This window comes from Metabacillus indicus LMG 22858, from assembly GCF_000708755.2.
GTDB lineage: Bacteria > Bacillota > Bacilli > Bacillales > Bacillaceae > Bacillus_P > Bacillus_P indicus.
Map to the genome: position 1 here is coordinate 172,581 of NZ_JGVU02000002.1, position 115,343 is coordinate 287,923.

Below are 115,343 nucleotides of genomic sequence, written 5' to 3' on the forward strand. Positions count from 1 at the left end.
GCTGTATATTCCAAGGAGGACTCGGGCTCTTTCCACCGTTACAAAGCAGACGAAGCATACATAGTCGGTGAAGGAAAAAAACCGATCGATGCCTATCTTGATATTGAAGGTATTATTGAAATTGCGAAAAACAACGGGGTTGATGCCATCCATCCCGGATACGGATTCCTGTCTGAAAACATTCATTTTGCAAGAAGATGCGAAGAAGAAGGCATTATTTTTATCGGGCCTAAATCCGCACATCTCGATATGTTCGGGGACAAAGTAAAAGCGAGAAAACAGGCCGAAATGGCAGAAATCCCTGTCATTCCCGGCAGCGACGGACCGGTTGCAAGCCTTGAGGATGTAGTTGATTTCGGCCGTAAAAACGGATATCCGTTCATTATCAAAGCTTCGCTTGGCGGAGGCGGACGCGGCATGCGTATTGTCAGAAGCGCCTCTGAGGTGAAAGAAAGCTATGAGCGCGCCAAATCAGAAGCGAAGGCTGCATTCGGCAATGACGAAGTGTATGTTGAAAAGCTGATTGAAAATCCAAAGCATATTGAAGTTCAGATTATCGGGGATGACCACGGAAACATCGTCCATCTTTATGAGCGCGACTGTTCGGTTCAGCGCCGTCATCAGAAGGTTGTGGAAGTTGCACCAAGCGTATCTGTAAGCGAAGAACTCAGACGGGAGATTTGCGATGCAGCTGTCAAGCTGATGAGCAACGTCAGCTATGTGAATGCCGGAACCGTTGAATTTCTCGTAGCAGGCGGAGAATTCTACTTTATTGAAGTTAATCCCCGCGTACAGGTAGAGCATACGATTACTGAGATGGTGACTGGAATTGACATTGTGCAGACGCAGATTATGGTTGCACAGGGACATGCCCTCCATAGCAGTAAAATCGGCATACCGCAGCAGGAGGAGATCAGAGTAACAGGCTATGCCATCCAATCAAGGGTAACAACAGAAGATCCTTTGAAAGGCTTTATGCCGGATACAGGAAAAATTATGGCCTACCGATCAGGCGGCGGATTCGGGGTCAGGCTTGATGCCGGCAACGGATTCCAGGGGGCAGTCATTACACCTCACTATGACTCTCTTCTTGTAAAGCTTTCAACACAGGCGCTTACCTTTGAACAGGCAGCTGCCAAAATGATCAGAAACTTAAGGGAGTTCCGCATCCGCGGAATCAAAACGAATATTCCGTTCTTAGAGAACGTCATCAAGCATGAAAAGTTTATGTCAGGTGAATATGATACTTCTTTTATCGACTCGTCTCCGGAGCTGTTTGTCTTTCCGAAGAAAAAAGACCGGGGAACAAAAATGCTTTCCTATATCGGCAATGTGACCGTCAACGGATTTCCCGGCATCGAGAAGAAAAAGAAACCTGTATTTGACAAGCTTCATATTCCAAAAGTCAAATACTCAGAACCGGTCCCTGAGGGAACGAAACAGATTCTGGACAGGCTTGGACCTGAGGGTCTTGTAAACTGGCTGAAAGAGCAGGATGAAGTGCTGCTGACGGATACAACTTTCCGCGACGCCCATCAGTCTCTGCTTGCCACGAGACTCAGAACAAATGACATCAAACATATTGCAGAGCCGACGGCAAGACTTCTTCCAAACTTGTTTTCTCTTGAAATGTGGGGCGGGGCTACATTTGATGTAGCGTACAGATTCTTAAAAGAAGATCCGTGGGACAGACTGCTGACAGTCAGAAAGCAAGTCCCGAATGTTTTGCTTCAGATGCTCCTTCGTGCATCAAATGCTGTTGGGTATAAGAACTATCCCGACAACGTGATCGAAGAGTTTGTAGAAAAGTCAGCCTATGCGGGCATTGACGTTTTCCGGATATTTGACAGCTTGAACTGGGTAGAGGGAATGCGGCCTGCCATTGAAGCGGTCAGAAAATCCAACAAGCTTGCAGAAGCGGCCATTTGCTACACGGGGGACATTCTTGATCCTTCCCGCCGGAAATATGATCTCGCCTACTATACGAATCTTGCGAAAGAACTTGAAGCATCAGGCGCGCATATTCTTGGAATTAAAGATATGGCGGGTCTCCTTAAACCTCAGGCAGCCTATGATCTGATTTCTGCACTGAAAGAAACAATCGATATCCCTGTGCATCTTCATACACATGATACGAGCGGAAACGGCCTGTTTACATATGCCAAAGCAATTGAAGCAGGTGTCGATGTCGTCGATACAGCTGTGAGCTCGATGGCAGGGCTGACTTCACAGCCGAGCGCCAATTCTCTGTACCATGCGCTGCAGGGAATGGAGCGCCGTCCGAATATTGATATTGAAGCGCTTGAAGAGCTTTCGCAGTACTGGGAAGGCGTGCGTCACTATTACCGGGATTTTGAGAGCGGCATGAATGCCCCTCACTCTGAAGTGTACATGCATGAAATGCCCGGCGGACAGTACAGCAATCTTCAGCAGCAGGCTAAAGGCGTCGGCCTTGACGACCGCTGGAACGAAGTGAAGGAAATGTACAGACGCGTCAATGATCTTTTTGGAGATTTGGTGAAAGTGACCCCGTCTTCTAAAGTAGTTGGCGATATGGCCCTGTTTATGGTTCAAAACAATCTGACAGAAAATGATATCTTCGAGCGCGGCGAGACGCTTGATTTCCCTGATTCAGTTGTAGAGCTGTTTGAAGGCTATCTCGGCCAGCCGCATGGCGGGTTCCCGGAAAAACTGCAAAGAATCATCCTGAAAGGCAGAGACCCGATTTCAGTGAGACCGGGAGAGCTGCTTGAACCGGTTGATTTTCCTGCCTTAAAAGAAGAACTGTTTGAAACACTCGGACGTCAGGTAACAAGTTTTGATGCGATTGCCCATGCGCTTTACCCTAAAGTCTTCCTCGACTACGCTAAGACGTTTGAGCAATTCGGTGATATTTCTGTACTCGATACACCTACGTTCCTGTACGGAATGAGGCTTGGCGAAGAGATTGAAGTTGAAATCGAACAGGGGAAAACCCTGATTGTAAAGCTTGTATCAATAGGCGAACCTCAGCCTGACGGTACGCGGGTTGTGTATTTTGAACTGAACGGCCAGCCGCGTGAAGTTATTATCCGCGATGAAAACGTCAAGGCGACGGTTACCGCCAAAATGAAAGCAGATAAAGGCAATAAGGATCACATTGGCGCGACAATGCCCGGCACAGTCATTAAAGTGCTTATCGAAAAGGGCGAAAAAGTAAGCAAAGGCGATCATCTTCTTCTTACTGAAGCTATGAAAATGGAAACGACCGTTCAGGCCCCATTCTCAGGCACCATAAAAGAGATTCATGTTTCAAACGGAGAAGCCATTCAGACTGGTGATCTGCTGATTGAAATGACTGTATAACTCTCATTTGTAAAAACGTCAAAGACAAGAGCCCGGTGTAAACCCCGCTCTTGTCTTTTTCTATTTGGAAGCCTATCATTTCTTTCATTCGCCTGGGGAAAACAGTACAATCATGAAAGAGGTGATTGTCATGAAGACAGCAGCAGTCTGGTTCAGAAGAGATTTGAGGCTGCAGGATCATACAGCCCTGTCTGAGGCCGTAAAATGGGCAGAAGAACATAACGGAAAGCTGTTTTTGTTTTTTCAGCTGAATCCAGCTTTTCTCGAAAAGCCGGCAGACTTCCGCCATCACTATTTTTTTCAGACATTAAAGGCGTTTATGGACAACTGCAGGGATCATAAAATTGCCTTTCATCTGATGTATGGCGAGACAGAAGAAATAATGGAAATGGTTATTGAAAAGGTGCCTGAGATCAACCTGTTTTTATTTAATGAAGATGAAACAGGCTACGGAAAAGAACGTGATGACAAGGTGAAAAGGGTTCTGAAAGAAAATGAGGTCGATTACTGGACATTTCAGGATCATTTCCTTCATGGGGCCCGGGAAGTGAAAAAGCAGGACGGCTCCCTTTACAAAGTCTACACGCCTTATTACAAAGCGTGGAGCAAGCTTGAAAAAAAACAGCCTGCTGAAATCGATCTGAAAAAACTCAGTGCCTGCTCCGTTTCCATACAGGACCTCCCAGATACAGGTGCTGAAAAGCTCGAGGAGATGATCGGCAGCCTTGAAGAAAGGGAGGACATCGGGGAAGAAGCTGCGTTAAAAACCCTGAAGGAGTTTACAGACGAAAAATTAGAAGATTACCATAAAAAAAGAGACCTTCCGGCTGAAGCGGGGACGAGCAGGCTCTCAAGATATTTAAAAACTGGAACCATCTCTATCCGCACCGTCTATCACCACATCATGCAGACTGAGGATCATCCTCAGGATACGGGAAAAGAAACATTTATCAAGGAGCTTGCCTGGCGGGACTTTTATAATATGGTGTACGTTCAGTTCCCGAACAGCGTGAAGGAAGAAGCGGATAAGCGCTACCGGTCAATCAAATGGAATACGGATAAAGAGAGGCTGAAAGCGTGGAAAGAAGGTAAAACAGGCTATCCGATCGTTGATGCGGGCATGAGGCAGCTGAATGAAGAGGGATGGATGCATAACCGGCTGAGAATGATCACAGCTTCCTTTTTAACGAAAGATTACTTGCTTGACTGGAGACTCGGGGAGGCGTATTTTGCAGAAAAACTTGTCGATTATGAGCCCGGCTCCAACATTGGAGGATGGCAGTGGGCAGCATCTGTCGGAACAGACCCGGTCCCGTATTTCAGAGTGTTTAATCCGGTCACGCAATCAAAAAAGTTTGATCCGGACGGAGAGTACATCAAAAAATACGTGCCCGAGCTTCGGGACGTTGACGTGAAACGAATTCATGAGCCGTGGAAGATGAGCAGCGGGGAGCAGAAAGAAGCAGGCTGCATCATCGGAACCGATTATCCGGAACCTACAGTTAATCACAGCGAACAGCGGGTAAAAGCAATTGAAATGTTTCAGGGCATATAAAAAAGAGAGGCGTCATCGCCTCTCTTTTTATATGGCTTTCTTATCTTCTTTGTTTTTTAAAGCCTCACGGTTAATGCGGTTGCGGCTGATCAGCAGGATGAAATAGCTCAGCACGCCGAACAGACAGGAAATGATCAGTGCGTGGGCCAGGGCAACACCAAGGTTCAGCCCGGTTAATACGACAAGCGCGCCTGATGCGACCTGCATGGAAATAAGGGCAAATGCTATGATCCATCCATAATAGACGACTTTCTGATGTTTATAGTGCTTAACTGCGGTATAAGCAGCATATGCCACCCAAACGAAAATCAGAGCAGCTGCAAATCTGTGGCCCATTTGAATCCACTCATGCAGGGTTGCCGGCAGTCCGTATGGTCTGTTGCTGCACATCGGCCATTCCGGACATGCGAGGCTTGCGCCTTTATGTCTGACAAATGCGCCTGTATAGACCACGATATATGTGTAGCTGATGATGCCGATGCTGTGGAATTTCATCCTTTTATCAATAATAAGGGACTCTGTATCAAACTTTTTGTCCACTTCAAAAATCAGCAGGGTGAGCAGCAGCACTGATGCAAAAGAGATAAGAGAAATACCGAAATGCAGGGCAAGAACGGCATCAGACTGTCCCCATTTTACTGCGGCTGCACCAATAAGCGCCTGAAGAATCAGGAAGAAAAATGAAAGTGCGGCCAGAAATTTCGTTTCCCGCTTATGTCCAATCTTGATCCAGGAAGTAACAGCAAGCAGCAGGACAAGAATCCCCGCAAGGCCGCTGACCACCCTGTGGCTGAGCTCAATGACAAGCTCCGGGGTAATTTCAGACGGAATCAGTTCTCCGTGGCAAAGCGGCCATGAATCTCCGCATCCTGCGCCGGATTCCGTTTTTGTGACAAGCGCTCCCCCTAGAAGCACAAGAAGCATCACAAGTGTTGTGAGCACACCAATTCCTTTTAATGCTCGATGCAAGATGTTCACCTTCTTATTCGTAGTAATGAGCTTATGAAAACCGGACATTTCAAAGTCCGGCCAGGCAACAAATAATGACAATATCTATCTACTGTTTATTATACTGGCAAAACAGATTGAATGAAAAGGAATGATATGGAGAAATCCCATTAGAATCATTTTTTCGCAAAAGATTCCATTATCTATAAAAAATTCCTGACAGGTATGATAGAATGTTAACGTGGTCATAAAGGTATGCCATTTATTTTTAGAGTATCAGTGAATGAATTGCTTTTCAATGAATTAGCCGGCTCTCCTGTTCTGCTTCACAATTTCGACAAAACTTCTTCATATTTTGTTCACAAAACAAGAACCGATTATGGTTTAATATCAAGAAGGAAGCGATTTTGAAAATATTGCTTAATTTAGTATGATATAGCAAGCTGCACAGCCGGCAGCAGAGCAAAAAGGGGGACTGTCATACGTGCCAGATTCAAGGACCTCGAAAGAAACGGGATTCGGTGAGGTAGTTTATGAAACAACCGTATTAAAAGACTTTTTGAGCCTTATCAAAATGGGAATCGTTAATTCCAATTTGATTACCGCTTTTACAGGCATCTGGCTTGCGCTGTATTTTAACGGGCAAAGTTTTCTTGGGAATATTGACACAGTTCTGTATGCGCTCTCAGGATCAGCTCTTGTGATTGCAGGATCTTGTGCCATTAACAACTTTTATGACCGTGACATAGACCATATTATGGAGCGGACAAAGACGAGGCCGACTGTCACAGGCAGAATGAATCCAATTCAGGCGCTGTGGATTGGTGTTTTATTGCTTGCATTCGGATTTATCATGCTTTCCATGACAACGGCAGCAGCAACGCTTATCGGGTTGATCGGCGTAATTACATACGTCTTTTTATATACAATGTGGACAAAACGCCACTATACGCTTAATACAGTTGTCGGCAGCATCTCCGGTGCCGTTCCTCCTCTCATAGGATGGGCAGCTGTTGATGCAGACCTCAGTGTGACGGCATGGGTATTGTTCATGATCATGTTTATCTGGCAGCCGCCCCATTTCCTCGCTCTCGCAATGAAGCGGGTTGAGGAATACCGGGCAGCCGGGATACCAATGCTGCCTGTCATACACGGATTTGCTGTTACAAAAAGGCAAATGATGGTCTGGGTAATCTGTCTGTTGCCTTTGCCGTTTTACTTGTTTCAGCTCGGGGCTGCATTCATCATTCTGGCAACTGTCCTGAACATCGGCTGGCTAGTGATTGCCCTGTCCGGCATAGGGGCTAAGGATGACCTGAAATGGGCAAAGTGGATGTTTATTTATTCGCTGAACTACTTAACGATCCTTTTTGTGGCGATGGTACTTTTCACGATCAACTAGGTTAGAAATTCTTTCTTTTAGGAATTTACATAGAAGGAATTGACGATTCCTGTTTAGCATGCGGGGATTAATTTACTGAAAGAGGGGTTTGATTTAGCTATGGAAAAGAGGCTGACAAAATTTCGTCTCGTTGCCGTATTTGCAATGCTGACACTTGTCCTAGCCGGCTGTGGTGAACCATATCTTTCCGCTCTTCAACCAGCTGGTGAAGTAGCGGATATGCAGTACTCGCTTATGATTTTGAGTACACTCATCATGGTCATTGTAATCGCAGTCGTAACTGTGATCTTCATTTATGTGGTTGTGAAGTTCAGACAGCGCAAAGGTGAGGAAAATAAAATTCCTGAGCAAGTAGAGGGAAGTCATAAACTGGAAATCATTTGGACTGTTATTCCTATTCTTTTATTGCTTGTGCTGGCGGTTCCTGTAGTTTCTGCAACATTTGAGCTTGCAGACGTTAAGGCGATGGACAAAAAAGACCGCAAGCCTGAAGATGCAGTCGTTGTAAACGTCAGAGCAAACCTTTACTGGTGGGAATTCGAGTATCCTGACTACGGGATCATCACGAGCCAGGATTTAGTTGTGCCGACAGATGAAAGGGTTTACTTTAATCTGATTGCTTCCGATGTTAAGCATTCATTCTGGGTGCCTTCTGCAGGCGGAAAAATGGATACAAACACGGAGAATGTGAATAAATTCTGGCTTAATTTTGACGGTAACCGTGCTGAGCAGGCCGGAGAATATTTCTACGGTAAATGTGCTGAGCTTTGCGGACCTTCACACGCTTTGATGGATTTTAAAGTTGAAACAAAATCCAAGGAAGAGTTTGTTCAGTGGGCTGAAGAAATGAAAAATGCCAAAGCTGTTGCATCTTCTGACCTTGCTAAAGAGGGAGAGAAGCTGTTCCAGGAAAAAAGCTGTATCGGCTGTCATGCTGTCACTCCGGTGGATGAGCGTCCTGAACAGGCAAGAACTGCTCCAAACCTTGCAAGCTTCGGCGAGCGTTCACGAGTTGCAGGAATTCTTCCTCATAATGAAGAGAACATCAGAAACTGGCTGAAAGATCCTGAACAGTACAAACCGGGCAATAAAATGACAAAAACATATCCGGAACTGAATGATCAGGAACTTGATGCTCTTACAGAATACTTAAGCGGCTTGAAGGTAGAAGCCAAATAAGATTGTCTTAGCAGAATAAAAGGGAGGTAACACTGTGAGTACGTTAACTCAGAAAAAAGGGTTCGGCGCAGTTCTCTGGGACTACCTGACAACGGTAGACCATAAGAAAATCGCCATCCTTTACCTGGTTTCCGGCGGCTTCTTCTTCCTCGTGGGAGGTCTGGAAGCGATGCTGATCCGTATTCAGCTCGCTGTACCGGATAATGATTTCATCTCAGCCGGACTATATAATGAAGTATTGACTATGCATGGCACGACCATGATATTCCTGGCAGCGATGCCGCTGATTTTTGGATTTATGAACGCGGTTGTACCGATTCAGATCGGAGCGCGCGACGTTGCATTTCCTTTCTTGAACTCACTTGGGTTCTGGCTTTTCTTCTTTGGAGGATTGTTCCTGAACATGGGTTGGTTTTTAGGGGGAGCACCTGATGCAGGCTGGACGAACTATGCGTCGCTTGCCCTCAATTCACCGGGACACGGAATTGATTTTTATCTTCTGGGTCTTCAGATATCAGGTTTCGGAACTCTTATTGCAGGGATTAACTTCCTGGCAACAATCATTAACATGCGTGCGCCTGGTATGACTTATATGCGCATGCCGCTCTTTACCTGGACAACATTTGTTGCATCTGCACTTATCTTATTTGCTTTCCCGCCGCTTACTGTGGGTCTTGCAATTATGATGTTTGACCGTGTATTCGGAACTGGGTTTTTCGTTCCTGAGCTTGGCGGAAATACGATTATCTGGGAGCATTTATTCTGGATCTTCGGACATCCTGAGGTTTACATCCTGATTCTTCCTGCATTCGGAATTTTCTCTGATGTCCTTCCTCATTTTTCTAAAAAGCGTCTTTTCGGATACTCTTCCATGGTATTCGCAACTGTGCTTATCGGCTTTTTAGGATTCATGGTATGGGCGCATCATATGTTTACAACTGGTCTTGGACCGATTGCAAATGCCATTTTCGCCGTTGCCACAATGGCAATTGCTGTTCCTACGGGCATTAAGATCTTTAACTGGATGTTTACTATGTGGGGCGGAAGCATCCGCTTTACGGTTCCGATGATCTGGTCTGTAGCTTTCATTCCGACATTTGTAATGGGCGGAGTAACAGGAATCATGCTTGCCGCTGCTCCAACAGATTATCAGTATCATGACACGTATTTCGTTGTAGCCCACTTCCACTACGTTATTGTAGGCGGAGTTGTCATGGGATTATTTGCAGGCCTTCACTACTGGTGGCCGAAAATGTTTGGAAAAATGCTCGGCGAAAAGCTTGGCGTCGTTACATTTGTCCTGTTCTTTACAGGATTCCATTTAACTTTCTTTATTCAGCATTTCCTTGGACTGATGGGGATGCCGCGCCGTATTTTCACATTCCTGCCTGGCCAGGGACTTGAAATGGGTAACTTAATCAGTACAGTCGGTGCATTCCTGATGGCAGCCGGAACAATCGTATTGCTCTGGAACATCATTATTTCATCGATTAAAGGTGAAAAAGCTGCAGGAGATGCATGGGGAGACGGGCGCAACCTTGAGTGGGCCGTTTCATCACCGGCACCTGAATACAACTTTAAACAAACTCCGCTTGTACGCGGACTTGATGCACTTTGGGTAGAAAGAATGGAAGGCAATAAAGGAATGACTCCAGCAGAACCGCTTGGCGATATTCACATGCCTAATGGATCGATTCTTCCTTTGATCATGTCTTTCGGACTGTTCGTTGCTGCATTCGGACTGCTTTATCATTCAGAACACGCATGGGGCATCCCGGTTGTTATCATCGGATTTGGCATTACTCTAGGCTGTATGTTCCTGCGTTCCATCATTGATGATCACGGTTATCACATCCACAAAGAAGATTTGATGAATGATGATAACGATAAGGGGGTAAAGGCATAATGCATGTTGAGGAAAAATTGACAGCTGAAACGTTCCCTGCCTCACCTGAAAAGGCGACCCTTGAAGGCAAAAATAAATTTTTGGGCTTCTGGCTCTTCCTTGGCGGAGAGACAGTCCTGTTCGCATCGTTGTTTGCGACGTTCCTGGCTCTCAGGGATTCTGACAACGGAGGGGCAACTACCCAGGAAATGTTTGAGCTTCCGCTCGTATTTGCTGCAACGATGCTTCTTTTGACAAGTTCACTCACTAGTGTATATGCAATGTATCACATGAAGAACTTTCAATTTAAGAAAATGCAGCTTTGGATGGGAATCACGGTTCTATTAGGAGCTGCCTTCCTAGCACTTGAGATTTATGAATTTAATCATTATATTCATGAATACAAATTCACGATTACAAGCAGTGCACTCGGGTCTGCCTTTTACACGCTTGTCGGAACACATGGTGCCCACGTGGCATTCGGTCTCCTTTGGATTACAACATTGATGGTCCGCAATGCAAAAAGAGGACTGAACTTATACAACGCACCTAAATACTACGTTGCAAGTCTTTACTGGCATTTCATTGACGTTGTATGGGTATTCATCTTCACAGTTGTATACTTAATGGGAATGGTGGGATAAACTGATGGCAAATCAAAACTCAGGAAACCCAAAAGTAGATCTTGCTTATCGCCGCAAGAAAAACAAAGAAGATATGAAGTATCAGGTTGTAACCTTTGCACTGATGATCTTCCTGACTGTCGTTGCATTTGTTGCAATCGGATATGACGGCATAGCAGAATGGTTTAAGATTCCATTTATTCTTCTTCTTGCTGTCGTACAGGTTATTTTCCAGCTTTACTACTTTATGCACATGAGCCACAAAGGACATGAGGTGCCTGCGCTTTTCCTTTATTCAGGAATCGGCGTTGCCTTTTTGACAGTCCTTGCTTTTGTAACAATCATTTGGTGGTAAGTTCTGATCCGGCTGATTTTTCAGCCGGATTCTTTTTATGTTTTCTTTCAGTCAATCCTGCGGGACGCCTGTCTTTGTCATAGAACGTTCATTGATAGCGCTTCATCTAAGGTGTATAATAAGACAAGGAGTATTAGCAGAAATAGGAGTTGAACTCATTGTTAAATTTAGAAATGTTTGGCTTTAGAGCAATGTGGAGCCCGATTTTTTTTCTGTTTACAGCAGGCATTCTTGTGCTCTATTTCCTTGCAGCAGGGCCTCTGAGAAGCAGATTTAAAGAAAGCGCTCCTGTCACGATCAAACAGAAAGCTCTGTTCACGTCGTCCATTCTGCTTCTTTATGCGGTAAAAGGCAGTCCTCTGGATTTAATGGGGCATTTAATGTTCAGTGCACATATGACACAAATGGCCCTCTTATATTTGCTCGTTCCGCCGCTTATGATTTACGGTGTGCCCGTATGGATGTGGAGAGCCATCATTTACAGACCGGGAATTAAACAGACGGTTTCCTTCCTGTCCCGTCCGCTGATTGCCCTTTTTGTATTTAATGGCGTATTTTCGCTCTATCATATTCCTCTTGTTTTTGATGCGGTGAAAACAGACCATATTCTTCATGCGGCTGTTACCATCTTTATTTTTATTGCCGCAATGCTTATGTGGTGGCCTCTATTAAATGAGCTTCCCGAATGGAGAGAGCTTGGCGGAATTAAGAAGATCGGCTACATATTTGCAAATGGAATGCTGCTTACACCGGCCTGTGCGCTGATTATCTTTGCAGAGACATCTTTGTATTCCACCTACTCGAATCCAAGCGCCTGGGCCAGCGCTCTTGAGCTGTGCGTTCCTGCAAGCATGCTGGCAGGTCTTGATCTGACCGGCCCGGAAATGTTTAACACCCTTCCTTTAGTCGAAGACCAGCAGCTTGGCGGCATCATGATGAAGATTATTCAGGAATTTGTCTATGGAGGACTGCTCGGAATTATTTTCTTTAAATGGGCCCGTAAAGAAAGAGAGAAAGACGAACTTGAAGAACGCAGCCGTCTTGCTCCACAGCCGGTAAAATAAGATACGCTCCGGTTTTTCTGCTTATCAATCTATGATTACTATATTAGGAGCTGCCAATATGAACGTACCTCTTTTACCTACAATCAGTACAGCCTTTATCGTTCTCAGCGCTGCAGCCGTTGCCGTTGGATGGTATCTTATCAAACAGCGGAGAATAGAGGCGCATCAGAAGGCGATGATGACGGCCGCTGTATTTGCAGTAATCTTTTTTATTGTCTATGCATCGCGGACGATCTTTGTCGGGAACACTGCTTTTGGCGGACCGGATTCGATTAAAATCTACTATACTGTATTTTTGATTTTCCATATCACTCTTGCAACTGTAGGGGCAGTGCTTGGAATCATCATGCTGGTCTCAGGTTTTAAAAACAGGCTCGCAAGGCACAGAAAGCTTGGACCCGGAACAAGCATCATCTGGTTTTTTACTGCAATCACAGGAGTTGCTGTTTATTTTCTCCTTTATATTCAATACAAAGGCGGAGAAACGACATCTGTGTTTAAAGCGATATTGGGATTTTAATTGTTGAAGCAATAGAATGAAAGATTTCTATTGCTTCTTTTTTTATGCTCTAATCTTGAAAAAACGCTCTGCAGGAAGTATAGGACGCTCATTATGGCCATAAAATGAAAGTATGAGGGAGTTCTTGAAAGGGAGTGTCGGGAAGATGATCGAAATTATAACAGACCGGCTTTTAATTATTCCTTGTTCACTGGATATTGCAAAGTCGCTGATTTTTCACAGAAAGGAACTGGAAACCCGGTCCCCGATTGGAATACCCTGTGCCTGGCCTTCTTCTGCTGTAAGAGGGATGCTCCCGCTGTTTATTGAAAAGCTCGAGAAAAACGATCAGGAGCACGGATTGGGTCTTTGGCTGATCATTTTATACAATGAAAAAAGAATTATCGGAGATTTGTTTCTTCAGGGAATACCTGATGACAGCGGGACAGTCGAGCTGAGCTACAACATTCATGAAGCGGCTGATGAAGAAAGTCTGACCTATGAAGCGATTGATGCTGTCATGGAATGGCTGACAAGTGAACGAAAAGTAGCCAGTATTCAGATGGAGTGTCTGGATGAGAACAGCAAATCCATCAAACTGTTTGAAAAGCTCGGTATGATCTGCACGAAAAAAGAAGATGTTTTCTTATCCTGGGAGTTGAAAAAGAAAGCGTAGAAGAGGGGTGTGCAGCATAGGCGAAGCCAAAAAAAGAATGGAAGCAGATCTGCCATTTTTTCAAGCTGCACCCGGGGAGGATTTATTTGTCCGCCTTAGAGAGCTGACTTATTCGGGTCATAAGCTTAAAGCCGTTCAAGTAAGTGCATCCCCTTTCATTAATTGGAGGTCCAGCAAGTTGGACAGGCAAATGAGCGGTCTCCTTGAAGAATGGAGAAGTCAGGGATGTCACTTGGTTTTTTTTGATCACATGCCTCTCTCATTCAAAAGGAAGTATGGAGTTGAAACGTTAATAAGGGCAAGGGAATGGAGAATGGCTCCCGAATGCCTTTATTTACGGTCATTTAACAGTTCCTGTGAAGTATTTGAAGCCAATGGAATCAGCGGTAAATACTTGTCAAAACAGATCGTGAAGAAATTATCGGGGCATCGAACCTGCCTGATTTCTTCTTCTGACGACCTCACGGAACTCAAGAGTGCGGCTCAATACTCCCTTTTTGCAGCGAATAACGACAAAGGTGAAGCCATTGGCTATATGAAATGTTTCATGGCCGATCAAAAGCTTCATATAAAAGAATGGGCCGCAATCAGCCCGAAAGCCAAACCGGCCCTTTGGAACAAAATCAGGACGCTTCCAGCGAATGAATTAATCTTGACACTGCAAGAGAGTGATTCATTTCCATATCAGTTGAAAAATCCATTTTTATCAAGCCGTCAGCTTCCAGTCTTTATTGGAAAAATCATTAATTTGCCTGATTTTATGGCTGTGTTTCCTTTTAACAACGCAGAGAGTCCCCTGTACTTGCAAGTAACGGATTCATCCTTGCCTGCAAACAGCGGCATATATTGCATCGAGGACGGGAAGGGAAGAGCTGTTCAATCAGCCGGCTGCAGAAGTGTGGTGTCTGTTGAGAGCAGTATTCTCGCTGCGCTCCTTTTTAAAAGCCTGAATCCGGGCATGCTTTATGGGGCCGGGTATATAAACGGCTCTACGCACGATGTGAGACTTCTTGAAAAGGCATTGCCGGGAGAAAAACCGTATTGTTTTTTATAAAATAAGAGCCGGACAATTTCAGTCCGGCTCTTGCAATTTAAATTTTAAATGTAAAGCGGATAATCCCTGCTTCTCTTGCAGAGTTGTAGATAATTAAAATCATCGGGCCGATGAAAAATCCAAGGACGCCGAACAGTTTCAGTCCAAGATACATGGAGATCAGTGTTGCAAGCGGGGAAAGACCAATGTGGCTTCCCATGACTTTCGGTTCAACTGTCCTTCTGATGATTAAAAGGACCGCAGTCAGGATGCCGAGTTTTGCTGCAAGAATAGTATCTCCGGAGATAAGGTGATACAGCGTCCATGGACCCATAATGATGATGGAGCCGATAATCGGTATCACATCAATCACCCAAATGATGATGGCCATGACAAGAGCGACCTCGGGCATAATCAACATCAGACCGATAAAGGAAGCGATAAAAATAATGATGCTTACAAGAAACTGAGCTTTGACAAAGCCGAAAATAACATAGGACATGCGGTTAATCATAAAGTTTACTTTTTGCGCAGTGTTTTCCTTCATATGTGCATACATGCGCATCTTCAGATTGGGCAGCTCCAGCATGAAAAGAAACAGTGCGATTAAAAATACGAGCATGTTGACCATATAATCGGGAATGTTCGTTATGATCGTTTTCACATTTTCGATGTTAACGGAGCTTGCAAGATCTGCTTTTGTCTTCTCAAGAAATTCTTTTACCTGATTGCTGATTTCATTTACAAATTCGGGAGGAAGATCTTTTGCCGAGTGTGTAAATCTTTCTTCAATTTCATTCCAGGCAACCGTAATTTCATTTATGTACTCAGGCGCATTTTCAATCGTAATGATTGCTTCACCGACAACCTTCGTCGTAATGAAATAGCCGCTTACAGCAATGAGACATAAAAACAGCAAAAAGGTGATAAGGACACTCAGTTTCCGCTGAAGTTTTGCACGGTTCTGCAAAAGCCTGACAAGCGGCTCCAGCAAAAGTGCAGTCAGAAAAGCCATAATGAGAGGAACTGAGATCGGCAGAAGAAAATAGATGATCAGCCCGATCAGGACTATGAATAATGCAGTGAGGAGGCGCCGCTTAGTAAATATAGTAGACAATCTTTTGCTCCTTTCAATCTTTCTCTCTAAATTATAGTACGAAAGTACGGAATTAAGGAACGGAATTTTGGCAATTCTTCAAAAAAGTTTTTAAAAAAAGAAAATAAAAAACAAAAGCTGCGAGAGCTTTTGCTTTTTTGCATCTGCTTCTGCACTGGACAGAAACAGATCTTATACGATGCGTCCGATTTCTTCTTTCAGCTGTTTCAGAAGATTTTTGCTTGTGTTTAAAACAGCATTTGGAAAATCCTCGCCTTCTCCGTATTCCACACCATGAGGATAATAGTGCTTTCCAAGAAGGGGAGTCATGAGTTTTATCACTGCATGTCTCGATCCGATATCACCTTCAGCGGCATAGCCTGGAATGCGCAGGTAGAACGTTTCCCCTTTGTTTTCAAACTTGCGGTCATATGTAACGCGCTCATAATCCCATTGCCCTGCACGGACAATTCCAAGATCATCCATGATTTCATCCAGTCTGTTCAGTTCAACCGTAAGCCCGTCAAGTCCCGTGTTTTCCATTTTCATTATGTATTCCCTCCTAAAAACCTTGTCGCGGCATTTTCATTAGTAAAGCGCTTTAATGAACTCCCCTTCAATCATAGTACGAATGCATCGAACTTTCAATCTTTACCTTTTATTTTACATCTTTATCTTGTTTTTGGACAAACTGGGTGTATCGGAACTTTTTCGTTCACATATCGTTTGTCAGGGAGGATAAAAGATGCAAAAAGTGAGAGATATTATGTCTGAAGATATTCAAGTATGTACGCCGCTTGATAATGTTTATGAGGCTGCTGTTAAGATGAGGGACTGGGATGTAGGCTCGATTCCTGTAGTCGAAGGCGATAAGCTGATTGGAATGATTACAGACCGTGATTTGGTTATCCGTGGAATAGCTGAAAAACATCCGGGGTCTAACAAGGTGACAAATGTAATGAGTGATCACCTTTGTACTATCGGCCCGGATGCAACAGTGGAAGAAGCTGCAGGGCTCATGGCCGAGCATCAGATCAGACGGCTTCCTGTAGTGGAAAATGGCCGAATGCTCGGGATGGTTTCACTGGGAGACCTGTCACTAAATCATCTGTCAGACCAAAGAGCGGGAACAGCGCTCTCAGACATTTCCGAACACGGCAGCCATTTGCACTGAAGAATAAAGGAGCATGCAGCTGCATGCTCCTTTTTAAACGATTTAGCCCTCCTGAACCTTACAATTTGAAAAAAAACCTGTTTTTTGATTAAATGACCTATAAAAGGATATACTATCTGCCAATCTTGTGAAATACTGTTTACTAGTATATAGATTTTGCTGTTTCATATAATGGCAGAAACGAAAGACCTGGAGGGATGAAAGCTGGGCGGTATATTTAAGACGTTTTTTCTTTTGCTGATTATTGCAGGTTCTTATTTTTTATATATTCAGTATGGAAATCATGAGCAGCCGATCAGACAGCAGGATGAGAGCGAACAGCTCGCCGGGCAGTCTGAAGAGCAGCTGAACGTGCCGGAAGAAGGGGTATTATCCTTCATTGGAAAATCATCAGATGATATCGTGAATACACTGGGGGAACCAGTCAGAATTGATCCGTCTTCCTACGATTATGAATGGTGGATTTATAATCAGAATGACAGGCAATATCTGCAGGTTGGAGTAAAGGACAATAAGGTTGTCACCGTTTATGCAATTGGACCTGATGTCAACGTGAATCCGTATAAGCTCGGACAGCCTGCCGGAGATGTTTTTAAAACAAATTCCATATCCTCAAGCATTTCCATTGATCTGAATGGGAGCTCCTACCGATTTGAAATGTCCGAGGAAGACATGAACACGAGGCCTATTGTGCAGATCGGCGATATTTTCGTTCAGCTTTATCTGGATAAATTTGATGGAGAGCTGTCGAGCATCAGGGCCCTGGATAAAGAGACCCTCATAAAGCAGAGGCCATACGAAGTGGTTTACAGAGGTGAACTTCTTGAACCCGCCGAACTGACAGATGAACAGTGGAAGGCGGTTGAAGAAGGCGCAGAAAAGCAGATTCTGGATTTGACAAACGTGATCCGCGACAGGCACGGCGTACCGCCTGTAGAATGGGATCAAATGACTTCAGAGGTTGCTTTCGGGCACAGCAATGATATGCTCGTCAACAATTACTTCTCTCATGAGTCACCAACTGAAGGAACTCTTGGCGACAGACTGAAAGAAGGCGGAGTCACTTATCAGCTTGCGGGTGAAAATATTGCTGCCCAGTACATTGACGGCATTGCTGCTGTTGAAGGCTGGCTTAACAGCAAAGGCCACAGAGAAGCCCTGCTGAACCCTGAATTTACAAAGCTTGGTGTCGGTGTTAACGAGCTTTACTATACACAGAACTTCATCAGGCCTTTTGAATAAAGACAGAAAGACATCCGGGCTGGATGTCTTTTCTTATGCTTTGCGGTATGCTCTTCGTTCGGCATAGGCTTTACAAAGCCTGCACACATGGATTTTCTTCTGTTTTTCCCCAAGATAAACCTCTGAATACTTCACTTTCTTTTTACAGAAATAACAGGTCTTTTTAAAAAATGGAAACATTGGATCCCCGCCTTATTGAGCTGGTCTGTCGATGATAAAAAAGCTTGCTGTACAATGGGCCATTAATTTTCCGTCATCCCGGACGACTCTGCCTTCTGTCACAAGCGTTTTGCTGCCCTTATGGATAAGAGATGCGGTGCAAGTGAGTTCTGAGCCTATGCCAGGAGCCACATAGTTGATCTTCATTTCAGACGTTACAGCTGCAAGATGGCCTGGCAGGACGTGATGGACGAGAGAGCCCATTGCAGAGTCAAGCAGAGTAGCAGTGATGCCTCCGTGCACAATATCCAGTGAATTTTGAATTAAAGGGGTGTTCGGTATTTTTAAAATAAATTCATTTTCCCTGTATTCCCCGCTTGGCGCAAGGAATGCTCCTATGTATGTACCGTTTTCTTTTTGCGCTTTCTTTTGCAGTCCCAAAAGAAACAGCTCGGCTGCTTGAAGATCTTCCTCCTTTATTTCAGCCAAAAGCTTCGCAATTTCTGCCTTTTCCATGTCTCACTCATCCTTTCTGTGCTGCTTTTATCTTATCAGCTGCTGCAAACTGAGCGCAATCAGGATTTTCCAGTGAAGGATGTAAATGACACTTCCTTTGAAAAATTGGGCGAACCGATTGACCGTTCAAAAATAAAATAAAGCAGGCGAATGTAAGCAGAGGTGATCATAATGACTGAGAAAAAAGAACATCCATCTATTGCACAATTTAAAGAATTTGTAAAAAAACATCCAAAATTGATTTCAGAGGTAAGAAAAGGCGATAAAAAATGGCAGGAATTATTTGAAGACTGGTATCTGCTCGGAGAAAATGATGCTTCCTGGCAAAAATACAGGGAAGACGCGGCCGAGGCTGAAAGTGCAGAGGATAAAAAATCCGATTTTATGTCCAGAATGATGACGGCTGTTAAAAACATGGACGCAAATCAGATGAATCAGCATCTGTACAACATGAACAACACAATTTCTTCCATTCAAAATCTGTTTTCAACATTCGGGCTGACAAAAGGTGCTTCTTCAGGCCAGTCAAAAACGCAAAGTAATCCATTTTCTTTCAGAAAAGATTAAGCAGGAGCGGGTGAGATGAGAAAAGAAATTCAGGACATGATTGCAGCAGACAACGAATTAAAAAAGTTCATGCGCGAGCAGCCGCAGTGGTACAGAAAGCTGTCGAGAAACCCGGGCGACACCGAATCAATGAAGCTTGCGATGATGAATTATTATCAAAAAACCATTCCTCACAAGGTAGCCCAATTTTCAAACTCCGTCAACATGGCTTCCATGATGCTCGGCATGCTACAGTCCATGAGGCAGCAGGATTAATAGAAGAGGGGTCAGGTAAAGACTTTCTCTTCAATTTTCTTTTATCCGGACATATTTGGCTTCTTTCTGGTGAAACTACCGTGAAAAGGAGGCGTTGTTTACTGTGAAACATTTTATTTTGCTGTTGGCTCTGGCTGCGGCTCTATCTGCATGTTCGAATGAAAAGCCCCGGCCTGAGGGGGAGGAAACGGTCCCTATGGAAGTCAGCATGCTTGGAGATGAGGCGGTTGAAACAGCCGTTCAGCCGAGGCAGCTCAATGTCACTCATCATGTTAAAGGAAGCAATGTATACATAGAATGCTACATCCCGAATTTTTCCTTTTCGGATGAGCGCGGGGAAAAGGTTAACGGAGAAGGCTATCTGAATCTGTATATTGACGGAAAAAAAACAGATGAAATTCATACAGCTGCATTTATCATAAAAGGACTGGACAAAGGAACCCATACGATTTTTATAGAAGTGCTCCACAACGACTCTTCCCGCTATCATCTGAAAAAGACGTGGAACGTCACAATCTGATGCAGGACGAGCCGCTCCATTTACCATTGAGGCGCAAACATGGTAGAATGTAGTTTGAGGTGATGTTTCTATGCTAGCTACAATGGAAAGTGTTCAATTGCTCGATGAAGCTGAGCTTCTTGGCGCATTAGTGGTACAATCAGAAATTGCGGAAGATTACCGCCGCACTTTAGATACATTAAGAAAAGACAAATCTGCACAGAAAGTGATTGCGCGTTTTGTTGAGATAAAGAATTTATATGAGGATGTTCAGCGTTTTGGTAAATACCATCCCCAATATAAAGAAATAACAAAAGCGATGAGAGATGCTAAACGGGAGCTCGACCTCCATGATGCAGTGTCTGCGTTTAAAAAAGCGGAGAAAGAGCTGCAGAATCTCCTTGATGAGATCAGCGTCGAACTTGGCACAGCCGTGTCGCAGAATATCAAAGTGCCGACCGGCAATCCGTTCTTTGATTCCGGGTCAAGCTGCGGGGGCGGATGCGGCTCCGGCGGGTCGTGCGGCTGTAAAGCATCATAAAAGCGAGGCTCAGCCTCGTTTTTTATGTCTGTTTTTTAAACGGATGCAGTCATCGCATAAATTACCGCAGCAAAACATCTTTTCCTGGGGCACATAAAAACGGTGGCGGAATACATAAAGATTTTTATCCTCTCTGACAAAAACGGTTTCAGCCGTCAGCCTTTTGCCGCGCATGGCGGTCCGTGCCGACTTCTCAATCAGTAAGGCAAGCTCATTTGCTGATGCATTTCCTTTGTGCGCAATATAAAGAAACGGGATGCCTGCTGTTTTTTTAACCGTGCACGCAAGGCGTTTGTCCTCATTCATAAGCCGCAGGAACAGCTGAAACGTCTGCTCAAGATCCAACTTGGCCAGCTCCTTTCAAAAAAGCTGCGTATTGTAAAAAAATTAGAAAATTGTTACACTTCAAGTGGAGAATATAAAAAGGGAGAATATGAACGATGTTTGATAAACGTCAAGGCATTATTATATGGATGCATTCGTTAAAGCAGATTAAAATGCTCCGCAAATTCGGCAACATCCACTACGTATCAAAAAAATTAAAGTATGTCGTCTTATATTGTGACATGGAGCAGGTTGAACATACAATCGAAAAGGTTTCTTCCTTTTCATTCGTCAAGCATGCTGAACCGTCATATAAGCCCTTTCTTAAACTGGAGTTTGAATCGAAGATTGATAAAGCGAAAGAATATGACTATAAACTTGGCTTGTAAGAAAAAGCGCAGTCCTCGCGGCTGCGCTTTTTTTGATCTGTTAAGTCCGGCGTTTATTGCCAGGCAGGCAGATATCTGTTCATTCTGAGAATGCCTGTTAAATACTGATAATATAACTCTTTCTCAGCAAACTCTCCAGAGGATTTCACATTTAGTGCAATCATCGGTTTTTCAAGAGACTCCGAGAGCTCCTGGAATAGTTGGCGGCGCTTCGTTTCACCCGCCGGAATACCTTCAAGGCATAGATAGATGGCTTGAAATTGTCCCGGGTCAGTCGGCTGCATAACTACCGCAAAGGAAGACATGCTTCTTCCATCTGTATCTGTCTCCAAGATTAAAAATCTTGAGACACGGTGCGCATTAGCTTTAGATGTTTCAATCAGTTCATATAGGTCGGAATATCCTGCTCCAAGTTCGATAAAGCGCTGAATCATGCGTATTTGTCCCCCTGTTTGTTCGTTCTTCACATAATGTATCACTTTTTTGGAAAGTACGGTAGGTGATGATTTTATTTTCTTTCAGAAAAAATGTTAGAAGATGTATAGGGTCCGGATGATTAGTGGATAATGTTAGTAACAACATCGATCGAGATGTTGTTGCCAACCGCGGAGAAGACTTACGTTTCCCCATAAGTTCTTCCTCCGGTTTCTCCTCTCCCTTTGCCTTCTGCCCAAAAAAAGCGTGCTTTTTTTGGTTCAGAAGGACCCCGCAGGATGCCTGCGGGGTTTTTTTTAATGCATTTGCCCATTCTCTATGGTACGATAAAACAGGCTGTTTTCATGCAGTAAAGACATAAAATGACAGTGGTGAAAAAGATGAGAGTAGTTTCTGGGAGCTGCAAGGGCCGCCCGCTTAAGGCTGTACCGGGTACGTCAACGCGCCCTACAACTGATAAAGTGAAAGAATCCATTTTTAATATCATCGGGCCTTATTTTGAAGGAGGTCTTGCTGTTGACCTGTTTGGAGGAAGCGGAGGTCTTGGGATCGAAGCGCTCAGCAGGGGAATGGATACGTGCATATTTGTAGACAGAGAAGCAAAAGCAATCGCAACGATACATAAAAATTTAGAAGCCTGCCGCTTTCAGGGTCAGGCCGAGGTTTACCGGAATGATGCAGAGAGAGCACTGAAAGCGATGGCAAAGAGAGAGCTGTCCTGTGAGCTCATGTTTTTGGATCCGCCGTATAAGAAACAAAAATTGAAAGCGCTTATCGAATTAATAGACGAGCTTAAACTTTTGAAGACAGGCGGCATCATTGTGGCTGAGCATGATCATGATGTTGAATTGCCGGAAACAATCGGAGCTTTTGTGATGACGAGGAAAGAAACATACGGCATCAGCGGGGTATCCATTTTTGCACACACAGATAAAGGGACGGGGGAGTAAGATGGCAAGCATTGCAGTTTGTCCGGGAAGCTTTGATCCTGTGACTTACGGACACTTGGATATTATTAAACGGGGAGCAAAAGTTTTTGATCATGTTTATGTGTGCGTCCTGAATAATTCTTCTAAAAATCCGCTCTTTAATGTGGATGAGCGCATCGAGCTGCTGCAGGAAGTGACAAAGGATATGCCGAATGTCACGGTGGAGTCGTTTAAAGGCCTTCTAATTGAATATGCAAACAGCAAAAAAGCAAGCACGATCTTAAGAGGGCTCCGTGCAGTGTCGGATTTTGAATATGAGATGCAGATCACATCCATGAACAGAGTGCTTGATGAGAATGTTGAGACCCTGTTTATGATGACGAACAATCAGTATTCGTTCCTCAGCTCAAGCATTGTAAAAGAAGTGGCCAAGTACAGGGGAGATATTTCAGAGCTTGTTCCAAAACCTGTTGAACACGCCCTTAAACAAAAATTCAACAAATAAAATCAAGAGGTCTCATGAATTGAGGCCTCTTTTTTATGAGGATTCTTCACTTTCTCTGAAGCATTCTCTTGGCATAGATGATGACATAGACGGATAATGAGAAAAGTGTAATAACAGGACCTGTTTGCGTAAGCACGGACCAGACGGAACCAAGCACAACCGGCGCATCTTCCCTTAAAAATACAGGAATGACGGAAACCTCTGAACCGGAAACACCCAAATACAGCGGTTTCCAGAAGAGCCAGGCGAAAAATGCCGCATAAATGCCCTGCAGGATCCTTGCAGCGAAAAACGGCTGAAAACGGATATCTGTATCAGCAAGGATACTTGCCACCTGCGCCTGGATGGACAATCCGCTGAAGCCGAGCATAAAGCTGACGACAATTGCTTTTTGAAGCAAGTCTGTGTCAACCGTGCTCACAAGCTGACTGCCAAGAGTCATCTCAAATAACCCTGAAACGAGTGGAAGACCAAGAGAAGCCGATAAATGAACAGAAGCGAGAATAAGGCTGAATCCTGCAGCCGCTGCATCTGTCAGAGATAAAAGGGATAATAGTTTGTTTATGACAGAAAATAAAATAATAAAGCCGCCTACCATTAAAAGCGTCTGGATGGATGAAAGAACGGCATCGCCAAGCATTTTGCCAATTGGGCGCCGGTCTTCCAGCCGTGTTCTGTGCATTTCATCAAAAGCTTGTTTAATGGACGGAATCTTTCTTGATTTGTCCTGATTTTCAGATTGGCTGTCCCTGCCGTGAAACCTCATTGTAAGACCTACTGCAAGATTTCCGGAGTAGTGGGCAGCTGCAAGCAGGAGACCAAGTGCCTGATTGTTGAAAAAACCGATCGCTACAGCACCGAATATGAACAGGGGATTTGATGAGTTTGTAAATGAAACTAGCCGCTCGGCTTCTCCTGCAGTAAGCTGCTGTTTCTTCCTCATCTCTGCAGTCAGTTTAGCGCCTGCCGGAGACCCTGAAGCCCATCCCATCGCCCAGACAAATCCGCCAATGCCGGGCACTCTGAACAGCGGCCGCATAACTGGTTCAAGAAGCACGCCGATAAAGGCAACAACACCGAAGCCGGTTAATAGCTGAGAGAGAATGAAAAACGGAAGAAGAGACGGAAAAACAACTCCCCACCATAATTCAAGCCCTGCCTTAGAAGCAGTAAAGGAAACCTTCGGGCTTATGATCATGGCAAATGCAAGGATGAAAAGCGAACATCCAAGCACGAGTGTCTTCATTTTAGATGAATTCAACATGCGTCCCCCTCTTGCTTCTTTCTATACTTTTGAAAGCAGGAAGTGATAAAATAAAATCAGACTTCCTGCAGGGTTGTACACTCTTTGATACTTCAATATACGAGAATAGGGGACCGTTTTAGACCATAGAATTGACTAATGAACGAATTGACATCAGAGGAGGGTATCTCTTTGAAAAGAGAACCTAAAATTGGTCTTGCACTGGGATCCGGGGGAGCGCGCGGATTTGCACATCTCGGAGTACTGAAAGTATTGAACGATGAAGGAATACCTGTCAATATGATTGCCGGAAGCAGCATGGGCGCGCTTGTCGGGAGTTTTTATGCAACGGGGCTCGGATTTGAGCATTTATATAAACTTGCAGTGATGTTCAAACGGAAATACTATCTTGACTTTACTGTGCCGAAAATGGGGTTCATTGCCGGAAACCGCGTCAAGGAATTTATCCGTGTTTTTACAAGAGGGATGAATATCGAAGATCTCGAAATCCCGCTCTCTATTGTGGCAACGGATTTGTATGAAGGAAAAAAAGTCATCTTTACAAAAGGGCCTGTGGCAGATGCAGTGAGGGCAAGCATTGCGATTCCAGGCATATTTGTTCCTGAAAAAATTGACGGCAAACTGCTCATCGACGGCGGAGTGGTCGATCGTATTCCCGTATCGGTTGTCAAGGAAATGGGGGCAGATCTCGTCATTGCAGTGGACGTTTCCCGCGTGAAAAAGACAGAAGAAATTACATCCATCTTTGATGTTATTCTGCAGAGCCTTGATATTATGCAGGATGAACTTGTTCATCACCGAAAAATTGCTTCTGACATTATGATTCGTCCGCATGTCGAGCAGTACAGTTCCAAAGCCTTTAAAAACATTAAAGAAATCATTGAAATTGGTGAAAACGAAGCAAAAAAGCATGTAGAGGAAATAAAATTGCTTATAGAGAGCTGGAAGGGGTCTCAGCAGGATGAAGAAGAATACTAAACTGGTAAGAGCGATCCTTATAGGGATCATTCTGGCAGCGGTGCTGAATTTTATTAAGCTTCCTTTTTATATAACGAAGCCCGGAATGGCTACGGAGCTTGAGCCGATTATTGAAGTGGAGGGCGGCTATGAGGAGGAAGGCAGCTTTTCCCTTACAACCGTAGGTTTTGGAAGAGCCAACATCTTCTCTTACGCCATAGCTTCTGTGTTCCCGTATCACGAAATCCTTCCTCTTGAGGACGTTGTCCAGGAAGGTGAATCAGATGATGAGTATCTGGACCGGCAGCTTCATATGATGGAATCTTCTCAGGAATCAGCGGTTGCGCTTGCTTATGAAAAAGCGGGCAAAAAGGTAGATTATCTTTTCAGGGGAATTTACGTCATGCAGGTGGTAAAAGACATGCCTTCTGAAGGCAAGCTGAAAAACGGCGACAGAATTTTTGAAGTTGACGGCAGCGAATTTAAAACAGCTGAAGAATTTATTGCATATGTCGGCAAAAAGAAAAAAGGCGACACAATCGAAATTACATATGAACGCAATGGGAAAAAAGGAAAAACAGAGATTGTGGCTGACACCTTCCCGAACGATCCGAAAAAAGTGGGAATCGGCATATCTCTTGTAACGGACAGGGAAATTGAAACCGATCCGGACATTACGCTTGATACAAGCAATATTGGCGGGCCTTCAGCAGGACTGATGATGTCGCTTGAAATTTATAATCAGCTCACAAAAGAGGATTTCACAAAGGGCCATCAGATTGCAGGAACCGGAACCATTGACGACAATGGAAAAGTCGGTCCGATCGGAGGGATTTCGCAGAAGATTGTGGCTGCCGATAAATCAGGTGCAGATATTTTCCTTGCTCCAAATCAAGAGGGCATTGAAACGTCAAATTACAGGGAAGCGGTCAAGACGGCAAAAGAAATAGGCACAGAAATGAAAATCGTACCTATAGACACTTTTGACGACGCAATCGCTTATCTGGAAAAGCTGGACGTGAAATAAAACGGGCGTCAGCTCGTGAAAAAACCACGCGGAACATTTCTGCGTGGTTTTTTTCGTATATAAACCTCAACTGAACTAAGTTCTACAAAAAACAGCCTTTCTCCCTGTCATACTGAAACGGTCTAGTGGAATATTCCCGTTTTATGCAATGGGATCTCAGCGGTTCAGGCAGAATCATCGCATGAACCGCTGAAGCTTTGATGTCGAGATCAAGCAGCGGGTGGCTGAATGATGAAAGAACAGAAACAAGCGGCGTCTCCAGGTTTTTTTTCACACTGTTTAAGTAGGACCTGCCTGCATCCGACATTCCGAGCAGTCTTAAATAGGGAGCGCGTCCGCCTGCCTGCTGCATTTGATCTTTCGTTGTCCGTGTTAAAAGATGAAGGCACATCCGCTGCAGTCTTGTCCACGTATATCGTTTCGTTTTAAGCTGTTCCATGAACTCTTTAAAAGATTCCGCATGCATAATCACAGATTTGACCCTGTTTTCAAGGCCTTCCTCAACTTCATAGATTTGTCTCATTTCTTCCATGCTCATCGTGCAGACCGTATACTTCAGCAGGTTAAAATAGTTTTCCCAGTGATGAAGGACGCCGTGCTCTGATTCATACTCACGCAGAAGCTCGTTTGTAGACGATGGAACAAAGGGGGAAATATCCTTTTGTTCATCTGAAAACAGCGCTTTTCTTATGCTTGTTGCACTTGCAATCGGAGAAGAATTAAAATCCTCATCATGATAGCCTGCAGCGGTCCGTTTGATTGTGAGGGGACGCATGGATGCTTTCTGCTTTTGGATCGCACGGACATACTGAAACCCCAGAATATTATTTGGAAGGGACAGATCAAGCGGGCGTGAATCTGTTTCCAGGGAAAGAAATGCTGAGGTCTGGGCACTGGGATAGCTCATGCCCTCTTTCATAAACTGTTTAACCAGCTGCTGATACTCTGCATGATGGCTGTTCAGCAGCTCGGCTGTTTCAAGAAAAGGAGAAATCTCCCCGTTTTCACTCCCGAAGCATACACTGCTGCATCCGAGTGCTTCAAGAATGGAAATGGCACCATCTGCAAAGGTTTCAGCTTTTTGAGTTGCATAGGCATAAGGGAGTTCAATCACAAGATCTGCACCCTGCTTTAATGCCATTTTCGTACGAGCCCATTTTGAGACAAGCGCAGGCTCGCCGCGCTGAAGAAAGTTGCCGCTCATCACGGCAATCACTGCATCTGCACCAGAAGCCGTTTTCGAAGCCTCAAGATGATAAAGGTGTCCGTTATGAAACGGATTATATTCCACAACCAATCCAACCGCTTTCAAGTGGGCATGCCTCCAAACCAAATGTTTTACATAAATCATGTCTCCTGAAGCAGAGGAAGTCAAGTTCGGTTCTTTGAAAAGCTGTTCTGCTGTTTTTGAGGGACCGGTTTGAAGCTTGAGGTAGCAAAAAGGATTGTATTACGACCCTTCAGTGAAAAGGGTGGTGGCTGAAGGTTCAAAAGAGGGCGCATATGACCGTTTAGAGAACAGCATCTGAGCTGAAGGGTTATAAGAAGACTACATATGACCGTTCAGGGAGCAGCATCTGAGCTGAGGGGTCATAAGAAGGGTGCATATGACCGTTCAGAGAGAAACATCTGAACTGAGGGGTCAAAAGAAAGCCGCATATGACCGTTCAAAGAACAGCAGCAGACCTAAAAGGTCAAAAAAAGATTTCATATTACTGCACAATGAATTCCTCCTGAAAAAAATCCTCCATGCACCTGACATAAAAAAACGTGTTTTTTGCCCCGAATATTTTGCTTTAAATGCTTATTCATGTATACTAAACACTGTAAAGAAAAAATATTGACAAATATTATTGCGAAAGCTATAATTACCTTTGTTGCCTTGAGGTGATACCATATGAAATGGTCTATTAATGAATTGAACAAACTGCAAAACAAGGGACTGCAGATTGATGAAACGATCCAGTTAACCGATATGAGAGGCGCTCTTTCTGAAGTTCGCGATATTTCTCCTGTTAAAGTAACAGGCAGAGCAGATCTCGGCTCTTCAAAAGCTGTCTTTCATCTGACGCTTTCCGGCACGCTGATTCTCCCTTGTGCAAGAACGCTGGTGGATGTTCCATTTCCGTTCGAAATTCATACAACTGAAACGTTTTTATTAAAACCGAATGCAGACTTCGAGATGGAAGAAGATGTCCATCACGTTCAGGAAGATATCGTTGACTTAATACCTGTTATTAAAGAAAACATTCTTTTGGAAGTGCCGATGCAGGTTTTTAGCGATTCTGTTGAAGAAAATGATCAGGCTGCCCCGCAAGAGGGAAAAGATTGGAAAGTGATCTCTGAAGAAGAGAACAAAAACAAGATTGACCCAAGACTTGCCGGGTTATCGAAATTTTTCGATGATCAAGACAGCTGATGCTATTGTTTAGCACTTATATATAGGCTGTTACACACTGTTTTAACGAAACTCTGTAAGGAGGTGGGAATAATGGCTGTACCTTTTAGAAGAACTTCTAAAACGAGAAAGAGACTGCGTCGTACACACTTCAAATTGCAAGTGCCTGGTATGGTAGCATGCCCAAACTGTGGTGAAGTGAAATTAGCTCACCGCGTATGTAAAGAATGTGGAACATACAAAGGAAAAGAAGTTGTAAGCAAATAACAGCTTCATTAAAAAAGCAAGGATCCTAAAGGGTCCTTGCTTTTTTTTGTGTTTGTGCTGGTTTGCTTCTTATCCTTCCTATAAAATAAGAGGGGAGATAATAACGGCAAGAAGGGGATGCATATGGGGAAAGTAACAGCAGTCGAAAGCGAGGGTATTCTTCAGGTTACGCTGAACAGGCCTGAACGGAGAAATGCCATAGATTTTGATGTCATGAATGAACTGAGCCAGATTCTTGCTAGCGCACTGGATAATGAAAGAATTCTTGCACTGACGATAACCGGCAGCGGGACAAAGGCTTTTTGCTCAGGCGGAGATCTTTCCGTTTTTCATGCCCTTGAGACGGAGGAGGAAGCATTTGAAATGCTATCACGAATGGGCGATATTCTTTACCGGATCGCTGCTTTTCCTCTTCCGGTCTTTGCCCTCATTAACGGAACAGCTGTCGGGGGCGGAATGGAGATTGCTGCGGCTGCTGATTTCAGGCTGGTCAGCGTTGGTGCCGACCTCGGCTTTATTCAGGGCAGTCAGGCAATCACGACCGGCTGGGGAGGCGGCACGCTGCTGTTTGAAAAAATACAGCATGATGCTGCTATGACGATGCTGATGAGCGGAAGAAAATTAGGGGCACTAAAGGCAAAAGAACTGGGATTTGCTTCAGAAGTTCTTGAAGCTTCCGACTTTGAATCCAAAGCGCTGCGCTATGTGAAAGAGTCGCTTGTATCTTTCCCGCCGGTGCTGAAAGCTTATAAGCAAATGCAGGTTGAAAAGTGGATGGCAACAGGACTCAGGGACCGTATGAACAAAGAAATCCGTCAGTGTGCAAAGCTTTGGACAGGTGAAGAACATATGCGGCTGGTGCAGAAGTTCCTCGCCAAAAATGACGCGGCAAAAAAGAGCTTGTAAGTCATGTATTAAAACATTGTCAATTAGTCTATCTACTCTAGCAGGCGCATAAGTATGTAAAAAATGCGCATTGAGGGGGAACAGACAATGACGACTACACGGCAGGATGCCTGGACACAGGATGAGGATTTAATGCTGGCAGAGATCGTACTCAGACAAATCCGGGAAGGCGGCACGCAGCTTGCTGCATTCGAAGATGTCGGCAGAAAATTGTCCAGAACGGCAGCTGCATGCGGTTTCCGCTGGAATTCGTATGTCAGAAAGCAATATAAATCTGCAATTGAGATTGCCAAGACGCAGCGTAAACAGCTGCGCAGCCAGGAACCGAACGACCAGCCTCAAAAACAGGCTTCAAGCACAGCTGATCACGAACCTGCTGAAGCGGGCGCATTGACGTTAGGGGATGTCATTGCCTTTCTGCAAAACTATGAGAACTCAGGGAGTCCAGCAGGGCTCAAGAGTGAAAATGAAAAACTGGCTCAGCGCATAAAGCAGCTTGAACATGATCTTGAACAGGCTAAGTCAGAAAAAGAAACGATTCATAATAATCTTAAGATGGTGGAAGAGGATTATATGATGCTGATTGAAATGATGGAAAAAGCGAGAAACATAGCTGTCATGAGAGATGATGAACGAAGCAGAAAAGTGAATTTTCAAGTGGACCAGAACGGAAAAATAGAACGGACAGAAAAATAAGAAATGACCGCTGACAAGCGGTCATTTCTTATTTTTTATGCATTTTCGCTTTTTTGCTCTGATACTCCTTCAGGATACCATACGAGAGGATTTTCTCCCTTATCGCGCTCCATATCATACGTTACCGGCTCAAATCCCATCCTTGACCAGAACTCCCCGGATTTCACGCGCGGATTTGTTTTAATCGGCACACCATAGGATTTTGCATATTCAACAAGCGCCGTGCCGCAGCCCTTGCGTTTATAATCAGGCAGAACTTCAAGCTTCCAAAGCTCCAGATAATCCTGCTTAGGTTCAAAGTAAACATCAAACCTTTTATCAACACGGTAGAGACTCATGCGGGCGACAAGCTTATCCCCGAAGTAAATCCCGTAAAATGGTGAATTGCTGTCATTTTCAATGATATTGTCCTGAAGATCGTCAAGCATGGAGAGTTCCTGAAGCCCGTACTCTTTGAACTTCTTAAATTCTTCCAGCGTTTTAAAATTTATTAATAATTTTTCTACCTTAAACATGGTTTATGCCCCCTTGCAGCCTATGAATCTTGCGTTTAAGATCATTAAAATGGTAAAGCTTTGCATTTATTATACCATGCTCAGAAAATTAAGAAAGGTTTTCGTATGCGTTTTCATTTTTCGGGAAGGAATCTTTAAAAAGATGGAGAAATGTACTTAGTGGGGATTTTCTTATCATCATGGGAGGGGAGAATATTGAAGAAAATTTTAATTGCAAACAGGGGAGAAATCGCACTCCGGATTATGAAAACGTGTCAAAAAATGGGGATAGAAACGGTTGCTGTTTATTCGGATGCCGATGAAGGACTGCCTTTTGTAAAGGCAGCTGATTATGCATTCAGGATCGGTGAAGCGCCTGTAGCGAAATCTTACTTATTAAAAGATGATATTTTAAACATAGCAGTCCGTGAAAAAGTGGATGCCATTCACCCGGGATATGGTTTCTTGTCCGAAAATACCGAGTTTGCCCAGGCGGCAGAGGCGAAAGGGATTAAATTTATTGGCCCGAAGTCTGAGACACTTGCCATAATGGGTGACAAAGTAGCGGCTAGGAAAACAATGAAAGAAGCAGGTGTTCCCGTCGTGCCGGGAAGCTCAGGACTTGCTGATATGGACGAAGCATGCGCATATGCTTCTGAGATCGGCTATCCGGTCATGCTGAAAGCAAGCGGAGGCGGCGGAGGAATCGGCATGCAGCGCTGCGATGACGAGGAAGCTTTGAAAAAATCCTTTGCTTCCGTCAAGACGAGAGCAAAAGCTTACTTTGGAAATGATGATGTGTTTATTGAAAAATTCATTTCAGAAGCAAGGCATATTGAGATTCAGCTTTTTGGTGATGAGTTCGGGAATGTTGTGCACATGTTTGAGCGGGATTGTTCTGTTCAGCGCAGAAACCAAAAAGTGGTGGAAGAATCACCATCGCCTCATCTGTCTGAAGCAACCCGGGAAAAAATGTGCGCTGCTGCAGTTGCTGCAGCCGTTCATGCAGGGTACATAAATGCCGGCACGATTGAATTTATTGTGGATGAAGAAGAAAATTTCTATTTCCTTGAAATGAATACAAGACTTCAAGTGGAGCACAGGGTGACAGAAGGAATAACAGGACTTGACCTTGTTGAATGGCAAATCAGGACCTCGGCAGGAGAAAAGCTTCCATTCTTGCAGCCTGAGATCACAAAAGAGGGCCATTCCATCCAGTTCAGGCTCTATGCGGAAGATCCTGTGAAATTCATTCCGTCACCAGGTTTAATTAAAGCGTTTACATTTAATGAAATGGACGGAGTCATTGTCGACTGTGCCTATGCAGAAGGGGATACAGTCACACCGTTTTATGATCCGCTAGTTGCAAAAATCATTGTAACCGGTGAAAACCGTCCGGATGCATTAGCTAAAGCCGAGACATTTTTGAACGGAGTTAAAATAGAAGGAATTAAAACCAATCTTCCGTTATTTCTGACGATCTTATCAAACAGTCAGTTTAAAAAGGGCACATACAGCACGTCCTTCCTGCAGACGGCCGTTTTGGCATAAGAGAGTGCTGAAAGGCTTCAGCAGATTCAAAAAACATGAATAAAGTAACCAAACACCATGAATGGAGGATTTAAACATGATCGAAATTAAAGCAAGTATGGCAGGAACGGTATTACATGTATTAGTGGCAGCAGGTGATGAAGTAGCGGCTGGACAAGATGTGATCATGCTAGAGTCAATGAAAATGGAGATCCCCCTCGACAGTCCGGGAAACGGCACAGTGGAAGAGGTGAAAGCAGAAGCTGGGGATTTTGTTAACGAAGGCGACGTTCTGCTTGTTTTAAAACCTTAATGGAGGAGGGATTCCAAATGATGAAAGTTGATGAACTTGAAAAATTGCTTAAAGAAAAGACAGCTGAAATCGAAGCCGGCGGACACCCTAAATATCACGACAAACTGAATGCCCAGGGCAAGCTGTTTGTCAGGGAACGGCTGAACAGGCTGTTTGACAACGGAAAGTATACAGAAGACGGCAAGTTCGCCAATAATCAGGCAGGCGATCTTCCATCTGATGGAGTTGTGACCGCTGTCGGAAAAATAAACGGAGAAACGGTTTGCGTGATGGCTAATGACTCGACGATCAAAGCGGGATCATGGGGTGCCAGAACCGTTGAAAAAATCATCCGCATTCAGGAAACAGCAGAAAAATTGAAAGTGCCCCTCCTCTATTTGGTTGATTCTGCAGGTGCCAGAATTACGGATCAAATTGATATGTTCCCAAACCGCCGAGGCGCAGGCAGAATATTTTACAATCAGGTAAAGCTGTCCGGCAGCATCCCGCAAATCTGTCTCCTCTTTGGGCCTTCAGCTGCGGGGGGAGCTTATATTCCTGCTTTTTGCGATATTGTGATCATGGTTGACGGGAATGCTTCCATGTATCTTGGATCTCCGCGCATGGCCGAGAAAGTCATCGGGGAAAAAGTTTCGCTAGAGGAAATGGGCGGTGCGAGAATGCACTGTTCGGTGAGCGGATGCGGTGACGTTCTTGTGAAAACAGAAGAAGAGGCGATTCTTGAAGCAAGACGCTATTTGACGTACTTCCCGCAAAACTATCTGAGCGTGACGAAAGAAGCAGAACCTGTTTTGCCAAAACAGGGCAGACCGCTTACAGAAATTGTGCCTCACAATCAGAATGCGCCGTTTGATATGTATGAATGCATTGATTCACTTATTGATGCAGGCAGTTTTTTTGAAATCAAACGATTATTTGCTCCTGAAATCATCACAGGATTTGCGAGACTGGACGGGAAAGTCGTGGCCATTATCGCGAATCAGCCGAGGGTAAAAGGAGGCGTGCTTTTTGTGGATTCCGCCGACAAAGCGGCAAAATTCATGCAGCTGGCAGACGCTTTTCACATTCCGCTCCTGTTCCTTGCCGATGTGCCGGGTTTCATGATTGGAACGAAAGTGGAGCGTGCCGGCATTATCCGCCACGGGGCAAAGATGATTGCAGCGATGAGTTCGGCAACTGTGCCTAAAATCTCCGTGATTGTGAGAAAAGCATACGGTGCAGGACTTTATGCGATGGCAGGCCCTGCATTTGAAACAGATTGTGTAATCGCCCTTCCAACTGCGCAGATCGCCGTTATGGGTCCTGAAGCAGCAGTGAATGCCATTTACTCAAACAAAATTAATGAAATTGAAGACCCGAAAGAAAGAATGAAGTTTGTTCTTGAAAAGCAGCAGGAATACAAAGAAAATATTGATATTTATAAGCTCGCATCAGAAATGATTGTGGATGATATTGTTTCTGCTGATAATCTGAGAGAAGAACTGATCTCAAGATTTTCCCTTTATGAAACGAAAGCCATTCCATTCGGCGAACGCAAGCATCCGGTCTATCCGGTCTGATTATAAACAAGCCAGTCAAGAGCTGGCTTGTTTTCTTTTATTTGGCGAAAATTTCACCTAACATGCGGCGGAATAGCTATAGGAACATTTTTACTATTTTGTTATGATAAAGAAACGAATGAGAAACGGTGGGATGCTTATATGGAAATTGGCATTATCGGCACAGGCTCTGTGGGAATGCTCTGTGCAGCTTACTTAGCTAAAGAGCACATAGTCACAGTTTACACGATAAGAAAAGAACAGTCAGACCTGATCAATGAAAAAGGAATAATCCTTATTCATGGCGATCAGAAAACAACTGTAAAAGATGTGAAAGCGCGTTCCGGCAAGGATTTCAAAGAGCCTCTGCTGATAATAGCGGTCAAGCAGTATCAGCTTGGCGATGTTCTTCCTTTATTAAAAGAAACGAAAGAAAGGAAAAACCTCCTGTTTCTCCAAAATGGCATGTCGCATATCCCAATGCTTGAATCTCTTGAAGGACATAATGTCTATATCGGTTCTGTCGAACATGGATCTTTAAAGACGGGGGATGCGACTGTCGCGCATACGGGTGCGGGTGTCATTAAAGTGGGTTCTCTTTTCCCTGATCAGCCTCCTCTGACACTTACGGACCTTCATTCAGAACGTTTCCCGTTTGAAGCTGCCCGGAACTGGAAAGAATCACATTCAAGAAAGCTGCTTGCAAATGCAGTGATTAATCCGCTGACAGCACTTTTAAAAGTGAAAAACGGTGAGCTTACTGAAAACCCGCATTACAGCAGAATGGCTAAATCGGTATTTAAAGAAGCTTCCGGGATTTTGGGTATAACGGATGAAAATGCCGAGTGGGAAAAAGTGATGGAGATCTGCAGAAGGACGGCGGAGAACAGGTCGTCCATGCTCAGGGATACGGAAGCAGGCCGTAAAACAGAGATTGACGGCATTATCGGCTATTTGCTTGATGAGGCAAAAAAGCAGAATACCCGGGTTCCTCTGCTTGAGTTTTTGTATCATGCAGTTAAAGGCGGGGAAAAAGAATGAACGGCGAATGGATCATAAATCTGGCAGCATTTGCCGTGTCTCTGCCGCTACTTACTTTCCTCATTCTGGTCGCTGTTTTATCAGCTGTAACGGGAAATGTAAAAAGGGGTATGCTGTATGCAGCAGATGCTGCTGTCATTCTGTTCGCGCTCTCCATTTATTTTAAATTGCTTGTTTTATCTGATACCGCTGTTTACGGGGGCATTTTTCTGTTTCTGCTGCTTGTGATGTTTGCTGTTCTCATTTATATGATAAGATCGAGCTCTTCTGTGCCGCTGTCAAAAGCCTTCAAAAAGTGCTGGCGATTTTCTTTTCTGATTCTCCTTCCGCTATCAACCATTCTTGCGGTATTCGGAGCAGTAAGAGGGATACTCGAATATATCTGAAGGTGCAGGCAAAGTCTTTTTCTTTTCAGCCGGATAAATGCTATACTCTTCTCGGATGCTTACATAACCCGGAAAGGAAGTTTACACAAATGGAGATTACTGACCTCTCCCTTCGCCATTCAAACCGATTAGTCGAAGATCTGATCAGCGGCAGGCTGAATACAGCGGACTACTTTGACTACAGCATTACGGATGACACCGTTTATGAACAAAGAGTGAAGGATTTGAAAAATAGAACATTCGCAAGAGAAGAGCTGTCCTCCTATCTTTTGAGGTACCACCAAAAGCATTTTCAGGACAAGGAACCTGTGATCCGGAACATTGAGCGTTTAAAAGATCCGGAAAGTCTTGTTGTCGTCGGGGGACAGCAGGCAGGTCTTCTGACAGGACCGCTCTATACAATTCACAAAATCATCTCAATTCTCGTCCTTGCAGAGCAGCAGGAAGCAAAGCTCTCTGTTCCGGTCATTCCAGTCTTCTGGGTGGCGGGTGAAGACCATGACTTTGCTGAGGTCAATCATCTGCATGTCTCTCAAAACGGGGTTATCAAGAAGAAGGCTGTTAAAACAGCCATGAATGAAAAGATTCCTGTGTTCTATAAGAATATCGACCACGAGGAATGCTGGAACTTTATCTGCTCTATTTTTGAAACTTTCGGGGAAACCGACTATACAATGGAGCTGATGAACAGCCTCAAACAAACATTGTCTGTTTCAGCCACATATACAGAGTTTTTCGAACATCTTACATATGAAATGTTTTCGGATTACGGATTGGTGCTCATTAACTCTTCAGATCCTGAGCTCAGAAAAATGGAAGCCGGATTTTTTCAGCATTTGATCTTGAAAAATGAAGAGCTGTCTGAGAGCCTTTCAGCTCAGCAGGCATTCATGAAAGAAGCTGGCTACAAGCCGATCATTGAAGCCGATCACACGAGCGCAAATCTTTTCTACCATGACAGCAAAGGTGACCGTCTGCTTCTGAAGCGTACAGGTGATTCCGTCTTTTCGGCCGAAGGTCAGTCGTTTACAGAGGCGGAACTGAAGCAGTTTGCAGAACAATATCCAGAGAGGCTGAGCAACAATGTTGTCACAAGGCCGCTCATGCAGGAATATCTGCTTCCGACACTTGCCTTTATCGCAGGGCCGGGAGAAATTTCTTACTGGGCAGAGCTTAAGAGAGTATTTGATACAGCAGGCTTTCACATGCCGCCTGTCGTGCCAAGGCTGAATATCACCATTGTTGAACGGTCCATTGAATCGGACATGAGGGAAGTTTCACTTACGATCGATGACCTGTTTTCAAAAGGGGCTGACAAAGTCCGTGAAGAGTGGCTTGCAAAAATGGAGCCTTCTCAGCTGACCCCTGAAATTTCTCAAGCAAAGACCGAGATTGAACGGATTCACAAAAACCTGCGGGAGTCAGCAGTATCAAAAGACGCTAGTCTGGAACCGTTTCTTGAGAAAAATGCATTTTTCATTCAGTCTCAGCTTGATTTGCTTCAATCTTACGTCGACAAAAAAATTCAGCAAAAGCACCGCGCAGAATTGGATAAATTCACAAGAATCGCGAAATCTCTCCAGCCAAATGGCGGATTTCAGGAGAGAACATGGAATATTTACTATTATTTGAATAAATATGGACCCCATTTTGTGCACGAAATCGTGAAGCTTCGCTATTCTTTTAACTTCCATCATAAAGTTGTCAAAATTTAAAGAACGAATTTCTGAAATCCTGTGGAATACAGGGTTTTTTTTTATGAAAAGAACGTGTAGAATAGGAAGTGGGGAGAAGTGGGGGGAAGTGGTGACCGAGAGGAAGAAAGTGGGGCGACGGACATGTTCATGGGTGAATATCATCACACGATTGATGCAAAAGGCCGCATGATCGTTCCAGCCAAATTCCGCGAAGAACTCGGAGAAACTTTCGTCATCACCAGAGGACTCGATCAATGCTTGTTCGGCTATCCGATGAGTGAATGGAAAATGATCGAAGAAAAACTGAAGGCCCTTCCATTAACAAAAAAAGACGCACGTGCATTTACAAGGTTTTTCTTCTCGGGTGCTGTTGAATGCGAGCTTGATAAACAGGGGCGCATAAACCTGGCTGCACCGCTTCTGCAGTATGCAAAGCTTGAAAAAGAGTGTGTTGTTATCGGAGTATCAAATCGGATCGAACTTTGGGATAAGGCAATTTGGGATACATATGTAGCCGAACAGGAAGATTCATTTGCCGAAATTGCTGAAAATATGATTGGTTTTGATATATAATAATCTCTTGTGCAACAATGAGTAATAGCAATGTCAAAATCAGCATCCCAAGTACGTACGAATCTGATAAAGGTGGTAGCAACAATGTTTCAACATAAAACAGTATTATTGCATGAAACGGTAGATGGTTTGAACATCAAAGAAGATGGGGTATATGTCGACTGCACATTAGGCGGAGCGGGACACAGTTCTTACTTGCTGTCCAAGCTTTCAAAAAAAGGGCACCTTTTCGCTTTTGACCAGGACGATGCAGCCCTCTCGCATGCAGAAAAGCTATTAGAGTCCTACAAAGGACAAGTAACATTTATTAAGAGCAATTTCAGACATTTAAAAGAAGAACTTGAAAACCTTGGTGTAACAGAGGTTGACGGCATTTTATTCGACCTCGGAGTTTCATCGCCGCAATTAGATACACCTGAGAGAGGCTTCAGCTATCATCATGACGCACCTCTTGATATGAGAATGGATCAGAACGCAAGGACTTCCGCCTATGATGTCGTGAACGGGTGGACCTATGAAGAGCTGGTTAAAATCTTCTTCAGATACGGAGAAGAAAAGTTCTCTAAACAAGTAGCAAGGAAAATTGAAGCTGCAAGGGAAATTCAGCCGATCCGGACGACCGGAGAGCTGGTGGAACTAATTAAGGATGCCATTCCCGCACCTGCAAGACGCAAAGGCGGCCATCCTGCCAAACGGATTTTTCAGGCGATCCGAATTGCGGTTAATGATGAATTGAAAGTGTTTGAAGAAGCGATCGGACAAGCAGTTGAAATGATTAAACCCGGCGGCAGAGTCAGTGTCATTACCTTCCATTCTTTAGAGGACCGAATCTGCAAGACGGCATTCAAGCAAGCTGCTTCATTACCGGAACTGCCTCCTAATTTGCCGGTTATACCTGATGAATTCAAGCCTAAAGTGAAACTGATCACAAGAAAACCGATTACACCATCTGAAGAAGAGCTTGAAGAAAACAATCGTGCAAGATCAGCCAAGCTGCGTATACTTGAAAAACTGTAAAAAATAGATGAAACGAGGGGGTTTTGTTCATGAGTAATTTAGCTGTGAAAATCCAGCAGCAAAGGCAAGAGCAGCATAAGCAAATGCCCGAACAGCAGCAATCTGTGGTCATCAAAAGAAGACCTACAATCACAATCGGCGAAAAAGTGCTGATCGTTGCCTTTTTATCTGTTCTGCTGTTTGCAGCCATTCAAATTGTTTCAAATAGCGTCGCGGTCTACAAGGGAAATGTGGCCGTTCAGAAAATCGAAGCAAAAATCCAGGATCAGCAGAAAGTAAACGCAGATCTTGGCGTACAGGTAAAAGAGCTAAGCAGCTATGAGCGCATAATGGGCATAGCTAAAGGCCTTGGACTTGAGCTTGATACGAATAAAGTGAAAGTAGTAAATGACTAATCATGAATCAGCCGAAAAATATCAATATGAACAGAGGAGCAGCAATATTAACCTTAATATTTGCATTGCTCTTTTTTGTCTTAGTCATCCGTTTCTTGTATTTGCAGACAACAGGCGAAGTAAATGGGGAAGTCCTTGCCGCAAGGGCCCAGGAACAGTATGAAAGAAAGCGGACAATAGAAGCAAGCAGGGGCTCCATTGTAGACAGAAAAGGTGAAGTGATTGCCGAGGATACAAATACGTACACTCTGATCGCTGTACTTGACGAAAAAATGACCACTTCTCCAAAAAAACCAAGACATGTATTTGACCCTGAGGAAACGGCGGAAAAGCTTGCTCCCCTCCTTGATATGGAAAACAGTGAAGTCAAGGATATCCTTGAAAAAGATGCCGATCAGGTCGAATTTGGATCAGCGGGCAGAAACATCAGTCATTCACTCAAAGTCAAAATTGAGAAATTAAACCTTCCGGGTATCGGTTTTATCCGTGATACGCACAGGTATTATCCAAACGGCACCTTTGCATCACATATTATCGGGTATGCCCAAAGAGAAGAAGGTTCAAAGAAAACTATCGGCATGTTTGGAATTGAAAAAAGCCTTGATAAGTTCCTTCAGGAAAAAGACGGATATATGGCATTTGAAGGCGACAAGCAGGGGTTCAAGCTTCCAAACGGCGAGGAAAAGATTGTTGCTCCAGATAATGGAGATACGGTCTATCTGACACTCGACCAAAAGATTCAGACATTCCTTGAAGATGCGATGAACGAAGCGGCTGAAGAATATGAACCTGAAAAAATCATCGGAATTGTCGCAGATCCGAAAACAGGAAAAATACTGGCAATGGGGCAGCGCCCGAGCTTTGACCCTAACGTCCGTGATATTAATAACTATTATAATGATTCAGTGGCCTATCCTTTTGAGCCCGGCTCAACTATGAAGATCTTCACTGTGGCAGCAGCTATAGAAGAGGGTGTCTTCAATAGGGACGAGTTGTATAAATCCGGCGCCTATAAAGTAGAAGGCGGAAGAATCCGCGACCATAACAAAACCGGATGGGGGACGATTACTTTCCTTGAAGGTGTTCAGCGTTCATCTAACGTCGCGATGGCTATTCTTGCAAAAGAAAAGCTTGGCCCTGACCGCTTTATGAATTACATGGAGAAATTCGGACTGAATCAAAAAACGGGAATCGATCTTCCCAATGAAGCAAACGGAGTCTTCAATTACAAGTATGATATTGAAAAAGTAACAACCGCTTTCGGCCAGGGATCCACTGTAACGCCAATTCAGCAGGTGCAGGCAGCTACGGCGATTGCTAACGGCGGCAAAATGATGAAGCCGTACATCATTGATAAAATTGTTGATCCTGACAGCGGAAAAACGGTGAAAGAAAACAAACCGCAAACAGCGGGAACGCCAATTTCGGAAAAAACCTCAAAAGAAGTGCTCGACATTCTTGAAACAGTCGTAAGTTCCGAAAAAGGCACAGGAAAACCATACAAAATTGAAGGCTACAGTGTGGCCGGAAAAACAGGAACGGCCCAGATGGCAGGCAGTGATGGAAGATATCTGACCGGCAGAAACAATTTTGTGTTCTCATTCCTCGGAATGGCGCCGAAAGAAGACCCTGAACTCCTTGTTTATGTAGCGGTGCAAAAGCCGCAGCTTAAAGATACGGAAACAGGTTCAATGCCCGTATCGACCGTGTTTAACTCTGTCATGAAAAACAGTCTTCAGTATATGAAAATCCAGCCGACTGAAGAAGTGGAAGAAGAACCGGAAAAAGCGGAGACAGAAGTAGGCTCTGAGCTTCCTTCTTTTGAAGGGGAAAGTGTCACAGCTGCACAAAAATGGCTGCAGGACAATAAGATGAATGCCGTCATTCTCGGCAGCAGCAATGAAGTGATTGAACAATACCCCGAAGAAGATTCGAGATTGATCGCGAACGGGCGGGTTTTTCTGAAGACAGACGGGAAAATGTCAATGCCTGATCTTACCGGATGGTCATCGCGGGATGTCATGAAGCTTGCCAATTTCCTTGATTTAGAGCTTGAGGTAAAAGGGAATGGCTATGCTGCCTCTCAAACAATCAAAAAAGGTGAACGTGTTCAGAAAAATGACCGGGTGACGGTGAAACTTCAAAGTCCAGCGGGGGCTTCCGGTGATGAAACGGAAGAATCTGAAGAGACTGAAACAGAATAAGAGAGGGCCCGGACCGCTTTGGACGGGCTCTCTTTTTGCTTTTTCCTAGTTGTCCAGTCAAAGTTCTAGCACTCACGGTACAAGCATATATTTGAACGAGCCTTAAGTAAGGAGGAAAATATATGCGAGTTTCAAATGTGACGGTGCGCAAACGGCTTGCAATGGTGCTGATGTTTGGTTTTCTGATTTTTCTTATTATCGATATCCGCCTTGGATACGTTCAATTTTTTATTGGAGACAAACTGACAGCCCTGGCGAAGGATTCCTGGAGCCGGAACATTCCGTTTGAGCCGGAGAGGGGCGAGATTCTGGACAGGAACGGCGTGAAGCTTGCGACGAATATGAGTGCTCCGTCTGTTCTCGTTGTGCCGAGGCAGGTCGAGGACCCGGCGGGCACGGCAGAAAAGCTTGCAGCTGTTCTAAATATGCCGAAAGAACGTGCTTATGAACTGATCACCCAGAAGCAATCCATTCAGAGAATTAATCCCGAAGGCCGAAAGATTTCTCATGAAAAAGCAAAAGAACTCAGGGCACTCGGTTTAAAAGGTGTTTACATAGCGGAGGATTCAAAACGCCATTATCCGTTCGGCAGCTACCTCTCGCACGTACTCGGATTTGCAGGAATTGATAATCAGGGCCTGCTTGGACTGGAGTCGTATTATGATGAACAGCTGAAAGGAACAAAGGGATATGTGAAGTTTTATTCTGATGCTAAAGGGAAAAGGATGCCAAAAGAGGCTGATGAATATACCGCTCCGGTGGATGGCCTGAATTTAAAACTGACAATCGATTCAAAAGTGCAGACGATCGTCGAGAGGGAACTCGATAATGCACAGGCACAATACAATCCAGACGGCATGATCGCAATCGCGATGAATCCGAAAAACGGCGAAATCCTTGCGATGTCAAGCAGACCTGATTTTGATCCGGCGGATTTCCGGAATGTCGATCCGCTCATCTATAACCGGAACCTCCCTGTATGGAGTTCCTATGAGCCTGGTTCAACATTTAAAATCATTACACTTGCAGCTGCACTTGAAGAGAAAAAAGTAGATTTGCAGAAAGAGCATTTTCATGACGGGGGTTCAGTGGAGGTTGGCGGGGCCAGATTAAAGTGCTGGAAGCGCGGAGGACACGGGAGCCAGTCTTTCCTTGAAGTTGTTCAGAACTCCTGTAACCCGGGTTTTGTAGAGCTTGGTCAAAGACTTGGAACCAGCACCCTTTTTAAATACATCCAAAACTTCGGTTTTGGCCAAAAAACAGGCATTGATCTTCAGGGAGAGGCCAGGGGAATCCTGTTTGATGTTAAAAATGTAGGACCGGTGGAACAGGCAACGACCGCATTCGGACAGGGGGTATCCGTTACACCGATCCAGCAGGTTGCAGCCGTTGCGGCAGCTGTAAATGGAGGTACGCTTTACACCCCGTATATAGCTAAGGAATGGATCGACCCTGTTACAGGAGATGTGATCAGCAGCACAGAACCCGAAGCAAAGCGCAAAGTCATTTCCGAAGAAACGTCGAAGCAAATCAGATATGCACTTGAAAGTGTAGTAGCCCAAGGAACAGGGAAAAACGCATTTGTTGAGGGGTACCGTGTAGGCGGAAAAACAGGGACAGCTCAAAAAGTAAAAGACGGTGTCTATATGAAGAACAACTATATTGTTTCATTCATTGGATTTGCTCCGGCAGACGACCCGGAAATCGTCGTTTATACAGCAGTCGATAATCCTAAGGGCACTGTGCAGTTCGGGGGAACGGTTGCAGCCCCGATTGTCGGAAACATTATGGAAGACAGCCTGAGGGAGCTTGGAGTGAAACCGCGGAAAAACCAAATCGAGAAGGAATACACATGGCTAGACACAAAACTTGTGAGCGTTCCGAATGTTGTAGGGCTTACAGCGCAGGAACTCAGGGAGCAGATGGTGAATCTCAAACTTGATATCGCAGGATCCGGAGATACAGTTGTTCAGCAGTCGCCTCAAGCAGGCGTAAAGGTGAAAGAAGGGTCAACACTTCGTCTTTATTTAGGAAAAGGAAGCAAAAAATCAGATGACAATGACTAAACGCATATGTTCTGAAGCCGGCATTCACAAAACGTGACTGCCTCGCTTTTGTTTGGGGAGAAACAGCTCTGCCCCCGCACATTTTTTAGTGCGGATATGGCTCTTTTACCGAAGATAAGATAAAATAGGTACTGTGCGTTTTTCTGACAAAAGGATGACCATTTGCCGGTATGCCGGCAGGCCGTATATGGAAAAGGACGATTTGCTGCACGACTAAAATAAAGACAGAAACTATTGTTGGTTCTTGAGAGGATTTGGTAAAAATGAAATTACACACACTGCTTTCGCAGCTTCAGAATATAAAATGGAATGTGGAGGAAAATCCGGAAATTCTCTCGATTGAAATGGATTCACGGGAAGTAAAGCAGGACAGCTTATTTATCTGCATCAGCGGATATACGGTTGACGGACACGATTATGCAGAGCAGGCCGTAAGGAACGGCGCAGCCGCTGTACTGTCTGAAAAACCTTTAGACCTGCCGGTGCCTGTTGTCGTTGTTAAAAATACTAAGCGTGCGATGGCGCTTCTTGCAGATGCTTTTTACGGCCATCCAACACAAGGCATGCATTTGATCGGCGTAACAGGAACAAACGGAAAAACATCAACGACACACCTGATTGAGAAAATTCTTGAAAATGCAGGGAAAACAACCGGCCTGATTGGAACAATGTACATAAAGATTGGCAATGAAGAACTGAGTGTCAAAAATACGACACCTGAGAGCCTGACCCTTCAAAAAACATTCCGTACAATGGCAGATAAAGGAGTAAGCCATGGTGTGATGGAGGTTTCATCTCACGCTCTCCATATGGGCCGCGTCCATGGATGTGACTATGATGTAGCCGTGTTTACAAACCTTACCCAGGATCACCTGGATTATCACGAGACAATGGATGCGTACCGTGCAGCCAAAGGGCTCTTGTTTTCTCAGCTTGGCAATACATTTAACCCGGATAAGCCCAAAACGGCGGTTTTAAATGCAGATGATCCTGCATCAGGCGAATTTATGAGCATGACAGCAGCCCATATTCTCACATACGGGATTGATTCAGAATGCGATGTATCTGCACGAAACATCGTCATGTCTCCAAGCGGAACGGCATTTGACCTTGTCACACCGTTTGGCTCACAGCACATCAAAATGAAACTCATCGGCAAATTCAGCATTTATAACGCTCTCGCTGCTGCATCAGCGTGTCTTGCTTCTGGTGTAAGCCTTGAAATTGTTGCCGGGACACTGGCTGAGATTGAAGGGGTAAGAGGCAGATTTGAAGTCGTTGACGGAGGCCAGGATTTCTCTGTCATCGTTGATTATGCCCATACACCTGACAGTCTTGAAAATGTCCTGAAAACAGTAAAGCAGTTTGCTGCAGGAAAAACGTTTGTCATTGTCGGCTGCGGCGGGGACAGAGACAGGACGAAGCGGGCCATCATGGCGCAAATAGCTGTCAAGTATGCAGAAGAGCCCATTTTCACATCGGATAACCCAAGAAGCGAAGAGCCTGCTGCTATCCTTAAGGAAATGGAAGAAGGTGTTGAAGGAGCCTATTTCCATACGATCGAAAAAAGGGAAGATGCGATTTTTTACGCAGTAAATGAAGCAAAAGCGGGGGATGTGATCCTGATTGCAGGCAAGGGTCATGAAACGTATCAGATTATCGGATCAGAGGTATTCGATTTTGATGACCGCGAGGTTGCGCTGCGTGCGGTACAATCTAAATTAAATCAATAACCGGCGGACTTATCCGTACTTTATGAATGAAACAGGGACGCTCAGGCTTACGGGCCTGCGTCCTGCAGTGATACCAGGGAGGATCTATACATGCTTGAACAAATTATCATCTTTACAATACTAATGGGCTTTTTAATCAGTGTTCTGATATCTCCCATCTTTATCCCTTTCTTAAGAAGGCTTAAATTCGGACAGAGCATCAGGGATGAAGGGCCAAAATCGCATCAGAAGAAATCAGGAACGCCTACGATGGGCGGCATCATGATTATCTTGTCTGTCATTGTGACAACCATTGTCATGAGCTACAAATTTGCAGAACCAAGCGTTGAAATGTATTTGCTTTTATTTGTTACGTTCGGTTACGGCCTTCTCGGGTTTTTGGATGATTTCATCAAAGTTGTGATGAAGCGCAACCTCGGCCTAACATCGAAACAAAAGCTGCTCGGGCAAGTCATTATTGCTGTTATTTTCTATATCGTTTTCAGACAGTTTGGATTCTCTTCAGAGGTCCGCATTCCGGGTACTGAGCTCGGTGTTGATCTTGGATGGGCGTATGTGCTGCTTATTGTCTTCATGCTTGTCGGCGGTTCTAATGCAGTTAACTTGACGGATGGTCTCGACGGTCTGCTTTCAGGTACGGCTGCCATTGCGTTTGGAGCATTTGCTGTTCTTGCATGGAATCAATCTCAATATGATGTGGCCATTTTCTCTGTAGCAGTCGTAGGGGCTGTTCTTGGATTTCTCGTATTTAATGCTCACCCCGCAAAAGTATTTATGGGAGATACAGGATCTCTTGCGCTAGGCGGAGCAATCGTAACCATCGCCATTTTAACCAAGCTTGAAATCCTGCTTGTTCTGATCGGCGGAGTATTTGTTATTGAAACTCTTTCCGTTATTATTCAGGTAATCTCTTTTAAAACAACAGGAAAGCGCGTCTTTAAGATGAGTCCCCTTCATCACCATTATGAACTGACAGGATGGTCGGAATGGAGAGTTGTCGTGACGTTCTGGTCAGTAGGGCTGATTTTCGCCGTTCTTGGAATTTACGTAGAGGTGTGGTTATAACATGAAACAAATTAACGATTTTAAAGACAAACATGTCCTTGTGCTCGGGCTCGCAAAAAGCGGCCTGGCTGCAGCAAGGCTCTTACATAAACTGGGTGCGCACGTGACGGTCAATGATATGCTGCCGCTGGAAGAAAACGAATCAGCGCAGGAGCTTGAGGCAATGGGGCTGAGCGTCGTGTGCGGAAGCCATCCGCCTGAACTCCTCGACGGGGCAGAATACATTGTGAAAAATCCCGGTATTCCATATTCAAACACTCTGCTTGCAAAAGCGCTGGAAATGCAAATTCCAATCGTTACAGAAGTTGAACTAGCCTATTTAATCTCAGAAGCTGACATGATCGGCATTACCGGTTCCAACGGGAAAACGACGACGACGACCCTAATCCATGAAATGCTGCTGTCTGACAGGAAAAAGTCACTCATCGCCGGCAATATCGGAACAGTCGCCTGTGAAGTGGCAGAGAAAGCAGACAAAGACAGTATCATCGTTACAGAGCTTTCTTCTTTTCAGCTGATGGGAACGGAAACATTCCGGCCTAAAATTGCCCTGATGCTGAACTTGTTTGATGCCCATCTTGATTATCACGGCACGAGAGGAGAATATGCTTCTGCAAAATCAAGAATTTATGCCAACCAGCAGAACAGTGATTTTGCTGTTGTCAACGCGGATGATGCCGAGGTTGTAAAAGCAGCTGCCGCCGGTAATGGGGAAAAGATTTTCTTTTCCGTTAAAAAAGAGCTTGAATCAGGAGCGTACATCAAAGACGGTGCCGTTTGGTTCAACGATGAAAAAATCATTGATGTAAAAGAGATCGTTCTTCCAGGCAGACACAACCTTGAAAATATTCTCGCTGCTGTTTGTGCGGTGAAACTGAGCGGTGCAAAAACAGAAGCCATCCGCCGTGTTCTGACTTCTTTCAAAGGGGTCAAACACCGTCTGCAGTTTATCCGCACGATAAATGGCGTTAAATATTACAATGACTCAAAAGCTACGAATATCCTGGCTACTTCAAAAGCTCTCCAGGCATTTGATGCACCGACGGTACTACTTGCCGGCGGCCTTGACCGCGGCAATGAATTTGATGAACTGATTCCTTTCCTCGGGAATGTCAAAACTCTGATTACGTTTGGCCAGACTGCGCCAAAGCTTGAGAGAATAGCAGCAGATGCGGGAATAGAAGAGGTTAAACGTGTCGATAATGTTGAACAGGCGGCTTATGCGGCGTTCAGCTTATCTCAGGAAGGCGACATCGTACTCTTATCCCCGGCATGTGCAAGCTGGGATCAATATAAAACATTTGAACAAAGAGGAGACATGTTTGAGAACGCCGTGCATAAGCTAAAGTAAAGGGCTCGTACACGCGCCCTAATTCCATTATATTGGGGTGTTTGGCGTTGACGGCAAAAAGATCTGCACCGGACTTTATACTAGTCATTATCACGCTGCTCCTTCTGACAATTGGACTGATTATGGTTTACAGTGCAAGCGCAGTATGGGCAACGTATAAATTCGAAGATTCGTTTTTCTTTGCCAAGAGGCAGCTTTTGTTCGCAGGCGTCGGAGTCGTAGCCATGTTCTTCATTATGAATGTGGATTACTGGACGTGGAGAACATGGGCGAAAATGCTTGTCATCGTCTGTTTTATCCTGCTTCTCGCTGTCCTTGTTCCCGGTATCGGGATGGAGAGAAACGGATCAAGAAGCTGGATTGGAGTAGGGGCTTTTTCCATACAGCCTTCTGAATTTATGAAGCTTGCAATGATTGCCTTTTTAGCTAAATTTCTATCGGAAAATCAAAAGAAAATAACCTCCTTTAAAAGAGGGCTTTTGCCGTCGCTGGCATTTGTTTTTACCGCATTCGCGCTGATCATGCTGCAGCCGGATCTCGGAACGGGAACGGTTATGGTCGGGACGTGCATTGTCATGATTTTTGTGGCAGGTGCAAGAATCAGTCATTTCGGTTTACTGGGCCTTCTTGGTGTGGCAGGGTTTGCAGCGCTCGTGCTTTCCGCACCTTACCGGATCAAACGGATTACGTCGTTTTTAAATCCGTGGGAAGATCCTCTCGGAAGCGGCTTTCAAATTATCCAGTCATTATATGCAATCGGGCCGGGCGGTTTGTTTGGACTCGGCCTCGGGCAAAGCAGGCAGAAGTTCTTTTATCTGCCGGAGCCGCAGACAGATTTTATTTTCGCCATTCTTGCCGAGGAACTCGGGTTTATTGGCGGATCGCTGATCATTCTTCTGTTTGGCCTCCTGTTATGGCGCGGAGTGAGGATTGCGCTCGGGGCACCCGACCAGTATGGTTCTTACCTTGCAATCGGCATTATAACAATGGTTGCCATACAGGTAATGATCAATATTGGAGTTGTAACAGGTCTAATGCCCGTAACAGGGATCACTCTGCCGTTTTTAAGCTACGGGGGCTCTTCGCTTACGCTGATGCTGATGGCAGTAGGTGTGCTGCTGAACATAAGCAGATATGCCAGGTATTGACGCTATACGTAACGGGGCCCTGTTGAAAAACAGGGTTCCTCGCGTTTTGCGGGAAAGTGGCTGGTTTTTAAGTCTATAAGAATCTAAAATTGATTGGGCATTGTGCTCATAGAATATAAAAACATACAAAAGGGTTTTAACTGCGGTTCAAGAGGGAAAAGAAGATATTGTGCTTTTACAGGCTCCTTCTGACACAGCAGGGAAAATGACAAACAATTTTTACAGGAGGCTGTCATGGAAAACATACTTAATAAGCTTCAAGAGGCACAGGTAGGAAAGGTTGTTCATAACGAACCTTTAGCGAAACACACAACCATTAAAATCGGGGGACCTGCAGAGATTTTCGTGGAACCAGGCTCCATCAGTGATTTGAAAAAGACAATGGACATTGTGAATGAAAGCGGACTGCCGTGGAGAGCAATCGGACGCGGCTCAAATTTGCTTGTCAGTGACGCAGGAATCAAAGGCGTTGTCATTAAACTCGGCAAGGGCCTCGACCATATGGAGATTGACGGAGAGACGGTGACAGCCGGAGGCGGATACTCTCTGATTAAGCTGACAACACTGCTCACCAAGCAGGGACTGTCAGGTCTTCAATTCGCAGGGGGAATCCCGGGCTCAGTCGGCGGCGCTGTCTATATGAACGCCGGAGCTCACGGATCAGATATGTCTAAAATTCTCATAAAAGCACACATTCTGTTTGAAGACGGAAAAATGGAGTGGCTGACTGCTGATGAACTCGAGTTTTCATACCGCACATCGCTGCTTCAGAAAAAGCGTCCGGGCATCTGCCTTGAAGCCGTCCTGAAGCTTCAAAAAGGGAACAGAGAAGAGATTACGGCACAGCTCCAAAAGAATAAGGATTACCGCAGAGAAACACAGCCGTGGGATTTGCCTAACTGCGGAAGTGTATTCCGCAATCCCCTTCCTTACTATGCAGGACAGCTCATTCAGGAATCAGGACTTAAAGGCCACCAGATCGGCGGCGCGAAAATTTCCGATCTCCACGGAAATTTCATCGTGAACACGGGCACTGCCACTGCAAAAGACGTTCTTGACCTGATTGATTATGTCAAAAAGACGATTTATGACAAGCACGGAGTGAAAATGGAGACGGAGGTTGAAATTGCCGGTCAAATGTGATGATTGCTTATCTCTTTTTCCTTATATTGTGGTATACTATCTTTATTAAAAGCACAGTTGCTAAACGGCATCCAGCATGCCGTTTGTTTCTCTTTTTAAGAAGATTTTACGGCCCCGAAAGTCATTCGGGATGAGGGGTGAATACATGGAAAAAGGCAAAGTCGTTTCGCTTGAAGACAGGGTGCCCAAGTTAAAAGAGCACCGGAGGCAAAAATCAAACCGCAGATTAATAGGTTTTCTATCCGTCTTTTTCATCCTCATACTGCTTGTCATCTACTTTCAGTCTCCGCTGAGCAAAGTGTCTTCCATAGAGGTAAAAGGCAACAGAACTGTTTCTGACGAAGAGATCATTTCTTTGAGCGGAATTACCAAAAAAACAGGTTTTTTCAGCATCGAGGTAAGTGAAGTTCGGGAGGCGCTGTCTGGCTTTGACCAAATTCAGGATGTCCGGATTGAAAAAGAGCTGCCAAATAAGGTAACGATTGCAGTCAATGAGTTTCAGAAAGTAGCATACGTCGTAAATGGGGACAAGTTTTCGCCGATTCTTGAGAACGGAAGAACACTTGATCCTGTAACCGGTGCATTTCCAGATGACGCACCGCTTTTGATGAACTGGAAAAACGCTGAAGAAATAGAAGAAATGGCTCTTGAATTAATGAGCCTGCCTGACAGCATTTCAAATGCCATTTCGGAAATTTATCATACACCTGAAGAAATGGACCGGTGGCATATCACGCTGTACATGAATGACGGCTATGAAGTACAGGCATCTGTCAGAGGTTTTTCAGAAAAGATGAAAAATTATCCTTCCATTGTCAGTCAGCTTGAGCCTGGTGCAAAGGGCATTATCCATATGGAAGTCGGCACATACTTTGAATCATTTGACAAGAGCGGGGAAACTGACCTCACCACTCCTGCTGAAGGAGCTGCAGACGAAACAGAGGCGGAGGCGACGGAACAAAATGAAAATGAAAATGAGGGGTAGGTATGTCATCCTCTCCTTAATCATGCTTGTGCTTGGCTTTCTTGTAGCTTTTTCTTATCAGCTAACGAAAGAAAAACAGCCCGAAAGCGGCATTTCTTCTGAACAATGGGATAAAGAATATGAGACAAGGCAGCTTTTGATCAAGCAGGAGGAACGAAATGCCGAGCTTCAAAAGCAATTGTCTGATACCCAGGAAAAGGTCAGGAAAATTGAAGAAGATCTGAAAAATGAAAAGCAGCTTTATTTTAACCTGGTTGAAGATGCCGAGAAATACCGGATGTATGTAGGAGAGCTCGGTGTAAAAGGAGAGGGCATTGAAGTCACTCTTGAAGATTCTTCCTACATACCTGAAGGTGAAAATGTCAATAATTACATTGTGCATGAAGGCCATATTTTTAAAGTGATCAACGAACTTCTCATATCCGGTGCAAGTGCAGTTGCGATCAATGGACAGAGATTATCGCATGATTCGTATATATATTGTAATGGACCTGTTGTAACTGTGGATGGAAATCAATTTCCCGCACCGTTTGTCATTTCAGCCATCGGCGATCCTGCTGTGCTCGACCAGGCTCTGAATATTGCAGGCGGAGTTGTGGAACAAGTAGCATATGACAACATTGTCATTACCCTTGAGAAAAAAGATGAGATTAAAATGAATCCATTGTTGCAAGAAAAGAAATCTTGACGGGTGGTTGCCTTGAAGAAAAATTTGAAGGGTGTCAGCTTTTCCATACTGACAATGATATTCGGCCTTATGCTTGCTGTTCAGTTTCAGTCCATTCAGGAACCTCAGGTCAGAGATACTAGAGACATGTGGCAGCTGCGGGAGGCACTCAAAACAGAGCAGATGATGCAGTCTGAGCTTCTGCTTGAGATCCGCAAGTATGAAGAGCTGATCGATACATATGAGAATGATGAGAGCCAAAGTGCTGAAAAAACCCTGAAGGAAACTGTAGAAGAGCTAAAGAAAGAAGCAGGGCTGACCGAAGTAACAGGGGAGGGGATTACGATTACGATCTCCCCGCTGTTTGAGGAGTCATTGACACAGACGGAAACAAACAGTGTTGCACCGGATTTGCTGAAGCGTCTTTTAAATGAACTTAATTCCTACGGTGCAGAAAGTATCTCAATAGATGGCCGGAGAGTCGTCAATACGACCGTCATCAGGGACATCAACGGCAAAACGAAGATAGACGGCTACAGCCTGCATTCTTTTCCGCTTGAGATTAAGGTGATTGGCGAGGATGCAGAAAAGCTTTTCAGCCGGTTAAATGGATCAACGGTTATGGATACGTTTGCTGTTGATAATCTCAGACTTTCCATCTCGGAGCCAAAAGGGAACATGACGATCCCTCCGTATGATGATGTGATCAGGGTTCAGAATATGAAACCGTTTGAAAAAGGAGAGAATTCATAATGTGGCTTCCCATTTTAGGGTTGATTCTTGGCATCTCATTGGGACTGCTGACTGATTTCCGGATTCCCGGCGAATATTCGAATTACCTTTCCATAGCCATCCTTGCGGCACTTGATACACTGCTTGGGGGGATTCGCGCGCACTTGCAGAATATGTACGATGAAATGGTGTTTGTATCAGGTTTTTTCTTTAACATCATTTTGGCAGCAAGTTTAGCTTTTCTGGGTGTTCATCTTGGTGTAGACTTGTATTTGGTAGCAATATTTGCTTTTGGAGTCAGACTGTTCCAGAATATTGCCGTCATCAGACGAATCATTATTGCCAATTGGACTGAATCGCGCCAAAAACTTAAAAAAAGTTGATTTTTTAAGAGGGAAAATCAAGGATTTGACGAATACTCACTTTAAGTATCTATTTCATGTTAGAACCTGCACGAAGCAGGCTGGAATTTGTGTGACATGCATGTTTCAAATGTCACAGCATTTTTCAGCATTGTTACAAATATGTAAAACTAGATTCATTGTATTGTTGTTCCTCTAATAATAGAATGGAAATGATAAGTTAAGGAGGTGCCATAGAATGAACAACAATGAAATCTTTGTAAGTCTAGACATCGGTACATCCAGTGTTAAGGTTATCATCGGCGAAATGGCAGATGATAATTTGAACATTATTGGTGTAGGCAATGTTAAATCAGAAGGACTCAGAAAAGGGTCGATCGTCGACATTGACGAGACCGTTCATTCTATTAGAAAAGCGGTAGAACAGGCAGAGAGAATGGTAGGCATCCCGCTTAGAAGAGTTGTAGTGGGAGTGACCGGCAATCATGTTCAGCTTCAGGACTGCCACGGTGTTGTGGCTGTCTCAAGCGAAAACCGCGAAATAGCAAACGAGGACATCAGACGCGTCATTGATGCTGCTCAAGTTATGTCAATACCTCCGGAACGGGAGATCATAGATGTGATTCCTCAGCAGTTTATTGTTGACGGACTGGATGAAATCAGCGATCCGCGCGGAATGATCGGTGTGCGTCTTGAAATGGAAGGCACGATCATTACCGGATCAAGAACGATTTTACATAATCTTCTTCGGTGCGTAGAGAAAGCAGGGCTCGAAATTACAGACATATGCCTGCAGCCGCTTGCATCAGGAGCTGTTGCCCTTTCTAAGGATGAGAAAAACCTTGGCGTAGCCCTAGTTGATATCGGGGGCGGTTCAACAACAATTGCCGTCTTTGACCAAGGTCATCTGCAGACGACAAGCGTCCTGCCAATCGGCGGAGAAAACATAACGAAGGATCTGTCCATCGGTCTTCGCACAACGACGGATGAGGCTGAGCGGATCAAAGTAAAGCATGGACATGCCTACTATGATTACGCCTCTGAAGAAGAAGTGTTTGAAGCGGCCATTATCGGCACAGATCAAAAACAGCAATTTAATCAGCTTGAAATTTCTGATATTATAGAAGCCAGACTGGAAGAAATGTTTGAGCTCGTCCAGCACGAGATTAAGAGACTCGGTGTCAGGGACCTGCCAGGAGGATTTGTTCTCACCGGAGGAACTGTAAGCATGCCAGGAGTGCTTGAAATTGCACAGGATGTGCTTCAGAGCAATGTCCGCATTGCAAGCCCGGATTATATCGGGGTCAGAGAACCGCAGTACATGACTGGAGTAGGCCTGATACAGTTTGCCTTTAAAAATGCGAAAATTCAGGGCCGGAGCATCAGTTCAAATGCTGTTCCGGACAAGGCTGAAATGACAGCGCAAAGAGAGCCTCAGCCGCAGCAGAATCAGCAGCAGCGCGCTAAGGCGAAAGAAAAAGAAGAGAAAAAAGAAAGCAAAGTGAAAAAATTCTTTGGTTACTTCTTTGAATAACATGCATCAAGAGGAAGTCATTCGATGGATTAGGAGGATTTTGTATGTTGGAGTTTGAAAGCAATATTGACGGCATGGCAACGATAAAAGTAATTGGGGTTGGCGGCGGCGGAAACAACGCTGTTAACCGTATGATAGAACATGGTGTTCAGGGTGTAGATTTTATCGCTGTAAACACTGATGCACAGGCTTTGAATCTTTCTAAAGCAGAAACTAGAATGCAGATCGGCTCAAAGCTTACAAGAGGCCTTGGCGCAGGCGCAAACCCTGAAGTCGGCAAAAAAGCAGCTGAAGAAAGCAAAGAGCAGATTGAAGAGGCTTTAAGAGGAGCAGACATGGTCTTCGTTACTGCAGGAATGGGCGGCGGTACAGGTACCGGTGCAGCTCCTGTCATCGCCCAGATCGCTAAAGACCTTGGCGCCCTGACTGTTGGGGTTGTAACACGTCCGTTTACGTTTGAAGGGCGCAAGCGTGCGATGCAGGCTGCCGGCGGTATCTCTTCAATGAAAGAATCAGTTGATACGCTGATTGTTATCCCGAACGACCGTCTTCTTGAAATCGTAGACAAAAACACACCGATGCTTGAAGCTTTCCGCGAAGCGGATAACGTTCTTCGCCAAGGTGTACAAGGCATCTCAGATCTGATTGCTGTCCCTGGACTAATCAACCTTGATTTTGCCGATGTTAAGACAATTATGTCAAATAAAGGTTCATCCCTTATGGGTATCGGGGTTGCAACTGGAGAAAGCAGAGCAGCAGAAGCAGCTAAAAAAGCTATTTCAAGTCCGCTTCTTGAGACATCAATTGACGGCGCACAAGGTGTTCTGATGAACATTACCGGCGGTTCAAACCTAAGTCTTTATGAAGTTCAGGAAGCAGCCGACATCGTTGCTACTGCTTCAGATCAGGACGTAAACATGATCTTCGGTTCTGTTATTAACGAAAACCTGAAGGATGAGATTGTGGTAACTGTTATTGCTACAGGCTTTAACGAAGTTGAAATCAATCACAGCAAACCGCAGTCAAGACCATTTGGAAACACGGCTCCTAAACCATCACCTAAACCTCGTGATGTAAGAGAAATGAAACGTGAACGCGAACGCGAGGAGCCTGCTCAGGACATGTCAAGCCGTTCTATGCAGCAAGGCGATGATACACTTGATATCCCGACATTCCTGCGAAACCGCAATAAACGCAGATAATAGCAAAAAAAGACATGGCCAGAAGCCATGTCTTTTTTTTGCATTTTTCTATTCATAAGACCTGTCTCCTCATATTGTACTGTTCTTCATTGATAAAAGACGTAATTAGTCCCCCGAGAAATCTGCTGATAGTGAGTACCATTCCCTGTATTGTGACAATCTGCTCTGTCTGATCTTTTTATAATGGATAAATTAGGTAAAATGTGTTTATTTTTACAGGCTGGTCTTCCCCATAGTCCGAATGTCCTTTCAAATAATCGGTGTGAATCCCTGTGTTCATCGCCTTTTTAATAGAGTAAAAAAAGACAGGCGTTCCTTCGTCATGATTTACATAACTTTCCATATAAGTAAAATCGATCATTTCTGCAAAAGGGATATTTTGGGTGCAAATAATGACAAAATTTTCAAAAAACTTTCTTTACATTTAGTGTAACAGCTCAGAACGTACATACATTTCAGAGGGAGGGAGGATGCGGAACTGCCTACACCATTATAAGGGGGAATTGAAAGAATGCCGAAGAAATTTGTGAAATCGCTCAGTTTTTTGTCAATCATGATCCTGCTTTTAACCTTGCTTGCGCCAAGTGTGTCAATTGCAAGCACAAACGTCAGCACATCTGTTAAAAATCAAAAAAACATAACGGCTGATAAAGTTTCAAAGAAGGTTGCAGAATCTTTCAAGAAAGAAGAAAAGGTGACGTTTCTCATTAAGCTGAAAGAACAAGTTGATACAGCAAAAGCTGCAAAAAATGCTGCAAAAGCTGAATCCAAAGCAGTTCAGTCTAAATATGAGAAACGGTCGGCTGTCGTTTCTTCCCTTCGTGCAAAAGCCTTTGAAACTCAGCATAATCTGAAAACATACTTAACGAAAGAAGAAAAAGCCGGAAATGCGAAGGACATAAAGTCTTTCTATATCGTAAACGGAATGGCTGTTACGGCTACTAAGGAAGTGATGGAAAAGGTCGCATCTTTCCCGGAAGTGGACAAGGTGCTTCCAAATGAAGTCCGGCAGCTGCATAAGGTTAAAGAGAAAGCAGCAGGTAAACAGACAGAAGCAAACGCCTCTCCTGCAGCAACAGAGTGGAACATCAATCAAGTTGGTGCTCCTGCAGCATGGGAGATGGGCATCGACGGCAGCGGAACCGTTGTTGCTTCGATTGATACAGGTGTTCAATGGGACCACCCGGCATTAAAAGAAAAATACCGCGGCTACAATCCATCTGCACCAAATGCACCTGATCACGAGTTCAGCTGGTTTGATGCTACAGCAAATCAGGAAGCGCCTTATGACGATGATGGGCATGGAACGCACGTAACAGGCACGATGGTAGGCGCAGAGCCGAACGGCAATAACCAAATCGGTGTTGCACCAGGTGCAAAGTGGATTGCTGTCAAAGCATTTACTGCAAATGGCGGAACAGATGCAGATTTGCTTGAGGCAGGAGAGTGGATTCTTGCTCCTAAAGATGCAGCCGGAAATCCGCACCCTGAAATGGCGCCGGATGTAGTCAACAACTCCTGGGGAGGCGGATCAGGGCTTGATGAATGGTACAGGCCGATGGTCAATGCATGGCGCGCTGCAGACATCTTTCCGGAATTCTCTGCAGGCAACACGACATTATTTAACCCGGGAGGTCCGGGATCGATTGCCAACCCGGCAAACTATCCTGAATCCTTTGCAACAGGTGCAACAGACATCAACAACCAATTAGGAAGCTTTTCGCTTCAGGGACCGTCACCTTATAATGAAACAAAGCCTGATATTTCAGCACCGGGCGTAAACATCCGGTCATCTGTTCCAGGCGGAGTTTATGAAGGCGGCTGGAATGGTACATCAATGGCAGGACCTCACGTTTCGGCTGTAGCAGCCCTGCTGAGGCAGGTTGATTCCTCCATTACGGTAGAGGAAATCGAAAACGTACTGACAACTACAGCAACACCACTTACGGATTCAACTTTTACAAACTCACCTAATAACGGATATGGCCATGGACTGGTAAATGCCTATGATGCGGTTTCCTCTCTGATGACAGGTCTTGGAAAAGTAAAAGGTCAGGTTGCCAAAGAAGGAGAAGATGCAGAGGCTCCGGTTATGGAACATACAGGGCCTGCAGAGGCATTCGCGGGTATGAATCTTCCATTAATAGTGAATGTATCCGATAATATCAGCGTGACAAACGTCTTCCTTCATTACCAAAGCAATGGAGGACAATGGCAGACAGCTGAAGCTGCCAGAGTGTCGGGTGATTTCCTTGATGGAAATTACGAAGCAGTCATTCCTGGTGAGGCATTAGAAGAAGGAACACTTGTATATAAGTGGAAAGCTGTTGATTTTGGCGCAAATGAAGTGGTATCAGAAGAATATGAAATCGCCGTTCAGCCAGGCATTACGACTGGCTATGAGCAGGATTTTGAATCAGGCGCTGCAGGATGGACTTCTTACGGAGTGAAAAACAGCTGGGAGCATGGAGCACCTGTAAACGGCCCTGGGAATGCAGCTTCAGGTGAAAACGTTTTTGCGACCAACCTTGACGGCGATTACGAAAACGGGGCAAACATGAATTTGCTTATGCCTCCAATTGATTTGCCGGCAGAAGGAGCTGCGTTCCTTCAATTCAAGCAGTGGCATGAACTTGAAAACCGGTATGATTATGGACATGTTTTCGTTTCAACCGATCAGGAAACATGGACTCAGGCATTACGGGTAAACGGGGTCACTGAAAACTGGATGGACGGACAGGTAGACCTTAGCGGGTATGCAGGAGAGCGCATTTATGTTGCGTTCAACGTTACATCGGACGGCAGCGTCGTAAAAGACGGATGGTACATTGACGATGTAAAACTATCAGATACTCCGATTGAAATTCAGAACAAAGCGTCACTTGGAGTTGAAGGCAAATCTGCAACTGCAGATAAAGCTTCAAAAGAGAAAAAGGAAAAAGTGTATCCGAACAAAATCAAACCCGCACCGTTCACTGCTGCCAAAGGATCAACTGACCATGCACAGCCTGCTGCCCTTCCAATGAGAGCAGAAGTAAGCATTGTTGAAACAGGAAGATCGACATACTCTAGCCTTCAGGACGGCAGCTATGAAATCGTTCATGGTGCAGGAGAATTTACTCTCCAGGCAGAAGCATACGGATTTGCGACAGAAACCATGCCGATTACAATTGAAAACGACGGCATCACAGAAGCAAACTTTGTTCTAGAAGAACTTCCTCAAGGAACAGTGAGCGGAGTAGTGACAAATGAAGCAACAGGCGAGCCGGTTGCAAACGCGACCCTTCTGCTTGTTGAAGATGCCGCCATTACACCTGTTCAAACGAATGAACAAGGGGAATATTCAATTGAAGCCTACGAAGGAGACTATACGCTGAAAGCGATGGCACCTTCTTATTATGCCAAGGACACAAGCATCACGATCGATGCAGAACAGACAACTGTTCAAAATATTACGCTTAAGCCGTTCATCGGGTACCCGGGTGAGATCGGATATGATGACGGGACAGCTGAAAACGCCAGAGCATTTAATGCAGCAGGCAATGGCTGGGCTGTGAAAATGTCTCTTGCTGAAGGAAACGAGAGAGCGATGGTAACGGGCGGACTGTTCAGGTTCTGGGATACAGAATGGCCTGTACCTGGAGGCACTGAATTCCAGGTTGCCATTTACGATGCTTCAGGAACGGACGGTGCACCGGGCAAAAAGCTTGCCGGACCGATCAATGCAGAAGCGCTGCGCAACGGGGAATGGACAATGGTCAACTTGCTTGACCAGGGCGTAGTTGTGGATGGCGATTTCTATATGGTTTACATTCAAACGAAAGCAAACCCTAATTCGCCTGGGCTTGCAACAGATGAAGATGGCGAAAATGCCGGACGCAGCTGGCAGATGGTCAGCGGAGCCTGGTCACCTTCACCTGCTGAAGAAGGAAACTACATGATCAGGGCGATTGTGGACTATGAAGTGACTGCTCCGGAAATTACCTCACCTAAAGACGGTTCTTTCACAAACAAAGAAACGGCTGTTGTAGAGGGTAAAGCATCACCGACAACCACTGTTCATATTTACAATGGAGAAACAGAGGCAGCTTCTGTGCAAGCTACAGAAACCGGCACATTCCGGGCAGAAGTCATGCTGAATACAGGCGAAAATGTTCTGACTGCCAAGTCCAGCACAGATGCAGGCATGACAGATGCATCTAATGCAGTAAAAGTGACGCTGGACAAAACCAAACCAGTATTCACCGTTGAAAATCCTAAAGACGGACAAAAGCTGAACACGGAAGCATTAACGGTCAGCGGAACCGTTGCAGATGATAATCTGGACTGGATAAAAGTTAATGGACAAAAAGCTGCTGTCAAGGACGGCAAATTCTCTAAACGGATTCTGCTTGAAAACGGAGAGAATGTAATAACCGTTCTTGCAGCAGACAAAGCAGGAAACCGTTTGAAGAAAACCGTTAAAGTATATGTGAAATATGATGCACCGGTCATTGAAAATCTAAAACCTGCCGAGGATAAATACATCAAGTCAGGTGAAAGCGTGAAAATAGAATTTGACAGCGAAGAAGATCTGGATGCAACGTTCGTTCTTCATATGCCGCTTACAAACGCGCGCATCCAGAATGCAACAGAGCTTCCGCTGAGAGAAACATCACCAGGACATTACGAGGGCTATTATACGGCAACATCCAATATGAAAGCTGACGGTGCGAGAATCGAAGTCATTGGAAAAGATGACTTTGGCAACGAAACAAGAGCCGTCGCAGATGGCAAACTGTTTATAAACGGCAAAAAACCTGCAAACAAATAAGCTCACAAAGAACTCTCATTCCGGTTGCGGAATGAGAGTTTTTGTTTTTAAAAAGGCTCTTTTCGCAGCTATTGTTGTTTTACTGTGAATCCCTAAAACTATAGTGGAGCGGAAAAGAACAGGTCCGATTGCAAAAACAACACTCTATGCGAAAACAGCCTTGATAATCAAAGCTGATTTGCATACAGAATCTCTTATGCCAATCCACTCTTTTCCATCGACAAATAGCAGCGATATCTATCAAAAATACTCTATATTATCGGCAGTAACTGACAGACTTCACCTGCTGGGCTCAGCTATACTATTACTATCCAATCGGACAGCGCCCTTATTTTTTCTTAGATGTGAAAACCTCAGGGGAAGGAGTTTAACGTGGCCATATATTTGGATGTCATCTGGTTTTTGAATTTTTCTTTTGATCTTTTCCTGCTGCTTTTGACGGCTATATTGCTGAAGCAGAAACTGATGAAGATCAGGATTTTGATTGGAGCCTTGATTGGATCTGGCATCGTTGTCCTTCTGTTCACACCTTTTGCACCCATTGCAACGCATCCTTTAGGCAAATTATCCGTTTCTGTCTTTATGATTTTGGCAGCCTTTGGTTTTAAGAGGTTTAAGTACTTCGCCAAGTGTCTGCTTACTTTTTATTTCGTTACTTTTATGGTAGGCGGGGCCATGATGGGGGCCCATTATTTTATTCAGACGGAAATCGGATTTGCAGACGGAATTTTAATGACAAACTCAGGAGGTTTCGGCGATCCAGTCAGCTGGCTGTTTGTCATCGCCGGCTTTCCTGCAGCCTGGTATTTTTCAAGAAAGAGGCTCGATGATCTTGAAATGAAAAAGATTCAATATGACATGATCGTCTCGGTTTACGTCAGGATTGGTGAAGCATCGTTTACACTGAAGGGCCTGATTGACAGCGGAAATCAGCTTTATGATCCCATCTCAAAGTCCCCGGTCATGATTGCAGATGCCAATAAGCTGAAAGGGCATCTTCCGGATGCGCTGCTTGATATAGCGCTTCAGGAAGATGTGATGACGGCTCTAACCGCGTCAAGTGAATCTCATTCTATGGATAACAGAGTAAGAATTATTCCGTTTCGAGTCGTTGGAAAATCAAATCAGTTTTTAATCGGTTTAAAACCGGATGAGGTCATCGTGACAACAAAAGATGAAACGATTCTTGCTTCAAAAACGATTATCGGGCTGAACCGAACAAGCCTGTCGCCTGAAGGGGAATATGACTGCATTGTTCATCCGAAAATGCTTCAGAGCGGAGCCGTGCAGGACGTTTCATAACGGTTTTTCCGAACGCAGTGACAAGTGCCACCAAAACAAAATTCCAACCGCTTGATGGTACCGAACTCAGGTATAAGTGCCATCAAAACAGAATTTCAACCGCTTGATGGTCCCGAACGCACCGATAAGTGCCATCAAACCAAAATCTCACCCGTTTGATGGTTCTGAACACAGCGATATCGTTATCCTGTAGTAGTGTACTCAGCTGTAAAGGAAAATAGAAGGGAGAGAATCATGAAAAAACTAAAATTGCAGATTACGTATCTCTGGTATAAATTACTGATGAAGCTGGGCCTGAAAACAGATGAAATCCACTATATTGGAGGAAGCGAAGCACTGCCGCCCCCGCTTACAAAGGATGAAGAAGAAGTCCTTCTGAAAAAACTGCCGGGAGGCGATCAGGCGGCACGCTCCATTCTGATTGAAAGAAATTTAAGGCTTGTCGTCTATATTGCCAGAAAGTTTGAGAATACAGGCATTAACATTGAAGATTTGATCAGCATCGGAACAATTGGACTGATCAAAGCTGTCAACACCTTCAATCCGGAAAAGAAAATCAAGCTTGCAACCTATGCATCACGATGCATCGAGAATGAAATCCTGATGTATCTGAGAAGAAACAACAAGATCCGGTCTGAAGTTTCATTTGATGAACCATTGAATATCGACTGGGACGGAAACGAGCTGCTGCTGTCGGATGTTCTCGGAACCGAGGAGGACATCATCACAAAAGATCTTGAAGCCAATGTGGACCGCAAACTTCTCCTTAAAGCTCTTCAGCAGCTGAATGACCGGGAAAAGCAGATCATGGAACTGCGTTTTGGCCTTCAGGGAGGAGAAGAAAAAACGCAGAAAGATGTCGCGGATATGCTTGGGATCTCCCAGTCTTACATATCCAGGCTTGAGAAGAGAATTATCAAAAGATTGCGCAAAGAATTCAATAAAATGGTCTAAAAAAATATTATCCGCCGAATTTCCAGTTCCTGTATGCTTCGGAGTCACTTTCGTGATTTTTGGCTTTTGGACATGTGCATATTTTTCCCACCTAAGGAGATACTTAACTCTGTACAGCAGCTCCTGTTAGGAGGGAAAGATGTGGCAAGAAATAAAGTTGAAATATGCGGAGTAGATACTTCCAAACTTCCAGTCCTGAAAAATGAGGAAATGAGAATCCTGTTCCGCGAGATGCAAAGCGGTAATTCGGATGCACGGGAAAAGCTCGTGAACGGGAATCTTCGCTTGGTTTTGAGCGTCATTCAGCGATTTAACAACCGCGGTGAGTTTGTCGATGACCTGTTTCAAGTTGGCTGTATTGGACTTATGAAATCCATTGATAATTTCGATCTTGGCCAGAATGTAAAATTTTCAACTTATGCTGTACCGATGATTATTGGAGAGATCAGGCGCTATCTGCGCGATAACAATCCGATCCGGGTTTCCAGATCTCTTCGTGATATTGCCTACAAAGCTTTGCAGGTCAGGGAACAATTGATGAGCAAAACCTCAAGAGAACCGACAGCGGAAGAAATATCCCGGGTACTGGAAGTCCCGCATGAAGAAATCGTCTTTGCACTGGATGCCATCCAGGACCCGGTGTCGCTTTTTGAACCGATCTACAACGATGGCGGAGATCCAATCTATGTCATGGATCAGCTCAGTGACGAAAAAAACCGCGATTCACACTGGATTGAAGAAATTGCTTTAAAAGAGGGAATGCGCAGGCTTAATGAGCGTGAAAAACTCATATTGAGAAAACGGTTCTTCCAGGGAAAAACCCAAATGGAAGTGGCGGAGGAAATCGGCATCTCACAAGCGCAGGTATCAAGGCTTGAAAAAGCTGCTATCAAACAAATGAATAAGAATATACAGAACTAGAGCCGTCTTCAGACGGCTCTTTTTCATGAACTTGAGGGAATAGAACGCTCACATTCATACATATAGTTAAGTAGACGGGGGGCGGATGCGATGATGAATATATCTGAATTTCAGACTAAAGATGTTGTCAATGTTTCAGATGGAAAGAAGCTCGGAATGGTATCGGATTTTGATATAAATGTAACGACGGGAAAGATTCAGGCAGTCTTTATAAGCGGGCCTGGCAAAGTTCTCGGTTTTTTCGGCAAGGAGGAAGAAGTCATCGTACCGTGGAGGAACATTGTCAAAATCGGAGAAGATGTGATTTTAGTCCGTGTAAATAGGGAAATAGACCAAAACAGCGAATTAATTTAACAATCTTTCTGTCGGAATGGGAAAGATGTGGTAAAATATAGTCGTATATAAAATGCTTAGAACAGCAAACAGAAGGAATGATCATTTATGACTCAGAATCCGCTTAACCTTCAGCATGAGACATACTTAAACAGCCCGGACTGGGAACAATTAAATGAAGATCTCATTATCGGATTTACAACAAAAAACGGTGGAGTCTCAAGCGGTCACTTTCAGTCTCTGAATCTTGGTCTGCACGTACATGACAATCCCGAGAGTGTAACACAGAACAGGCAGATTATTGCATCAGCCGTGAAAGTGCCTCTTGAACAATGGGTTTATGCAGACCAGGTTCATGACAGCAGCATTTATAAAGCACGCAGGGAAGACCGTTCAAAAGGGACAATGAATTATGCTTCGGCTGTTCCGGAAACAGACGGCCTTTACACAGATGAAGAAGACCTGATGCTTTCGCTCTGCTACGCAGACTGTGTGCCTCTTTTCTTCTATGAACCTGAAAAAAGGCTGGTCGGCACTGCTCATGCAGGCTGGAAAGGTTCAGTCCTTGATATCGGGGGCAAAATGGCCAGAACGTGGACTAAGAACGAAGGCGTCCCGGCAAAATCCATTTACGCCATCATCGGACCATCCATCGGACCTTGCTGCTATACAGTTGATGATTATGTCATTGATAGAGTAAACAAAGCGCTGTCTAAAGATTTCCCTTCTCCATATGAAGAGGTGTCTGCCGGGCAGTATTCGCTTGACTTAAAGCTGCTCAACAAATATTTGCTTTTGAAAGCAGGACTGAGTGAGTCCCGCATATTGACAAGTCCGCTTTGTACAAGCTGCGAATCTTCCCTGTTTTTTTCACACAGGAGAGATCAGGGCAAAACCGGAAGAATGGCTGGATTTATCGGTTTAAAGGGGAGGCAAAAACAACTGTGAGCGTGAAACAGAATTTAGAGGAAATACGTGCCAGAATTAAACATACATGCAGTAAAACAGACCGCAATCCGGATGAGATCAGCCTGATTGCCGTCACGAAATATGTCAGCATCGAACGGGCGAAAGAAGCTGTTGAAGCAGGCATTGCCCATCTTGGCGAAAACAGAAACGAAGGTCTTGCCGAAAAACATGAAGCTATAGGCAACAGCGCTTCATGGCATTTTATCGGAACCCTTCAGACGAGAAAAGTAAAAGACATGATTGATAAAGCAGACTACATACATTCCCTGGACAGGCTTTCGCTAGCTAAAGAAATTGATAAACGGGCCGATGATAAAGTAAAGTGCTTCATTCAGGTGAATACGTCGGGAGAAGAATCCAAGCATGGCATGACACCTGAGGAAGTTCTCCCATTTGTTAAGGAGCTTGAGAATTATCCGAACATTCTTGTCGTCGGGTTAATGACTATGGCACCTAACACAGATGATGAACATGTATTGAGAGAATCCTTCAAAAGGCTCCGTACATTGCGCGGGGAAGTAACATCCCTTCATCTGCCGTATGCACCTTGCAGTGAGCTTTCTATGGGAATGTCGAATGACTTTGAAATAGCGGTTGAAGAAGGCGCTACTTTCATCCGCATCGGCTCAGCCCTGGTTGGATAAGAAATCGGAGGTGTCACGTACATGAGTATTAAAAATAAGTTTAAAAGCTTTTTTGCCCTTGATGAGGAGGAATATGAATACGTTGAGCAGGAGAGGCATCAGGACTATGATTACGAGGAAGAACAGCCGTTTACTCCAAAGCCGCAGCAGACCAAACAGAATGTTGTCAGTTTGCAAAGTGTTCAGAAATCATCTAAAGTGGTTTTATGCGAGCCGAGGGTATACGCCGAAGCACAGGATGTTGCCGATCAGCTGAAGAACAGACGGGCAGTTGTTGTCAATCTGCAGCGCATTCAGCATGACCAGGCAAAGCGCATTGTAGACTTTTTAAGCGGAACTGTGTACGCTATAGGTGGAGACATTCAGAAAATAGGAGCGAATATTTTCCTGTGCACACCGGATAACGTTGATGTTGCAGGCTCGATTTCAGAAATTGTCTCGGAAGAAGATCAGAGGTGGTAAAAATAAATGGGCGTAGTAGCTGATGTTTTATTTACGTTGTTGCAGGTTTATTCTTATGCGATTATTATTTACATCTTGCTTTCATGGTTTCCGAATGCAAGAGAAAGCAGTTTCGGACAGCTGCTTGCTAAAATTGTAGAGCCGTACCTTGAACCTTTCCGCAGGTTTATTCCGCCGCTTGGCATGATTGACATCTCACCAATTGTTGCACTTCTTGCTCTGCGATTTGCAGGATACGGGCTTAACTCGATTTTCACAATGATTGGATAAGATACAGGCGGTGCCGTACATAACGGCACTGTTTTCATTTTGGCATCAATTTATAAGAGCTTAACGAAAAGGCTGGAAGATTAATATGGACCACATTTATCAGCACTTCAGACAGGAAGAACGGCATTTTATCGATCAGGCTTCAGAATGGAAAGAAAGTGTCATGAACAGCTATGCTCCAAAATTGACGGATTTTCTTGACCCGAGAGAGCAGGAAATGGTTAAAGCAGTCGTCGGATCAAGCACCGATGTGTGTCTTCAGTTTTCGGGAGAGAATATGGAACGAAAACGGGCTTTGCTTTATCCGGACTACTTTGTTCCTTCCCATGAGGATTTCCAGCTTTCCCTGCTTGAAATCGGATATCCGTCTAAGTTTGTTAGCATCGAACACCGGCAAGTACTGGGTGCTTTAATGTCACTCGGGCTCAAACGGTCAAAATTCGGCGATCTGCTGTTTTCCGGCGACCGGATACAGCTGGTTGCTGCAAAAGAAACAGAATCTTTTCTTTTGATGAATCTGACTGAAATCGGCCGGGCAAAAGTTTCGCTGAGCGCACTTGACTGGAGTGAGCGCATCCTCCATGTGGAAGAAATGCTGGAAAAAACAGCGACCGTCAGTTCCTTAAGGCTTGATGCTGTTGCAGCATCTGTTTATAACATTTCCCGGCAAAAAATCGGCGCGCTAGTTCAGACGGGTTATGTGAAAGTAAACTTTCGGGTCATCGAGCAGCCGTCATTTGAATGCAGAGAGGGAGACACGCTTTCTGTCAGAGGCCACGGCAGATCCAAAATCTTGTCGATTGATGGCAGAACAAAGAAAGATAAGTGGAAAATCTCATACGGCATTCAAAAATAAATTTGGGGAAATAGAAGGATTTTTGCCTTTTCTGTCAAAATATGAATTATACTTGAAGAAAGATCGAATGATCAATACATACTGGAGGTGGCAGAAGTGCCGTTAACACCGCTTGATATCCATAACAAAGAATTTAACAAAGGGTTCCGGGGCTATGACGAGGACGAAGTCAATGAGTTCCTCGACCAGGTCATCAAAGATTATGAGCTTGCCATCCGCGAGAAAAAAGAACTCGAAAACAAAGTGACTGAACTGAACGAACGCATTGGTCATTTTTCAAATATCGAGGAAACACTCAATAAATCCATTCTTGTAGCGCAGGAGGCTGCTGAGGAAGTCCGCCGCCACGCACAAAAGGAAGCTAAGCTGATTGTGAAGGAAGCAGAGAAAAACGCTGACCGGATCATTAATGAATCCCTTTCTAAATCAAGAAAAATAGCTGTGGAAATTGAAGAGCTGAAAAAGCAGTCGAAAGTTTTCAGAACACGCTTCCAGATGCTGATTGAAGCACAGCTTGACCTTCTTAAAAATGATGACTGGGATCACCTCCTTGAGTATGAACTTGAATCATTATACGAGGAACGCGAAGAATCAAAAGTGCAGTCTTGACTTTGAAGCACCATTTCACATATAATTTGATGACTACTATTAAATAAATGATTAAAAAACCATGACAGGGACAGTAGCAGTATGAAATCTTTTAAAGCGAGCCGGAGTTGGTGCGAGTCCGGCAAAGAAGCAAACTTGCGAAAATCACCCTCGAGTTTTTTTGCTGAACCTATAGAATCAGTAAGCAAAAACGCGTTATTCACGTTACGAATCTCAAAGAGGATAAGCAGTTTTTTAGTTTATCTAAAAGGGTGGTACCGCGAGAAACCTTCTCGTCCCTTCTGGGATGAGAAGGTTTTTTGTGTTTTCTCTGCCCTATTACAAACTGTCTGGAGGAATACCGATGGAGTACAAAGATACCCTGCTGATGCCGAAAACCGAATTTCCAATGAGAGGAAACCTTCCTAACCGCGAACCGCAAATTCAGGAAAAATGGGAAGAAATGACGATTTACCAAAAAGTTCAGGAGCGCACAAAAGACCGCCCGATGTTTATTCTTCATGACGGACCGCCGTATGCAAATGGAGATATCCACATGGGCCATGCACTGAACAAAGTGCTGAAGGATTTTATCGTCCGCTATAAATCAATGAGCGGATACAACGCTCCGTATGTTCCGGGCTGGGACACACATGGTCTGCCGATTGAAACGGCTCTTACTAAAAACAAAAAAGTAAACCGCAAAGAATTAAGTGTAGCTGAATTCCGCAAGCTGTGCGCAGAGTATGCATGGGAGCAAATCAACAATCAGCGTGAGCAGTTTAAGCGTCTCGGTGTTCGCGGTGACTGGGAAAACCCTTATGTGACGCTGAATCCGGAGTATGAAGCCCAGCAGATCAAAGTGTTCGGGGAAATGGCGAAGAAAGGGTACATCTATAAAGGATTAAAGCCGGTTTACTGGTCACCTTCAAGTGAGTCTGCTCTTGCAGAAGCCGAAATCGAGTATTATGACAAACGCTCTGCTTCTATTTATGTAGCATTTACTGTTGCACAGGGAAATGAAGTGCTGAGCGGCGGAGAAAAAATCATTATCTGGACGACTACTCCGTGGACGATTCCTGCAAACCTTGGCATTGCTGTTCATCCGGACCTTGAGTATACGGTGGCAGATGCAGGCGGGGAATCATTCGTTGTTGCATCAGCATTGCTTGAAACGGTAGCTAAAGAACTCGGATGGGAAGACTATAAGGCTGTCAAAACATTCAAAGGCGCAGAGATCGAAAGAGTGTCTGCAAAGCATCCGCTGTATGACCGCGAATCCCTCGTTGTTCTGGGCGAACATGTTACGACAGATGCCGGTACCGGCTGCGTTCATACTGCACCTGGCCATGGGGAAGATGACTTTATCGTCGGTCAGAAATACGGTCTTGGTGTTCTTTGTCCGGTTGATGAAAAGGGACATATGACAAGCGAAGCTCTAGGGTTTGAAGGCATGTTCTATGATGCGGCAAACAAGCCGATTACAGAAAAGCTTGAAGAAGCAGGCGCACTGCTTAAGCTTTCGTTCATCACACACTCATACCCTCATGACTGGAGAACGAAAAAACCGACAATTTTCCGTGCAACTGCCCAGTGGTTTGCATCCATCAAGGATTTCCGCGAGGATCTTCTTCAGGCGGTAAAAGATACGAAATGGGTACCTGCCTGGGGCGAGACAAGATTGTTCAACATGGTTCGCGACCGCGGGGACTGGTGTATTTCCAGACAGCGTGCATGGGGAGTTCCGATTCCTGTCTTTTATGCAGAAAATGGAGAGCCGATCATTACGGATGAAACAATCGATCATGTATCCGGCCTGTTCCGCGAGCACGGTTCAAACATCTGGTTTGAACGTGAAACAAAAGATCTTCTTCCTGAGGGATTCACGCATCCTGGCAGCCCGAATGGAAACTTCACGAAAGAACAGGACATCATGGATGTCTGGTTCGACTCTGGTTCATCGCATCAGGCAGTATTGCTTGAAAGAGATGATCTGCAGCGTCCGGCAGACCTTTATTTGGAAGGCTCTGATCAATACCGCGGCTGGTTTAACTCTTCCCTGTCCACAGGTGTTGCTGTAACAGGAAAAGCTCCATATAAAGGCGTTCTCAGCCATGGTTTTGCCCTGGACGGAGAAGGACGCAAAATGAGTAAATCTCTTGGGAACGTTGTGCTGCCTTCAAAAGTTATGAACCAGCTTGGGGGAGACATTCTTCGTCTTTGGGTTGCTTCTGTTGACTACCAGGCTGATGTAAGAGTTTCAGACAACATTCTGAAGCAAGTGGCTGAGGTGTACAGAAAAATCCGCAATACTTTCCGTTTCCTTCTTGGAAACCTTGCTGATTTTAATCCGGAAACAGATGCCCTCGCGTTTGACGAGCTTCGCGATGTTGACCGTTACATGATGGTTAAGCTGAACAAGCTGACAGACAAAGTGAAAAAATCGTATGAAGACTATGAGTTCGCGGCCATCTTCCATGCGGTTCATAATTTCTGCACGATCGAACTGAGCTCCTTCTATCTGGATTTCGCTAAAGATGTTCTCTACATCGAAGCTCCTGATAACAAAGAGCGCCGCGCCATTCAGACCGTTCTTTATGACACGCTGCTTTCACTTGTCAAGCTGGTTGCTCCAATTCTTCCTCACACGGCTGATGAAGTATGGGCACACATTGACTCTGTTTCAGAAGAAAGCGTTCAGCTGACAGATATGCCTGAAAGCAAAGAAATTGCCGGCGCTGACCTGCTTGAGAAGAAATGGGATGCTTTCATGGAGCTTCGCGATGATGTCTTAAAGGCACTTGAAGAAGCCCGCAATGAAAAAGTAATCGGCAAATCGCTGACTGCAAGCATCGAAGTATATGCGAACGGTGAAGCGAAACAATTGCTCCAATCCATTGATGAAAACTTAAAGCAGCTGTTCATTGTATCAGGCTTTAAGCTTGCAGGTAATTATGAGGACGCTCCTGAGGATGCACATACTTGCGAAAAAGTAAAAATCACCGTTAAGCCTGCTGAAGGCGAAACATGTGAAAGATGCTGGGTTGTCACAACCGATGTGGGCGAAAATGAAAATCATAAAACACTCTGCACGCGCTGTGCAGCGATTGTTGACGAACATTATACGACTGCTTAAACACATAGAAAAACCGCTGAATTGATCAGCGGTTTTTTTGTGTGCACTCCTATTGATTAAACGGCTGATTCTGCTTTTCGTGGTGTTTAGCTCCGCCTCCCAGTCCTTCTGTCAGAACAAAATCCCCCAAAAAGTCAAACCCGGACTTTTCCGGTGATTTCTTATCTTACTGCCAGGCCTAAACGGTCGGCTCCGCTTTTCGTGGTGGTGTCCAGCTCCGCCTCCCAGTCCTTCTGTCAGAACAAAATCCCCAAAAAAGTCAAACCCGGACTTTTAGGTGATTTCTTTTCTGCCTGTCGGAGCTAAACGGCTGATTCCGCTTTTCGCGGTGTCCAGCTCCATCGCCCAACTCCTCTGTCAGAACGGAACCGTGGGCAAAGGCAAAAAGCGCCTTTACCGCCGTTTCCTTATCTGACTCCCGGAGCTAAACGGGCGATTCCGCTTTTCTTATTCCCTCCACAGGAAAATTCTTATCAGCGTGAGGGCCTTCAATCCGGATAGACTATAGGTACAAAGCCAAGCCACAAGGAGATGTCCGCTATGAGTATAGATGCTATCTGGCATGAGCTTCAATTGATGCAGCGAGAGCTTAAGTCAAGGCTTTTCGATCATTGTCTGTTTGATATGGAGACAGAACAGCCTCATTTATTTTATCCATACAAAGAAAAAACAATTATGGGACATGTGAAAGAAGAGCTGAACGACGTTGAGAGAGCGCTCCTTAAAATAAAAAACGGAACGTACGGCATTTGTGAAGAAACCGGACTTGCAATTGAACTTGAAAAATTAGCGATTATCCCCACTGCAAGAAGCATACATGATTTTGCTTTTCAGGAACTGTATGAACGAAAATCCCTGCCTCATACTTATTATCATCCATCCCTTTATTTAGAAGCAGAAGAATATCAGTAATACCATCAGACAAGCTTTGCTCTTCTATTTTGCCTGTGATACAATTCAGAAGTATATTATAGGAAAGTTGGGGAAAGCTTGTGCTTTACTATCTCATCGCACTTGTGATTATTGCACTGGATCAGCTGACAAAATGGCTGATTGTAAAAGAACTTGAAATCGGAGAAAGCATACCGGTTATTGAAAATGTCCTGTACATTACCTCACATCGGAATCAGGGAGCTGCCTGGGGAATTCTTCAGGGCCAGATGTGGTTTTTTTACGTGATTACAATTATCGTTGTAGCCGGCCTGGTTGTTTACATTCAAAAATATACAAACGGAAGCCGTCTGATGGGGATCGCACTTGGCTTAATGCTTGGCGGTGCAATCGGCAACTTTATTGACAGAGTGATTCATCAGGAAGTGGTTGATTTTGTCCAAACCTATATTGGTACATACCCGTTTCCAATTTTCAATGTAGCGGATTCTGCTCTTTGTGTGGGAGTAGCGCTGCTCTTTATTGTCATGCTTTTAGATGGGAAACAAGAGAAGGAGAAAGTGAATGAACAGCATAGAAATTAAGATTGATGACAGCAATAAATATGAACGCCTTGATAAGCTGCTTGCTGCTGAAAATGCAGACTGGTCAAGAAGCCAGGTTCAGATCTGGATTAAAGAGGGACATGTGAAAGTGAATGACGGGGAGTCAAGAAGCAATTATAAAGTTCAGCCCGGTGATACAGTCACTCTTCTCATTCCGGATCCTGAGCCGCTTGATGTTCTGCCGGAAGAAATGAATCTTGATGTTTATTATGAGGATGCAGACGTTCTTGTTGTCAATAAACCTAAAGGGATGGTTGTCCATCCTGCACCTGGACATTTATCAGGAACACTTGTAAATGGACTCATGGCCCACTGCAAAGACCTTTCAGGTATAAACGGCGTTATGAGACCCGGCATTGTCCACCGGATTGATAAAGATACTTCAGGACTTCTGATGGTTGCCAAAAACGACATTGCGCATGAGTCGCTGGTTAACCAGCTTGTGGAAAAATCGGTTACAAGACGGTATCAGGCGATTGTTCATGGGATTATTCAGCATGACAAGGGAACAGTTGATGCTCCGATCGGCCGCGATAAACAGGACCGCCAGAGCATGACGGTTACAAATGAGCACAGCAAGGACGCTGTCACTCATTTTCATGTTATTGACCGCTTTGCGGGCTTCACGCTGATTGAGTGCCAGCTTGAGACAGGCAGAACGCATCAGATCAGAGTTCATATGAAATACATTGGTTTCCCTATTGTCGGCGATCCGAAATACGGCCCGAAAAAAACGCCGAATATCGGAGGCCAGGCGCTTCATGCAGGCGTTCTCGGCTTTAAGCATCCCCGCACGGGCGAGTACCTTGAATTTAATGCTCCTCTTCCTGCTGAATTTCAGCAGGTAATCGAAGATCTGAAAAAAAGTCATTGACACAAGCCATATGATTTGTCATAATAGCTGTAGTTGAAAATGAACCTTTAAGACAGTCCCGTGAGGCTGAGAAGGAAACGGATCTTATGCGCATAGTCTGCGTATATTTAAGCACGCATCCAATCCCTCTTGCCAAACGGCAGGAGGGATTTTCTTGTTTTCAGGTTCAAAAGGAGAGGTGAACAGCATGCCCCAAAAAGCAGTTGTGCTTGACCAGCAGTCAATCAGAAGAGCATTGACAAGAATTGCCCACGAAATTATCGAACGAAACAAAGGCATTGATTCTGTCATTCTTGTCGGGATCAAGACAAGAGGCATCCATCTTGCCAAAAGGCTTGCAGAACGGATCGAACAGATTGAAGGCAAGCCTGTAGAGGTAGGAGAGCTTGACATTACACTCTACAGAGATGACCTTTCCAAAAAAACAGTGAATGAGGAGCCGCTCGTGAAAGGCTCGGATATTCCTGCAGATATCACCAACAAAACAGTCATCCTGATTGATGACGTCCTTTATACAGGAAGAACAGTCCGCGCAGGGCTTGATGCGCTGATTGACATCGGAAGACCTTCACAGATCCAGCTCGCGGTCCTGGTAGACAGGGGACACAGAGAACTTCCGATCCGGGCAGACTATGTCGGCAAAAACATCCCGACCTCAAGCTCTGAAAAAATTGTTGTCGAACTGATGGAAGTGGATAAAAACGATCAGGTCGCCATACACGAAAAAGAATAGCCAACCCTTTTAATGAAGTCCAGAGAGGCTGCAAAAGGAACGTAAAATCACACCTGTGATTCTTTTTGACAGGATGATTATGCCTCTTTGCAGCCTCATGCAAAGAGGTTTTTTTATAAAAAGAAAGCGGGGAAAAGACATGAAACCAAGAAAAGAAGCTCTACAGCTTGATATAAAAGAAACACCAAAGCCGCTCACATGGATCACCCTGAGCTTTCAGCATCTGTTTGCCATGTTTGGGGCGACCATCCTCGTACCCTTCCTGGTAGGACTTGATCCTGCTGTCGCCCTGATTTCAAGCGGGCTTGGGACGCTTGCGTTTCTGCTGATCACAAAAGGCCAGGTGCCGGCCTATCTGGGTTCCTCATTCGCCTTCATCGCACCAATTATCGCAGCTAAGGCAGCTGAAGGACCCGAAGGCGCAATGGTCGGAAGCTTCCTGGCAGGAGTCGTTTACGGACTTGTAGCCCTGCTGATTAAAATCGTCGGATACAAGTGGATCATGAAGCTTCTGCCTCCGGTGGTCGTCGGTCCTGTCATCATCGTCATCGGACTGAGCCTTGCAGGAACTGCGGTGGATATGGCCATGAACAGCCCTGAAGGAGAATATAACCTGACCTACTTCTCGGTAGCTCTTGTGACGCTTGCGATAACGATTGTATGCTCGGTTGCATTTAAAGGCTTTGTCAGCCTGATTCCTGTTCTGATCGGAATCGCCGGCGGCTACCTGTACGCCCTCGCAATCGGATTGGTTGATTTCAGTAAAGTTGTTGGGGCAGAACTGTTTCAAAAACCGGACTTTATCATACCTTTTGTCACATATACTCCAGGGTTTTCCTATGAAATCGTTCTTCTGATGGTCCCTGTCGCAGTTGTGACCCTCTCAGAGCATATCGGACATCAGCTTGTTCTTGGTAAAGTGGTTGAGAGGGATTACTTGAAAGAGCCTGGTCTGCACCGTTCCATCCTCGGAGATGGAGTAGCAACGATGATCGCATCACTTATCGGCGGACCGCCGAATACAACGTACGGCGAAAACATCGGCGTACTTGCCATTACAAGGGTCTACAGCGTCTACATCATCGCAGGTGCTGCGGTTATGGCCGTCGTGTTCGGCTTCATCGGAAAAATTTCAGCATTCATCAGCTCTATACCGACACCGGTTATGGGAGGCGTATCCATCCTGCTGTTTGGGATTATTGCCTCATCAGGATTAAGAATGCTGACTGATAACAAGATTGATTTCGGAAATAAACGAAACCTTGTGATTTCCTCAGTCATCCTGGTCATCGGGATTGGCGGAGCCATGATAAAAGTAAGCGAGCAGTTTGAACTTCACGGCATGGCACTTGCGGCAATCATCGGCATTGCCCTGAACCTGATCCTTCCGGGGCGCAAAGCTGCTGAACGTGAACAAACAGCTGCAAATGAACATACAGCTGCATAAGAACACCTTTTAACGAAAAGTCCAGAGAGGCTTACAAGGGTGGACGGGCACGGACAAAGCAACCTTTTGGTTTTGTCCTGCCTTCTCACACCCTGAAACCGGATTTCAGGGTGTTTTTTTGCAGAAAAACGACGGGAGAGATGATGATGAAGCACTTGCTTAGAATGAATGATCTGCCTGCAGATGAAATTTTAAACATATTAAAGGACGCAGAAAAATTCCGTTCAGGAAAGGCGGAAGTTCAAAAAACGGCATTGTTTGCTGCGAACCTGTTTTTTGAACCGAGCACAAGAACACGGTTCAGTTTTGAAGTAGCTGAGAAAAGGCTTGGCCTAAACGTTCTTAACTTTGATGCCTCACATTCAAGCGTGCAAAAAGGAGAAACCCTTTATGACACAGTGCGCACGCTTGAGGCAATAGGAGCAAACGCAGTCGTCATCAGACATCCTGAAGATGAGTACTTCGAAGAACTGAAAGAGAAAGTCGGAATTCCGATTTTAAATGCAGGAGACGGCTGCGGCCATCATCCTACACAATCGCTTCTTGATCTGCTGACCATCCGCCAGGAGTTTGGAAAGTTCGAAGGTCTGACCGTCTCCATTCATGGAGACATCAAGCATAGCCGCGTTGCAAGGTCTAATGCGGAGGTTCTGCGGAGGCTCGGGGCAAATGTCCTGCTCTGTGCGCCTGATGAGTGGAAGGATGAAACATACGGCACATATGCAGAGACAGATGAAGCCATTCAAGCTTCAGACGTCGTGATGCTCCTGAGAATCCAGCATGAAAGACACGGAAGCAACAGCAGCGCAGGAGCAGATTACCACAACCTTTACGGACTTACGCTAGAAAGAGAAAAAACGATGAAGCCGAAAGCCATTATCATGCATCCAGCCCCGGTGAACAGAGGCGTTGAAATCGCAGATGAACTGGTTGAATGCAGAAGATCGAGAATTTTTAAGCAAATGGAAAACGGCGTATATGTCAGAATGGCCGTTTTAAAACGCGCGCTTGACGGCGCAGCATCACATAACAAGGGGGAAGCAGCATATGCAATCTATCATTAAAAACGGCTTGATTTTAACGGACAGCGGAGAAAAAGTGAAAGCTGATATTCTGATTTCAGACGGCATCATCTCAAAGATCAGCGAAAACATCGAAGCGGATGCAGTAGAGGTCATCGATGCTGAGGGCAAGCTGGTTTCCCCGGGGTTTATCGATTTACATATCCACTTGAGGGAACCTGGCGGAGAACATAAAGAAACGATTGAAACAGGTACGAAGGCTGCTGCTGCAGGAGGCTTTACAGCCGTTGCCGCCATGCCGAATACAAAGCCTGTTCCGGACCACGCAGAGCAAATGAACTGGCTGCAGGACAGGATTAAAGAAAAAGCTTCTGTACGAGTTCTTCCGTATGCATCGATCACGGTAAGACAGGCTGGAAAAGAACTGACGGATTTCAAAAAGCTGAAAGAAGCAGGAGCGTTTGCCTTTACAGATGACGGAGTAGGCGTTCAGTCTGCCGGCATGATGTTTGAGGCAATGAAAAAAGCGGCAGAGACCGGTGCAAGCATCGTAGCCCACTGTGAAGACAACTCGCTGATTTATAAAGGGGCACTTCATGACGGGGAATTTGCAAAAAGGCAAGGGATCAATGGCATTCCTTCAATCTGCGAATCTGTGCAGATCGCAAGAGATGTACTGCTGGCTGAAGCCGCAGGCTGCCACTACCACGTGTGCCACATCAGCACGAAAGAGTCAGTCAGAGTCGTGCGAGATGCGAAAAAAGCAGGCATAAACGTAACAGCGGAAGTAACGCCTCATCACCTTCTGCTGTGCGACACAGATATCCCCGGACTGGATACAAATTACAAAATGAATCCGCCGCTCCGTGGGAAAGAAGACCGGGAAGCGCTGATTGAAGGGCTGCTTGACGGAACAATTGATTTTATCGCGACGGACCATGCTCCGCATACAGCGGAAGAAAAGGCCGAACCGCTGAGCCTTGCTCCGTTCGGCATTGTGGGACTTGAAACGGCATTTCCGCTTTTATACACCCGGTTTGTTGAGTCAGGGGAATGGAAGCTGAAACAGCTGATTGATTTTCTCACAGCTAAGCCGGCGGAAACGTTTGGCCTGCCATTTGGCAGACTTGAAGAAGGCCGCGCAGCGGATTTGACGATCCTTGATCTGGAAGAAGAAAAAACCATAAATCCGGAAACGTTCCTTTCAAAAGGAAAAAACACACCGTTTGCAGGCTATTCATGCAAAGGCTGGCCGGAAGCAACCATCTTTGAAGGCAAAATCGTATGGAAAAGGGAGAGAGTAAACGTATGATCAGACATCTGATTCTCGAAGACGGCACCATTTTTACAGGACAGGGATTTGGAAGCGAAGCGGATACAATGGGAGAGGTAGTGTTCCATACTGGAATGACAGGCTATCAGGAGATTCTCTCCGACCCGTCATACTGCGGGCAGATTGTGACGCTTACGTATCCGATGATTGGAAACTACGGCATTAACCGCGACGATTTTGAAACGATTTCTCCATTCATCAACGGGTTTATCGTAAAAGAATTATGTGAAGTGCCATCAAATTTCAGAAGCGAGTTTTCACTGGACGAGTACTTCAAAATCAAGGGAATTCCCGGACTTGCAGGCATAGATACACGCAAGCTGACAAGAATTATCCGCACTTATGGAACATTGAAAGGCGCTTTTTGCTCAGAGCATGCAGATGTAGATGAGGTGATTGCCTCATTGAGATCAGCGGAGCTTCCAAGAAATCAGGTGGAAATTGTTTCGACTAAAACACCTTATCCAAGCCCGGGACGCGGATGCAGAGTGGTTCTTGTCGATTTCGGGATGAAACACGGCATTCTCCGCGAGCTGAACAAACGCAGCTGCGATGTGGTCGTCGTGCCTCATACGGCAACTGCTGAAGAAATCCTTCAGTTAAATCCAGACGGCATCATGCTGTCAAACGGACCTGGGGACCCGAAAGATGTCCCTCATGCACTTGAGATGATCAATGGAGTGCTCGGGAAAATTCCTCTATTCGGCATCTGCCTTGGCCATCAGCTTTTTGCCCTTGCAGGGGGAGCCGATACGGAAAAAATGAAATTCGGACACCGCGGGTCAAACCATCCGGTAAAAGACCTGTCAACAGGAAAGGTAGCTCTTACCTCCCAAAATCACGGATACACCGTTACCCTTGATTCAGTAAAAGCAACAGACCTTGAGGTTACTCATCTTGCTTTAAACGACGGATCTGTAGAAGGACTGAAGCATAAAACGCTGCCTGCCTTCACCGTGCAGTACCATCCGGAAGCTTCACCAGGACCAGAAGATGCAAACGGACTATTTGATCAATTTATCGACATGATTGAAACATTCAAGAAAGAAGGGATCAACGTATGCCAAAACGCGTAGACATCAAAAAAATTCTAGTAATCGGATCAGGGCCAATTATCATCGGCCAGGCAGCAGAGTTTGACTATGCAGGAACACAGGCCTGCATCGCTCTTAAAGAAGAAGGTTATGAAGTCATCCTTGTCAATTCAAACCCTGCAACGATCATGACAGATACAGAAATGGCAGACAAAGTGTATATTGAGCCCCTGACACTTGAGTTTTTGACGAAAATCATCCGCAAAGAACGCCCGGATGCACTTCTTCCGACGCTTGGAGGCCAGACAGGCCTTAACATGGCGGTTCAGCTTGCTGAAGCAGGGGTTCTTGAAGAATGCAACGTTGAGATTCTTGGAACAAAATTAAGCGCTATTCAAAAAGCGGAGGACCGCGATCTTTTCCGCCAGCTGATGAATGAACTGGGTGAGCCGGTTCCGGAGAGCGATATTGTCCACAACCTTGAAGAAGCTTACGCTTTTATAGAAAAAGTCGGTTATCCTGTCATCGTAAGACCTGCCTATACACTTGGAGGCACAGGCGGCGGAATCTGTTCAAACGAAGAAGAGCTGATTGAAATCGTGACAAGCGGACTAAAATACAGTCCGGTCACACAATGCCTGCTTGAAAAAAGCATCGCGGGTTATAAAGAAATCGAATATGAAGTCATGCGTGATAAAAATGACAGCGCAATTGTTGTCTGCAACATGGAAAACATCGATCCTGTCGGCATTCATACAGGCGACTCCATCGTAGTTGCACCAAGCCAGACGCTTAGCGACAGAGAGTATCAGATGCTCAGGAACGTTTCAATTAAAATTATCCGCGCACTCGGAATAGAAGGGGGATGCAATGTGCAGCTTGCGCTTGATCCGCACAGCTTCCAGTACTACATCATTGAAGTGAATCCGCGTGTAAGCCGGTCATCAGCGCTTGCATCTAAAGCAACAGGCTATCCGATTGCGAAGCTTGCGGCAAAAATTGCTGTCGGACTGACTCTTGATGAAATGATGAACCCGGTAACTGGCAAAACGTATGCGTGCTTTGAGCCGGCTCTTGACTACATCGTCACAAAAATCCCGAGATGGCCGTTTGATAAATTTGAGTCAGCCAACCGCAGACTCGGAACGCAGATGAAAGCTACCGGCGAAGTGATGGCGATTGGCAGAACGCTTGAAGAATCCCTGCTTAAAGCCGTCCGTTCACTTGAAGCGGATCAGTACCATATCGATCTGAAACATGCAGCCGATTTCAGCGATGAAAAGATTGAAAAGCGAATCCGCAAAGCAGGAGACGAGAGGCTGTTCTATCTTTCTGAAGCGATCAGAAGAGGCGTATCAATCGAGACGATTCATGAGTGGAGCGGAATTGACCTATTCTTCCTTGTGAAAATTGAAAATATCATCAAGTTTGAGCGTGTCATTGAAGAAGCGAAGTTTGATGCCATCGTCCTTGAAAAAGCGAAAAAGATGGGCTTCTCTGATATCGCTGTTGCTGAACTTTGGAAGACGACTGAGCGGGAGGTATACAAATTCAGAAAACAGCTGAACTTGTTCCCGGTCTATAAAACAGTTGATACATGCGCAGCAGAGTTCGAATCTGAAACACCATACTTCTACGGCACGTATGAGGATGAGAATGAATCAGCTGTTACAGATAAAGAAAGTGTGATTGTCCTTGGTTCAGGACCAATCCGAATCGGCCAGGGGGTAGAATTCGACTATGCAACCGTACACTCCGTATGGGCCATTAAAGAAGCCGGATATGAAGCGATTATCATCAACAACAATCCTGAAACCGTCTCAACCGATTTCAGCATCTCTGATAAGCTTTACTTTGAGCCGCTGACGGCGGAAGATGTGATGCACATCATCGAACTTGAAAAGCCTAAAGGGGTAGTCGTTCAGTTCGGGGGACAGACAGCGATAAACCTTGCTGATGAACTTGAAGCAAGAGGCGTCAAGATTCTCGGAACATCTCTTGAGGATTTGGACCGTGCGGAAAACAGAGATAAATTTGAGCACACATTAAACACACTCGGCATTCCTCAGCCTCTTGGAAAAACGGCGACATCTGTAGAAGAGGCGGTTGCCATAGCTTCATCCATCCGCTATCCGGTTCTTGTCAGACCGTCATATGTTCTCGGCGGACGTGCAATGGAGATCGTGCATGAGGAAAACGATCTGCTGCATTACATGAAAAATGCTGTAAAAGTAAATCCGCAGCACCCGGTACTGATCGATAAATATTTAACTGGAAAAGAAATAGAAGTTGATGCGATCTCAGACGGCAAAAACGTCTTTATTCCTGGAATTATGGAGCATATTGAGCGTGCAGGGGTCCACTCCGGAGATTCCATCGCTGTATATCCTCCGCAAACACTGACGGAAGATATCAAAAAGACGATTACTGAACGGACAATCGCACTTGCAAGGGGATTAAACATTAAAGGGCTTCTGAACATTCAGTTTGTCATCTATAAAGATGAAGTATTTGTCATCGAAGTGAATCCAAGATCAAGCCGCACGGTTCCTTTCTTAAGCAAAATAACAGGCGTGCCGATGGCAAATCTTGCAACGAAGGTGATACTCGGCAAATCATTGCCAGAGCTTGGGTATGAAACGGGCATTCAGCCGGAAAGCGAGGGCGTGTATGTCAAAGTGCCGGTCTTCTCTTTTGAAAAGCTGCGCAGAGTGGATATTACGCTCGGCCCTGAAATGAAATCGACAGGCGAAGTGATGGGAAAAGATTCAACCCTTGAAAAAGCTCTTTATAAAGGCCTGATCGCATCAGGAATGAAAGTGCAGAACTACGGACAGGTCCTTCTGACAATCGCGGACAAAGATAAAGAAGAAGGTCTGGAGGTAGCCCGCCGCTTCAGTGCAATCGGCTATCAGATCATGGCAACAAGCGGAACAGCCGGCTACCTGCATGAGAACGGGGTAGAAGCGAGAATCGTCGGCAAAATCGGCAGCGAGTCTCCTACTATGCTGGATATTATCCGCACGGGCGAAGCTCAGTTCGTCATCAATACACTGACAAAAGGGAAACAGCCGCAGCGCGATGGCTTCAGAATCAGACGCGAGTCGGTTGAAAACGGCATCCCGTGTCTCACATCCCTTGACACAGCAAAAGCGATTTTAAGAGTTTTAGAGTCAATGACCTTCTCAACAGAACAAATGCCAAAACGAGTAATCAGCAAAGAGGTGACGTACGCTTGATCCGAAAAGAATGGATGATCATTGCCGGACAGAGAGAAATTGCTGAGGGAATTTATGAACTTACATTAAAAGGGAGTCTGGTCGACGAGATGAACCAGCCCGGCCAGTTCGTTCATATCAAAGTTTCAAGTGCAGCATCTCCTCTTTTAAGAAGACCGATCAGCATTGCAAAAATAGAGAAAGAAAAGCGGGAATTCACGATGATCTACCGGGCAGAGGGAGCGGGCACGAAGCTCCTCTCTGCAAGGAAAGAAGGAGAACTGGTCGATGTGCTCGGCCCGCTTGGAAACGGTTTTGATCCGGATAGCCTGAATCAGGGAGAGACGGCGCTTCTTGTCGGAGGCGGCATCGGAGTCCCTCCTTTATACGAGCTTTCAAGGCGTCTGCTTGCAAAGGGTGTTAACGTCCGCCACGTACTCGGTTTCCAGTCTGCGAATCAGGTTTTCTATGAAAGTGAGTTTAAGAAACTCGGAGAAACCTATATTGCGACGGCAGATGGTTCATACGGGACGAAAGGGTTCGTCACAGACTGCATCAAAGAGCGCAGCATCGATTTTGACGCTCTTTTCGCATGCGGTCCGACCCCCATGCTTTCAAGCCTCCAAAATCTTTTTCCTGACAAGCCTGTTTTTCTCTCTCTTGAAGAAAGAATGGGCTGCGGAATCGGCGCATGCTTTGCATGTGTGTGCCATACAGCAGATGACCCGAATGGCACATCTTATAAAAAAGTTTGCACCGACGGGCCGGTATTTAAAGCAGGAGAGGTTGTGCTGTCATGCTGAATGTTGAACTTCCGGGACTTTCACTCAAAAATCCGATTATGCCGGCATCAGGCTGCTTTGGATTCGGTAAAGAATTCGCCGGCCTTTATGACCTGAACAAACTTGGAGCCATCATGATCAAGGCAGCAACAGCCGAACCGCGGTTTGGAAATCCGACACCGAGGGTGGCTGAAACAGAAGCGGGCATGCTCAATGCAATCGGCCTGCAAAACCCGGGACTTAATGGAATCCTTGAAAATGAGCTTCCCTGGCTTGAGTCATTCGATGTGCCGGTTCTTGCAAATGTGGCGGGCTCAGCAGAGGAAGATTATGTCGAAGTTGCAAGAGAGATCAGCAAGGCGAAAAATGTCCACGCGCTTGAACTGAACATTTCCTGTCCGAATGTTAAAACCGGAGGAATTGCATTCGGTACAAACCCTGAGATGGCAGCTTCCCTTACGCGCGCAGTAAAAGCTGTGTCAGAGGTGCCTGTTTATGTCAAGCTGTCACCGAACGTCAGCAATATCACTGAAATTGCCAAAGCCATCGAATCGGCTGGAGCAGATGGATTAACGATGATCAACACGCTCATCGGAATGAGGCTGGATTTGAAAACAGGAAAGCCGGTTCTTGCAAACCGCACAGGCGGCTTATCCGGCCCTGCGATCAAACCGGTAGCCATCCGCATGATTCATGAAGTCAGCCAGGCTGTATCTATTCCGATTATCGGCATGGGCGGTGTTCAGACAGCAGAGGACGTTCTTGAATTCATGTACGCTGGAGCAAGCGCCGTAGCCGTAGGAACAGCCAACTTTGTGAATCCGTTTGTCTGCCCTGAAATCATCGAAGAACTGCCTCATGTACTTAAAAAATACGGGTTCGGCCACATTACAGAATGCATCGGAAGGAGCTATAAGCATGAACGAGAGACCGCTGATTATCGCGCTTGATTTTAAGGGTGCTTCGGAAACAGGAGAATTCCTAAAAATGATGTCCGGACAGAAGCTGTATGTAAAAGTAGGCATGGAGCTCTTTTACCGGGAAGGTCCTGCAATCATAGATCAGCTGAAATCAGACGGACATGAGATTTTCCTTGATCTTAAGCTCCATGATATTCCGGAAACAGTGAAAAAAGCGATGAGGGGTCTTGCCGGACTCGGAGTCAATCTTGTCAATGTGCATGCTGCCGGCGGCAGTGTCATGATGAAATCTGCAATGGAAGGTCTTGAGGCCGGAACACCTGCAGGCTCCAAGCGTCCCGCCTGCATTGCTGTCACTCAGCTGACAAGCACATCGCAAGAGATGCTGAAGAAAGAATTGCTGATCGGCAACAGCCTTGATGATACGGTGCTAAGCTACGCTAAGCTTGCGGCGAAAAGCGGCCTTGACGGTATTGTCTGCTCTTCTCTGGAGGTGCCCCGCATCTACAGCGAGCTTCCAGCCTCGTTTATGACCGTAACACCCGGCATACGCATGAGCGGAGATGCAGTAAATGACCAGGTCAGGGTGGCAACTCCTGAAAAAGCGAGAGAGCTTGGGTCAACCGGAATTGTGGTCGGACGGAGCATCACTAAAGCACCGGATCCGCTTGCGGCCTATACTCAAATGAAAAACGCCTGGGAGGGACTGCCTGTATGAACCATCAAATTGCAGAACAACTGCTGACAATCGAAGCTGTATTCCTTAGCCCGAATGATCCGTTTACCTGGTCAAGCGGGCTCAAATCACCGATCTACTGCGATAACCGCCTCACGCTTTCTTATCCGGAAGTAAGAAAAAACATTGCAGAAGGCCTGTCGGCTCTGATCAGAGAGCATTATCCCCAAGCTGAAATGATAGCAGGCACGGCTACTGCAGGAATTCCTCATGCTGCATGGGTAAGTGATCTTCTGAATCTGCCGATGTCCTATGTGAGAAGCAAGCCAAAGGGACACGGAAAGGGCAATCAGATTGAAGGAAAGATCCGGGAAGGACAGAAAGTGGTAGTAGTGGAGGATTTGATTTCAACCGGAGGAAGCGTTATTACGGCGGTCAAAGCCCTTAGAGAAGCCGGATGCGAAGTGATCGGCGCTGTATCCATTTTCACATATGAACTGCAAAAAGGGACAGAGATGCTTGAGGAAGAAGGCATTCATTCCGTATCACTGACGGACTATTCATCTCTGATTGAAACAGCTCTGAAAAAAGGCTCCATTCAAAAAGAAGACTTAGCCAAGCTGAAGAAATGGCGTGAAAATCCATCGTCAGAAGAATGGCTGAACGTATAAATGATAAAGGCATCAGAAGCAGCTGATGCCTTTTTTTATTTCCATATCAGCACGCTTCCGGAAAAAGCCAGTGTGCTGATCAGCAAAAAGCCAATTCTGAATCCTTTTTTCTGCCAGGGTGCAGGCAGCAGCTTCCCGCTGAGTTTAAATCCCGCAGAACCGAGCATTCCGAAACACTTCATCACTCCGCGTTCCTCTTTCATTTTTTCAAAAATGGCTGGGTCATCAATCTCCATTGCCGCATAAGCTAATGAAAATCCGCCTAACCCATAAAAAACGGCAGCTGCACTTAACAAGATAAAAATAACTCCCACCTCCCGGACGAACTATAGTACACCTTATTCCGGCGCTGTATATCTAGCACTTTTTTATCAATAGTTCCTAAAAAGAGTCGTTTTTTTAATTCCGATAGAAAAACTAAGGTTGACAGTGACTGCAATTGTGATAAAATTTAGAAAAATATAATAAACTTATCCAGAGAGGCGGAGGGAACTGGCCCGGTGAAGCCCGGCAACCTGCATGCGTGCAAGGTGCTACATCCAGCAAAATGAAACCCATTTTGGAAGATAAGGTTGATGCCTGAACAGTCTTTCAAACCGGAAGGCTTTTTTTAATGGGAAAGAAACGGGGGACCACTGTGGGTACTGATCAAAAACTTGACGCGGTCATCGACAGGCTGAAGGAAATGCTGAACACAATGAGCTATGGTTCTGTGACACTGATCGTTCAGGACGGAAAAGTGATTCAGCTTGAGAAAAATGAAAAAATAAGAATGAAATGAAAAATGCTGACTGGATAAACTGGAGGCATTTTAACGAAAGCGGGCTCCTGTCCTACTATTAAAAGCTTTTTGTACAGGACCTGAAAAAGTGAGGAGAAGACCAGCATGCTTACGTATATAACATGGCAGGAGCATGAACAGACTTTTGAAACAGACGACGGGTACAGCGGCGCATTGAATGTGCTGAACTGGGCTTACGGCCATTACGGCGAAGAGATTGTCTATGCCTGCAGCTTTGGCATTGAGGGCATTGTTCTCATTGACCTGATTTCAAAAGTAAAACCGGATGCGTCGATTGTGTTTCTTGATACAGATGTTCATTTCAAGGAAACATATGAAACCATTGAACGTGTAAAAGAAAAGTATCCCAAGCTCCGAATTACGATGAAAAAACCAGCCCTTACCCTTGCAGAACAAGCTGAACAGCATGGAGATAAGCTGTGGGAAACAAATCCGAATCAGTGCTGTGCAATCAGAAAGCTTCAGCCGCTGAATGAAACACTCTCTCAGTCAAAAGCGTGGATTTCAGGGCTTCGGAGAGAGCAGTCTGAAACAAGGAAAAATGTGCAATTTATCAATAAAGACGACAAGTTTCAGTCGGTAAAAGTCTGTCCTCTCATTCACTGGACGTGGAAAGATGTCTGGCGCTATGTTCATAAAAATGACCTCCCTTATAATCCGCTCCATGATCAGGGATATCCGAGCATCGGCTGTTTCCACTGCACGCAGCCTGCGTTCAGTGCAGATGATCTGCGCTCAGGCAGATGGAGCGGCCAGGGCAAAACAGAATGCGGCCTGCATGGATAAGGAGGGATTGCGGTGCTTGAACTGGGTGCGCTTGCCATCAGTCTCTTTTTCGCCATGAATATTGGAGCGAGCGGGGCCGCTGCTTCCATGGGAGTAGCTTACGGTTCCGGTGCAGTTCCGAAAGCCCGGCATGCCCTTTTTATATGCGCCATCGGTGTTTTTGCAGGCGCGTATCTTGGCGGGGGAGAGGTTGTTAAGACAATAAGTGCCGGAATTATTCCGCAGGATATCATTGATGTGAAAGTTGTTCTGATCATTATTTTGTCTGCGACAAGCTCGCTGTTTCTTGCAAACCTGCTGGGAATCCCGCTTTCAACAAGCGAGGTGACGGTTGGAGCCGTTGTGGGAGTGGGAATTGCCTATCAGATCCTATTTATTAAATCACTGATGATTATCATGATGTTCTGGGTGATTGTTCCTGTCGCAGCTTTCGGAATTGCCTGGCTGTTCGGCAAAGGGCTTTATAAAGTGCAGCATAAACCGTTCTTTAAAGACCGTCCGCTCCTTACAGGCATCCTGATACTGGCAGGATTTTTCGAGGCTTTCTCAGCTGGAATGAACAATGTGGCAAACGCAGTAGGGCCGCTTGTCGGGGCTGGCCTGATTTCCGTGCCGGACGGGACCCTGCTCGGAGGAGCATTTGTTGCTCTTGGAGCGATTTTTCTCGGCAAAAAAGTGCTTGAAACAAACGGTAAGAAAATTACCCGGTATTCAAAGCCAGAAGGCATTCTGATTTCCGGTACAGGAGCAGGACTTGTGATTGCCAGTTCCATTTTCGGACTTCCCGTCCCTCTGACGCAGGTGACCTCATCAGCTATTATCGGACTTGGAATGGCGAAAAGCGGGAGCGAGATCCTTCAAAAGCACATTGTGAAGAAAATCATCCGAATCTGGATTGTTTCACCGCTGTTTTCACTTGCCATATCGTATATGCTTGTCAAACTGTTTTTGGAAAAGGATATGTACTCCCTTATCGTTCTTCTGAGTGTCATGCTGGCAACACTTGGTGCACTGAGCCTGATGAAGGCGATAAAGGATGAAAAGCGTGCCGTGCATGAAGAAGGCGGAGGCATTTAACATTAAAACCAATTAAAAAGGTCAGTTTAGGAGGAAAAATAAATGAGTTTACAGCCGCATGGTGGAGTATTAGTTGATGTATACAATCCTGAAGTAACTGCACATGAAATCGATCAGGTGATCGAAATTGATGCAATGGCTCTCAGCGATCTGGAATTGATCGGAATCGGAGCCTACAGCCCGCTTACGGGTTTTTTAACACAAGAGGATTATGAAAGTGTTGTCAGCAGCATGAGACTTGCAGACGGCACAGTCTGGAGTATTCCGATCACGCTTCCGGTTTCAAGAGAAACAGCAGCGTCGCTGAAGACAGGAGACAAAGCAAAGCTTCAGTATGGCGGCGAAGTGTATGGGCTGATTGAAATCGAAGATCTCTATGAGCCGGATAAAACGAATGAAGCGATCAATGTTTACGGAACAGCGGATCTCGCCCATCCCGGAGTGAAAAAACTGCATGAAAGAGAAGACATCTATGCAGGAGGCAAAATCACTCTGATCAAGCGTCCCGATAAGCCGTTTAAAGAATATACGTTTGATCCATCAGAAACAAGAGCGATTTTTAAAAGTAAAGAGTGGAAAACCGTAGTCGGCTTCCAGACAAGAAATCCTGTGCACAGAGCACATGAATACATCCAGAAAGCTGCCCTTGAAACAGTTGACGGATTGTTTCTGAATCCTCTTGTCGGCGAAACGAAATCTGATGATATTTCAGCAGAAATCCGCATGGAGAGCTATGAAGTATTGCTTAAAAACTACTATCCGGAAGAACGAGTGGAGCTTGGCGTTTTCCCTGCTGCGATGAGATATGCAGGACCAAGAGAAGCGATTTTCCATGCGCTTGTCCGCAAAAATTACGGATGCACGCATTTTATTGTCGGAAGAGATCATGCAGGCGTCGGTGATTATTACGGCACATATGATGCTCAGAAGATATTTGACCAATTTGAAGAAGCGGAGCTTGGCATTAAGCCGATGAAATTCGACCACAGCTTCTACTGCAGCAAATGCGAAAGTATGGCTACAACGAAAACGTGCCCTCATGACAGCGCAGATCACGTCATTCTCTCAGGCACAAAGGTCAGACAGATGCTGAGAAACGGCGAAGTGCCGCCAAGCACATTCAGCAGGCCTGAAGTGATTGAAGTATTGATCAGCGGACTAAAAAAAGAAGTCGTTTCGTAAGAAGGGAGAAACAATGATGAGCAGCAATATCGTATGGCATCAAGCATCTATCGCAAAAGAAGAACGGCATAATAAAAACAAGCATCAAAGCTTTATCCTCTGGTTTACAGGGCTGTCTGCTTCAGGCAAGTCTTCTGTCGCAAACGCATTTGCACGGACATTGTTCGACCGCGGCGCCCAGTCATTTGTGCTGGATGGAGACAACGTGAGACATGGACTGAACAGTGATCTTGGCTTCGGTGAAGAAGACCGCAAAGAAAATATCCGCCGGATCGGCGAGGTTTCAAAGCTGTTTGTGGAAAGCGGGCAGATTGTCCTGACGGCGTTTATTTCACCCTACCGCGCTGACCGCGATCTTGTCAGATCGCTTGTCGGAGAGAATGAATTTCTTGAGGTCTATGTGAAATGTTCTGTTGAAGAATGCGAGAAGCGTGATCCTAAAGGTCTTTATAAAAAAGCGAGAAATGAAGAGATTAAGAACTTTACGGGAATCAGCGCCCCGTACGAGGAACCTCTTCATCCCGAAATTATTCTGGACACCGAAAAGCACTCAGTAGAAGAGTGTGTCAAACAGCTGACAAAAGCTTTGATTGAAAGAGGCTTGATTTAACAAAAATATTCTAAAAAATGCTCCGTTTTCCTGATATAGTAGACTGTAAGAATCACTACATCACACGCCGAACGCAGCGAGGCAGTTTTCATATAAGTAAGGAGAGTCTATCAATGGGGAATGTTTATTTAGTAGGTGCAGGACCAGGTGATCCTGAACTGATCACGTTAAAGGCTGTTAAATGCATTCAAAAGGCCGATGTCATTTTATATGACCGCCTTGTGAACAAAGAATTGCTTTCCTATGCAAAAGAAGGTGCAGACCTTATTTACTGCGGAAAGCTGCCAGATTATCACTTAATGAAGCAGGAAACAATCAATCATTTTCTTGTCCGCTACGCTAAAAGCGGAAAAATCGTCACCCGTCTGAAAGGCGGAGATCCGTTTGTGTTCGGCCGGGGTGCAGAAGAAGCGGAAGCCCTTGTCAAACACGGCATCCCGTTTGAAATTGTACCCGGCATCACATCTGGAATAGCTGCTGCTGCATATGCAGGGATTCCCGTCACACACCGTGATGTGAGCGCAAGCGTTGCCTTCGTTGCAGGGCACCATAACAACGATGAAAAAGAAGAGCAAAAATGGGCAAGTCTTGCAAAAGGGATTGATACACTTGCAATCTATATGGGAGTGGGGAATCTGCCCTATATTCAGGAGCAGCTGCTGAAAAACGGAAAGTCCAAAGATACCCCTGCTGCGCTTGTTCACTGGGGAACGACTGACGTTCAGAAGACTGTAACCGGAACGCTTGAAACGATTGCAGAGATTGCCAGAACTGAAAAAATCACGAACCCCAGCATGATCATCATCGGAGAAGTTGTCCGCTACCGCGAAAAAATCAGCTGGTTTGAGGAAAAAGCCTCTAAAGCTGCCATCAGCGGGGTGCTTTAGGATGAAACAGGCTGTTCTATATGTCTGCCACGGCAGCCGGATCAGACAGGCCTGTGATGAGGCTGTCTCCTTTATCAGGCGGGTCCAGCCGCACATCGAAGCGGATATTCAGGAAATTTGCTTTCTTGAACTGGCCGAGCCCTCCATTGAAGAAGGATTCGCTGCATGCGTCAGAAATGGGGCTGAAAAAATCGCGGTAGTGCCCCTGCTTTTGCTGACGGCCGCTCATGCGAAAGAGGATATACCAAAAGAAGTTGCAGAAGCCGCATCGCTTTTCCCGCATGTTGAGGTAACGTACGGAAAACCAATCGGCGTTCATGAAAAACTGGCTGAGAGTGTGCTCAAGCGAGTAACGGAACAGGGAAATCCGGGTCCCGGATCGCTCATCGTCATTGTCGGCAGAGGAAGCTCTGATCCGGATGTGGCAAGAGATTTAAAGGAAATCAGCCTGCTTGTAAAAGACCGTGCAGGCGGGAGCGAAGTGGACATAGCCTTCGTGACAGCAGCAAAACCGAGTCTTGATGATATGCTTGATAGGGTGGCGGGCATGAATGATAAACGCATTTTTCTAGTGCCTTACCTGCTCTTCACAGGTCTTGTCATGAGAGAGGTTATGAGAAAGGCTTTGTCTGTTCCCCATAAGGATTTAACTGTGTGCAGATACCTTGGATACGACAGCGGGGTTGAGGAAGTCTTTACTGAGCGCGTGCAGGAAGCCGTTTCAAACCGGGACGGTGCATTTGACTTTATATATGAGGGAAAAACGCATGCTTCCATTAATGATTGATGTGAAAAACCGGCCAGTCGTCATCATAGGCGGGGGGAAAATCGCATGCCGAAGACTTGCCGTTTTTCTCGAGCAGGGAGCAGCTGTCACAGTTGTCAGCCCTGAGGCTGCTGCAGAAATACAGGAACTTCATCTTGCAGGCATCATTACGTGGAAGCAAAAAGAAGTTCAAAAAGAAGACCTGTCGGATGCGTTCTTAATCATAGCAGCTGCCGGAAGCAGGGAAGTAAATGCCTGGGCTGCAGAAGCGGCGGGAAAGCACCAGCTTGTAAACATTGCGGGTGAAGCCGGCCTTGGAAATGTACAAGTTCCCTCTATTAAAAAAAGAGGCAGACTTACCCTGTCAGTTTCAACAGACAGCGCAAGCCCTGCTCTCGCCAAAAAAATAGCCGGTCATTTTGCCGATCAGCTGAACGACCCATTCATCATCAAACTGAACGAACTGCATGAACAGCGGAAACACATTCACGCATCTGATCTGAGCAGGGAAGAAAAAAAGAAACTACTAAAAAAGCTGGCAGATGACTGCATGGAACTTTTATAAAGAGCATGGAATCTAAAAATAAAGGGTTCGGTTTAAAGATTCTAAACAAAAATCGCAAAGTATTCGCACACCATTCAACAATTGAAATGGTGTGCTTTTTCATTTATGTCATTTAAACAGGATGTTAGATAATTGTGATAAAATGGAAATAACAGTTATTCGGTTAAAGGGCAGGATTTTTCAATAAGCATTTGAGATAAATTTGAATAAGGAGGGATATAAAATGAACGCAATTAATCGTTGGGTTGTTTTTACTTTTCTTGCTTTCATTACAGTTTTAATGGTCAATAAAGGAATAAATTTATGGTCTCTTGGAACAAATGTGGATGGCGATGGCATTGGAGTACACTTCTTAGGATTAGAAATAAATGACAGAGTACCAGAAGCGAATATCCCTGCATATGCAATTGGTTTCTTTGTTGCAAGTTTTATTTCTTTGTTGATTGCCTTTGCATTTGTTGGGAAAACTTTTTTGAAAAGTAACACACCAGCACGTTAATTTTAATAGATATTCAACGATTGGGGGCGATTACAGAAACATGAATAAGAAGCTATAGATTGGGCTCCTTATTTTGTGTGCTATTTGACATTAGAATCTAAAATATGAGTCTATTTCGTACCTTTTGAAGCTTAGTAGAATGCTCCAAGCTCCAGTGGACTGAAGCGGAAGGCACTTGACTCCTGCGGGATGAAGAGTGCACTGGAGACCCCGCAAGCGCAGCGAGGAGGCTCCAGGCGCTCCCCGCGGAAAGCAAGTGACTGCAGCGAAAGGGAACGGGTACATTTCATGTTTTTCCTAAGTAAGCAGGAATACAAAAAAAGATATGGAATGGTATCAAAGGACATCTAACAAAAATCTGGAGGAGAAAAAATGAAAAGCCCTGTAATGAACCAAATCGGAACCGTGTTCGTTCCTGTCAGCGATGTAGAAAAAGCAAGAGACTGGTATTGCAGCATTCTAGGTGTGGAACCTCAAGGAGAAATCCAGTTCGGCCATATATATGTTCTCCCGATGCAGGGGACAGGTGCCGTTCTCGACAGCAAGATTTACCGAGAGGGAGAAGCATCAAAAGTGCCTTTGTTTCACTTCAATGCCGAAGATATTAATACAGCTCATTCATTCATTAAAGAAAAAGGAGCTGCCCATCAATCGGACATTCAGCATGATCATTATTTTACGTTTCAGGACCCTGACGGAAACACGCTCATGGTATGCAAGTGCTGATTCAATAAAAAGACCCCGGAAATGTCATTTCCGGGGTCTTTATTTTACTTTTTAAGCTTGATCACAAGATCAGGATCCGGCGTGACATAGACCGTCTGCTGGTTGTCGTAGATGACAAAGCCGGGCTTTGAGCCGTTCGGCTTTTTAACGTGACGGACTTTTGTATAGTCTACAGGAACAGAGCTTGAGCCTTTCGCTTTACTGAAGTACGCTGCAAGATTCGCTGCTTCAAGGATTGTTTCATCGCTTGGCTCCGGGTGGCGGATCACGACGTGGGAGCCTGGAATGTCTTTCGTGTGCAGCCAGATATCATCCCGGGCTGCCGTTTTGTTTGTCAGGTGATCATTTTGCTTATTGTTTTTTCCTACAAGAATTTCGGTGCCGTCACTGGATCGGTATGCTTCCAGCACGATTTTTGCCTGTTTGGCCTTTTTGTTTCCTTTTGTCTGTCTCTTTTTAAGATAGCCGCCTTCCATGAGTTCCTCGCGGATTTCCTCAATATCCTTCGGTGAAGCGGATTCGATTTGCTGGAAAAGGTTTTCGAAGTAGGCAATCTCTTTTTCGGCAAGTGAAATCTGCTCGTTAACGTAGGCTACAGATTTCTTTGCTTTATTGTATTTCTGGAAATAGGCCTGGGCATTATCTGACGGCGTTTTTTGAGGATTCAGCGTGATGGTGACCGTATCCCCGTTATAGTAATTGATGACATCCGCAGATGCATCTCCGCGCTTAATAGCGTACATATTGGCTGTTATCAGCTCTCCCTGAAGCTTGTACTTTTCAGCTTTTTCAGCATCCTTTAACGTTCCTTCAAGTTTTTTGATTTTCGTTTTATTTTTTTTGATTTCATTCTGCACGAACCGTTCAAGATCATTTCCCTGCTGCTTGACTCTGTCCCTTGCTGCTTTTCCATAATAATACCGGTCAAGCATTTCCGAAATGGTTGAAAACGGCTTTTCTTTTCCATCAAGGTGGGTGAGGGGAAGAATGTAAAAATAATCTTTTTCCGGAAGTTCAATCATGGCAGGTGAAAGCTGATGCTGCTTGATTTCACCGACAAGAGAAAGAAAGGACTTCGGCAGACTGCTTCTGTTGGCAAGGCCTGCACGGAACAGGATCTCGCGTGCAAACAGCGGGGAGATCCCTGAGAACTGCTGCATGATCTGCTGGTCTAATTTACCTGCGTTAAAATCGAGCTTCCGGAGCACGGTTTCTTCCGTTGCTTCAAATGGATCTGCTTTCATCTGCTCAGGGGGAAGCACATATTCCTGTCCGGGCATTACCGTCCGGTGGCGGTTTACAGCAGGTGAAAGATGCTTGATGCTGTCAAGAATCATATTCCTGCCGCGGTCTATCAAAATAATATTGCTGTGTCTTCCCATGACTTCAATGATCACCCTCTTGTAGGTGACATCTCCGATTTCGCTTCGTCCTTTCACATCGATATAGAGAATCCGCTCCATTCCAATCTGTCCGATTTCCTCAATGACTCCGCCTTCAAGATGCTTTCTCATCAGCATGCAGAACATCGGAGGCTCACTAGGATTTTCGTAGCTCTCTTCTGTTAAGTGAATTCTTGCATAGCTCGGATGAGCAGAAAGCAAAAGCTTATGATTGGCTCCGTTTGAGCGAATCACAAAAATAAGTTCGTTTTTATACGGCTGATGAACCTTTGAGATTCTGCCGTTTTCAAGTGAATTCTTAAGTTCTTCTGTTATCGCATATGTAAACATGCCATCAAATGACATCGCAAGCACCCTTTTCTATAGCTGTTTAGGAAACAATTGTTCATTCGAATTATTATAGCATTTTTTCGGACAGGTCTGAATAAATTGGCATTAGAAGAGATTGTCCTACTATTTAGAGTATTGAGAGGTGTAATAATCATTCATGAAATGGCATGAAGTGAAACCTGAGGAAGTACTAGAGTCCATTCATTCCAGCAGGGAAAACGGTTTGTCTGAAAAAGACGTACAGAAACGGGTCAGGCACCACGGATTTAATGAACTGAAGGAAGCGGAAAAACCTTCAGCCTTTTTAGTATTTCTTGAGCAGTTCAAAGATTTTATGGTCCTAGTATTGCTCGCAGCAACTCTCATATCCGGTTTGCTCGGCGAATACATTGATGCCATTGCGATCATTGCCATTGTGCTGGTAAACGGGATCCTTGGTTTTTTTCAGGAACAGAAAGCAGAGAAGTCTCTGCAGGCCCTAAAAGAAATGTCGGCGCCACAGGTGCAGGCCCTCAGAGAAGGTGAATGGACAAGAATTCAGTCGAAGGACCTTGTTCCCGGTGATATCGTGAAGTTTTCGAGCGGTGACAGGATCGGGGCAGATCTGAGGCTGCTTGAAGCAAAAAGCCTTGAGATTGAAGAATCAGCCCTTACAGGTGAATCTCTTCCTGTTGCCAAATGCACAAACGCCCTTTCTGACAGTCACGCAGGAATTGGGGATCTCGTGAATATGGCGTTTATGGGAACGCTTGTGACAAGGGGAAATGGTGTCGGGGTTGTTGTCGCGACCGGAATGAACACCGCGATGGGACAGATTGCAGATCTTCTTCAATCTGCTGAAACGCTTGAAACCCCGCTGCAAAGACGGCTTGAACAGCTTGGCAAAATTCTCATCATTGTAGCCCTTGCCCTTACATGTTTAGTAGTAGCTGTCGGAGTCATACAGGGACATGCGCTTTACGATATGTTCCTTGCAGGAGTGTCGCTTGCCGTAGCGGCAATCCCGGAGGGGCTCCCTGCAATCGTGACCGTTGCGCTGTCTCTTGGGGTCCAGCGGATGATCAAACAGCGTTCAATTGTCAGAAAGCTTCCCGCTGTTGAAACGCTTGGCTGCGCATCTGTCATTTGTTCGGATAAAACAGGTACGATGACACAGAACAAAATGACGGTTACGCACATCTGGTCAGGCGGGACAACGTGGAAACTGAGCGGAACAGGCTATCAGCCAAAAGGCGAGTTTTTTATCAATGACCAGAAAGTGCTTGTGAAAGACAGCAGGCCGCTGCAGCAGATTCTGACGTTCGGTATGCTCTGCAACACAGCAGAAATAACCGAAAAAGATGACGACTATGTTCTCGACGGCGATCCGACTGAAGGGGCTATGGCTGTTGCCGCGATGAAAGCGGGACTGTCGAGAGAATCTCTTCTGAATCAGTTCAAACTGGTGGAAGAGTTTCCTTTCGATTCAACAAGAAAAATGATGAGTGTCATTATCGAGGATAAAAATGGTAAAAGATTTGCTGTTACAAAAGGCGCTCCTGATATTCTTCTGAAAAAACTTGATTTTGTTCTATGGGGCGAAAAACAGCATGCTGTATCTTCAAAATATGAAGCAGAAATCATGGGAGCGATCGACAGCCTTGCTTCCCAGGCACTGCGAACAATAGCCGTTGCATTTAAACCTGTAGCCGTACAAAGTGTGTACCATCAGCATGAAGTTGAGAGAAACCTCGTGTTTCTTGGGCTGCAGGGCATGATTGATCCTCCGCGTCCTGAGGTAAAACAGGCCGTAAAAGAATGCAGGCAGGCCGGGATTAAAACCGTCATGATCACAGGGGACCATGCGAATACAGCGCGCGCTATCGCCTCTCAGCTTGATCTCCTTCCTCCAAATGGAAAAGTGCTGGACGGTGCGGCACTGTCTGCCATGTCGGATGAAGAGCTTGTGGCGGTTGTGGAAGATGTCTATGTCTTTGCAAGGGTTTCGCCCGAGCATAAGCTTAAAATTGTTAAAGCGCTGCAGAGCAGGGGACACGTCGTTGCCATGACGGGTGACGGGGTGAATGATGCTCCTGCAATCAAATCCGCCGACATCGGGATTTCAATGGGCATAACAGGAACAGATGTCGCAAAAGAAGCCTCTTCTCTTATTCTGGTTGATGACAATTTTGCAACCATAAAGCTTGCTATTAAAGAAGGACGCAATATATATGAGAATATCAGAAAATTCATCAGGTATCTGCTTGCCTCAAATGTCGGAGAGATTCTCGTTATGCTGTTTGCGATGCTCCTGGCCCTGCCGCTGCCGCTCGTTCCAATTCAGATTCTGTGGGTGAACCTTGTCACAGACGGACTTCCGGCTATGGCCCTCGGCCTTGATCAGCCTGAAGGTGATCTGATGCAGAGAAAACCGAGGCACCATAAAGAAGGTGTGTTTGCACGCGGTCTCGGATGGAAAGTCATTTCAAGAGGGTTTTTAATCGGTGCTGTCACCCTGGCAGCCTTCATGATTGTCTATTACAGAGACCCGGAAAACTTGATCTATGCTCAGACCATCGCGTTTGCAACGCTCGTCATGGCCCAGCTGATTCACGTTTTTGACTGCAGAAGCGAGCGGTCCGTATTCTTAAGAAATCCATTCGAAAATCTTTACCTGGTCGGAGCAGTCATTTCATCCATCTTGCTCATGCTTGGTGTCATCTATTACGCTCCGATGCAGCCGATCTTCCACACAGTTCCGATTCTGGCCAGAGACTGGCTCCTTGTTCTCGGCCTGTCCGCCATTCCAACTTTTTTGCTGGCGGGGTCACTTTTGACAAGTAAAAAAAGGGAGAATATGCTATAATTTTAAAGGTAATAGAGTTCTCTATTACCTTTTCTTTTGTTTAAAGATACAGAAAAGCATTTCTTATGATATGATCAGAGAATTGGATGTGATAAAAATGGTATGCAGCATGACAGGATACGGACGTTCAACTGAGAGAAATGATCAACACACCATAACAGCCGAAATGAAATCGGTTAATCACCGTTTTTTTGAAATTAACGTAAGAATGCCTAGACAATTGATGTCTGTTGAGGATAAAATCAAAAAAGTGATCTCATCCGAGGTTAAAAGAGGACGGGTTGAAGTATACATAACGATTGAAGGCGAAGCGCTGGCAGAACGGGTCATTGAAATTGACTGGAAGCTGCTTGACCAGTATGCGGATGCTGCGTCTGAAATGGAAAACCGGTATCAGACCGGGAGCAGGCTGAAGCTTTCAGATCTGTTCAGGCTTGACAGTGTCTTTTCCGTGGCTGAAATGGCTAAAGGAAATGAAACACTTGAAGAGTTGATTCTTTCGGCTGTCAGGGGTGCTGCCATGCAGCTTAAGGATATGAGGCGCGAAGAAGGATCCTATCTGAGAATTGATCTTCTGAAGCAGCTGTCTGAAATAGAGGGATATGCAGACGAGATTGAAAAGCATGCCCCGGACGTTTTGCTCCGTTATAAAAACAGGCTCGAAAAGAAGATGGCTGAGCTGTCAGGCGGCTCCATCGATGACAGCAGAATCGCAGCTGAAGCAGCCCTCTTTGCTGACCGGGCGGACATATCAGAGGAGATTACAAGAATAAGAAGCCACCTTCTTCAGTTCAGGCAGACAATGGAAAAGCCTGAACCTGCCGGCAGAAAGCTCGATTTTCTTGTTCAGGAGCTGAACCGCGAAGCAAATACGATCGGTTCAAAAGCAAATGACAAGGAGATCTCAAGATGCTCAGTCGAACTGAAAAGCGTGATTGAAAGAATTAAAGAACAGGTTCAAAATATTGAATAATTAGAAGTTAATCGTTTATGCCGGGCCTTTTAGGGCAAAAATAGGGTTGTCGTTTATTAGGGGGAGCAAACAGATGAGTATTAAACTAATTAACATTGGCTTTGGGAATATTGTTTCTGCCAATCGGATTATCTCGATTGTCAGTCCTGAATCAGCTCCGATAAAAAGGATCATTCAGGATGCCCGCGACAGAGCGATGCTTATTGATGCGACTTACGGACGCAGAACAAGAGCGGTCGTGATTATGGACAGTGATCATATTATACTATCTGCGGTTCAGCCAGAAACGGTTGCCCACAGGCTTTCAAATAAAGACGAGTTAACAGACGAAGGGTAGGGAAGGTTCTGGATATGAAAGAAAGAGGATTACTCATCGTGCTTTCGGGTCCTTCTGGAGTCGGCAAAGGTACAGTGCGGAAAGCCATCTTTTCGCAGAATACAGACTTTGAATATTCGATCAGCATGACAACGCGCAAGCCTCGCGAGGGAGAAGTGGACGGAGTCGACTACTTCTTTAAAACCAGAGAGGAATTTGAGCAGCTGATCAAAGAGGAAGGCCTGCTCGAATGGGCGGAGTTTGTAGGGAATTACTACGGCACGCCGGTTGAATACGTTGAAAAAACGCTCAGTGAAGGAAAAGATGTCTTCCTTGAGATTGAAGTGCAAGGTGCCCTGCAGGTCAGAAAGGCATTTCCGGAAGGGCTGTTCATCTTCCTGATGCCGCCGAGCTTAAGCGAGCTGAAAAACCGCATTGTTACGCGCGGCACTGAGACACAGGATATCATCAATAACCGAATGGCTGCTGCCAAAGAAGAAATCGAAATGATGGATGCATACGACTATGTAGTCGAAAATGACCAGGTGGACCTTGCCTGTGCACGCATTCGCGCGATCGTAACGGCTGAGCACTGCAGACGTGACCGCATCGCACTTCGCTATAAGAAAATGCTGGAGGTTGAATAAAACATATGCTATATCCATCTATTGACAAACTTATGAACAAACTGGATTCAAAATACACGCTTGTAACGGTTGCCGCAAGACGTGCACGCGAAATGCAGGAAAATCACGATCAGCAGATCGTGAAGCCTGTTTCTCATAAATACGTAGGAAAAGCACTTGAAGAAATTCATTCAGGCCTGCTTGATTATGAAAAACAAGACTAATTGAATCGCTTTTAAAAATAACAACCTGATTCATCATGGGTTGTTATTTTTTCATACTGCCGGCAATTACAGGATAAACAGCACTGATGGGGGGATGTAAAATGAAGGGTAAAAAGATACTCCTTTGTGTAAGCGGGGGAATTGCAGTCTATAAAGCGGCTGCGCTGACAAGCAAGCTGGTGCAGGCGGGAGCAGAAGTGAAAGTGATCATGACGGCCTCAGCCCGTGAATTTGTCCAACCTCTTACGTTTCAGGCACTGTCAAGAAATGATGTCTACTATGACACGTTCGATGAAAAAAATTCTGCCGTCATCGCTCACATCGATCTTGCAGACTGGGCGGATCTGATCCTTGTGGCACCGGCTACAGCCAATACAATCGGAAAGCTTGCAAATGGAATAGCAGATGACATGCTTACGACAACTTTGCTTGCATCAACAGCCCCTGTATGGATTGCTCCGGCTATGAACGTCCATATGTATGATCACCCTGCCGTTAAGAAGAACATTTTGACCCTTTCTCAGTTCGGCTATCAGTATATTGAACCGAGCGAGGGATATCTTGCATGCGGGTATGTCGGAAAAGGCAGGCTTGAAGAACCGGAGAAAATCACGGCGCTGATTACTGCTTATTTTTCTGCTGAAGCTGAACAGCCGCTAAAAGGCAAAAAAATAATCATAACCGCCGGCCCTACACGTGAAAAAGCAGATCCGGTCCGATTCTTCTCGAATTCTTCGACTGGAAAAATGGGATATGCCCTTGCAGCTGCGGCAAGAAACATGGGAGCCGATGTCACTCTGGTGTCCGGTCCGGTGAGTCTTGCACCGCCCCAGGGTGTGGAAACTGTGCAGGTGGAATCAGCAGAAGACATGTACAGGGAAACAGTCAACAGGTTCGCTGAGGCGGACATCGTGATCAAGTCGGCTGCTGTCGCCGATTACCGCCCGCGTCTTGTGTCAGATGAAAAAATGAAGAAGCAGGACGGCGATCTTGTGATTGAGTTTGAACGGACAAAGGATATTTTAAAAGAGCTGGGCGAACGGAAAGAACATCAGATTCTTGTCGGATTTGCTGCTGAAACTCATCATGTTGAAGAGTATGCATTAAAAAAACTTGAGAAGAAAAACCTTGATATGATTGTGGCCAACAATGTAAATCAGGACGGAGCCGGCTTTGGCACGGATACAAACATTGTCACGATCTATAAGCGGAGCGGAGAAAAAATGGAACTTCCCGTTATGTCCAAAGAAGAAGTTTCAAAGAATATACTCCGCGAGATTATCCGTCTTGATAAAGGAGTTTAAATGATGAAGTTTGCCAGTGTAATCGTAGATGTTAAAGCCATGCAGACAGACAGGGCGTTCGATTACCTGATTCCTGAAAAATGGATGGGTTTTATCAAACCCGGCATGCGTGTGATCGTGCCATTCGGACCGCGTGCGGTGCAGGGGTTTGTTATCGCTCTGAAAGACAGCAGCGATTTTGACAAAGTGAAGCCGATTACGGAAGTTATGGATATAACGCCTGCTTTGACGGCGGAGCTTCTTGACATCGGCCACTGGCTGACAGAGTCAACACTCTGCTTCAAAATTTCTGCGTTTCAGGCCATGCTGCCTGCTTCCATGAAAGCGAAGTATGAAAAAGAGATCCGCCTGACATCCTCTGAGGCGAAGGACAGGCTGCATCCAAAGTCTGCCCGCTGGTTTGAGAACGCACCGGGCATCTTCTGGAAAGAGATAGAAAAAAGCGACAGCGTGAAAGAGCTTCAGGGGGATATTGAGCGCGGGCTGCTTGAGGTCATATACCGGGTTAAACAGAAAAACAAACAAAAAACACAGAAGGTCATCCGTGCTGCTGTCACATCAGACGTGCTGAAAGAGGAAGCCTCCGGATGCACGCAGCAGGCAGCAAAGCAAAAAAAAGTACTGGATTATTTCGCAGAACATGGCGGAGCAGCTGTCCCTCTGCAGGAGCTTTTGCTTAAACTGAATATCACGGACTCTCCCGTCAAAACTCTGATCAAGAAAAACCTTCTGTCTGAATCCTACGAAGAAATCTACAGAGACCCTTATGCTGACCGCACATTCCAGAAAACAGAGTCTCTGCCGCTTACACCAGAACAGCAGACGGCGATTGCTCCTATTCTTGACGGCATCGAACGGAAGGCGCATGATGTCTTTTTGATGTATGGGGTCACCGGAAGCGGGAAAACAGAGGTTTATCTTCAATCCATTGAAGCTGTGCTGAATCAGGGGAGGGAAGCGATTGTTCTTGTGCCTGAGATCTCACTGACGCCGCAGATGGTCAACCGGTTTAAAGCAAGGTTCGGATCGCTTGTTGCGGTCCTCCACAGCGGACTTTCGATCGGTGAAAAATACGATGAGTGGAGAAAAATCCGCCGCGGTGAAGTTAAGCTTGTCGTAGGTGCAAGGTCTGCCGTTTTTGCTCCGTTTACAAACCTTGGCATGATCATCATTGATGAGGAGCATGAAGGCAGCTACAAGCAGGAAGAAAATCCCCGCTATCATGCAAGGGATGTAGCCATTTACAGGGCAAAGCGCCACAAGTGTCCTGTTGTCCTCGGCAGCGCAACTCCTTCTCTTGAATCGTTTGCACGAGCAGGCAAAGGGGTTTATCAGCTGCTTACCTTAAAAGAACGAGTGAACAGCCGCCCCCTTCCCGAAGTGGAAATTGTGGATATGCGGGATGAACTCAGGAGCGGGAACAGGACAATGTTTTCTAAAGTTCTGCTTGAGAAGCTGGAAGACAGGTTAGAAAAAGGGCAGCAGTCGGTCCTGTTCCTGAATAAAAGAGGCTATTCCTCCTTTATCATGTGCAGAGACTGCGGCTGTGTAAAGGGCTGTCCCCATTGTGACATTTCCCTTACGTATCACAAGCGCGGACATTTGTTGAAATGCCATTACTGCGGTCATGAGGAGCCGATGCCGAATGTCTGCCCTGAGTGTGCAAGCGAGCATATCCGCTTTTTTGGCACCGGCACACAGAGGGTTGAAGAGGAACTGGCAAAAGTTCTTCCGGAAGCCCGGATTATCCGCATGGATGTTGATACTACGGGGAAAAAAGGGGCGCATGAAAAACTTCTTACGGCGTTCGGCAACAAAGAGGCGGATATCCTTTTAGGCACACAGATGATTGCAAAAGGACTGGATTTTCCAGATGTGACGCTTGTTGGAGTTCTGACGGCAGATACGATGCTGCATTTGCCTGACTTCAGGGCTTCCGAAAAAACGTTTCAGCTCCTGACCCAGGTCTCCGGCAGGGCGGGAAGGCATTTGCTTCCGGGAGAAGTTGTGATCCAGTCTTATTCACCGGAGCATTACAGTATCCAGCTTGCAGGAAAGCATGATTATGATTCATTTTACATGCAGGAGATGACAGCAAGAAAGCAGCATGCATACCCTCCGTTTTACTTTCTTGCACTCGTCACGGTCAGTCACCCTGATCTGTTAAAGGCCGTCTCTGTGACGGAGAAAATTTCCCAGCACCTGAATCACAAATTGTCAAATCATGTTCAGATTCTCGGTCCGTCCGCTTCGCCAATTCCAAGGGTAAACGATAGATATCGCTATCAATGCATGATAAAATACAAGCGGGAAGAAAATCTTCATTCTGCGCTGAAGATGATCATTGAACGGTTTCAGCAGGATATGAACAAAAATCAGCTGTCCATTTCAATCGATATGAATCCTAACGCCATGATGTAGGTTTCAGAATTCGGATTAGCGTCAAAACTGGAGAAAAAATAAGCTTTTAAGTAGTTGGAGGACGTTTCATTGGCTATTAAACCGATTGTTCTGCATCCGGCAGATGTGCTGGAGCAGGAATGTGAAGATGTAACAGTATTTGACAGGAAACTGTCAAAGCTGCTGAAAGATATGTATGATACAATGATTGAACTTGACGGTGTGGGACTTGCCGCTCCCCAAATTGGAGTGCCTGTCCGTGCAGCTGTTGTTGATATAGATGATCATCACGGGACGATTGAACTCGTTAACCCGGTGATCATTGAAAAAAGAGGCTCTCAGACTGGTCCTGAGGGCTGCTTGAGTTTTCCCGGCCTTTTTGGAGAAGTAGAGCGGAGCGAGTATGTAAAAGTGCAAGCTCAAAACCGCAAAGGCAAACCATTTGTGATGGAGGCAAATGGTTTTTTAGCGAGAGCGATCCAGCACGAAATTGATCACCTTCATGGAATTCTTTTCACGTCCAAGGTGACAGCCTATTTAAATGAAGAAGAGCTAGAAGAATCGGAAGGATGATGGTCATGACACGAATTGTATTTATGGGAACTCCTGACTTTTCGGTTCCTGTTTTAAAAAGACTTATAAATGAGGGGTACAATGTGGTCGGGGTTGTGACCCAGCCAGACCGTCCAAAAGGCAGAAAAAAAACTCTTACGCCGCCGCCTGTAAAGGTGGAAGCAGAAAAGCAGAATATACCCGTTCTGCAGCCTGAAAAAATCAGGGATAAAAAAGAACTTGAAAAAGTGCTCGCTTTGCAGCCTGATCTCGTTGTAACCGCCGCATTCGGGCAAATTCTTCCGAATGAACTGCTGGAAGCGCCTAAGCACGGCTGCATTAATGTCCATGCTTCGCTGCTTCCTGAACTGAGAGGCGGGGCTCCGATTCATTATTCAATCCTTCAGGGGAAAAAGAAAACGGGCATAACCATTATGTATATGGCTGAAAAGCTTGATGCCGGCGATATTCTTACCCAGGCTGAAGTGGAAATTGATGAACGGGATCACGTAGGAACTCTGCACGATAAATTAAGTGCTTCAGGGGCGGATCTTCTGTCTGAAACGCTGCCTTCACTCCTGGAAGGCAAGCTTACACCGCAGAAGCAGGATCACGAAAAAGCGACATTCGCTTCAAATATTAAACGGGAACAGGAAATCATTGACTGGACGAAGTCCGGAGAGGACATTTATAACCATATCAGAGGATTAAACCCCTGGCCTGTTGCCTATACCTACCTTAATGGCCAGGTTGTGAAAATCTGGTGGGGAGAAAAAATGACTGGAAGCATTCATACCGCACAGCCGGGAACCGTCATCGGAATTGATTCAGATGGAATCGTCGTCTCCACAGGAAATACGACAGCCATCAAGATCACAGAACTTCAGCCGTCCGGAAAGAAGAAAATGAACGGCGAAGATTTCCTTCGCGGCGCACAAATCCAGGCTGGAGACAAGTTGGGAGAGAGCCATGAAGAAAAATAATGTCCGTGAAACGGCTCTTGAAACGCTGCTCATGATTGAAAAAAACCAGGCGTACAGCCATCTTCTGCTAAACTCCATGATAAAAAAGCACGGAGTAAAAGAGATTGATATCCCTCTGCTTACAGAAATCGTATACGGGACGCTGCAGCGCAGGGATACGCTGGATTTTTATCTTGCGCCTTTTATTAAAAATGCCAAAAAAACTGAGCAGTGGGTGCAAAATCTCTTAAGACTTTCCGTGTATCAGATGGTATACCTGGACAGAGTGCCGGAGCGCGCTGTTTTTCACGAGGCAGTTGAAATTGCAAAACACAGGGGCCATAAAGGCATTGCATCCTTTGTCAACGGCATCTTAAGATCGATTCAGCGGCAGGGGCTGCCCTCCACTGCTGAGATAAAAGATGAGGCAGAGCGCATCGCTGTTGAAACAAGCTTCCCGCTATGGCTTGTGAAGCGCTGGATCAGCCAGCTTGGGGCCGCTGATGCAAAAAAAATGTGCGAAGCCACTTTGACGCCGCCAAGTGTATCAGCACGTGTCAATTTTATGAAAAACACCCGCGGGGAGCTAATGGAGCAGCTTTTAGCAAAAGGCTTTCAAATTGAAGAAGGCTATCTGACTGCTGATGCTATTAAAAGCCTGAAAGGCAGCCTTGTGCAGACGGAAGAATTTAAAGAAGGCAGGTTTACGATTCAGGATGAAAGTTCGATGCTGGTTGCCAGAACTCTTGCACCTGAAAAAGGAGATGCTGTTTTAGATGCATGTGCAGCGCCGGGCGGAAAATCAACCCATATTGCGGAGATTCTCGAGAACACAGGGACCGTCTACTCCCTTGATCTCCACAAGCAGAAAGTCAGCCTGATCACAGAACAGGCGGAAAGACTCGGCCTTACGAACATTAAGACTGAGGCAATGGACAGCAGAAAAGTGCATGAGCGCTTTAAAAACGAACAATTTGACAAAATACTGGTCGATGCCCCATGCTCAGGACTTGGGGTTGTCAGACGAAAGCCTGACATTAAATACACGAAATCAGCCGAAGACGTGAAAAGACTGTCGCAAATTCAGCTGGAAATTCTGTCATCTGCCGCGCCTTTACTTAAAAAAGGTGGTACACTAGTCTATAGTACATGTACAATTGACAGCGAAGAAAACGGGCAGGTTGTTGACAAATTCCTTGCAGAACACAGTGAATTTGAACTTGATTCAGCAATGGCTGACCGGCTGCCGGAGGCTGCAAAGCCATATGCAGACGGCGGGCAAGTGCAGATTCTGCCCCACTATTTCGGAACTGACGGATTTTATATAGCAAGCTTAAGAAAGAAGGTGTAAAAATGGAAGAGGTAAAACGCACAAAGAAAACAGTCATCGAAGAAAACAAAAAACCTTCCATTTATTCTCTCGAACTGGGAGAAATAAAAAACTGGCTGACAGAAAACGGAGAAAAGCCTTTCAGGGCTGCTCAGATTTTTGACTGGCTTTATATTAAACGGGCAACAGCATTTGAAGAGATGTCAAATCTTTCAAAGGCGCTCAGAACAAAACTTGAGGAGAACTTTACGCTTACCACGCTTAAAACGATCATTCAGCAGACATCAAGCGACGGCACGATGAAGTTCTTATTCGAGCTGCACGACGGCTATTCCATTGAAACGGTTCTCATGCGCCATGAATACGGCAATTCAGTATGCGTTACAACACAGGTCGGCTGCCGGATCGGCTGTACGTTCTGCGCTTCAACACTGGGCGGATTAAAACGCAACCTCGAAGCAGGAGAAATCGTTGCTCAAGTCGTAAAAGTACAAAAGGCTCTTGATGAACTTGGAGAAAGGGTAAGCCATGTCGTCATCATGGGAATCGGAGAACCGTTTGATAACTATGACGAAATGATGGGATTCCTTAAAATCATCAATCATGACGACGGTTTGAATATCGGTGCACGCCATATTACCGTATCTACAAGCGGAATCATTCCTAAAATCTACAAATTTGCGGACGAACAGCTGCAAATTAACTTCGCTGTATCGCTGCATGCACCGAATACAGAACTCAGAAGCCGCTTAATGCCGATCAACAGAGCATATAAACTGCCTGAGCTAATGGAAGCTATTGAGTATTATGTGAACAAAACAGGACGACGCGTCAGCTTCGAATACGGGCTGTTCGGCGGAGTAAATGATGGGGTAGAACACGCTGAAGAGCTCGCAGCGCTTATTAAGCATCTGAAATGCCATGTAAACCTGATTCCCGTTAACTATGTGCCTGAGCGCGATTATGTAAGAACTCCTAAAGAACAGATTGATCTTTTTGAGAAAACATTGAAAAAGCGCGGCATTAATGTAACGACAAGACGCGAGCAGGGTCATGATATCGATGCGGCATGCGGTCAGCTGAGAGCGAAGGAGCGCAAAGAGGAGACGAGGTGACTTCATGGAAACCGTTATCGCAACAGACAGGGGAAAAGTGAGACAGCACAATGAAGACAGCGTTGGTGTTTTTCAAAATAAAGACGGTGATGTTTTAGCCGTCGTGGCTGACGGAATGGGCGGCCATTTAGCAGGTGATGTAGCAAGCCAGATGACAATTGCAGCATTAAAAGAGATGTGGGAGGATGCCTCGGGCATTTCCTCCCCGGATCTCGCCTCAGGCTGGCTTTCGGACCATGTGGCAAAGGTGAATCTGACATTGCTGCACCATGCTAAAACACATCCTGACTGCAGCGGAATGGGAACGACTGTTGTGGCGGCTATTTGCACAGAAGCTTTTGCAACTGTCGGCCATATTGGCGACAGCCGCGGCTATCTCTGCAACAGCAGCGGATTCAAACAAATTACAGAAGACCACTCACTTGTCAATGAACTGGTGAGATCCGGACAAATATCAAGAGAAGATGCCGAGCATCACCCGCGCAAAAATGTTCTTGTAAGGGCTTTAGGGACAGAAGAACATGTTGAACTAGACATGACTTCTATTTGTCTTGAAGAATCTGACCTTCTTCTATTATGTTCCGACGGGCTGTCGAACAAAGTAGGTGAAGAGGAGCTTAAAGATTTGCTTTCATCCGGGGGGGCGCTTCAGACCATTGCTCAGGAACTGATCAGAAAGGCGAATGATAACGGGGGAGAGGATAACATTTCACTCGTCATCGTCAAACAGCCGTCTGAAATCAAAGAGGGTGATGGGGCGTGCTGATCGGCAAGCGGTTAAGCGGCAGATATAAAATACTCCGCGTGATTGGCGGCGGAGGAATGGCTAACGTATATTTGGCGCGGGACATGATTTTAGACCGCGATGTTGCAATGAAAGTTCTCAGGTTCGATTTTTCAAACGACGACGAATTCATTAAACGGTTCAGACGTGAGGCTCAGTCCGCAACAAGCCTTGCCCACCCGAATATTGTCAGCATTTTTGATGTTGGAGAAGAAGACGGCATCTACTATATTGTCATGGAGTATGTGGAAGGAAACACACTTAAGCAATACATACAGCAGTATGCTCCCCTGCACCCTAGAGAAGCACTCAATATTATGGAGCAAATCGTATCAGCCATTGCACACGCCCATGAAAACCACATTGTCCACCGGGATATCAAGCCTCATAACATCCTGATCGATCCCCATGGCAATGTGAAAGTAACGGATTTCGGAATTGCAATGGCACTGAGCTCGACCACGATTACCCAGACCAATTCTGTCCTTGGATCTGTCCATTACCTTTCGCCTGAACAGGCAAGGGGAGGAATGGCAAATAAAAAATCAGATATTTATTCACTTGGCATTGTCCTGTTTGAATTATTGACCGGAAGACTGCCGTTTGACGGAGAATCGGCCATCTCCATTGCGCTGAAGCACCTGCAGTCTGAAACGCCTTCTGCCAAGCGCTGGAATGCAACGGTTCCTCAAAGTGTTGAAAACATTATTTTAAAAGCAATGGCAAAGGACACGTTCCACCGCTATGAGTCTGCTGAAGAGATGGAAGCCGATCTTTCAACCGCTTTAAATCCGGAACGGCTTCATGAAGAAAAGTTTGTCATACCGGAAGATACAGAGGCAACAAAAGCCATTCCGATTATCACGGATTCAGATATGTTTGAAAAAACCGGTGATACGCTAGTTCGTGCGCCTGAACCGGCTGCAGAAGAAACGTCTGCAAAAAATGCCCCGGTAAAGAAAGAAAAAAAGAAAAAAGAAGAGAAAAAGAAAAAAAGCAAAGCAGGAGTCATCCTGATCAGCCTCTTTTTGATCCTTCTTGCAGCAGGAGTTGCCGCTGTCACCGTTGTGCCGGCCCTGATGATGCCAAAGGATGTGGAAGTTCCTGATCTGACAGGGATGAAATATCAGGATGCGGTAGAGAAGCTTGTCTCGGAAAAATTTGAAGTGGATGATCCCATCCTGATTGCCGATGACGAAATTCCGGAAGGGGATGTCGTCAAAACGAAACCTGAAGCAGGCAGAATGGCAAAGGAAGGGGACAGCATTATCATCTACCAGAGCTCAGGCAAAGAGAAAGTCGAGCTTGATGATTATGTGGACAGAGACATTACAAGAGTCCGGGAGCTCCTTGAACGTAAAGGATTTGAAAAAATCACGGTCGAAGAAGAATTTAATGAAGCAGCAGCGGGAACGATTTTAGAGCAGGATCCTGAACCGGGCGACATGGTCATTCCAAGCGAAGATGAAATCGTGCTGACTGTAAGCGCCGGGCCGGAGGAATTTGAACTTCAGGACTTAAGAGGCTATTCAGAAGAAGCTCTGAATGCCTATATCGAGGACAAGCAGCTTGTGCTTGTAACGAAGGAAGACTTTTCTGACACTGTGACTAAGGGGGAAGTGATCTCACATACTCCCGAGCCGTCAGCAAAAGTACTTCCGGGCGACACCGTTGAGGCCACTGTTTCCCTCGGGCCGAAAGAAAAGCCTGCCAAAAAAGTCAAACGGGTAATTGAAATTCCTTATCCGGAAGAGCTAGCAGGACAGCCGGCAGAAGTGAAAATCAGCATCGATGATGCCGAGCGGTCTGTAGCCGATGATTCTCAAATCTTTACTATTACAGAGAGCATAACTAAAGAAATCGAATTCACAATCGAGCCCGGTGGAAGAGCCTATTACATGGTAATGGTTGACAACCGCGTTGAGAAAACCGAAACCATCCCATATGAGTAATACGTGAATCACCAAGGAGGAAATGTATGCCTAAAGGCAAAATTATCAAAGCGTTAAGCGGGTTTTACTATTGTCTTGACGGTGATAAGACCATCCAGTGCCGCGGCCGCGGGGTTTTCAGAAAAAACAAAATCACCCCGCTTGTCGGCGATGAAGTCGTGTATGATTACGAAAATGAACGGGAAGGCACAATCCAGGAAGTGCTCGAGAGAAAAAACGAGCTTGTCCGTCCCCCGATTGCAAACGTTGATCAGGCTATTTTAGTGTTTTCAGCAGTCGAGCCTGATTTCAGCCCTGTTCTGCTTGACCGTTTTCTCGTTCTGATTGAATCTAATGACATTGAACCTGTCATCTGCATCAGCAAAATGGATTTGATCAAGGATGAAAAACAGCGTCAGGAAATCGAAGAATATGCAGCGGATTACAGAAAAATCGGGTATGAGGTGATGCTCACTTCTACTCTCGAGGAAGACGGAATTACTGAACTGCGTCCGCTGCTGAACGGCAGAATCTCTGTTTTTGCGGGACAGTCAGGTGTCGGAAAATCTTCGCTGCTGAATGTTCTGCGCCCTGAACTTTCACTGAAGACGAGCGGCATATCGTCTCATTTGGGCAGGGGAAAACATACGACACGCCACGTGGAGCTTATCCAGGTCGGAACCGGCCTTGTCGCTGATACCCCCGGTTTCAGTTCACTTGAATTTATGAACATAGAAACAGAAGACCTTTCCTACTGTTTCCCTGAGATGCGGGGTGTGAGCGGAGACTGCAAATTCAGGGCATGCACGCACATTTCAGAGCCGAAATGCGCCGTGAAGGAAGCTGTTGAGAATGGCAGTATTCCTGCTTACAGATATGAACATTATTTAAGCTTTATAGAAGAAATTAAAGACAGAAAGCCGAGGTACTGATCATGATTAAAATTGCACCTTCCATCCTTTCAGCAGACTTTTCAAAGCTTGGAGCGGAAATAGAGGATGTTGAAAGAGGCGGAGCTGATTATATTCATGTTGATGTGATGGATGGACATTTTGTCCCGAATATCACGATCGGTCCGCTGATTGTGGACGCGATCAGACCTGTGACAAAGCTTCCGCTGGATGTGCATTTGATGATTGAAAATCCGGATGCATACATCCCGGCATTTGCAAAAGCGGGTGCTGACATTATTTCTGTTCACGCTGAAGCATGCCCTCACCTGCACCGTACGATCCAGCTGATTAAATCAGAAGGCGTAAAAGCAGGTGTTGTGCTGAATCCTCATACCCCTGCTGATATAATCAGGCATGTGATTGATGAAGTGGATCTTGTCCTGCTGATGACGGTGAATCCGGGCTTCGGCGGGCAGTCTTTTATCCATGCTGTTCTTCCGAAAATAAGAGAAGTGGCTGACATGGTTAAAGAACGGGGTCTTCAAACAGAAATCGAAGTAGACGGAGGAGTAAACGCCGAAACAGCAAGATTGTGCATTGAAGCAGGAGCAAACGTCCTGGTTGCCGGCTCTGCTGTTTATAACAAGAGTGACCGCAAACAGGCTATTGATCAAATAAGAAACGCATAAGAACCGCCAAGAGCGGTTCTCTTTTTTTAGATTTAAACCATAACATTATTATGTAAACAGGAGTGGTTAGCAGTGAAGATTCACATCGTCGCAGGAGGTCCTGAAACGTATATTCCATCATTGAAGGATTATCAAACGGAAGATGCCGTCTGGATTGGCGTTGACAGGGGAGTGATTTATCTGCAGCAGGCGGGCATTATACCTGACAGGGCGTTTGGAGACTTTGATTCTGTGACAGAAAAAGAGCTTAACACGCTGAACAGTTCAGCTGTGCATCTTGATCTTTTTCCTGCGGAAAAGGACCAGACAGACACGGAGATTGCCCTGGAATGGGCGGTGAAAATGAACCCTGAAGCCATCATCCTCTTCGGTTCAACAGGCGGCAGGCTTGATCACTTCCTTGCAAACACACAGCTTCTGGCACGTTATCCGGAAACGAAAATTGAAATCATTGACCGGAAAAATCAGCTTTCTGTTTTCCTCCCCGGCACCCGCAGCGTGCATTCTGACAGCAGATTTCCGTATATCTCGTTTCTGCCCGTGAGCCCGGAAGTAAGGGATATTACACTTGAGGGATTTAAATATCCGCTTTCAGGCTGTCATATAAAGCTTGGATCGACACTTTGTATTAGTAATGAACTTATTCGTCCATCCGGTACTTTTTCATTCAGCAGCGGCATATTAATGATGGTAAGAAGTACTGATGAATAACTTCAAACATGAAGGTTAACCACATAACCTGGGCATAACCGGTTTCTTACATGATGGGCTTCGCCCCAGCAGCAAACTGAACGAATGGCTGAGGAGGGAAAGTATGAAATTTTATACAATCAAGTTACCGAAGTTTTTAGGTGGCATTATCAGGGCAATGCTTGGGTCGATGAAGAAGGATTAATGAAAAGCGGATATGAGGTTTTGAAACTATAAAAAAAGCACCGCCATAGCGGTGCTTTTTTTATATGTTCCCTTATGGGAATCAAAAGCAGAACTTTTGATTATACACGCTCAACTTTACCGGACTTCAAAGCGCGAGCAGATACATATACGCGTTTTGGTTTGCCGTCTACTAAGATGCGTACTTTTTGAAGGTTAGCACCCCAAGTACGTTTTGAAGCGTTCATTGCGTGAGAACGTGAGTTTCCAGAACGTGTTTTTCTACCAGTGATTACGCATTTACGTGCCATCGTATTCCCTCCTAACTGCAAAAAACCTTACCAATTCAAACATTAATAGTCTTGTTTGTCATGAGATACTTTAATAATTTATCACAACTCCTTTCTGAATGCAATAGTTCTTGCTTTTGCTTTCAAGAATTTTTCCTTGACATACATGAATATTTCATGCTGAATAATACTATAGGGTAAGAGGTCCTTAAAGCTGTGCCGCAGAATAACTTTTAAAAATCGCCTGTATATAGTAAAATAGCTTTAGCCTATGCGAACAATTCCAAAGGGGGAACCATCATGTCCATCGAGATGAAAACAAAGTACGGACACATTGACATATCCAATGAAGTCATTGCAACGGTTGCTGGCGGTGCAGCCATTGACTGTTATGGCATTGTCGGAATGGCATCCAAAAACCAGATCAAAGACGGCATCACTGAAATTCTTAGAAAAGAAAACTTCAGCCGGGGCGTTATTGTCCGCCAGGAAGAAGATCACATCAACATTGATATGTACATTATCGTCAGCTACGGAACGAAAATCTCTGAAGTGGCACATAATGTTCAAACGAAAGTGAAGTACACACTGGATAAAACAGTCGGACTAGCTGTTGATTCAGTCAATATTTTTGTTCAGAGTGTTCGTGTAACGAACCCGTAGTAAGGAGGAAAAAGTCCGTGTCAATTACAACTTTAGATGGAAAACGTTTTGCGGAAATGATCTTGCAGGGGGCAGGCCACCTGTCAAACAATGCAGATTATGTAGATGCGCTGAACGTTTTTCCGGTTCCGGACGGAGATACCGGGACGAATATGAACCTTTCCATGACATCTGGAGCGAAAGAGGTTCAAAATCATGTATCTGAGCATATCGGCAAAGTCGGTCAGGCACTGTCAAAAGGCCTGCTTATGGGAGCCCGCGGAAATTCCGGGGTTATTCTTTCCCAGCTGTTCAGAGGATTCTCAAAAGCAATTGAATCAAAAAGCACGATTTCTGCAGCTGAATTTGCAGCTGCTCTTCAAGCTGGCGTCAACACAGCTTATAAAGCGGTCATGAAGCCCGTTGAAGGAACAATTTTAACTGTAGCAAAAGATTCAGCCAAAAAAGCTGTTGATACAATAGAGGCAAAGCCGGAGATCAGCATCGATCAATTGATGGAAGCTGTATTTGCGGAATCTAAGGCATCACTGAAAAGAACCCCTGACCTGCTTCCTGTCCTAAAAGAGGTAGGAGTTGTCGACAGTGGCGGACAAGGTCTTGTGTTTGTTTATGAAGGATTTCTTGCCGTATTAAAAGGTGAGAAAGTGTCTTCTGCCAAAGTTGCAGCGTCCATGACGGACCTTGTGAGCGCAGAGCACCACAAAAGCGTTGCATCCCACATCAATACAGAAGATATTGAATTTGGATACTGCACGGAATTTATGGTGCGCTTTGAGGATGATAAAGAGCCATTCAAAGAAGATGCGTTCAGACAGGATCTGAGTGAACATGGTGATTCCCTTCTGGTAATTGCAGATGATGAAATTGTAAAAGTACATATTCACGCAGAGTATCCTGGAAAAGTTCTGACATATGCACAGACCTACGGCAGCCTGATCAATATGAAGATTGAGAATATGCGCCAGCAGCATACTAGTCTGCTTGACAGCGGGGATGCACCATCAAAGCCTGCTGAAAAGAAAGAAAAACAGCCTTACGGTATTGTGACTGTCACAATGGGCAAAGGAATTGCCGAGCTGTTCCGCAGCATCGGATCACACTCTGTCATTGAAGGCGGACAGACGATGAACCCGAGCACAGAGGACATTGTCCAGGCCATTAAAGATGTGAATGCTGAAACAGTGATCATTCTGCCGAATAACTCCAATATCGTGATGGCTGCACAGCAGGCTGCGTCTGTTGTGGATGATAACGTCATCGTGATTCCGTCTAAAACCGTTCCTCAGGGAATGGCAGCACTGCTTGCCTTTAACCCGTCAGCAGCAGCTGAGGAGAATGAAGAAGTCATGAAAGAAGCGCTTGGAACGGTTAAGACAGGTCAGATCACGTACGCAGTCCGCGATACGAATATTGACGGCCTTGATATTGAAAAGGGCGATTTCATGGGTATTGCAAACGGCAAGATTGTGACAAAAGACCGTAATCAGCTGGCATCTGCCAAAAAACTTCTTGATTCCATGATGACAGAAGACGACGAAATATTGACTGTCCTTCAGGGCGTTGATGCAGCCGATGATGAAATGCAGGAACTTGTTTCCTA

115 protein-coding genes, 1 riboswitch and 1 other annotated feature (2 of these 117 cut by a window edge) are annotated in these 115,343 nt (G+C 45.3%); of the genes, 103 read left to right on the plus strand and 12 right to left on the minus strand.

The features are described from left to right. Both pyc and AZ46_RS04080 read left to right on the plus strand, forming a co-directional pair. Positions 1–3,345, plus strand: partial view of a pyruvate carboxylase gene (gene pyc, locus AZ46_RS04075; RefSeq protein ID WP_029285099.1) — the 3' portion only. The gene continues 99 nt to the left of window position 1, outside the view; the window shows 3,345 of its 3,444 coding nt (coding positions 100–3,444); its start codon lies beyond the left edge, outside the window; its stop codon occupies positions 3,343–3,345. Between the two features lie 130 nt (positions 3,346–3,475). Further along, positions 3,476–4,900 (plus strand): cryptochrome/photolyase family protein, encoded by a 1,425-nt coding sequence (locus AZ46_RS04080; RefSeq protein ID WP_029285097.1) that lies wholly within the window; start codon positions 3,476–3,478, stop codon positions 4,898–4,900. Between the two features lie 27 nt (positions 4,901–4,927). Here AZ46_RS04080 and AZ46_RS04085 read toward each other — a convergent pair whose 3' ends face one another. Further along, on the minus strand, positions 4,928–5,869 hold the full coding sequence (locus tag AZ46_RS04085) for a COX15/CtaA family protein (RefSeq protein ID WP_029285096.1): 942 nt from the start codon (positions 5,867–5,869) through the stop codon (positions 4,928–4,930). Between the two features lie 463 nt (positions 5,870–6,332). Between AZ46_RS04085 and cyoE the strand changes: the two genes are divergently transcribed. The 9 genes from cyoE (at position 6,333) to AZ46_RS04130 (ending at position 14,585) form a co-directional block, all read left to right on the plus strand. Further along, positions 6,333–7,250, plus strand: coding sequence for a heme o synthase (gene cyoE, locus AZ46_RS04090; protein ID WP_029285094.1), 918 nt, complete (start codon positions 6,333–6,335; stop codon positions 7,248–7,250). 99 nt (positions 7,251–7,349) lie between these two features. Continuing rightward, positions 7,350–8,429 (plus strand): cytochrome c oxidase subunit II, encoded by a 1,080-nt coding sequence (coxB, locus tag AZ46_RS04095; protein WP_029285093.1) that lies wholly within the window; start codon positions 7,350–7,352, stop codon positions 8,427–8,429. Positions 8,430–8,463: 34 nt separating this feature from the next. Further along, positions 8,464–10,335: a cytochrome c oxidase subunit I gene (gene ctaD, locus AZ46_RS04100; protein ID WP_029285092.1), complete on the plus strand. Its 1,872-nt coding sequence runs from the start codon at positions 8,464–8,466 to the stop codon at positions 10,333–10,335. Further along, positions 10,335–10,958 carry a cytochrome c oxidase subunit III gene (ctaE, locus tag AZ46_RS04105; protein ID WP_029285090.1) on the plus strand — a complete coding sequence of 208 codons (624 nt, stop codon included), beginning with the start codon at positions 10,335–10,337 and terminating at the stop codon, positions 10,956–10,958. The genes ctaD and ctaE overlap by 1 nt, the downstream gene beginning before the upstream one ends. A gap of 4 nt (positions 10,959–10,962) precedes the next feature. Further along, complete coding sequence (gene ctaF, locus AZ46_RS04110; protein WP_029285089.1) at positions 10,963–11,292, plus strand: cytochrome c oxidase subunit IVB; 330 nt, start codon at positions 10,963–10,965, stop codon at positions 11,290–11,292. A gap of 173 nt (positions 11,293–11,465) precedes the next feature. After that, a complete protein-coding gene (gene ctaG / locus AZ46_RS04115; RefSeq protein ID WP_029285087.1) occupies positions 11,466–12,356 on the plus strand; it encodes a cytochrome c oxidase assembly factor CtaG in 891 nt (296 codons plus the stop codon). A 58-nt stretch (positions 12,357–12,414) separates the two neighbouring features. Further along, a complete protein-coding gene (locus tag AZ46_RS04120; RefSeq protein ID WP_029285085.1) occupies positions 12,415–12,876 on the plus strand; it encodes a DUF420 domain-containing protein in 462 nt (153 codons plus the stop codon). A gap of 145 nt (positions 12,877–13,021) precedes the next feature. Beyond that, on the plus strand, positions 13,022–13,531 hold the full coding sequence (locus tag AZ46_RS04125) for a GNAT family N-acetyltransferase (RefSeq protein WP_029565559.1): 510 nt from the start codon (positions 13,022–13,024) through the stop codon (positions 13,529–13,531). Between the two features lie 178 nt (positions 13,532–13,709). Further along, positions 13,710–14,585 carry a sterol carrier protein domain-containing protein gene (locus AZ46_RS04130; protein WP_161781195.1) on the plus strand — a complete coding sequence of 292 codons (876 nt, stop codon included), beginning with the start codon at positions 13,710–13,712 and terminating at the stop codon, positions 14,583–14,585. Between the two features lie 37 nt (positions 14,586–14,622). Here the strand turns inward: AZ46_RS04130 and ytvI are convergent, their stop codons facing one another. Next, positions 14,623–15,681, minus strand: coding sequence for a sporulation integral membrane protein YtvI (gene ytvI, locus AZ46_RS04135; RefSeq protein ID WP_029285079.1), 1,059 nt, complete (start codon positions 15,679–15,681; stop codon positions 14,623–14,625). A 171-nt stretch (positions 15,682–15,852) separates the two neighbouring features. Next, positions 15,853–16,209 carry a YugN family protein gene (locus AZ46_RS04140; protein ID WP_029285077.1) on the minus strand — a complete coding sequence of 119 codons (357 nt, stop codon included), beginning with the start codon at positions 16,207–16,209 and terminating at the stop codon, positions 15,853–15,855. Between the two features lie 196 nt (positions 16,210–16,405). Here AZ46_RS04140 and AZ46_RS04145 point away from each other — a divergent pair, with 196 nt between their 5' ends. Further along, positions 16,406–16,834 carry a CBS domain-containing protein gene (locus AZ46_RS04145; protein WP_029285075.1) on the plus strand — a complete coding sequence of 143 codons (429 nt, stop codon included), beginning with the start codon at positions 16,406–16,408 and terminating at the stop codon, positions 16,832–16,834. Positions 16,835–17,038: 204 nt separating this feature from the next. After that, entirely contained in the window at positions 17,039–18,076 is a 1,038-nt protein-coding gene (locus tag AZ46_RS04150) for a CAP domain-containing protein (protein ID WP_029285074.1), read from the plus strand. Between the two features lie 192 nt (positions 18,077–18,268). Here AZ46_RS04150 and AZ46_RS04155 read toward each other — a convergent pair whose 3' ends face one another. Then, positions 18,269–18,751: a PaaI family thioesterase gene (locus AZ46_RS04155; RefSeq protein WP_029285072.1), complete on the minus strand. Its 483-nt coding sequence runs from the start codon at positions 18,749–18,751 to the stop codon at positions 18,269–18,271. Positions 18,752–18,922: 171 nt separating this feature from the next. On the opposite strand from AZ46_RS04155, the gene ylbD reads away from it, so the two are divergent. The 4 genes from ylbD (at position 18,923) to AZ46_RS04175 (ending at position 20,613) form a co-directional block, all read left to right on the plus strand. After that, positions 18,923–19,318, plus strand: coding sequence for a YlbD family protein (gene ylbD / locus AZ46_RS04160; RefSeq protein WP_029285070.1), 396 nt, complete (start codon positions 18,923–18,925; stop codon positions 19,316–19,318). Between the two features lie 15 nt (positions 19,319–19,333). Beyond that, positions 19,334–19,573, plus strand: a complete 240-nt coding sequence (locus AZ46_RS04165; protein ID WP_029285068.1) for a YlbE-like family protein — start codon at positions 19,334–19,336, stop codon at positions 19,571–19,573. A 103-nt stretch (positions 19,574–19,676) separates the two neighbouring features. Next, entirely contained in the window at positions 19,677–20,093 is a 417-nt protein-coding gene (locus AZ46_RS04170) for a hypothetical protein (protein WP_051827080.1), read from the plus strand. Between the two features lie 70 nt (positions 20,094–20,163). Continuing rightward, the gene (locus tag AZ46_RS04175; protein WP_029285065.1) at positions 20,164–20,613 is read left to right on the plus strand and encodes a YlbF/YmcA family competence regulator; all 450 of its coding nucleotides are present in this window, start codon (positions 20,164–20,166) and stop codon (positions 20,611–20,613) included. A 9-nt stretch (positions 20,614–20,622) separates the two neighbouring features. Here AZ46_RS04175 and AZ46_RS22060 read toward each other — a convergent pair whose 3' ends face one another. Then, a complete protein-coding gene (locus AZ46_RS22060; protein ID WP_035206503.1) occupies positions 20,623–20,958 on the minus strand; it encodes a hypothetical protein in 336 nt (111 codons plus the stop codon). Between the two features lie 95 nt (positions 20,959–21,053). On the opposite strand from AZ46_RS22060, the gene AZ46_RS04185 reads away from it, so the two are divergent. Further along, positions 21,054–21,326 (plus strand): YlbG family protein, encoded by a 273-nt coding sequence (locus AZ46_RS04185; RefSeq protein ID WP_029285061.1) that lies wholly within the window; start codon positions 21,054–21,056, stop codon positions 21,324–21,326. Positions 21,327–21,379: 53 nt separating this feature from the next. Here AZ46_RS04185 and AZ46_RS04190 read toward each other — a convergent pair whose 3' ends face one another. Further along, a complete protein-coding gene (locus AZ46_RS04190; protein WP_029285059.1) occupies positions 21,380–21,760 on the minus strand; it encodes a DUF7147 family protein in 381 nt (126 codons plus the stop codon). 381 nt (positions 21,761–22,141) lie between these two features. Here AZ46_RS04190 and rsmD point away from each other — a divergent pair, with 381 nt between their 5' ends. Together rsmD and coaD are read left to right on the plus strand one after the other, a co-directional pair. Further along, entirely contained in the window at positions 22,142–22,711 is a 570-nt protein-coding gene (rsmD, locus tag AZ46_RS04195; RefSeq protein WP_029285058.1) for a 16S rRNA (guanine(966)-N(2))-methyltransferase RsmD, read from the plus strand. A gap of 1 nt (position 22,712) precedes the next feature. Beyond that, positions 22,713–23,195, plus strand: coding sequence for a pantetheine-phosphate adenylyltransferase (gene coaD / locus AZ46_RS04200; RefSeq protein WP_029285056.1), 483 nt, complete (start codon positions 22,713–22,715; stop codon positions 23,193–23,195). A 46-nt stretch (positions 23,196–23,241) separates the two neighbouring features. On the opposite strand, the gene ylbJ is transcribed toward coaD, so the two are convergent. Continuing rightward, positions 23,242–24,456 carry a sporulation integral membrane protein YlbJ gene (gene ylbJ, locus AZ46_RS04205; RefSeq protein WP_029285054.1) on the minus strand — a complete coding sequence of 405 codons (1,215 nt, stop codon included), beginning with the start codon at positions 24,454–24,456 and terminating at the stop codon, positions 23,242–23,244. Positions 24,457–24,597: 141 nt separating this feature from the next. Here ylbJ and AZ46_RS04210 point away from each other — a divergent pair, with 141 nt between their 5' ends. Both AZ46_RS04210 and AZ46_RS04215 read left to right on the plus strand, forming a co-directional pair. Then, positions 24,598–25,437, plus strand: a complete 840-nt coding sequence (locus AZ46_RS04210) for a patatin-like phospholipase family protein (protein WP_051827082.1) — start codon at positions 24,598–24,600, stop codon at positions 25,435–25,437. Continuing rightward, on the plus strand, positions 25,421–26,443 hold the full coding sequence (locus AZ46_RS04215; protein ID WP_029285051.1) for a SepM family pheromone-processing serine protease: 1,023 nt from the start codon (positions 25,421–25,423) through the stop codon (positions 26,441–26,443). The genes AZ46_RS04210 and AZ46_RS04215 overlap by 17 nt, the downstream gene beginning before the upstream one ends. An 82-nt stretch (positions 26,444–26,525) precedes the next feature. Here AZ46_RS04215 and AZ46_RS04220 read toward each other — a convergent pair whose 3' ends face one another. Further along, positions 26,526–27,755 (minus strand): nucleotidyltransferase, encoded by a 1,230-nt coding sequence (locus AZ46_RS04220; protein ID WP_029285049.1) that lies wholly within the window; start codon positions 27,753–27,755, stop codon positions 26,526–26,528. A gap of 295 nt (positions 27,756–28,050) precedes the next feature. On the opposite strand from AZ46_RS04220, the gene AZ46_RS04225 reads away from it, so the two are divergent. The 5 genes from AZ46_RS04225 (at position 28,051) to AZ46_RS04245 (ending at position 30,710) form a co-directional block, all read left to right on the plus strand. Beyond that, positions 28,051–28,287 carry a hypothetical protein gene (locus AZ46_RS04225; protein ID WP_029285047.1) on the plus strand — a complete coding sequence of 79 codons (237 nt, stop codon included), beginning with the start codon at positions 28,051–28,053 and terminating at the stop codon, positions 28,285–28,287. Between the two features lie 53 nt (positions 28,288–28,340). After that, positions 28,341–28,862 (plus strand): YceD family protein, encoded by a 522-nt coding sequence (locus AZ46_RS04230; RefSeq protein WP_029285045.1) that lies wholly within the window; start codon positions 28,341–28,343, stop codon positions 28,860–28,862. Positions 28,863–28,934: 72 nt separating this feature from the next. Continuing rightward, complete coding sequence (gene rpmF / locus AZ46_RS04235) at positions 28,935–29,108, plus strand: 50S ribosomal protein L32 (RefSeq protein WP_029285043.1); 174 nt, start codon at positions 28,935–28,937, stop codon at positions 29,106–29,108. A 123-nt stretch (positions 29,109–29,231) separates the two neighbouring features. Continuing rightward, positions 29,232–30,014, plus strand: a complete 783-nt coding sequence (locus tag AZ46_RS04240) for an enoyl-CoA hydratase/isomerase family protein (RefSeq protein ID WP_029285041.1) — start codon at positions 29,232–29,234, stop codon at positions 30,012–30,014. A gap of 87 nt (positions 30,015–30,101) precedes the next feature. Then, positions 30,102–30,710, plus strand: a complete 609-nt coding sequence (locus AZ46_RS04245) for an RsfA family transcriptional regulator (RefSeq protein ID WP_029285040.1) — start codon at positions 30,102–30,104, stop codon at positions 30,708–30,710. A 35-nt stretch (positions 30,711–30,745) separates the two neighbouring features. On the opposite strand, the gene AZ46_RS04250 is transcribed toward AZ46_RS04245, so the two are convergent. After that, the gene (locus AZ46_RS04250; protein WP_029285038.1) at positions 30,746–31,225 is read right to left on the minus strand and encodes an N-acetyltransferase; all 480 of its coding nucleotides are present in this window, start codon (positions 31,223–31,225) and stop codon (positions 30,746–30,748) included. Between the two features lie 195 nt (positions 31,226–31,420). On the opposite strand from AZ46_RS04250, the gene AZ46_RS04255 reads away from it, so the two are divergent. The 47 genes from AZ46_RS04255 (at position 31,421) to pyrE (ending at position 85,340) form a co-directional block, all read left to right on the plus strand. Then, a complete protein-coding gene (locus tag AZ46_RS04255; RefSeq protein ID WP_029285037.1) occupies positions 31,421–32,755 on the plus strand; it encodes an acetyl-CoA carboxylase biotin carboxylase subunit in 1,335 nt (444 codons plus the stop codon). Between the two features lie 76 nt (positions 32,756–32,831). Further along, positions 32,832–33,047, plus strand: coding sequence for an acetyl-CoA carboxylase biotin carboxyl carrier protein subunit (locus tag AZ46_RS04260; RefSeq protein ID WP_029285035.1), 216 nt, complete (start codon positions 32,832–32,834; stop codon positions 33,045–33,047). A gap of 20 nt (positions 33,048–33,067) precedes the next feature. After that, on the plus strand, positions 33,068–34,606 hold the full coding sequence (locus AZ46_RS04265; protein ID WP_407656359.1) for an acyl-CoA carboxylase subunit beta: 1,539 nt from the start codon (positions 33,068–33,070) through the stop codon (positions 34,604–34,606). Between the two features lie 141 nt (positions 34,607–34,747). Beyond that, positions 34,748–35,626, plus strand: a complete 879-nt coding sequence (locus tag AZ46_RS04270) for a 2-dehydropantoate 2-reductase (protein WP_029285032.1) — start codon at positions 34,748–34,750, stop codon at positions 35,624–35,626. Next, the gene (locus tag AZ46_RS04275; protein ID WP_029285030.1) at positions 35,623–36,012 is read left to right on the plus strand and encodes a DUF3397 family protein; all 390 of its coding nucleotides are present in this window, start codon (positions 35,623–35,625) and stop codon (positions 36,010–36,012) included. The genes AZ46_RS04270 and AZ46_RS04275 overlap by 4 nt, the downstream gene beginning before the upstream one ends. A gap of 89 nt (positions 36,013–36,101) precedes the next feature. Continuing rightward, complete coding sequence (gene bshC, locus AZ46_RS04280; RefSeq protein ID WP_029285028.1) at positions 36,102–37,727, plus strand: bacillithiol biosynthesis cysteine-adding enzyme BshC; 1,626 nt, start codon at positions 36,102–36,104, stop codon at positions 37,725–37,727. 123 nt (positions 37,728–37,850) lie between these two features. After that, on the plus strand, positions 37,851–38,282 hold the full coding sequence (gene mraZ, locus AZ46_RS04285) for a division/cell wall cluster transcriptional repressor MraZ (RefSeq protein ID WP_029285027.1): 432 nt from the start codon (positions 37,851–37,853) through the stop codon (positions 38,280–38,282). Between the two features lie 84 nt (positions 38,283–38,366). Continuing rightward, on the plus strand, positions 38,367–39,299 hold the full coding sequence (gene rsmH / locus AZ46_RS04290; protein ID WP_029285025.1) for a 16S rRNA (cytosine(1402)-N(4))-methyltransferase RsmH: 933 nt from the start codon (positions 38,367–38,369) through the stop codon (positions 39,297–39,299). 29 nt (positions 39,300–39,328) lie between these two features. Further along, positions 39,329–39,694, plus strand: coding sequence for a cell division protein FtsL (gene ftsL, locus AZ46_RS04295; RefSeq protein WP_029285023.1), 366 nt, complete (start codon positions 39,329–39,331; stop codon positions 39,692–39,694). 2 nt (positions 39,695–39,696) lie between these two features. Beyond that, on the plus strand, positions 39,697–41,898 hold the full coding sequence (locus tag AZ46_RS04300; protein WP_029285021.1) for a penicillin-binding protein: 2,202 nt from the start codon (positions 39,697–39,699) through the stop codon (positions 41,896–41,898). 122 nt (positions 41,899–42,020) lie between these two features. Continuing rightward, positions 42,021–43,964 (plus strand): stage V sporulation protein D, encoded by a 1,944-nt coding sequence (locus AZ46_RS04305; RefSeq protein WP_029285020.1) that lies wholly within the window; start codon positions 42,021–42,023, stop codon positions 43,962–43,964. A 263-nt stretch (positions 43,965–44,227) separates the two neighbouring features. Then, the gene (locus tag AZ46_RS04310) at positions 44,228–45,697 is read left to right on the plus strand and encodes a UDP-N-acetylmuramoyl-L-alanyl-D-glutamate--2,6-diaminopimelate ligase (protein WP_029285018.1); all 1,470 of its coding nucleotides are present in this window, start codon (positions 44,228–44,230) and stop codon (positions 45,695–45,697) included. Between the two features lie 90 nt (positions 45,698–45,787). Further along, positions 45,788–46,762 carry a phospho-N-acetylmuramoyl-pentapeptide-transferase gene (gene mraY / locus AZ46_RS04315; protein WP_029285016.1) on the plus strand — a complete coding sequence of 325 codons (975 nt, stop codon included), beginning with the start codon at positions 45,788–45,790 and terminating at the stop codon, positions 46,760–46,762. 1 nt (position 46,763) lies between these two features. Next, on the plus strand, positions 46,764–48,113 hold the full coding sequence (murD, locus tag AZ46_RS04320; RefSeq protein WP_029285014.1) for a UDP-N-acetylmuramoyl-L-alanine--D-glutamate ligase: 1,350 nt from the start codon (positions 46,764–46,766) through the stop codon (positions 48,111–48,113). Between the two features lie 47 nt (positions 48,114–48,160). Next, a complete protein-coding gene (gene spoVE, locus AZ46_RS04325) occupies positions 48,161–49,261 on the plus strand; it encodes a stage V sporulation protein E (protein WP_029285012.1) in 1,101 nt (366 codons plus the stop codon). Between the two features lie 234 nt (positions 49,262–49,495). Beyond that, a complete protein-coding gene (gene murB, locus AZ46_RS04330) occupies positions 49,496–50,404 on the plus strand; it encodes a UDP-N-acetylmuramate dehydrogenase (protein ID WP_029285010.1) in 909 nt (302 codons plus the stop codon). Between the two features lie 145 nt (positions 50,405–50,549). Next, positions 50,550–51,389 (plus strand): cell division protein FtsQ/DivIB, encoded by an 840-nt coding sequence (locus AZ46_RS04335; protein ID WP_081414069.1) that lies wholly within the window; start codon positions 50,550–50,552, stop codon positions 51,387–51,389. After that, positions 51,379–52,077 (plus strand): DUF881 domain-containing protein, encoded by a 699-nt coding sequence (locus AZ46_RS04340; protein WP_029285006.1) that lies wholly within the window; start codon positions 51,379–51,381, stop codon positions 52,075–52,077. Before AZ46_RS04335 ends, AZ46_RS04340 begins: the two co-directional genes overlap by 11 nt. A 12-nt stretch (positions 52,078–52,089) precedes the next feature. Next, the gene (locus AZ46_RS04345; protein WP_029285004.1) at positions 52,090–52,809 is read left to right on the plus strand and encodes a DUF881 domain-containing protein; all 720 of its coding nucleotides are present in this window, start codon (positions 52,090–52,092) and stop codon (positions 52,807–52,809) included. Next, entirely contained in the window at positions 52,809–53,171 is a 363-nt protein-coding gene (locus tag AZ46_RS04350; RefSeq protein ID WP_029285002.1) for a small basic family protein, read from the plus strand. Before AZ46_RS04345 ends, AZ46_RS04350 begins: the two co-directional genes overlap by 1 nt. 217 nt (positions 53,172–53,388) lie before the next feature. Further along, on the plus strand, positions 53,389–54,684 hold the full coding sequence (gene ftsA, locus AZ46_RS04355; RefSeq protein ID WP_029285000.1) for a cell division protein FtsA: 1,296 nt from the start codon (positions 53,389–53,391) through the stop codon (positions 54,682–54,684). Between the two features lie 44 nt (positions 54,685–54,728). Beyond that, on the plus strand, positions 54,729–55,886 hold the full coding sequence (gene ftsZ, locus AZ46_RS04360) for a cell division protein FtsZ (RefSeq protein WP_029284998.1): 1,158 nt from the start codon (positions 54,729–54,731) through the stop codon (positions 55,884–55,886). Between the two features lie 511 nt (positions 55,887–56,397). Further along, the gene (locus AZ46_RS04365) at positions 56,398–60,699 is read left to right on the plus strand and encodes a S8 family peptidase (RefSeq protein ID WP_029284996.1); all 4,302 of its coding nucleotides are present in this window, start codon (positions 56,398–56,400) and stop codon (positions 60,697–60,699) included. 372 nt (positions 60,700–61,071) lie between these two features. Continuing rightward, a complete protein-coding gene (spoIIGA, locus tag AZ46_RS04370; protein WP_029284994.1) occupies positions 61,072–62,001 on the plus strand; it encodes a sigma-E processing peptidase SpoIIGA in 930 nt (309 codons plus the stop codon). A 234-nt stretch (positions 62,002–62,235) separates the two neighbouring features. Continuing rightward, positions 62,236–62,955 carry an RNA polymerase sporulation sigma factor SigE gene (gene sigE / locus AZ46_RS04375; protein ID WP_029284992.1) on the plus strand — a complete coding sequence of 240 codons (720 nt, stop codon included), beginning with the start codon at positions 62,236–62,238 and terminating at the stop codon, positions 62,953–62,955. Positions 62,956–63,027: 72 nt separating this feature from the next. Beyond that, on the plus strand, positions 63,028–63,876 hold the full coding sequence (gene sigG / locus AZ46_RS04380; protein WP_087946299.1) for an RNA polymerase sporulation sigma factor SigG: 849 nt from the start codon (positions 63,028–63,030) through the stop codon (positions 63,874–63,876). A gap of 90 nt (positions 63,877–63,966) precedes the next feature. Next, positions 63,967–64,230, plus strand: coding sequence for a YlmC/YmxH family sporulation protein (locus AZ46_RS04385; protein WP_029284990.1), 264 nt, complete (start codon positions 63,967–63,969; stop codon positions 64,228–64,230). 87 nt (positions 64,231–64,317) lie between these two features. Then, entirely contained in the window at positions 64,318–65,157 is an 840-nt protein-coding gene (gene pgeF, locus AZ46_RS04390; protein ID WP_029284989.1) for a peptidoglycan editing factor PgeF, read from the plus strand. Then, positions 65,154–65,822 carry a YggS family pyridoxal phosphate-dependent enzyme gene (locus AZ46_RS04395; RefSeq protein ID WP_029284988.1) on the plus strand — a complete coding sequence of 223 codons (669 nt, stop codon included), beginning with the start codon at positions 65,154–65,156 and terminating at the stop codon, positions 65,820–65,822. The genes pgeF and AZ46_RS04395 overlap by 4 nt, the downstream gene beginning before the upstream one ends. A 21-nt stretch (positions 65,823–65,843) precedes the next feature. After that, positions 65,844–66,284, plus strand: a complete 441-nt coding sequence (locus AZ46_RS04400; protein ID WP_029284987.1) for a cell division protein SepF — start codon at positions 65,844–65,846, stop codon at positions 66,282–66,284. A 6-nt stretch (positions 66,285–66,290) separates the two neighbouring features. After that, positions 66,291–66,554, plus strand: coding sequence for a YggT family protein (locus AZ46_RS04405; protein WP_029284986.1), 264 nt, complete (start codon positions 66,291–66,293; stop codon positions 66,552–66,554). 85 nt (positions 66,555–66,639) lie between these two features. Continuing rightward, the gene (locus AZ46_RS04410) at positions 66,640–67,410 is read left to right on the plus strand and encodes a YlmH family RNA-binding protein (protein WP_029284985.1); all 771 of its coding nucleotides are present in this window, start codon (positions 66,640–66,642) and stop codon (positions 67,408–67,410) included. Between the two features lie 96 nt (positions 67,411–67,506). Next, positions 67,507–68,019 carry a DivIVA domain-containing protein gene (locus AZ46_RS04415; protein ID WP_029284984.1) on the plus strand — a complete coding sequence of 171 codons (513 nt, stop codon included), beginning with the start codon at positions 67,507–67,509 and terminating at the stop codon, positions 68,017–68,019. Positions 68,020–68,071: 52 nt separating this feature from the next. After that, positions 68,072–68,302: a binding site (T-box leader), on the plus strand. 60 nt (positions 68,303–68,362) lie between these two features. Further along, entirely contained in the window at positions 68,363–71,134 is a 2,772-nt protein-coding gene (ileS, locus tag AZ46_RS04420) for an isoleucine--tRNA ligase (RefSeq protein ID WP_029284983.1), read from the plus strand. A 540-nt stretch (positions 71,135–71,674) separates the two neighbouring features. Further along, on the plus strand, positions 71,675–72,046 hold the full coding sequence (locus AZ46_RS04425) for a TraR/DksA family transcriptional regulator (RefSeq protein ID WP_029281480.1): 372 nt from the start codon (positions 71,675–71,677) through the stop codon (positions 72,044–72,046). An 80-nt stretch (positions 72,047–72,126) separates the two neighbouring features. Then, complete coding sequence (lspA, locus tag AZ46_RS04430) at positions 72,127–72,609, plus strand: signal peptidase II (protein ID WP_029281478.1); 483 nt, start codon at positions 72,127–72,129, stop codon at positions 72,607–72,609. Beyond that, on the plus strand, positions 72,590–73,504 hold the full coding sequence (locus tag AZ46_RS04435; protein ID WP_029281476.1) for an RluA family pseudouridine synthase: 915 nt from the start codon (positions 72,590–72,592) through the stop codon (positions 73,502–73,504). Before lspA ends, AZ46_RS04435 begins: the two co-directional genes overlap by 20 nt. A 187-nt stretch (positions 73,505–73,691) precedes the next feature. Continuing rightward, positions 73,692–74,237, plus strand: coding sequence for a bifunctional pyr operon transcriptional regulator/uracil phosphoribosyltransferase PyrR (gene pyrR, locus AZ46_RS04440; protein WP_029281474.1), 546 nt, complete (start codon positions 73,692–73,694; stop codon positions 74,235–74,237). Between the two features lie 139 nt (positions 74,238–74,376). Beyond that, a complete protein-coding gene (locus AZ46_RS04445) occupies positions 74,377–75,684 on the plus strand; it encodes a solute carrier family 23 protein (RefSeq protein ID WP_029281472.1) in 1,308 nt (435 codons plus the stop codon). 146 nt (positions 75,685–75,830) lie between these two features. Next, entirely contained in the window at positions 75,831–76,748 is a 918-nt protein-coding gene (locus AZ46_RS04450; protein ID WP_035206509.1) for an aspartate carbamoyltransferase catalytic subunit, read from the plus strand. Next, positions 76,732–78,018 (plus strand): dihydroorotase, encoded by a 1,287-nt coding sequence (locus AZ46_RS04455; protein ID WP_029281468.1) that lies wholly within the window; start codon positions 76,732–76,734, stop codon positions 78,016–78,018. The genes AZ46_RS04450 and AZ46_RS04455 overlap by 17 nt, the downstream gene beginning before the upstream one ends. Beyond that, the gene (locus tag AZ46_RS04460) at positions 78,015–79,115 is read left to right on the plus strand and encodes a carbamoyl phosphate synthase small subunit (RefSeq protein WP_029281467.1); all 1,101 of its coding nucleotides are present in this window, start codon (positions 78,015–78,017) and stop codon (positions 79,113–79,115) included. Before AZ46_RS04455 ends, AZ46_RS04460 begins: the two co-directional genes overlap by 4 nt. Further along, a complete protein-coding gene (gene carB, locus AZ46_RS04465) occupies positions 79,100–82,312 on the plus strand; it encodes a carbamoyl-phosphate synthase large subunit (RefSeq protein WP_029281466.1) in 3,213 nt (1,070 codons plus the stop codon). The genes AZ46_RS04460 and carB overlap by 16 nt, the downstream gene beginning before the upstream one ends. Further along, positions 82,312–83,094: a dihydroorotate dehydrogenase electron transfer subunit gene (locus AZ46_RS04470; protein ID WP_029281465.1), complete on the plus strand. Its 783-nt coding sequence runs from the start codon at positions 82,312–82,314 to the stop codon at positions 83,092–83,094. Before carB ends, AZ46_RS04470 begins: the two co-directional genes overlap by 1 nt. Further along, entirely contained in the window at positions 83,088–84,023 is a 936-nt protein-coding gene (locus AZ46_RS04475) for a dihydroorotate dehydrogenase (RefSeq protein ID WP_029281464.1), read from the plus strand. Before AZ46_RS04470 ends, AZ46_RS04475 begins: the two co-directional genes overlap by 7 nt. After that, positions 83,992–84,711, plus strand: a complete 720-nt coding sequence (gene pyrF / locus AZ46_RS04480) for an orotidine-5'-phosphate decarboxylase (RefSeq protein ID WP_029281463.1) — start codon at positions 83,992–83,994, stop codon at positions 84,709–84,711. Before AZ46_RS04475 ends, pyrF begins: the two co-directional genes overlap by 32 nt. Beyond that, positions 84,708–85,340 (plus strand): orotate phosphoribosyltransferase, encoded by a 633-nt coding sequence (pyrE, locus tag AZ46_RS04485; RefSeq protein ID WP_029281461.1) that lies wholly within the window; start codon positions 84,708–84,710, stop codon positions 85,338–85,340. The genes pyrF and pyrE overlap by 4 nt, the downstream gene beginning before the upstream one ends. Before the next feature lie 35 nt (positions 85,341–85,375). On the opposite strand, the gene AZ46_RS04490 is transcribed toward pyrE, so the two are convergent. After that, positions 85,376–85,636, minus strand: coding sequence for a hypothetical protein (locus AZ46_RS04490; protein WP_029281459.1), 261 nt, complete (start codon positions 85,634–85,636; stop codon positions 85,376–85,378). Positions 85,637–85,807: 171 nt separating this feature from the next. Then, positions 85,808–85,913, plus strand: a riboswitch (SAM riboswitch). Positions 85,914–85,977: 64 nt separating this feature from the next. Here AZ46_RS04490 and AZ46_RS21395 point away from each other — a divergent pair. The 10 genes from AZ46_RS21395 (at position 85,978) to AZ46_RS04535 (ending at position 93,240) form a co-directional block, all read left to right on the plus strand. Next, positions 85,978–86,121 carry a YezD family protein gene (locus tag AZ46_RS21395; RefSeq protein ID WP_235728203.1) on the plus strand — a complete coding sequence of 48 codons (144 nt, stop codon included), beginning with the start codon at positions 85,978–85,980 and terminating at the stop codon, positions 86,119–86,121. 105 nt (positions 86,122–86,226) lie between these two features. Beyond that, positions 86,227–86,928: a phosphoadenylyl-sulfate reductase gene (locus AZ46_RS04495; RefSeq protein ID WP_029281457.1), complete on the plus strand. Its 702-nt coding sequence runs from the start codon at positions 86,227–86,229 to the stop codon at positions 86,926–86,928. 54 nt (positions 86,929–86,982) lie between these two features. Then, positions 86,983–88,005 carry an inorganic phosphate transporter gene (locus tag AZ46_RS04500; protein WP_051827179.1) on the plus strand — a complete coding sequence of 341 codons (1,023 nt, stop codon included), beginning with the start codon at positions 86,983–86,985 and terminating at the stop codon, positions 88,003–88,005. Positions 88,006–88,047: 42 nt separating this feature from the next. Beyond that, entirely contained in the window at positions 88,048–89,187 is a 1,140-nt protein-coding gene (gene sat, locus AZ46_RS04505) for a sulfate adenylyltransferase (protein ID WP_029281453.1), read from the plus strand. 16 nt (positions 89,188–89,203) lie between these two features. After that, positions 89,204–89,797: an adenylyl-sulfate kinase gene (gene cysC, locus AZ46_RS04510; RefSeq protein ID WP_029281451.1), complete on the plus strand. Its 594-nt coding sequence runs from the start codon at positions 89,204–89,206 to the stop codon at positions 89,795–89,797. A 113-nt stretch (positions 89,798–89,910) separates the two neighbouring features. Continuing rightward, positions 89,911–90,684, plus strand: coding sequence for a uroporphyrinogen-III C-methyltransferase (gene cobA, locus AZ46_RS04515; protein ID WP_029281450.1), 774 nt, complete (start codon positions 89,911–89,913; stop codon positions 90,682–90,684). 1 nt (position 90,685) lies between these two features. Beyond that, positions 90,686–91,471, plus strand: coding sequence for a sirohydrochlorin chelatase (locus AZ46_RS04520; RefSeq protein WP_029281449.1), 786 nt, complete (start codon positions 90,686–90,688; stop codon positions 91,469–91,471). Further along, complete coding sequence (locus tag AZ46_RS04525) at positions 91,452–92,015, plus strand: NAD(P)-dependent oxidoreductase (protein ID WP_051865216.1); 564 nt, start codon at positions 91,452–91,454, stop codon at positions 92,013–92,015. The genes AZ46_RS04520 and AZ46_RS04525 overlap by 20 nt, the downstream gene beginning before the upstream one ends. A gap of 223 nt (positions 92,016–92,238) precedes the next feature. Continuing rightward, positions 92,239–92,514 carry a hypothetical protein gene (locus tag AZ46_RS04530; protein WP_029281447.1) on the plus strand — a complete coding sequence of 92 codons (276 nt, stop codon included), beginning with the start codon at positions 92,239–92,241 and terminating at the stop codon, positions 92,512–92,514. A 372-nt stretch (positions 92,515–92,886) separates the two neighbouring features. Next, positions 92,887–93,240 carry a VOC family protein gene (locus AZ46_RS04535; RefSeq protein WP_029281446.1) on the plus strand — a complete coding sequence of 118 codons (354 nt, stop codon included), beginning with the start codon at positions 92,887–92,889 and terminating at the stop codon, positions 93,238–93,240. A gap of 44 nt (positions 93,241–93,284) precedes the next feature. Here the strand turns inward: AZ46_RS04535 and AZ46_RS04540 are convergent, their stop codons facing one another. Then, the gene (locus AZ46_RS04540; protein WP_029281445.1) at positions 93,285–94,988 is read right to left on the minus strand and encodes an Rqc2 family fibronectin-binding protein; all 1,704 of its coding nucleotides are present in this window, start codon (positions 94,986–94,988) and stop codon (positions 93,285–93,287) included. Between the two features lie 142 nt (positions 94,989–95,130). On the opposite strand from AZ46_RS04540, the gene AZ46_RS04545 reads away from it, so the two are divergent. The 17 genes from AZ46_RS04545 to spoVM all read left to right on the plus strand — a co-directional run bounded on the left by AZ46_RS04545 (position 95,131) and on the right by spoVM (position 112,812). After that, a complete protein-coding gene (locus tag AZ46_RS04545; RefSeq protein WP_029281443.1) occupies positions 95,131–97,818 on the plus strand; it encodes a calcium-translocating P-type ATPase, SERCA-type in 2,688 nt (895 codons plus the stop codon). A 97-nt stretch (positions 97,819–97,915) separates the two neighbouring features. After that, positions 97,916–98,791, plus strand: coding sequence for a YicC/YloC family endoribonuclease (locus tag AZ46_RS04550; protein ID WP_029281441.1), 876 nt, complete (start codon positions 97,916–97,918; stop codon positions 98,789–98,791). A 73-nt stretch (positions 98,792–98,864) separates the two neighbouring features. Beyond that, positions 98,865–99,128 (plus strand): extracellular matrix/biofilm regulator RemA, encoded by a 264-nt coding sequence (gene remA / locus AZ46_RS04555; RefSeq protein WP_029281439.1) that lies wholly within the window; start codon positions 98,865–98,867, stop codon positions 99,126–99,128. Positions 99,129–99,142: 14 nt separating this feature from the next. Then, positions 99,143–99,754: a guanylate kinase gene (gmk, locus tag AZ46_RS04560; RefSeq protein ID WP_029281437.1), complete on the plus strand. Its 612-nt coding sequence runs from the start codon at positions 99,143–99,145 to the stop codon at positions 99,752–99,754. 5 nt (positions 99,755–99,759) lie between these two features. Further along, positions 99,760–99,957: a DNA-directed RNA polymerase subunit omega gene (gene rpoZ / locus AZ46_RS04565; RefSeq protein WP_029281435.1), complete on the plus strand. Its 198-nt coding sequence runs from the start codon at positions 99,760–99,762 to the stop codon at positions 99,955–99,957. Between the two features lie 101 nt (positions 99,958–100,058). Beyond that, complete coding sequence (coaBC, locus tag AZ46_RS04570) at positions 100,059–101,261, plus strand: bifunctional phosphopantothenoylcysteine decarboxylase/phosphopantothenate--cysteine ligase CoaBC (protein ID WP_029281433.1); 1,203 nt, start codon at positions 100,059–100,061, stop codon at positions 101,259–101,261. Between the two features lie 3 nt (positions 101,262–101,264). Further along, complete coding sequence (priA, locus tag AZ46_RS04575; protein ID WP_029281431.1) at positions 101,265–103,682, plus strand: primosomal protein N'; 2,418 nt, start codon at positions 101,265–101,267, stop codon at positions 103,680–103,682. A 69-nt stretch (positions 103,683–103,751) separates the two neighbouring features. Further along, positions 103,752–104,234 (plus strand): peptide deformylase, encoded by a 483-nt coding sequence (def, locus tag AZ46_RS04580; RefSeq protein ID WP_029281429.1) that lies wholly within the window; start codon positions 103,752–103,754, stop codon positions 104,232–104,234. Positions 104,235–104,239: 5 nt separating this feature from the next. Continuing rightward, complete coding sequence (gene fmt / locus AZ46_RS04585) at positions 104,240–105,196, plus strand: methionyl-tRNA formyltransferase (protein ID WP_029281427.1); 957 nt, start codon at positions 104,240–104,242, stop codon at positions 105,194–105,196. Next, complete coding sequence (rsmB, locus tag AZ46_RS04590; protein WP_029281425.1) at positions 105,183–106,526, plus strand: 16S rRNA (cytosine(967)-C(5))-methyltransferase RsmB; 1,344 nt, start codon at positions 105,183–105,185, stop codon at positions 106,524–106,526. Before fmt ends, rsmB begins: the two co-directional genes overlap by 14 nt. 2 nt (positions 106,527–106,528) lie before the next feature. Further along, the gene (gene rlmN, locus AZ46_RS04595; protein WP_029281423.1) at positions 106,529–107,620 is read left to right on the plus strand and encodes a dual-specificity RNA methyltransferase RlmN; all 1,092 of its coding nucleotides are present in this window, start codon (positions 106,529–106,531) and stop codon (positions 107,618–107,620) included. Positions 107,621–107,624: 4 nt separating this feature from the next. Then, positions 107,625–108,386 (plus strand): Stp1/IreP family PP2C-type Ser/Thr phosphatase, encoded by a 762-nt coding sequence (locus tag AZ46_RS04600; RefSeq protein ID WP_029281421.1) that lies wholly within the window; start codon positions 107,625–107,627, stop codon positions 108,384–108,386. Continuing rightward, positions 108,380–110,356 (plus strand): Stk1 family PASTA domain-containing Ser/Thr kinase, encoded by a 1,977-nt coding sequence (pknB, locus tag AZ46_RS04605; RefSeq protein ID WP_029281419.1) that lies wholly within the window; start codon positions 108,380–108,382, stop codon positions 110,354–110,356. Before AZ46_RS04600 ends, pknB begins: the two co-directional genes overlap by 7 nt. Before the next feature lie 26 nt (positions 110,357–110,382). Further along, positions 110,383–111,267, plus strand: coding sequence for a ribosome small subunit-dependent GTPase A (gene rsgA, locus AZ46_RS04610; RefSeq protein WP_029281417.1), 885 nt, complete (start codon positions 110,383–110,385; stop codon positions 111,265–111,267). A gap of 2 nt (positions 111,268–111,269) precedes the next feature. Continuing rightward, positions 111,270–111,917, plus strand: a complete 648-nt coding sequence (gene rpe / locus AZ46_RS04615; protein WP_029281415.1) for a ribulose-phosphate 3-epimerase — start codon at positions 111,270–111,272, stop codon at positions 111,915–111,917. A gap of 72 nt (positions 111,918–111,989) precedes the next feature. Continuing rightward, complete coding sequence (locus AZ46_RS04620) at positions 111,990–112,628, plus strand: thiamine diphosphokinase (protein ID WP_029281413.1); 639 nt, start codon at positions 111,990–111,992, stop codon at positions 112,626–112,628. 103 nt (positions 112,629–112,731) lie between these two features. Continuing rightward, positions 112,732–112,812 (plus strand): stage V sporulation protein SpoVM, encoded by an 81-nt coding sequence (gene spoVM / locus AZ46_RS04625; protein WP_035206513.1) that lies wholly within the window; start codon positions 112,732–112,734, stop codon positions 112,810–112,812. Positions 112,813–112,912: 100 nt separating this feature from the next. Here spoVM and rpmB read toward each other — a convergent pair whose 3' ends face one another. Then, complete coding sequence (rpmB, locus tag AZ46_RS04630) at positions 112,913–113,101, minus strand: 50S ribosomal protein L28 (protein ID WP_029281412.1); 189 nt, start codon at positions 113,099–113,101, stop codon at positions 112,913–112,915. A 279-nt stretch (positions 113,102–113,380) separates the two neighbouring features. Here rpmB and AZ46_RS04635 point away from each other — a divergent pair, with 279 nt between their 5' ends. Further along, on the plus strand, positions 113,381–113,743 hold the full coding sequence (locus AZ46_RS04635) for an Asp23/Gls24 family envelope stress response protein (protein WP_029281411.1): 363 nt from the start codon (positions 113,381–113,383) through the stop codon (positions 113,741–113,743). Positions 113,744–113,760: 17 nt separating this feature from the next. After that, on the plus strand, positions 113,761–115,343 hold the 5' portion of the coding sequence (locus AZ46_RS04640) for a DAK2 domain-containing protein (RefSeq protein ID WP_029281410.1). It continues 85 nt past the right edge of the window; the window shows 1,583 of its 1,668 coding nt (coding positions 1–1,583); the start codon lies at positions 113,761–113,763; its stop codon lies beyond the right edge, outside the window.

Coding starts and splice junctions, on each gene's coding strand:
- AZ46_RS04080 (WP_029285097.1), top strand. CDS start 3,476: ATGAAGACAGCAGCAGTCTGGTTCAGAAGAGATTTGAGGCTGCAGGAT.
- coxB (WP_029285093.1), top strand. CDS start 7,350: ATGGAAAAGAGGCTGACAAAATTTCGTCTCGTTGCCGTATTTGCAATG.
- ctaE (WP_029285090.1), top strand. CDS start 10,335: ATGCATGTTGAGGAAAAATTGACAGCTGAAACGTTCCCTGCCTCACCT.
- ctaF (WP_029285089.1), top strand. CDS start 10,963: ATGGCAAATCAAAACTCAGGAAACCCAAAAGTAGATCTTGCTTATCGC.
- ctaG (WP_029285087.1), top strand. CDS start 11,466: ATGTTTGGCTTTAGAGCAATGTGGAGCCCGATTTTTTTTCTGTTTACA.
- AZ46_RS04120 (WP_029285085.1), top strand. CDS start 12,415: ATGAACGTACCTCTTTTACCTACAATCAGTACAGCCTTTATCGTTCTC.
- AZ46_RS04125 (WP_029565559.1), top strand. CDS start 13,022: ATGATCGAAATTATAACAGACCGGCTTTTAATTATTCCTTGTTCACTG.
- AZ46_RS04140 (WP_029285077.1), bottom strand. CDS start 16,209: ATGAAAATGGAAAACACGGGACTTGACGGGCTTACGGTTGAACTGAAC.
- AZ46_RS04145 (WP_029285075.1), top strand. CDS start 16,406: ATGCAAAAAGTGAGAGATATTATGTCTGAAGATATTCAAGTATGTACG.
- AZ46_RS04155 (WP_029285072.1), bottom strand. CDS start 18,751: ATGGAAAAGGCAGAAATTGCGAAGCTTTTGGCTGAAATAAAGGAGGAA.
- ylbD (WP_029285070.1), top strand. CDS start 18,923: ATGACTGAGAAAAAAGAACATCCATCTATTGCACAATTTAAAGAATTT.
- AZ46_RS04165 (WP_029285068.1), top strand. CDS start 19,334: ATGAGAAAAGAAATTCAGGACATGATTGCAGCAGACAACGAATTAAAA.
- AZ46_RS04175 (WP_029285065.1), top strand. CDS start 20,164: ATGCTAGCTACAATGGAAAGTGTTCAATTGCTCGATGAAGCTGAGCTT.
- AZ46_RS04185 (WP_029285061.1), top strand. CDS start 21,054: ATGTTTGATAAACGTCAAGGCATTATTATATGGATGCATTCGTTAAAG.
- AZ46_RS04190 (WP_029285059.1), bottom strand. CDS start 21,760: ATGATTCAGCGCTTTATCGAACTTGGAGCAGGATATTCCGACCTATAT.
- rsmD (WP_029285058.1), top strand. CDS start 22,142: ATGAGAGTAGTTTCTGGGAGCTGCAAGGGCCGCCCGCTTAAGGCTGTA.
- coaD (WP_029285056.1), top strand. CDS start 22,713: ATGGCAAGCATTGCAGTTTGTCCGGGAAGCTTTGATCCTGTGACTTAC.
- AZ46_RS04210 (WP_051827082.1), top strand. CDS start 24,598: ATGAACGAATTGACATCAGAGGAGGGTATCTCTTTGAAAAGAGAACCT.
- AZ46_RS04215 (WP_029285051.1), top strand. CDS start 25,421: ATGAAGAAGAATACTAAACTGGTAAGAGCGATCCTTATAGGGATCATT.
- AZ46_RS04225 (WP_029285047.1), top strand. CDS start 28,051: ATGACCGTTCAGAGAGAAACATCTGAACTGAGGGGTCAAAAGAAAGCC.
- AZ46_RS04230 (WP_029285045.1), top strand. CDS start 28,341: ATGAAATGGTCTATTAATGAATTGAACAAACTGCAAAACAAGGGACTG.
- rpmF (WP_029285043.1), top strand. CDS start 28,935: ATGGCTGTACCTTTTAGAAGAACTTCTAAAACGAGAAAGAGACTGCGT.
- AZ46_RS04240 (WP_029285041.1), top strand. CDS start 29,232: ATGGGGAAAGTAACAGCAGTCGAAAGCGAGGGTATTCTTCAGGTTACG.
- AZ46_RS04245 (WP_029285040.1), top strand. CDS start 30,102: ATGACGACTACACGGCAGGATGCCTGGACACAGGATGAGGATTTAATG.
- AZ46_RS04250 (WP_029285038.1), bottom strand. CDS start 31,225: ATGTTTAAGGTAGAAAAATTATTAATAAATTTTAAAACGCTGGAAGAA.
- AZ46_RS04260 (WP_029285035.1), top strand. CDS start 32,832: ATGATCGAAATTAAAGCAAGTATGGCAGGAACGGTATTACATGTATTA.
- AZ46_RS04265 (WP_407656359.1), top strand. CDS start 33,068: ATGAAAGTTGATGAACTTGAAAAATTGCTTAAAGAAAAGACAGCTGAA.
- AZ46_RS04270 (WP_029285032.1), top strand. CDS start 34,748: ATGGAAATTGGCATTATCGGCACAGGCTCTGTGGGAATGCTCTGTGCA.
- AZ46_RS04275 (WP_029285030.1), top strand. CDS start 35,623: ATGAACGGCGAATGGATCATAAATCTGGCAGCATTTGCCGTGTCTCTG.
- bshC (WP_029285028.1), top strand. CDS start 36,102: ATGGAGATTACTGACCTCTCCCTTCGCCATTCAAACCGATTAGTCGAA.
- mraZ (WP_029285027.1), top strand. CDS start 37,851: ATGTTCATGGGTGAATATCATCACACGATTGATGCAAAAGGCCGCATG.
- rsmH (WP_029285025.1), top strand. CDS start 38,367: ATGTTTCAACATAAAACAGTATTATTGCATGAAACGGTAGATGGTTTG.
- ftsL (WP_029285023.1), top strand. CDS start 39,329: ATGAGTAATTTAGCTGTGAAAATCCAGCAGCAAAGGCAAGAGCAGCAT.
- AZ46_RS04300 (WP_029285021.1), top strand. CDS start 39,697: ATGAATCAGCCGAAAAATATCAATATGAACAGAGGAGCAGCAATATTA.
- AZ46_RS04305 (WP_029285020.1), top strand. CDS start 42,021: ATGCGAGTTTCAAATGTGACGGTGCGCAAACGGCTTGCAATGGTGCTG.
- AZ46_RS04310 (WP_029285018.1), top strand. CDS start 44,228: ATGAAATTACACACACTGCTTTCGCAGCTTCAGAATATAAAATGGAAT.
- mraY (WP_029285016.1), top strand. CDS start 45,788: ATGCTTGAACAAATTATCATCTTTACAATACTAATGGGCTTTTTAATC.
- murD (WP_029285014.1), top strand. CDS start 46,764: ATGAAACAAATTAACGATTTTAAAGACAAACATGTCCTTGTGCTCGGG.
- murB (WP_029285010.1), top strand. CDS start 49,496: ATGGAAAACATACTTAATAAGCTTCAAGAGGCACAGGTAGGAAAGGTT.
- AZ46_RS04335 (WP_081414069.1), top strand. CDS start 50,550: ATGGAAAAAGGCAAAGTCGTTTCGCTTGAAGACAGGGTGCCCAAGTTA.
- AZ46_RS04340 (WP_029285006.1), top strand. CDS start 51,379: ATGAGGGGTAGGTATGTCATCCTCTCCTTAATCATGCTTGTGCTTGGC.
- AZ46_RS04350 (WP_029285002.1), top strand. CDS start 52,809: ATGTGGCTTCCCATTTTAGGGTTGATTCTTGGCATCTCATTGGGACTG.
- ftsA (WP_029285000.1), top strand. CDS start 53,389: ATGAACAACAATGAAATCTTTGTAAGTCTAGACATCGGTACATCCAGT.
- ftsZ (WP_029284998.1), top strand. CDS start 54,729: ATGTTGGAGTTTGAAAGCAATATTGACGGCATGGCAACGATAAAAGTA.
- AZ46_RS04365 (WP_029284996.1), top strand. CDS start 56,398: ATGCCGAAGAAATTTGTGAAATCGCTCAGTTTTTTGTCAATCATGATC.
- sigE (WP_029284992.1), top strand. CDS start 62,236: ATGAAAAAACTAAAATTGCAGATTACGTATCTCTGGTATAAATTACTG.
- sigG (WP_087946299.1), top strand. CDS start 63,028: ATGTGCATATTTTTCCCACCTAAGGAGATACTTAACTCTGTACAGCAG.
- AZ46_RS04385 (WP_029284990.1), top strand. CDS start 63,967: ATGATGAATATATCTGAATTTCAGACTAAAGATGTTGTCAATGTTTCA.
- pgeF (WP_029284989.1), top strand. CDS start 64,318: ATGACTCAGAATCCGCTTAACCTTCAGCATGAGACATACTTAAACAGC.
- AZ46_RS04400 (WP_029284987.1), top strand. CDS start 65,844: ATGAGTATTAAAAATAAGTTTAAAAGCTTTTTTGCCCTTGATGAGGAG.
- AZ46_RS04405 (WP_029284986.1), top strand. CDS start 66,291: ATGGGCGTAGTAGCTGATGTTTTATTTACGTTGTTGCAGGTTTATTCT.
- AZ46_RS04410 (WP_029284985.1), top strand. CDS start 66,640: ATGGACCACATTTATCAGCACTTCAGACAGGAAGAACGGCATTTTATC.
- ileS (WP_029284983.1), top strand. CDS start 68,363: ATGGAGTACAAAGATACCCTGCTGATGCCGAAAACCGAATTTCCAATG.
- AZ46_RS04425 (WP_029281480.1), top strand. CDS start 71,675: ATGAGTATAGATGCTATCTGGCATGAGCTTCAATTGATGCAGCGAGAG.
- AZ46_RS04435 (WP_029281476.1), top strand. CDS start 72,590: ATGAACAGCATAGAAATTAAGATTGATGACAGCAATAAATATGAACGC.
- pyrR (WP_029281474.1), top strand. CDS start 73,692: ATGCCCCAAAAAGCAGTTGTGCTTGACCAGCAGTCAATCAGAAGAGCA.
- AZ46_RS04445 (WP_029281472.1), top strand. CDS start 74,377: ATGAAACCAAGAAAAGAAGCTCTACAGCTTGATATAAAAGAAACACCA.
- AZ46_RS04450 (WP_035206509.1), top strand. CDS start 75,831: ATGAAGCACTTGCTTAGAATGAATGATCTGCCTGCAGATGAAATTTTA.
- AZ46_RS04455 (WP_029281468.1), top strand. CDS start 76,732: ATGCAATCTATCATTAAAAACGGCTTGATTTTAACGGACAGCGGAGAA.
- AZ46_RS04460 (WP_029281467.1), top strand. CDS start 78,015: ATGATCAGACATCTGATTCTCGAAGACGGCACCATTTTTACAGGACAG.
- carB (WP_029281466.1), top strand. CDS start 79,100: ATGCCAAAACGCGTAGACATCAAAAAAATTCTAGTAATCGGATCAGGG.
- AZ46_RS04475 (WP_029281464.1), top strand. CDS start 83,088: ATGCTGAATGTTGAACTTCCGGGACTTTCACTCAAAAATCCGATTATG.
- pyrF (WP_029281463.1), top strand. CDS start 83,992: ATGAACGAGAGACCGCTGATTATCGCGCTTGATTTTAAGGGTGCTTCG.
- pyrE (WP_029281461.1), top strand. CDS start 84,708: ATGAACCATCAAATTGCAGAACAACTGCTGACAATCGAAGCTGTATTC.
- AZ46_RS04495 (WP_029281457.1), top strand. CDS start 86,227: ATGCTTACGTATATAACATGGCAGGAGCATGAACAGACTTTTGAAACA.
- AZ46_RS04500 (WP_051827179.1), top strand. CDS start 86,983: ATGAATATTGGAGCGAGCGGGGCCGCTGCTTCCATGGGAGTAGCTTAC.
- sat (WP_029281453.1), top strand. CDS start 88,048: ATGAGTTTACAGCCGCATGGTGGAGTATTAGTTGATGTATACAATCCT.
- cysC (WP_029281451.1), top strand. CDS start 89,204: ATGAGCAGCAATATCGTATGGCATCAAGCATCTATCGCAAAAGAAGAA.
- cobA (WP_029281450.1), top strand. CDS start 89,911: ATGGGGAATGTTTATTTAGTAGGTGCAGGACCAGGTGATCCTGAACTG.
- AZ46_RS04520 (WP_029281449.1), top strand. CDS start 90,686: ATGAAACAGGCTGTTCTATATGTCTGCCACGGCAGCCGGATCAGACAG.
- AZ46_RS04525 (WP_051865216.1), top strand. CDS start 91,452: ATGCTTCCATTAATGATTGATGTGAAAAACCGGCCAGTCGTCATCATA.
- AZ46_RS04530 (WP_029281447.1), top strand. CDS start 92,239: ATGAACGCAATTAATCGTTGGGTTGTTTTTACTTTTCTTGCTTTCATT.
- AZ46_RS04535 (WP_029281446.1), top strand. CDS start 92,887: ATGAAAAGCCCTGTAATGAACCAAATCGGAACCGTGTTCGTTCCTGTC.
- AZ46_RS04540 (WP_029281445.1), bottom strand. CDS start 94,988: ATGTCATTTGATGGCATGTTTACATATGCGATAACAGAAGAACTTAAG.
- AZ46_RS04545 (WP_029281443.1), top strand. CDS start 95,131: ATGAAATGGCATGAAGTGAAACCTGAGGAAGTACTAGAGTCCATTCAT.
- AZ46_RS04550 (WP_029281441.1), top strand. CDS start 97,916: ATGGTATGCAGCATGACAGGATACGGACGTTCAACTGAGAGAAATGAT.
- remA (WP_029281439.1), top strand. CDS start 98,865: ATGAGTATTAAACTAATTAACATTGGCTTTGGGAATATTGTTTCTGCC.
- gmk (WP_029281437.1), top strand. CDS start 99,143: ATGAAAGAAAGAGGATTACTCATCGTGCTTTCGGGTCCTTCTGGAGTC.
- rpoZ (WP_029281435.1), top strand. CDS start 99,760: ATGCTATATCCATCTATTGACAAACTTATGAACAAACTGGATTCAAAA.
- coaBC (WP_029281433.1), top strand. CDS start 100,059: ATGAAGGGTAAAAAGATACTCCTTTGTGTAAGCGGGGGAATTGCAGTC.
- priA (WP_029281431.1), top strand. CDS start 101,265: ATGAAGTTTGCCAGTGTAATCGTAGATGTTAAAGCCATGCAGACAGAC.
- fmt (WP_029281427.1), top strand. CDS start 104,240: ATGACACGAATTGTATTTATGGGAACTCCTGACTTTTCGGTTCCTGTT.
- rsmB (WP_029281425.1), top strand. CDS start 105,183: ATGAAGAAAAATAATGTCCGTGAAACGGCTCTTGAAACGCTGCTCATG.
- rlmN (WP_029281423.1), top strand. CDS start 106,529: ATGGAAGAGGTAAAACGCACAAAGAAAACAGTCATCGAAGAAAACAAA.
- AZ46_RS04600 (WP_029281421.1), top strand. CDS start 107,625: ATGGAAACCGTTATCGCAACAGACAGGGGAAAAGTGAGACAGCACAAT.
- rsgA (WP_029281417.1), top strand. CDS start 110,383: ATGCCTAAAGGCAAAATTATCAAAGCGTTAAGCGGGTTTTACTATTGT.
- rpe (WP_029281415.1), top strand. CDS start 111,270: ATGATTAAAATTGCACCTTCCATCCTTTCAGCAGACTTTTCAAAGCTT.
- spoVM (WP_035206513.1), top strand. CDS start 112,732: ATGAAATTTTATACAATCAAGTTACCGAAGTTTTTAGGTGGCATTATC.
- rpmB (WP_029281412.1), bottom strand. CDS start 113,101: ATGGCACGTAAATGCGTAATCACTGGTAGAAAAACACGTTCTGGAAAC.
- AZ46_RS04635 (WP_029281411.1), top strand. CDS start 113,381: ATGTCCATCGAGATGAAAACAAAGTACGGACACATTGACATATCCAAT.